We start from the raw sequence: 113,471 nt of genomic DNA on the forward strand, positions 1-113,471 counted from the left end.
ATTGCGGCTTCGCTGGCGGTAGCAAAGGCCGCCGCGGCGCGACAAGCTCAGTGACCGAAGTACACCGACGAACGATCGGCTGCGGCCGGCACGGTCACGCGCTGGCCCGACTGCGACGTCGCCGCCGGGTTCGCGCCGTAGCCCGTTGCATCAGCCTGCGCACCGGTGTTCTGGGCTGCCGCGATCTTCGCCTGTGCGGCCTGGATGTTTTCCGGATAGTTGATCCAGTCGTTCGGGTTGTAGCCGGCCTTTTCCAGCTGGGCCAGCTCGGCACGCACTTGCGCGCGCGTCAGCGGCTGCTGGTTCGATTGAGCGAACGAGACGACCGGTGCGGCCACCAGAGCGGCCAGTGCAACTGCCTTGATCAGCGATTTCATGATGCGTTACCTCCAGATTTGTCTTGTCAGGCGCTTCGGACTGGGTAGTCGTTGCGCATGAGTGAAAGTCTAGGCGGCACGGCTATCAGGGTAAATACTTAAATCGCAAATTCACTGTTGACCGAAACCGTACAATTGCCGCGCATTCGATCGAATCATCAGATGATTATGGCCGCATCCGCAGCCAATAGGCTCTGCGCGCTCTCGCCCGGCTCGCGCGGTGCGGATCGATTCATCGGGCCGTGGACGACCGCCCAGCGGTTGCCACGTTTGCCCCGCTTCTCCGTTCGACACATCAGCGGACCTGATCCGCCTCCACCGCCCCCGACGAGAGGTCGAACAGCAGCGCCTTGAGGCGCATCCGGTCGGCGGCAGCGACTTCGTCGAACGCCGCGTGGTGAAGCGTCCAGCCCGACCCGGCCGGATCGGCATGCACCGCACGCACCGTCCCGTCGAGCGTCAGCAGCGCGACACAGTCCTCGTCCGCATACGGCAACTGCACGCGCAACGGCTCGCCGGCCGCCGCGAGCGGCCGGTCGAGCGCGATCGACAGTCCGTTCAGGCTGAGATCGCGCACGATCCCGATGCCGTCGGCCTGCGCAGGGCCGCCGGTGCAGCGGGCCGCGATCCGTACCGGCACGCGCGGCTCCGCGCGCGTGCGCAACCGGTCGACGAAGCCCGGCGGCGACAGCACCATGAACGGCGCGGCGCCCGCTGCCTGCACCGCTTCGACCGTCGCACCGAAGCGCGACACGGCCGACCGGCCGATCGCGACCGCCTCGACGTCGTCGCCGCGGGCAAACTCGAGCACGACCGCCGGCTGCGGCTCGACGAACAGCGCGCCCGATGCGCCGACCCCGATCAACCGGCAGCGCTGCAGCACGCGGGTCGCGCCGACCCGCCGCCGGATGCCGATCGCGGCGCCGGCCGACAGCCCCATGCGCGTGGCCGCCGGCACGGTGTCGTGCGCCGGCGCGGCAGGCTCGGCGTCATCGCGCCGGCGCACGGGCCGGAAGTGATCGAACAGGAAGTCATGCTGCGCGGGATCGCGCAGCGTCGTGCCGGCGGGCAGCAGCGCGGCGCCGCCGGCATCGTAGAGATCGAAGCCGAGCGGGACGCCGGCGGAGATGTCATCGCGCGCGAGCGCGACGTGATCGGTGATGAGCCGCATCGGAAAGGCGCGGAGCGACCGCGCGAGCTGTCGTGACAACGTTATTACGGCAGCCTCGCGCGAAATCTGAACGGCTCGTTACTCCGAACCGCTGGTCGCGTCGGGTGAAGCCGGTGTCGGCGCCGGCGCCGGCGTAGCGGAGGGCGCGACGGCCGGGGCGGAGCCGAGGCCGCCCCCGGCGTTGCCCGGGCTCGTCGCATTGCCGCCCGTCGCCGGCGGCTGCGCGACCGGCGGTTGCGACGCCGACAACGCAGCGGCCGATGCCGCCACCTCGGACGCGGGCACCCATTCCTCGACGATGCCGCCGGATGCCGCCTCGGGCGCCGACGCGCCGGATGCGGCCGACGCCGCGGCTGCGTCCGCCTCCGGCTCGCGCTCGATACGCTGCGTCCTGACGGGCGCCGCCGCCTGCTTCGGCTCGGGCCCGAACCAACCGTCGACCAGGTCCGTCACCCGTTCACGCACCGACGCGAACCAGCCGGGCGACGGTTCGGTGTCGAATTTCAGCTTCGTGTCGACGATCCGGGCGCGTTGCGCGCGCTGGAAGAAGTCGCCGACGATCGGCAGCGCGCTGTGCGCGCCTTGCCCCCAGTAGTCGCTGCGCAGCGTCACGCGGCCGTCGTCGAAACCGACCCACGCGCCGGCCACCAGCCCGGGCTGCATCAGGATGAACCAGCCGTCCGCGTTGTCCTGCGTGGTTCCGGTCTTGCCGGCCACGTCGCCGCGAATGCCGAAGCGCGTACGGATGCTGCTGCCGGTGCCGCGCGTCACGACGCCGCGCATCACGTCGAGCAGCGTCTTGTCGGTTTCGGCGTCGAGCGCGCGCTCGGGCGGCGCCGGCGCGTATTCGGCGAGCACCTCGCCCCGGCGGTTCTCGATGCGCGTCACCATTTGCGGCTCGACGTACAGCCCGCCGTTCGCGATCGTCGCGTACGACGCGACCATCTCCTTCAGCGTCACGGGGCTCGTGCCGAGCGCAAGCGACGGCACGCGCTCGAGCGGGCTTTCGCGCACGCCCATGTCGCGCGCGAACCGCGCCACGGCCGCCGGACCGACCTTCTCCATCACCTGCGCGGTGATCCGGTTGCGCGACAGCGCGACCGCGTCGCGCAGCGTCATCGGCTTGCCCGTCGGCGGCGCGTCGTCGTTCGGCCGCCAGATCTCGCCGCCCTTCAGCGGAATCTCGACCGCCTGGTCGATGAAGGTGTCGTCCGGCTTCATCCCGTTCGCGAACGCGACGCCATAGACGAACGGCTTGAAGGTCGAGCCCGGCTGACGCCGCGCCTGCGCGACGTGATCGAACGGCTCGTTCGTGAAGTCGCGGCTGCCGACCCACGCGCGAATCTGCCCGTCGCGCGGATCGATCGCGACGAAGCCGGCCTGCACGTCGGTCTTCGCCTTGCACAGCGCGCGCATGAAGCCGCGGTCGGCGGCGAGCTGCTTCATCGCGGCCGCATCGTTCTTGCCGGCGTCCTGCGCGGCCTTGTATTCGGGCGACTCGCGCATGAAGGTGCGAAACACCTCGTTGTCGGTGCCGCAGCCGTCGCGGCCGCTCCACGCATTGTTCGCGATGCCCTGCAGCTGGTTCGCCTGCAGCGTCAGCGCCTGGGTCGCCATCTGCTGCAGACGCGAATCGATCGTGGTGCGCACGATCAGCCCGTCCGAATAGATGTTGTAGTCGTTGCGGTCGGCCCAGCCGATCAGCCATTTACGCAGTTGCTGCGCGAAGTGCGGCGCGGGCCCCGGCGGCTCCTTCTGGCGCTCGAAGTCGATGCGCAGCGGCCGACGCTGCAACTGCGCGAACTGCGCCGGCGACAGCTTGCCGTACTTCACCATCTGGCCGAGCACCGTGTTGCGCCGCTGCAGCGCGCGCTCGGGATTCAGCACCGGGTTGTAATAGCTGTTGCCCTTCAGCATCCCGACGAGCGTCGCGCTGTCGAGCACGTCGAGCTCGTCGGCCGACTTGTCGAAATAGGTGCGCGCGGCCATCTCGACGCCGTACGCGTTGTACAGGAACGGCACCGTGTTCAGGTAGGTCTCGAGGATCTGGTCCTTGCTGTAGACGGCCTCGATCTTCAGCGCGGTGATCGCCTCCTTCACCTTGCGCGTGAGCGTCGGCGCGCGGCCGATCTCGTCCGGATACAGATTGCGCGCGAGCTGTTGCGTGATCGTCGAGCCGCCCTGGCGGCTGCCCGAGAACGTATGGAGCGCGGCCGACGCCGTGCGCTTCCAGTCGAGACCGTGATGCTCGTAGAAACGATGGTCCTCGGTGGCGATCAGCGCGTCGACCATGTGCGGCGAGATCTGCTTGAGCGACACCCATTCGCGGTTCGACGGCTTGAATTCCGCCAGCACCTTGCCGTCGGCGGACAGCACCTGCGCCGGCTGGTCGACGCGCGCCTTGCGGATGTCGCCGATGCCTGGCGTGAACGGAATCAGCACCAGCACGTACAGCAGGAACAGCGCGGGCACGGCGGCAGCCGCGCGCAGCACGCCGCGGCGCGTCGGATGACGGAGATGGTGCCAGGCGCTGGCCAGGACACGCTTGACGAGCACGGCGGCAGCGGCCGCGACGGGTTGGGCGCGCGCGACCCATTTGGCACTGAGGTCACGCACTGACGACACGTTTCGGCGATTCACGCGGGTGGGGGATCTGCTGGAAAGGCTGCATCGTACCAAAACTCGCGCCGCCTACCGGCCAGCGGCCGTCCCGGGCCTGCGCGAACGGCGTCCGGGCGTGCATTTTTACAACAAAAAAAGCGCGCGCCCCGCAACGGGGGCCGCGCGCCAAGCCTGGTACAACGGTGCCGTGCGCCGCTGCTCAGCGCACGAGAAAACCGTAGGTCAGCGGATCGCGCTCGTCGACGATCCAGTTCGCGAATCCGCAGATGTGCGCGCTGCCCTCCACTTCCGGGATCACGGCCGGGATGTCGCCGACCGTCGTCTCGCGCAGCACGCGCCCCTTGAACACGGTGCCGACGATCGACTCGTTGACGAGCGTGTCGCCGGCCGCGAGCCGGCCGCGCAGGTACAACTGCGCGACGCGGCCGCCGGTGCCGGAGCCGGTCGGCGAGCGGTCGACCTCGCGATCCGCGAACACGCAGCAATTTGCCTGCGTCGAGCCCGGATGGCGCGGCGCGTTCGCGATGATCGTGCCGTAGATATGGTTGATCTCGGGAATCTCCGGATGCGCGACCGGATATTTCGCGTTCGCGGCGGCTTTCACTTCGGCGCCGAAGCGGATCAGCTTCTCCACGGCCGCCTCGCGCACCGGCAGGTCGAACGGCGCGCCGTCGACGTAGAAATAGAACGCGCCGCCATACGCGATGTCGCCGGTCACGGTGCCGAACGACGGCGTGTCGACCGACACGTCGCGCTGCCAGATGAACGACGGCACGTTGACGAAGCGCACCGGCCCCGCATGCTCGCCGTCCCATTTCACGAACGCCTCGATGAAGCCGCAGGGCGCGTCGATGCCGACGCGCGTCTCCGGCACCGTGCGCTGCACCCAGCCGAGCTCGACCGCGGCGGTCGACAGCGCGATCACGCCGTGCCCGCAATGGTCGCTGTAGCCTTCGTTGTGCACGAAGATCACGCCGAAATCCGCGTTCGGCGACACCGGCTCGGTCAGGTAGCCGCCGTACATGTCGGCGTGGCCGCGCGGCTCGAACATCAGCGCGCGGCGGATCTCGTCCGCGTTGTCCTTGAGCCATGCGCGGCGCTGGACGATCGTGTCGCCGGGCAGGCGCGGCAACCCGCTCGTGACGATGCGGAACGCTTCGCCGCCGGTATGGACTTCGACGGTGGAAAGGGATCGGGAAATTTTCATGAAGATCGAAAGCGTGAAGACGAACGACGGCGCACCGGCGCCGTCGTTCCGGTAACGGTTTTACTTCGCGTACGGTTCGGGCAGCCCGTTGCGGATCACGTAGACGCTGGTCGGCGCGCCCTTCAGGTCGCCGCGTTCGTCGAACGAATAGGTGCCCGCGACGCCCGCATAGTTCGACTTCGCCAGCTGCGCGATCAGCTTCGCCTTGTCGGTGGTCGTGCCGGCCTTGACCATCGCGTCGGCGAGCAGCTTCATGCCGTCGTAGTAGTTGACGCCGTAGACCTGCGTATCCGTGTGATAGGTGTCGTGGTACTTCTTCAGGAATTCGCGGCCGGCCGGCGTCTTCTCGAGCGCGACGCCGCCCTGCGCGCAATAGACGATCGACGCGGCCTCGCCCGCGACCTTGCCCATGTCGGCCGAGCAGATGCCGTCGCCGCCGAGCAGCTTCGCGCGCAAGCCGCGCTGCTTCATCTGCTTCGCCATCGGCGCGCCCTGCGCCGCATAGCCGCCGAGGAAGATCACGTCGGGATTGCTGGCCTTGATCTTGGTGAGAATGCCGAGGAAATCGGTGGCCGACGAGTTCGTGTACTCCTGGTCGACGATCTTGATCCCGTTCGCCTTCGCGACGTTCATGAACTGCTCGGCAACGCCCTGCCCGTACGCGGTGCGATCGTCGATGACCGCGGCGGTTTTCGCGTTCAGCGTCTTCGCGGCGAAGGTCGCCATCGTGCCGCCGAGCTGTTCGTCGCTCGCGCCGATCCGGAAGATGTTCTTGAAGCCCTGCCGCGTGAGTGCCGGATTCGATGCGACCGGCAACATCGGGACGCCTGCGTTGCTGTACACACGCGATGCCGGAATGGCGACGCCCGAGTTGTACGGCCCGAGCACCGCGACCACGCCCTTGTCGACCAGGTTCTGCGCGACCTGCACGCCCGCTTTCGGGTCGGCCTGGTCGTCGTCCGACACCAGCTTGAACGTGACCGTCTTGCCGGCCACCTTCACGCCCGCCTTGTTGAGCTCGTCGACGGCAAGGCGCGCGCCGTTTTCATTGTCCTTGCCGTTCGCGGCCTGCGGGCCGGTGAGCGGCGCCGAATGGCCGATCATCACGACTTCCTGCGCGTGCGCGGCGCTCAGCGCGCCGGCGGCAACGGCCACCGAGAGCGCGGTAACGAAGTGTCGCATGGTGTCTCCTGATTGGTTTTGTGTGAAACCAATGTAGGACACATGTGGTCACCATGCAAGCAATTTCAAAAAGTTTTTTGCGATTCTGGTCATTTTTTAGACCAGAGTGAGGCGGCGCGCATTACTTCGGCGTGATGTCGCGACGCACGCGAAGAATGTGCTGCTCGACATAGAACGCGGCCGCATCGGCGTCGCCGGACACGATCGCCTCGTAGATCAGCCGGTGCTCGGACACGTAGAGCCGGATGCGGCCCGCGTCGTAGATGCCGTCGTCCTTCAGCCGCTTCCACAGCGGCTGGTCCATCGTCTTCGCGACTTCGTCCGCGATCTTCACGATCAGCGCGTCGCCGGTCATCAGCGCGAGTTGCCGGTGGAACAGCCGGTCGCTCTCGTTCCACAGCGCGCGCTGCTGCGGATCGTCGATGTCGGAGACGGTTTCCATCTGTGCGAGATAGCCTTCGGCGACGGGATCGGCGCGACCGTGCGCGGCCGCGAGGCGCGCGATCGCGGGCTCGAGGATGAGCCGCACGTCGAGCGTCGACGTCGGGCTGAAGTCGGCATCGGGCGCGCCTTGCGGGTCGCCGCGCTGCGCGAGTACGTCGAGCGGCGCCGGCACGACGTAGGTGCCCGAATTGCGCTTCGTGAACACGAGCCCTTCGTTCTGCAACGCGCCCAGCGCCTCGCGCACGGCCGGCCGGCCAACCTGGAACAGCGCCGCGAGTTCGCGCTCCGACGGCAGCCTCGAATCGGCCGCGTAGCGCCCCGCGCGAATCTCGTCGCGAATCCTTTCGGCGACCTGTTCGTAGATCTGCAGCGGCCGGAAACCGGCTTCGAGCGATTCGGGACGTGCGGACATCATCTGGGGCTCCTGCCCGGTCGGGTGGGGGATCGGGAATGCGTCGCACTATACCGGAGCGGTACCGGCGCCGGTGCGCGCGACGCCCATCTGGACGGATATTAGAACCAAAATCGGCCGTCCGCTGGCTTTTCCGGCTTGCCGGGTGGCCGGAAACTGGTATAGATTTGATCCAGACCGCCTGCCATCGCGACAGCCGGCCGCCTCCGTGGCGAGCGCGCGATGCGCCCGTCACCCACGCCCACCGCCCCAACCGACCGACACGATGACCGCCCTTTCCCGGATTCCCTCTTTCGACGCCGCCGAAACGGCCGCGCTGCTCGACTACCCCGCGCTGCTCGCGACGCTCAGGCACACCGTCGCCGAATACGCGGCGGGCGAGATCGTCAGTCCCGAACGCCTGGTCGTGCCGCTGCAGGCCGGCGGCGTGATGCTGTCGATGCCGTCGAGCGCGCGCGACCTCGCGAGCCACAAGCTCGTGAACGTGTGCCCCGGCAACGGCGCGCGCGGGCTGCCGACGATCCTCGGGCAGGTGAGCGCATACGATGCGACGACCGGCGAGCTGCGCTTCGTGCTCGACGGCCCGACGGTCACCGGGCGCCGCACGGCGGCCGTTACCGCGCTGGGCATCCAGGCGCTGCACGGCGCCGCGCCGCGTGACATCCTGCTGATCGGCACCGGCAAGCAGGCGGCCAATCACGCGGAAGCGCTCGCGGCGATCTTTCCGGACGCGCGCCTGCGCGTGCGCGGCTCGCGCGCCGACAGCGCGGCCGCGTTCTGCGCCGCGCACCGCGCGCAGGCGCCGCAGCTCGCGCCGCTCGACGGCGATGCGATTCCCGATGCGATCGATGTCGTCGTCACGCTGACGACGAGCCGCACGCCCGTCTATCGCGAAGCGGCACGCGAAGGCCGCCTCGTGGTCGGGGTCGGCGCGTTCACCGCGGATGCCGCCGAAATCGACGCCGATACCGTGCGCCACAGCCGGCTGGTCGTCGACGATCCGGCCGGCGCGCGCCACGAGGCCGGCGACCTGATCGTCGCGCAGGTCGACTGGCAGCAGGTCGCGTCGCTCGCCGACGTGCTGCGCGGCGCCTTCGCGCGCAGCGGCCCGCTGCTGTTCAAGACCGTCGGCTGCGCCGCATGGGATCTGGCCGCGTGCCGCACGGCACGCGACGCGCTGGCCGCGCGCCGGCACGGCTGATTCGACGGCGGCGGCGACCGGCAACCTGCCGGTTGCACCACGCACGCCAGCCAGCGCGGCTCGGGCGTCGCCGCCGCCTTCCCGTACGCGTTGTAGGAATCGCCCTACAACACGTCGAAGCGGCCTACACAAACTTCCAGTTCGGCCGATTTCATTTTTGGCGGCGCAACACGATACTGCCGGCATGAATGCCAGCCTGTCACCCGCCGTCGCGCTCAGGGTGTTTCTCGTCGATCACGCCATCGCCGTCCGGCAACGGATCGCGCTGCTCGTCGGCGCGATCCGCGGCGTCGCGGTCGTCGGCGAAGCGGAAGACGGCCAGGACGCGTGGATGCACATCCGCAGCAGCCACGCGGACGTCGTGATCGTCGACCTGCGGCTCGCGGACGGCAGCGGTCTCGACCTGATCGGGATGCTGTCGAAGGCCACGCCGCGCGTCGTCACGATCGTGCTGACGAACCACTCGGCGGCGGCATTCAGAGAGGCATGCGCGGCGGCCGGCGCCGATTATTTCTTCGACAAGACCGCCGAATTCGACGCCGCATGCCGCGTCATCGAATCCCTGGTGCACGCTCGCGCGCACCACCCCTGATCGAGCCGGAGTGACTCATGTCTACCGCCACTGCCTGCGCCACCGCCCCGCCCGTCGCGCCTCGGCCAACGACTCCGCTTCGTGCGGTCGCGCGCACCGACGCCGTCAAAACCCCGGCCGCGCGCTGCTCGGGCTGCGCGATGCGCTCGATGTGCCTGCCGCCCGACCTGACTGCGGACGAGTACGGCCGCCTCGACGCGATCATCTGCTCGACCCGGCAGGTTCGCCAGGGCGACGCGCTGTTCCGCATCGACGACCCGTTCCACAGCATCTATGCAGTCCGTGCGGGCTCGTTCAAGACGGTGATGATGCATCGCGACGGCCGCGAGCACGTGACCGGCTTCCAGATCGCCGGTGAAACGCTCGGCATGGACGGCATCGGCAGCGGCCAGCACTGCTGCGACGCGATCGCGCTCGAGGACAGCGTCGTGTGCATCATCCCGTTCGGCGCGCTCGAGGCGGCGTGCCGCGAGATGAAGCCGATGCAGCATTTCCTCTACCAGATGCTGAGCAGCGAGATCGTCCGTGAATCGAGCCAGATGCTGCTGCTCGGCACGATGTCGGCCGAGCAGCGCGTCGCGCAGTTCCTACTGAACCTGTCGGCGCGCTTCGAGGCGCGCGGCTATTCGGCATCGGAATTCAACCTGCGGATGACGCGCGAGGAAATCGGCTGCTATCTCGGCATGAAGCTCGAGACCGTCAGCCGGATGTTCTCGCGGTTCCATCGGGATTCGCTCGTCGAAACGCGCGGCAAGCGCGTGCGGATCCTCGACGCGCAGGCGCTCGCGCAGGTCTGACGCCCGACGCGCGGCCGGCGTCATTGCGCGGCCGCGCCCGTCGTGGCCGCATGCCGCGCGACCGCTTCGGGTTCGCCGGCCTGCCAGGCGGACAGCGCCTGTTCGGCTTGCGCGAACACGCGCCGTATCGTTTCGTTCACGTCATCGCCGCTGCTGCCCGGCAGCACCGCCGGCGCGCGATCATGCATGAGCAGTTCGAGGCGCACGTCGTAGGTCCGGCCGCCGTCGCCGGTCGTGCGCGACTCGATCGCCAGCAGGCAATCGTCGAGCCGCGCGCGGAATCGTTCGAGCCGCACCAGCTGCGCCCCCGCCTCGCCTTCGAGCGCGGCGGAACCCGCGAATCCGACGCAGACGATCTGCATGCCCACGCCCATGTCGTTCCTCCTGACGCGGTCGCCGCTCGTCGACCGGATTGCCTGCCCCATGTTTCCCTGCCCTGCCCGCCGCGGAATCCGCCCGCACGCATGTCGCGCGGCGCGACGACGGATGCGGCGATCACTGCCGTGGCAGCATTGCCTCCGTGCGCCGTCGGCGCGAGGCGGTTCACATGCTGAACGTCTGCGACGCCTTCATTTCGATCCACGTCATCCCGGCCCGCAACCCTTCGATCGCGGCCTCGTGCTCCGTGGGATACGCATGACTGTGCTCGAACGTGTGGTGAAAGCGCGCCGGCCCGGTGCCGTGCTCGACCGACACACGGCAGCGGAACTCGCCGGATTCGCACTGTCGCGTCTCGATCTCGACCGACCAGTCGCGTTCATGAATCGTGCCTTGCAGTGTCATGCGTCCTCCTGCGGAATCAGCCGTCCATCCGGAAGTGACCACTGTGCAGCAACACCGGCCGGCCGCCGATTTCGTCGAGCATTTGTCGTGCCTTCGCCTCGATCGCCGACCGGTGCGCATCGAACGCATCCAGCAAATCCCGTTCCAGCAGCGACGGCGCACCGAAATGGTCTTCCAGTGCTTCGGCCGTGATCGCGCACTGCACGCAGCGGCCGTCGACCAGCGCCGAAAACGCGACGACCAGATCGCGCGCGCAATATTCGGGCGGTTCGGGTGGAAAGGCAATCTGCATCTGTCCGCCTGTCATCGTCGGGGCAATTCATGACATGAGCATAGCGGCCCGCGGCACCGCACGCTTGACCCACGTCAACCGGTTCGCTGCGCCGCACGAGGCGACGCCCGACGGGCGCTCAGCCCGCTTCCGCGTCGATCGCCGCGCCGCGTTCCGCCAGCAGTTCGCGCAGCACGCTGCGATGGCAGCGGCGCTCGTCCTCGCAGTAGCAGCCGATCGAGAACGCGCTCGTCGCCGACAGCGCGGCGAGCAGGTCCAGCACCTTCGGTGCGTCGCCGTGCGCCATTTCCGCGCGGAAGTGGCGCGTGAACGCACGCCATTCGGCGTCGGTTTCGGCAGCCTGCGCCTGCGCAACCAGCTCGGGGCTCGGCGACAGCGTCGGCAGCCACACATCATAGTAGTTGCGCGATGCGAATTCCGCCTTGGGTACCCCGCGCGGCGGCCGCCGCACCGTGCCGATCCTCAGGCCCTCGCCGGCCGCGCGCGGCGTGCCGAGCCGTACGATTCGAATTGCCATGCCGCTCCTTCGTCTTGCGTGCGATCCGCCATCGTACCGCCGCGCCGCCGCCGCGCAAGAAAAAACCGGCTGCCTCCGCAAGGGAGACAGCCGGTTCATGCGATGCGATCGGGCGCCCGGGGGCGCACCGGTCAGACGCCGCTCTTCAGCACCTTGCCGATCGCATCCGCGACGATGCCGACGTTCGAATCGTTCAGCCCCGCGACGCACATGCGGCCCGAACGCAGGATGTACACGCCGTGCACTTCGCGCAGCGCATCGACCTGCGATTCGGTCAGGCCCGTGTACGTGAACATCCCGCGCTGCTTCACGTAGCGCGTGAGGGCTTCGCCGCTGACGTAGTCGCGCAGGCCGTCGTGGATCGACTGGCGCATCCGCGCGATCCGGCGGCACATCGCGGCGAGTTCCTCTTCCCACTGCTTGCGCAGCGCGGGCGTGTTCAGCACGGTCGCGACGACCTTCGCGCCGTAGGTTTGCGGGTTGCTGTAGTTCGAGCGCACCGCGCCGGCCAGCTGGCCCAGCACGCGCTCGGCCGCGGACGCATCGTCGCAGACGACGCTCAGGCCGCCGACGCGCTCGCCATACAGCGAGAAGTTCTTCGAGAACGAGTTCGCGACGAGTGCCGGCACGCCGCGGCGGGCCAGTTCGCGCACGGCGAACGCGTCCGCGTCGAGGCCCGCGCCGAAGCCCTGGTACGCCATGTCGACGAACGGCAGCAGCCCGCGCGCCTCGATCACGTCGATCAGCTTCTCCCACTGGCCTTCGTCGAGATCGACGCCGGTCGGGTTATGGCAGCACGCGTGCAGCAATACGATGCTGCGCGCCGGCAGCGCGTCGATCGCCGCGAGCATCGCGTCGAACTTCAGGCCGCCCGTCGCTTCGTCGTAGTACGGGTACGTGTTCACCGTGAAGCCCGCGCGCTCGAAGATGAAGCGGTGGTTTTCCCAGCTCGGGTCGCTGAGCCACACCTGCGCGTCCGGGAAGTAGCGCTTCAGGAAATCGGCGCCCACTTTCAGCGCGCCCGAGCCGCCCAGCGTCTGCACGGTCGCGATGCGGCCGGCCGCACGCGCCGGATGATCGGCGCCGAACACCAGCGCCTGCACGGCGTCGCGATACGCGGCGAGGCCGACCATCGGCAGGTAAGGCTTCGGGCCGAGGTCGCGCTGCAGCGCCGTTTCGGCTTCGCGCACGGCCCCCATCACTGGAATCCGGCCTTCGGCATCGAAATAGATGCCGATGCTCAGGTTGACCTTCTGATCGCGCGGATCTTTCTGGAAGTTCTCGTTGAGCGTCAGGATCGGATCGCCCGGGTACGCGTCGATGTGTTCGAACATGGCTATGTCGGTCTCGTTTGGAAGAATGGTCGGGATGCCCGTGTCAGCGCGCGGACGCGCCGTCGCGCATCACATAGTCCGCATTCTTCTGACGGAAGCGATACCCGACCGCGAGCACCGCGAGCCATACGGGAATCAGGTACACCGACAGGCGGAGATCCGGCGTCAGGTACATCACGACGAGAATGCCGGCCATGAACGCCAGGCACAGGTAATTCGTGAAAGGATAGCCCAGACTGCGGAACGAAGTCTGCTCTCCGGCGATGCGCTTGGCCTGGCGGAACTTCAGGTGGATCAGCGTGATCATCGCCCAGTTGATGATCAGCGCCGACACGACGAGGCCCATCAGCACCTCGAACGCCTTGCCCGGCATGAAGTAGTTGACCAGCACGCACGCGCCGGTGGCGAGCGCCGACGCGCCGAGCGCGGCGAGCGGAATGCCGCGCTTGTTCACCGAGCACAGCACCTTCGGCGCGTTGCCCTGCTTCGCGAGGCCGAACAGCATCCGGCTGTTGCTGTACACGCCGCTGTTGTAGACCGACAGCGCGGCCGTCAGCACGACCACGTTCAGCACGTTCGCGACCAGGTTGCTGCTCAGCGCGTGGAAGATCAGCACGAACGGGCTGCCGCCGGTGACGACCTTCTCCCACGGATACAGCGACAGCAACACGGCGAGCGCGCCGATGTAGAAAATCAGGATCCGGTAGATCACCTGGTTGGTCGCGCGCGGAATGCTGTGCTTCGGATCGTCGGCCTCGGCCGCGGTGATGCCGATCAGCTCCAGCCCGCCGAACGAGAACATGATCGCCGCCATCGACATCACCAGCCCCGACACGCCGTTCGGGAAGAAGCCGCCGTGCTGCCACAGGTTCGCGACGCTCGCTTCCGGCCCCGCATGGCCGCTCGCGAGCAGCCAGCCGCCGAAGCCGATCATCCCGACGATCGCGGCGACCTTGATGATCGAGAACCAGAATTCCGTCTCGCCGTACGACTTCACGCTCGCCAGGTTCAGCAGGTTGATCGCGACGAAGAACACCAGCGCCGACACCCAGGTCGGCACGCCGGGCCACCAGTACTGCACGTAGATCCCGACGGCCGACAGCTCGGCCATGCTGACGAGGATGTACAGCACCCAGTAGTTCCAGCCGGACAGGAAGCCGGTGAAGTGGCCGACGTACTTGTCGGCGAAGTAGCTGAACGAGCCGGCGACCGGCTCGTCGACCACCATCTCGCCGAGCTGGCGCATGATGAAGAACGCGACGACGCCGGCCACCGCGTAGCCGAGCAGCACGGACGGGCCGGCCATCTTGATCGTCTGCGCGATGCCGAGGAACAACCCCGTGCCGAGCGCGCCGCCGAGCGCGATCAGCTGGATGTGCCGGTTCTTCAGCCCCCGCTTCAGGCCGTCCTTCTCGTTTCCAGAAACCATGTCTTCTCCATTTTGCCCGCCTCCGCCGGAAGCGGTGCGGCGCGCCTCGGTGTGCCGGGCGCTGTTTTGCTGTGCCGGCGGCCGTTCGTGGAGCCGCCGGGTTGGGGACTGCAATCTTCGCGTGGCGACCCCCGATTCCTGTCGGCAGGCCCACCAGACCGGCCGCCGACCGTCGCTCTTTCCGCCTTGCTGCAGGCGCACACGAAAATCCGGCGTCAGTTTAGCGTCGCGACAGCGAAATCGGGTTGCGTAACCGGCTCATGCAAACCCTACATTATGAGATAAGATTGCACGCGGGAGACAGATGAGGAAACAAAAATGCCTGAACCGGTTCTCGATCGCATCGATCGCCATTTGCTGTCGGTGCTGCAGGAGAACGGCCGTGCGTCGAACCTCGACCTGGCGAAGGCCGTCGGCCTGTCGCCCGCGCAGACGCTGCGACGCCACCGCCGGCTGGAGGAGATCGGCGCGATCCGCCGTTACGAAACCCGTCTGTGCCCCGACACGCTCGGGTTCGGCGTCACCGCGTTCGTCCACGTGACGATGGAGCGCGGGCATATCCGCGACCTGTCGAAGTTCCAGAAACTCGTGTCGGATCTCGCGCAGATCCAGGAGTGTTTCTCGGTGACGGGCGATATCGACTACGTGCTGAAGGTCGTCGCGCGCGACCTGAAGGGGCTGTCCACGTTCCTGCTCGAAACGCTGATGCGGATTCCCGGCGTGAGCGGCGTGCATTCGAGCGTGTGCCTCGACGAGATCAAGTGCACGAGTGCGATGCCGGTGGAAGGCTGATGCGGCGCCGCGCGACCGGCGGGGCGATGCCCGGTTCGGCAGCCGCGCTCAGCGCACCGCTTCGGACGCGCTGATCAGCAACGCCCCGCACGCAATCACCAGACACCCGCCGGCGCGACGCGGCGCCAGCCGCTCGCCGAGATAGACGCGCGCGATCAGCGCCGCGAACACCACGCTCGTTTCGCGCAGCGCCGACACCGGGCCCATCGGCGCACGCTCCATCGCCCAGATCACGATCCCGTATGCGAGCGCCGCGCACACGCCGCCGCATGCGGCCTTCGCCGTTTCACCGACATCCTGCGCGAGCCGCAGCGACCCCGCCCGCAGCCGGTAGTACGCGGCCATCAGCAAGCCGGTCAGCACGAACATCCACGCCGTGTAGCCGACCGTGCTGCCGCTTTCCCGCACGCCGATCCCGTCGACCACGCTGTACGCGGCAATCGATACGCCGGTGGCGAACGCAGTCGGCAGCACCTGCGTCATCCGGTGCCGCGCGCCGCGGCCGCGCTCCAGCCCGATCGCCATGATGCCGGCGCAGATCAGCACGAGCCCGCCTTGCGCACCCGCGTTCAGGCGCTCGCCCGCGAACGCCGCGGCGCCCAGCGTGACGAGCAGCGGCGCGGTGCCGCGTGCGACCGGATACGCGACGCTCAGGTCGCCGTGCTCGTAAGCGCGCACCAGCAGCAGCGTATAGACGACGTGGAGCACCGCCGACGCGACGACGCAGGCCCAGCTCGCCGGCGTGATCGGCGCGGCGGCCGGCAGGAACAGCAGCGCGAACAGCCCGATCGCGATCTGCAGCACCGTGGCCGAGCGCAACCGGTCGCCGCTGCTGCGCACGAGCGCATTCCACGACGCATGCAGGAAGGCCGCGCACAAGACCGCAAACAGAACGGGAATCGGCACGTTGAGTCCTCGCTGACGGCCGGCAACGCGAAATCGTCGCCGCGGGCCAACCATCGTATGAATGCGTCACACGATTGTCAAAAAAAGAACCCGGCCCGGCACCCTACGAACCGGCCCGCCGCGCGCTGCCGCCCGCCCCGCGCGGCATGCGCGGCCGTGACCGTGCCCACCGCCCAATGTGTCGCCCAGGTTGCATCCGCGTGGCCCCTTTCCGCTTTCTTTCGCGCCGCGTCGCGCCGTAATGGAATCGATACCGCGGCGCAACCGTCGCGAAACCGGTCCGCCCCCATATCTTCATGCCGAACTGCTTCAATGCCGGTGCTTTATCGCGTTCCGCGCCGGACCGACACGGCGACGGGGCCGATCTTCACCGTCGAAAGCCTACCTGGAGTTTCCCGATGTTCCGTCAAGCCTTGCTCGTCACCGCCTGCGCAGCCGCGGCGCTTGCGCTGTTCGCCTGCGGCGGCAGCGACGATCCCACGTCGACGCCCGCCGTGTCGTCGCAGGACGCGCTGCAGACCGCCACGCCGATCAAGCACGTCGTCGTGATCTACGGCGAAAACGTGTCGTTCGACCACTACTTCGGTACCTACCCGAACGCGTCGAACCCGTCCGGCGAACCGGCCTTCAACGCGAAGCCCGGCACGCCGGCGATCAACGGGCTGACGGGCACGCTGCTCACCGCGAACCCGAACTTCACGAACACGGCCAACGGCACCGACGCCGCGAACCCGTTCCGCCTCGACCGCACGCAGGCCGCGACCGCCGACCAGAACCACGCGTACACGGCCGAGCAGCAGGCCGAGGACAACGGCCTCGCCGACCTGTTCCCGAAGTACACCGGCAAGGGTTCGTCCGGCGGCGCCGGCGCGTTCGGCACGAAGGGCCAGGTGATGGGCTACTTCGACGGCAACACCGTGACTGCGCTGTGGAACTACGCGCAGCGCTTCGCGATGAGCGACAACGCGTACACGACGGTCTACGGCCCGTCGACACCCGGCGCGCTGAACGTCGTGTCGGGCCAGACCAACGGGATGCAGATCGTCAAGACGTCGAAGCAGCCGTCGACGCTCGCCGCCACCTCGTACTACATCAACGACGGCCAGGGCGGCTTCACGATGATCAACGACGTCGACCCGGGCTTCGACGTGTGCTCGAGCACGACCGACCAGGCGATGATGAGCGGCAAGAACATCGGCGACCTGCTGAACGGCGCGAAGATCACGTGGGGCGGCTTCATGGGCGGCTTCAACCTGTCGACGACCAACAGCAACGGCACGACCGGCTGCAGCCGCAGCACGGTCGCCGCCGCCGTGAACGCCGCGACGACCGACTACATCCCGCACCACAACTGGTTCCAGTACTACGCGTCGACCGCGAACCCGCAGCACACCCGCCCGAGCGCGGTCGCGGCGATCGGTTCGAGCCTCGAAGCAGACGGCAAGACGGCCGAACCGGCGAACCACCAGTACGACACCGACGACTTCTTCGCGGCCGTGAAGGCCGGCAACTTCCCGTCGGTCAGCTTCCTGAAGGCGCCGGCCGCGCAGGATGCGCACGCGGGCTACTCTGATCCGCTCGACGAGCAGGCGTTCGTGACGAAGGTCGTCAACTTCCTGCAGCAGCAGCCGGACTGGCAGAACACGGCCGTGATCGTCACCTATGACGACTCGGACGGCTGGTATGACCACGCGTACACGGCACCGACCCGTGCGTCGTCCGACGCGGTCGACCAGGTGAACGGCAACGGCAAGTGCGGCTCGGGCGGCACCACCGGCGTGAACGGCGGCACGGTGAACGGCCGCTGCGGCCCGGGTGTGCGCATCCCGCTGGTCGTGATCTCGCCGTACGCGAAGCAGAACTACGTCGACCACACGTTGATCGACCAGGCGTCCGTCGTGCGCTTCATCGAGGACAACTGGCTCGGCGGCCAGCGCATCGGCGGCGGTTCGTTCGATGCGACGTCCGGCGACCTGCGCGGGCTGTTCGACTTCTCGTCGAAGCCGAACACCGCGCCGCTGTATCTCGATCCGGCGCAAGGCACCGTGCTGAGCGCGGCGCCGTCGATCTGACCGGCATCGCGTAACCGGTCGCAGCAGGCAACAGCAGGCCGGCGCATCGTGCGCCGGCCGTTTCCGTTTAACGCGCCGCTTTCACACGGTGCCCGATTTTCGACCGACAGCATGACAGCTCGTCCCGCGTTTCCGTCTCCCGACGCATCCGGCGGCGCCGCGCCGCGTTCCCCTGCCCGCGTGCTGCGCCGCGCGGCGTTCGTGCTCGGCGCGGCCGTGCTCGGCTACGGCGCGTTCGCGATCGCGTTTCCGGCTCGTACGCCGGCGGCGATCGGCGACGTCGTCGCCGGCTGGACGGGTGCGAATCCGCATCCGGTCGTGCTGCAGCGCCCAGCCGCGCAGCCGTTGTCGGCGGTCGCACAGCTCGGGCGCGCGCTGTTTGCCGATCCGTCGCTGTCGGCATCCGGCAAGCAGTCGTGCGCGTCGTGCCACAGCCCCAATCATGCGTACGGGCCGCCGAACGGGCTCGACGTGCAGCCGGGCGGCCTCGCGATGACGCAGCAGGGCTACCGCCCGCCGCCGTCGCTGATGTACCTTTATCGCCAGCCGAACTTCAGCATCGGCCCCGATGCCGGCGAAAACGACGCCGCGCCGAGCGTCGCGCAGCAGGCGGCATCCGCGGCCGGCGTCGTCAAGGCGCAGAAGGTGGCCGGCACGTCGGCCGCACCGCAACTCGTGCCGCAAGGCGGGATGTTCTGGGACGGCCGCGCCGATACGTTGCAGCAGCAAGCGTTCGGGCCGCTGCTGAATCCGGTCGAGATGGCCAATGCGAGCGTCGACGATGTCGCACGCAAGCTCGCGCAGTCGCCGCATCGCGCGCAGTTCGAGCAGCTGTTCGGCGCGCGCGTGTTCTCCAGCCCGCAGCTTCTGGTGTCGGAGGCGATGTTCGCGATCGCGCGCTATCAGGTCGAGGATCCGTCGTTCCATCCGTACAACAGCAAGTACGATCGCTGGCTCGAAGGCCGCGCGCGCCTCACGCAGGCCGAGTTGCGCGGGCTGAAGCTCTTCAACGATCCGGACAAGGCGAATTGCGCGGGCTGCCACCTGTCGAAGCCCGGCAAGGACGGCTTGCCGCCGATGTTTACCGACGACCAGTACGAGGCGCTCGGCGCGCCGCGCAACAAGGCGCTCGCGCAGAACCGCAACCCGGCGTTCTACGATCTCGGCGTGTGCGGGCCGTTCCGCGAGGACCTGAAGGACCAGACGCAGTACTGCGCGATGTTCCTCACGCCGACGCTGCGCAACGCGGCGACGCGCCACGTGTTCTTCCACAACGGCGTGTTCCATACGCTCGACCAGGTGATGGCGTTCTACAACGAACGCAGCATCTCGCCGCAGAAGTTCTATCCGCGCGGCGCGGACGGCAAGGTCGACGTGTACGACGACATCCCGGCGAAGTATCGCGCGAACGTCGACGTGACGGACGCGCCGTTCGATCGCAAGCCCGGCGACAAGCCCGCGATGACCGAGCAGGACATCAAGGATGTCGAAGCGTTTCTCGGCACGCTGACCGACGAGCCGGCACGCTGACGGCTGGCCCGCCGCCGCTTTTGGTCAGCGCTGCGCGCGGATGCAGAGGAACGCCGGCGCCAGCGACAGCTCCGCATGGAGCCGCTCCGACACGGCCTTCATCTCGGGCAGCGGCGTCGGTTCGACGAACCGGTCGAGCCGCCAGCCGGCGTCGGCGAGCGCGTTCAGGATGTCGGCAAGCGGCCGGCGCCACGCTTCGACATAGGGCTTCGGTTCGCCGAAACCCGACCAGTGGAAGCCGAAACGGCTCGTATCGAAGTACGTGGCGTCCCCGCGTGTGCGCTCGTCCATCCAGTCGCGCATCGGGTGCGCCATCGAGAACACGAGCGTCCCGCCGGGCCGTGCGACGCGTCTGAATTCACGCAGCGTCGGGGCGAGGTCGCGCACGTAGTCGAGCGCGAGCGAGCACAGGATCTTGTCGAACGACGCGTCGGGCAGCCACGCGAGCGGCACCTCCAGGTCGCCCTCCACGACGTCGACCGTGAGACCTGCGCAGCGCGTTTGCGCGAGCGCGACCATCTCGGGCGTGATGTCGAATGCGTGGACGGTCGCGCCGTGGCGCGCGAGATGCGCGCTGCAGATGCCGGGCCCGCAGCCGGCGTCGAGCACCGTCAGGCCGTCGACGTCGCCGAGCAGCGCCATCGTTGCCGGACGCTCGTAGAGTGCGTTGTGCGCCTTGGTCGGCGCGATGTCCGCGTAGCGTTGCGCGAAGGTCGCATAGGCGCTGCGGGCGGACGGTTCGTTCGAATCGGGCATGCGGCATCCTTGGGCTAGGATTGGAAGATCGATTCTGCACGATCGGGGCGCACATGGCGATGGTCGGGGCGCCGCCGCTGCGGCGCTTCAGGACTATCGCGGGTTCTCGGCCCGGTATGTGCTGTTGGGCCGCAGGACGAGCCGCTTCGCCGCCGCGTCGAGCTCCTTGCCGTGATACAGGTCCATGCATTTCAGGAAGTCGAATTTGACGTCCTTGATTTCCGACTCAACGACCGGATTTCGGTAATCGCGCGCCAGATACTTCGCGACCAGCGCTCGAACGACGTCCGGCGCGCGCTCCAGGTCGTAGTAAGTCCAGTCGCGCAGCGCGTTCGTGCTGCTGCCGATGTCCTTGCTTACGGCGGACTCCTGCCGATACGCAGTGGCCAGACACTGTGCGAGCGCCATGTCCTTGAAGTTCTGGATGTACGTACGTGAACCGGCCTCCGGCGAGGTTTGCGCCGCTTCCTTCGCTGACACCGTTGCAGGATGAAGTGCCGCACACGTCAGCGCGATCGCGATCCAGGCTTCCCTCATGACAGGCTCCAGAAATTCGCACGATACCGTGCGATGCGGCAGGCGTGCCCTCCGCATCGCACCACATTCGCTCAGAACAGATACATCCCCGCGACGAACACCACGCCCGAGAACAGCAGCGTCGTCACGCAGTAGCCCATGATGTCGCGCACGCCGAGCCCCGCGATTGCGAGCGCGGGCAGCGCCCAGAACGGTTGCGCCATGTTGGTCCACGCCTCGCCGTACGCGATCGCCATCGCAGCCTTGCCGAGATCGGCGCCGAGCGCCTGCGCGGCCGGCATCACGAACGGACCTTGCACGACCCAGTGGCCGCCACCCGACGGCACCGCGAAATTGATCACGGCGGAACTGAGGAACGCGAGTAGCGGAAACGTGTGCACGTTCGCGATATCGACGAACCACTTCGTGATCACGCCCGCGAGCCCCGAGTGATCCATCAGCGCCTGGATCCCCGCATAGAACGGGAACTGGATCATGATTCCCGACGCACCGCGCGCCGCACCGGCCACCGCGCGCGCATACGCCATCGGCGTGCGGTGCAGCAGGATGCCGGCCGCGAGAAACGCGAGGTTCACGGTGTCGATGTCGAGCGCGAAGCCCTTCTGCATGAAACGCAGCACGAGGAACGCCGCGCACAGCGCCGCGACGGCGACCGACAGCGCGCGGCTCTCCTCGAGCCGCTCGGCGAACGTCGCATCGGGTCCGAGCTGGCGCTCGACGCTCGGTGGCTCCGCGAGCAGCGCCGGATCGACGCTCACGACGTCGCCGGGCTTCGGCATCATCATCCGCGCGAGAAACGGCAGCATCACGATCAGCCCGATCGTGATGAACGCGTTGTAGCCGGTGAAGATCGTGTCCGATACCGGAATCAGCCCGATGGTCTTTTCCATCGGATTGCCTTTCGTCGCGGCGACGAGCGGGACCGAACCCGACAGCCCGCCGTGCCAGCTCAGGAAGCCCATGTACGCGGACGCAACGAGCAGCCGGTAGTCGCTGCCGGCCACGCGCCGCGCGACCTCACGCGCGAGCATCGCGCCGAGCACGAGGCCGAAGCCCCAGTTGATCGCACAGGCGAGCGCGCCGACGAACGCGACGAGCATCACGCCCTGCCCCGGCGTGCGCGCGGTGCTTGCAAGCGCAACCAACAGCCGCCGCACCGGCGGCGAACTCGCCAGCGCATGGCCGGTCACGAGAATCATCACCATCTGCATCGAGAACGCGAGCAGGTTCCAGAAGCCGGCACCCCACATCGTCGTGAGCTGCACGGGGGTATTCGGCGTGAGGCCGAACGCGAGCGCGAACGTGGCGACGGTCAGCAGGATCGCGAAAATCAACGGGTCGGGCAATACGCGGTGGACGACCTGCGTGAAAAAGCGGGAAATGCGTTGAATCAAGTTGTGCTCCTCGTTTCCTGATAGGGACGTCCGCGCACATATGGTTCGTTGTTCGGTGGCGCGGAAACGCGCGGATTCTTGCACAGAACCGGCAGACGCGCTTCGGCGTGATCCGGTCGCGATACGGGCTGGAAACCGGCAAGGAAACGGGAAAAAGCGATGACAGGCAGCCCGGGCGCCGCAGCCTGTGCCGAGGAGGGCTACCGGGTCGCCGTCACCGGCGTGGCGACGGCCGCGACCGCCCCCATCCGCCCCTCCACCACCCACTGCGCGAACCGGTACGCAACCAGCGAGCCCGCCACGGCCAGCAGCATCGGCACCAGGCTGTCGTGATTCGCGCGCGTGAATTCGAGCAGCAGCACGACGGCCGTGATCGGCATCTGCATCGACGCGGCGAGGAACGCGGTCGCGCCGACCAGCGCGCATCCGCCGATCGACGCGCCCGGCCACACGAGGCTCCACAGCCCGCCGAGCACGACGCCGAGCAGCGCGCCGTTCGCGAGACCGGGCGTCAGCAGCCCGCCCTCCGCCCCCGCGCGCAGGCTGCCCGCCTCGATCGCCACCTTCAGCACGAGCAGCGTCGCCGCGAGCCCGATCGTCAGCGTGCCGTCGAAGCCCATCGAAGCCGGCCCCTTGCCGTTGCCGAGCAGTTGCGGAAAGCGCATCGCCAGCACACCGATCACCGCAAAATTGACCAGCGCGAGCACCGGCAGCAGCCGGCCCTTCGGCGCATCCGCCCGTGCGCGGCTCGTGAGCCGCACGAAGCCGTACGCGGCGAAACCGAACAGCGGCCCGCAGACGATCGACCACGCGACGAGCGGCGTGCTCAGCACGAACGCAGGCACCGTGTACTGATGTTCGTTGCCGAGGCCGATCCATGCGACGGCCGCCGCAATCGCCGACGTGACGACGGCGACCACCAGCGCGCGCAGTTCGAACGTGCCGAGCAGCACTTCGAGCACGAACACCGCACCGCCGAGCGGCACGTTGTAGACGGCCGCGAGCCCGGCACCCGCACCGCACGCGACCATCAGCCGGCAGTCGGCCGGCGTCAACCCCGCGCGGTGCGCGAGCTGCCCGGCCAGCAGCGAGCCGATCTCGCGCGGCGCGACTTCGCGGCCGAGCGGCGAACCAAGCGCGACGGTGACGATCTGCAGCAGCGCGTGCACCGTCGTGCTGACGAACGGCATCCGCGGATCGGCGGCACGCACCGCACGGCGGATGCTGACGAGCGGCCGGCCATAGCGGTACAGCGCCCACCAGCCGCCGCCCGCGACGAGCCCGCAGACGACGAGTACCGCGAGCCGGCGCTGCGGGTCGGCCTGGCTCACGCCGGTAAGGAAGCTCTCGGTGCCGACCACGTGCGCGAGGCTGTAGTCGTACGCGACGTGCTGGATCGCGTGCAGCAGCAGCGCGAGCAGCATCCCGCCGACGCCAGCGCCGATGCCGGTCAGGATCGTGACGGCAGCCATCCGCGCAAACGGGCTGGCGGACGGCGAGGAAGACACGGGAGCAGACGGGAGATCGAGGCGCATGAGGTCGGCGGACGATGATCGACAAGACGGCGCGCACCATGCACGCCGCCGTCAGGACCGCATCGTAGGCGTCGATCTCTCATGAGACAAACGTATTTTTCTGATCAACTCATGCATTCAACGCATACAAGAAAGACGGCAGTTCCCGACGGGGCGTGCCGCCGTCCGCCGCCGTCGCCGCATCCGCGTCACTCCGGATACGTGACGCGCTCCGGCTCGCGCCGCATGATCACCTTCCCGTGGCGCACCGACAGCGTGGCCTTCACCTGCCGGCGCACGGCTTCATAGTCGCTGTCGGCATCGAGCACGACCAGGTTCGCCGGCCGCCCGACCGCGATCCCGTAGCCGTCGCCGAGATGCATCGTCGTCGCGCTGTGATCGGTCACGAAGTCGAGGCAGCGCTGCAGGTCCTGGTAGCCCATCATGTGGCAGATGTGCAGGCCGGCGTCGAGCACGCGCAGGATGTTGCCGTTGCCGAGCGGATACCACGGATCCTTGATCGAATCCTGTCCGAAGCACACGTTCAGACCCGCGCGATCGAGTTCCGCTACGCGCGTGAGCCCGCGCCGCTTCGGAAACGTGTCGAAGCGCCCCTGCAGATGGATGCTCTCGGTCGGGCACGACACGAAGTTCAGGCCCGCACGCTTCAGCAGCCGGAACAGCTTCGAGCAATACGCGTTGTCGTACGAGCCCATCGCGGTCGTGTGGCTCGCGGTCACGCGCGCGCCCATGCCGCGCACGCGCGCCTCTTCCGCGAGGACTTCCAGAAAGCGCGAATGCGGATCGTCGGTCTCGTCGCAGTGCACGTCGACAAGGCAGCCGGTGCGCTCGGCCAGCTCCATCAGGAAGCGGATCGAGCTGACGCCCTGCTCGCGCGTGTTCTCGAAATGCGGGATCCCGCCGACGACGTCCGCGCCGAGTTCGATCGCCTGCGCCATCAGCGCGCGGCCGCCGTCGAACGACTCGATGCCTTCCTGCGGAAACGCGACGATCTGCAGGTCGATCAGCCCGCGCGCCTCGTCCTTCACTTCGAGCATCGCCTTCAGCGCGGCCAGCGTCGGATCGGTGACGTCGACGTGGGTGCGCACGTGCTGGATGCCGTGATCGCGCAGCATGCCGATCGCCGCATGCGCGCGCGCCTTCGTATCCTCGTGCGTGATCGTCGCCTTGCGCTCGGACCACCGCTCGATGCCCTCGAACAGCGTGCCGCTCATGTTCCAGGCCGGCTCGCCGGCCGTGAGCACGGCATCGAGATGGATATGCGGTTCGACGAGCGGCGGAATTGCGAGACGGCCGCCCGCATCGACATCGCCGGCGCCGACCGATGCGACCGGCGCGGCCTGCGCGTCGATCCGCGCGATCCGGTCGCCGTCGATGCCGATCGTGAACAGCCCGTCGCGGCCGCGCAGGCGTGCATTGAAGAGGTTCATGGTGGGTCCAGGCGTCATGCGGCGTCAGCGCGCCGCGTGGTGGGGAAAAACCGGCTCCTGCGATGCGTGCCGCGCTTATTTGAAATCCTCGATCGTCAGGCCGGTCGCCGCGCTCATCTCGTCGTTCGTCACGTCGCGCACGTGCTTGCCGAACGTCCACACATGCCGGCCGGGATCGCGCGCGCGATACATGCGATCGCCGTAGAACTGGTCGGCCGGCGCCTGCAGAATCTCCGCGCCGGCCGCACGTGCGCGTTCGCAGTGCGCGTCGATGTCGGCGTCGTCGGGAAGATGCACGTGGACGTGCTGCGTGTTCCGGTCGCCCGTGTCCTGCGGCGACGCGATGAAGTCGGCCCACGCGCCGCCGATCATGACGAGACCGTCGCCGAATCTCATTTCGGCATGCGCGATGTCGCCTTCCGGCGTGGTGACGACCAGCGCGCGCTCGAAGCCGAATGCGCGTTCGAGCCACGCGAGCGCGGCTTTCGGGTCGCGGTAGCACAGCGCGGCACTCAAGGAAGGACGGCGCGGCGTGGTCATCGGGGGCTCCGGATCTCGGCAATGGTCTGCCCATTCTCCACGCGCGCGGCGCGGCGATCAACTCCCGCGCCGGCGACGCGCGTGTTGTCAATGCGCGACACGGCATGCGCGGCCGCCCGACCGCTCGCGTCGCGCCGTCGGCGAAAACGCACGCCGTCCGGCACGCGGACCGATTTGTGAACGCTGTGTGACGCACTCTTGCGCAGCTCGCAACGGTGTACTCGCGCGCCTGCGGCCGGAATCGCGCGACCCCGCCCCTACACTTGCGCCGAACTTTGGTCACCCGTCCCACACGCAGGAGCTGTTACATGCACAAAACGAACAAAACCCTGATTGCCGCCGCATCCGCCGCCGCACTCTTCGCCCCGCTCGCGCACGCCCAGAGCTCGGTCACGCTGTACGGCCTGATCGACGCCGGCATCGCGTACACCAACAACGCCGGCGGCGCATCGCTGTGGCGCATGACCTCCGGCACGGTCAACGGCAGCCGCTTCGGCCTGCGCGGCACGGAAGATCTCGGCGGCGGCCTGAAGGCGCTGTTCGTCCTGGAGAACGGCTTCAACGTGAACAACGGCGCGCTCGGGCAGGACGGCAAGCTGTTCGGCCGCCACGCGTATGTCGGCCTGACCAGCAGCGGCTACGGCACGCTGACGCTCGGCCGCCAGTACGACACGATGGTCGACTTCGTCGCGCCGCTGTCCGCGACGGCCGGCGACTTCGGCGATACCGGCTTCGCGCATCCGTTCGACAACGACAACCTGAACCACTCGGTGCGCATCAACAACGCGGTGAAGTACACGAGCGACACGATCGCGGGCTTCAAGGTCGGCGCGCTGTACGGTTTCTCGAACTCCACGAACTTCGCCGGCAATCGCGCGTACAGCGTCGCGGCAAGCTACACGAACGGCCCGCTGAAGCTGGCCGGCGCGTACCTGCAGATGAACGGCACGAAGGGCTCGACGAGCGCGAGCCCGGGCGCGACCGACGTGGCCGAAGCGAAGAGCGTGAGCCAGGGCGGCTGGTCGGTGGGCGCGGACCGCATGCGCTCGTACGGCGGCGGTGTCAGCTACGTGTTCGGTCCGGCGACGGTCGGCTTCGTCTATACGCGCTCGCAGTACGACAACTCGGGCTCGTTCGGTTCCACCGGCCAGGTCGCGTTCAATAACTACGACGTGAACGTGCGCTATGCGGTGACGCCGGCCGTCAGCCTCGGCGCGGCCTACGTGTACACGGACGCCAGCGTGTCGAACCCGGACAGCAAGCACGGCACCGATCCGAAGTGGCACCAGGTCGACCTGCAGGCCGTGTACAAGCTGTCGCGCCGCACCGACCTGTACGCGGAAGCGATGTACCAGCACGCGTCGGGCCGCGGCTACCAGGCCTTCATCAACACGTCGGGCGGCGCCTCGAGCACCGCGAACCAGATCGTCGGCACGATCGGCATGCGCACGCGGTTCTGAGTTCCGCGCCGCGTGAGCGCCCGTCGCCCGTCCGCCAGGACCCCGTCCTGGCGGACGGGTTCGCGCGCTGTGGGCGACCTGCACCAATGTTGTTCCATCTGGAAAGCTGCCTGCCCGGAATCGGGGTTTTTGTGCGCGCGTGTGCTGCATAGACTGGCATCGACGGTTCGGATCGCGCGTCGATCACCGGACCGGCCTCACACCCCGTCTACTGGAGAACATCGTGAAATCGCTCGTCGTTACCGCCGCCGCTGCCGTCCTGCTTGCCGCACCGGCCCTGTCGTTCGCTCAGTCCGCCAAGGCGCCCGTCACGCGCGCCCAGGTGCTGCAGGAGCTCTACGACCTCGAATCGGTCGGCTACAACCCGTCGCTCGGCGACGCCGGCAACTATCCGGACGACATCATGGCCGCGCAGGAACGCCTGGCAGCAAAACGGCTCGCCGAGCACAAGGCCGCGCAACGCGCATATGGCCCGGCCGGTGCGGGCGCAACGGAATCGGGCGTGGCGGCAAAGCCCGCGCTGTGAAGACACGCAGCAACGCCGCACCCGCGTGACATGCGTCCCGCGGGCGCGGCGGAAATCGCGCGAACCGGTCCGGCACGATGGATGCGGCCGGACAGCGTGCCGTCCGGCACGCGGCCATCTCGTCTTGGATTCGCGCTCGGGCTGCCCGATCAGGCAGCCTGCGGCTCGCGGTCGATCGCGTTCAGCATCTCGACGTCGCGGGCAATCATCCCCGGCACCTGCGCACGCAGCATCTCGACCCAGGTGCGCACCTTCGCGTCGATGAAGCGGCGTGACGGATACAGCGCATACACGTTCATCTTCTGCAGGATATGACCGGGCAGCACGCGCACGAGCGTGCCGTCCTGCAGCGCGTCGATCGCCGCATACAGCGGCAGCATGCCGATCCCGATACCGTCGCGGATCGCGAGCGCGAGCGACTCGGCCGTATTGGTCTGCACCGGCCCGGTGACATGGATCTGCTCGATGCCGTCGGCGCCTTCGAGCACCCATTCGTGGGTCGGGAACGCCGGCGTGCAAAGTGTCAGGCACGCGTGCGCGCCGAGATCCTGCGGGCGGACCGGCGCGCCGTGGCGCTTCACGTACTCGGGCGACGCGCACAGGATGCTGAAGGTCGAGCCGAGCAGGTGCGACACGAGCTCCGAATCGGGCAGCGACGATGCGGTCACGACCGCCATGTCGCTCGTGCCGTCGAACAGGTCGGGCATGCGCTGCGACAGCGACAGCTCGATCGACACGTCCGGATATTGCGTGTGGTAGCGCGTGAGCGCGGGCATCACGTAGTGATGGCCGACGCTCGCGAAGCTGTGCATGCGCAGCACGCCGGCCGGCCGTTCGTGCGCGCAGCTCGCCTCCTCCTCGGCGCGATCGACGTCGGCAAGAATCTGGCGGCAGCGCCGCAGATAGCTTTCGCCGGCCGACGTCAGCGCGAGGCGGCGCGTCGAGCGATTCATCAGACGGGTGCGCAGGCGCGCCTCGAGTTCCGACACCGCGCGCGACATCGCGCCGGTCGTCGAATTCAGCGATTGCGCGGCCGCGGTGAAACTGCCCGTCTCGACGACGCGCGTAAACACCCGCATGTTTTGTAGGGTATCCATTCCTGTGAGCCACCTGTAGCGGAGCCGCTATTTTCCTCCAGCGGGTGCGACAGATTGTTACGCGGCCTGCAACTATCGTTTCCCCGTAGCTGCGTTAATGCCCGCGCGCCGCACTCCTACAATCGGCGCCTCACCAGTCGAACGGACCCGTCCGGACGCGCCGCGGCACCGCACGCGCCCCGCTTTTTTTCATGAAGCCACAACCTGCGATCGAGCGACCTGCCATCGAACCGGCCCGATGGAGAACCTGGCTCGATCCGCTCGGCGGCGCCGCGCGCGACTGGGCCGCGACCGACGGGCTGATCTGGCTGCACCTCGCCAAGACCGTGCTCGCCGCGCTGCTCGCGATGGGGATCGCGATGCGGCTCGAAATGTCGCAGCCGCGCACGGCGATGACGACCGTGTTCGTGCTGATGCAGCCGCTGTCGGGGATGGTGTTCGCGAAGAGCTTCTACCGCATGCTCGGCACGGCGGCCGGCCTCGTCGCCGCGCTCGCGCTCGGCGGGCTGTTCGCGCAGCAGCCCGAGCTGTACATGGCCGGCATCACGCTGTGGGTCGGCGGCTGCATCGCGCTCGCGGTGCGCAACCGCCATTTCCGCTGGTACGGGTTCGTGCTCGCCGGCTACACCGCCGCACTGATTGGCCTGCCCGCGGTGATGACGCCGCAGACGCTGTTCCAGTCCGCGCTCACGCGCGCCGCGGAAGTCGCGCTCGGCATCGCATGCTCCGGCGCGGTCAGTGCGCTGATCCTGCCGCTCAGTTCGGCGAAAGCGCTGATGCGCTCGCTGAGCGCGCGTCATGTGAAGTTCGCGGCGTTCGCGGCCGGCGCGCTGTCGGGCGACCTCGCGCGCGGCGACTTCGAGCGGCGCTTCGCCGATTTCGTCGACGAGATCGTCGGGTTCGAGGCCAACCGCGCGTTCGCGTCGTTCGAGGATCCGCACATTCGCGCGCGCAGCCGCCGGCTCGCGCGGCTCAACAGCGAGTTCATGAATGCGTGCACGCGCCTGCATGCGCTGCACCAGCTCGTCAAACGCCTGCGCGCGAACCGGTCGGACGCGGTGCTCGACGCACTCGCGCCGCACATCGATGCGCTCGCGCAGCGGATCACCGCATTGCGCGACGAGCGGCAGCGCGGCATCACGTCGACCACCGGCGCACTGCTCGAACTGCGCCGCTTTCACGCCGCGTTGCCGAAGGCCGCGCGCGCATCGCGCCGTGCGATCGAGGATCACGCGGCCGGCGGCCTGCTCGACTTCGATACCGCGATCGAGCTGATGTATCGCTTCATCGGCGAGTATCTCGGCTACGCCGACACCAACGCGTCGCTCGATCGCGACGATCACGCGTTCGAACGCTCGGTCACGCACTACGCGGTGAAGACCAATTCGTTCTTCGTCGGCTTCGCGTTCCTGCGCACGCTCGTCGCTGTCGGCGCGATGAGCGCGTTCTGGCTCGCGTCCGAATGGCCGAGCGGCTCACTCGCCGTGATCGCCACCGCGATCGCGTGCGCGCTGAGCTCGACGTCGCCGCGCGCACCGAAGTTCGTCGCGCAGATGGGCGTCGGCGCGGCGTTCGCGACGGCCGTCGGCTACGTGTTCCTCTGTTACGTCTATCCGAACATCGACGGTTTTCCGCTGCTGTGCGCGGCACTCGCGCCGGTGCTCGGCCTCGGTGCGTTTCTCGCGATGCGCCCGGGCCTGTCGGGCTACGGGATCGGCTTCGCGGTGTTCTTCTGCCTGCTCGCGGGCCCCGACAACGCGATCGCGTATACGCCCGAGGTGCTGATCAACAACGGCTTCGCCGTCGTCGTCGCGATGCTCGCGTGCTCGATCGTGTTCGCCGTGGTGTTTCCGACCCACATGCCGTGGCTCACGTCGCGGATCGCGCACGACCTGCGCCGCCAGGTCACGTTCGCGTGCGAAGGCGCGCGCGACGGGCTCGCCGCGCGCTTCCAGTCGAGCACGCACGACCTGATGGCGCAGCTGCGCACGCTGCTCGTCAAGCGCACGCGGCAGCATCGCGACGCACTGCGCTGGATGCTCTCGACGCTCGAAGTCGGCCATGCGGTGATCGACCTGCGCGACGAGCTGCACGGATTCAGCGAATCGAAACCGCCGCAGACGCTGCGCTGGACCGCCTCGGTCGACGCGGTGCTGCACGAGCTGCCGCGCTTCTTCGACGATCCGACGCCCGGCCATCATGCGCGCACGCTCAAGTCGGTGAACCTGGCGATTCGCGCCGCACAGCACACGCTGCACGCATGGTACGCGGTGCCCGATGAACGCCACCGCATGCAGCGCATCGTCGGCTGCCTGCACTTCATTCGCAGCGCGCTGCTGGACAAGGATGCGCCGTTCAACCGTCATCGTCATTGAGCGCCGACGAGGGTCGGCGGGAGATCGATGCATACGCAACGTCACCCTTGTTCCGATTGGAAATAAGCTCTGCACCCGCGGTGATTAATTTCCAGGCAGTGCGAGCCTATAGTTTCCTCACTGCCAGCGAGACTGGCACTGACCCAGGAGAAACCGAAATGAAGCCGCTGCACCTCGCCCTCGTTGCCCTGTCGCTCACCGCCGCCGTCGCGCACGCCCAGAGCGCGCCGGCCGACGTCGCGCAACAACCGGCGAACCGCGCCGAAGCCGTCCAGGCCTCGGGCCGCGTCGATCGTGCGCAATCGAAGCAGGAAGACCCGAACGCATGCGTGGGCCCCGTCAGCTTCTGCAACGTCTACTTCGGCAGCTGAGCATGACGCCGCGTCGTCACGGCCGGGCCCGCCGCGCGCACATCGCACGTATCGCACGTATCGCCTGCGCGCGTGCACGACGAGCCGGCCGATCGCCGCAACGACACTGCCCGCCACGCTGCTTCGATTGAAGCGGCGCATGCCGTTTCAGGCGCCGCGCCCCGGCCGCCACCCCACTTCGCGCAACGCATCCAGCAAGCGCGCCTGCCCCAGCCCTTCGACCCGCGCGCCGCGCGACTCGACGTCGCTCCCCGCGACCAGCGCATTCACGATCGCTTCCTCCACCGCTTCCGCCGCGGCGACGAACAGTGCGGAGATGTGGTCGTTGTTCACCATCTTCACGGCCGTCGTCGGCGCGCCCTTGCTGCCGTAGTTCGCGGCGGGCAAGCCGTCGTTCCCCGTTGCGAACGCAAGGAAGATGTCGCCGCTCGAATCCTCGGTGCCGCCGCCGACGCGTGCCAGCCCGACGCTCGCACGCTGCGCGAGGCGCGTGCATTGATGCGGCAGCAGCGGCGCGTCGGTCGCGATCGTGACGACGATCGAACCCATCCCGGCCTCGCCCTGCCCGTCGGGCGCGCGAAACGGCGAAGGCACGTGCCGCAGCACGTCGCCGACCGGATAACCGGCCACGCGCAGCATCTCGCGCACGCCGTAGTTCGCCTGCACGAGCGCGCCGACGGTCCAGCCGCCCGCGTCGGCCGCCACCACCCGCGACGCGGTGCCGATGCCGCCCTTGAACTCGTGGCAGATCATGCCGGTGCCGCCGCCCACGCCGCCTTCGGCGACCGGCCCCGACTGCGCGGCGGCCAGCGCGCGCAGCGCGTGCTCGGCACGCACGTGCTGCCCCCAGATGTCGTTGAGCAGGCCGTCGTAGGTTTCCATCACGACCGGCATGCACCAGTAGACGCGCCCGGCCGCCGCCTCGCGTTCGTTCGCGACCAGCGCATCGCGCACCGCGCCGACGCTGTGCGTGTTCGTATAAGCGATCGGCGTCGTCAGCAGGCCGGCTTCGCGGATCCATTCGAGCCCGGTCGCGTCGCCGTTGCCGTTCAGCACATGGACGCCCGCGAAGCACGGCGAATCGTGCGCGGCACCCGCGCGCGGCTCGATCACGGTCACGCCGGTGCGGATCGATGCATCGCCGTTCTCGACGTTCAGCGTGCAATGTCCGACCCGCACGCCCGGTACGTCCGTGATCGCGTTGAAGCGGCCCGGCGTGCCGAGTCCGATGCGGATGCCGAGATCCCTCGTGCGCATGATGTAATTCCTCCAGTCTTTCAATGGTTCGGTGTGCGAGTGGTTCAGAGCGAGCGGAACGCATCGCTGTGGCGCGCCCAGACCGCATACATCGCGAGTGCTGCCACCAGCAGCGCGCCGATGATGATCAGGTCGGTCGGCTTGGTCGCCGTCGCGAGCGTCGTGTAGAGCGTGTACGCGGCACCCGCGACCGCGACGAGCGGCGTCACGGGCCACAGCGGCATCCGGTAATGATGCTCGACGTCGCGGCGCACGAGCCGGCTCGCGAGCGCGGCCAGCCCGACGACCAGGTAGATCAGCAGCAGCAGGTCGACCGTGAACGCGGTCAGCTCGTCGAGGCTCGACACGAACACCAGCCCCGACGACGGCACGGCGAGCGCGAGCGTCGCGAGCCACGGCGATTCGAAGCGCGGATGGATCGTCGAGAACGCGCGGTTGCAGGTGCGCGACCAGAGCGCATGGCGGCCGCTGCTGTACAGCAGGCGCCCCATCGTGATCACGATCGCGATGATTGCGTTGAATACCGACAGGAAGATCCCGCCGCTGACCGCGCGCGACACCGCCGGGTTGCTCAGCGAGCGCACGACATAGCCGATCGGGTCGGCGCTCTTCGTCAGTTCCGTCAGCGACGGCGCGCCGAGCACGATCGCGGTGAGCGGAATCAGTTCGACGACGAGGATCACCAGCAGCGAGTAGATCACCGCCTTCGCGACGTTGCGGTTGCCGCCGCGCAGGTCTTCCGCGAGATAGGCGGCGGAGCCGAAGCCGTTGTAGCAGAAGATCGCCGTGCCGATCGCGGGCACGATCGCCGCGAGCGTGGCCGGCACCAGCGCATTGCCGCTCGCGACGACCGGCGCGACCAGTGCGTCCGCGCCGCGATGCGGCGAGCCGAAGCCGAGCCCCGCAATCAGCATCAGCACGCCGATCTCGACGACGAGAAACGCGCCGGTGATCCATGCGTTCGTCTTGATGTTCAGCATGCCGAGCACGTAGCTGAGCAACACGATCGTCAACGCGACCGACTGGTTGCTGAAGTGCGTGCCGAGCGCGTTGTTCAGGTAGGGCGCGGCGCCGCTCGCGAGCACCGCGGGAATGAACACGCTGACGGACAGCACCGTGATGAAGGTCAGATAGCCGGGCAGCGTGCCGAACACGCGTTTGGCCATCACGTATTCGCCGCCCGCGCTGCGGTGCGCGGCGCTGAGCTCCGCGTAGCAGAGCGCGAACGCGAGCGCGAGCACGCCGCCGAGCAGGAACGACAGCACCGCGCCGCTGCCGGCCTGCTGGATCGCGAACGGCGCGATCACGAAGATCGAGCTGGCGGGCGTCACGCCCGACACGGTGATCATCACCGCGTCGCGCACGCTGAGCGTCTGCGACAACGCGCGCGGCGCGCCTTCCGTGGCAGGCGTCGCTTGCAGCGTGCCCGTCGATTCCGACATCATCGCCATTTCGTTCTCCTGTTGCTTCTGTCCTGCGCTTTTTTGAACACCCATACTCGGGCCCGATTGATTGCGTGGCAGTCTAGGAAGCCAATTTCAGGACCGCTATTCCCCCTTCGTGTTACACCCTTCGGTGGTGATATGGATCGACTCTTCTCCGAAATCGCGATGCACCAGGCGCTCGGCCGCGCGATCGATCATCTCGGCCAGCCGCGCTTCTGGCGTTTCCTGGTGCTGCTGCTCAACGAAATGGTGCCGTTCGACAACGCGCTCGCGACCGCGATCGGCCGCGACGGCGTGCCGCTCGTGCTCGACGAATACGACACGGGCGGCACCGACAGTGCGTCGCCGGTGCCGCTTTACCTCAACGGGTTATATCTGCTCGATCCGTTCCTGCAGGCCGCGCACGACGGGCTCGCCGACGGCTGCTACCGGCTCGAGGAGGTCGCGCCCGACCTATTCCGGCAGAGCGAGTATTTCCTGAGCTATTTCCGCGATGCGGTCGGCGACGATGAAATCCAGATCCTGCTGCGGCCGAACCCCGACCTGCTGCTGTCGCTGTCGCTCGGCGCGGCCGCGCGCTTCGACGTCGAACCGCTCGGCAAGCTGACGGCCGCGATGCCGTGGGTGCTCGCGACGATCCGGCAGCACTGGCGGCTGGTGGGCGACGCCGCGCGCGCGACGCCCGACGACGATCTCGGCGCGCGCGTCGAGCAGGCGCTCGCGCGCTTCGGCGCGGGCGTGCTGACCGATCGCGAGATGTCGATCGCGCGAATGGTGCTGCGCGGCAATTCGTCGAAGGCGATCGCCGAGCGGCTGGCGATTTCACCGGAAACGGTGAAGGTGCATCGGCGGCATCTTTACGCGAAGCTCGGGATCTCGTCGCAGCCGGAGCTGTTTTCGCGGTTCATCCAGGCGCTTGGGGAGGATGCGGCGGGGTAAGCGCGACACGCCGCCGCGTTACGACAATGCGACGTCCGCCGCCAGCCCGGTCGGCGCGATCGCCACGTGCAGGGCGCGCTCGGGCCGCAACGTCACGTTCAGCGCCGCGCGCGGCGCCGCCATGCCGGGCGGCACGGACAATTCATGGCGCTGCAGGATCATCGCCGCCACCACCGTCATCTCCGTCATCGCCAGATGCTGCCCGAGGCACACGCGCGGCCCCGTGCCGAACGGCATGTAAGCGCCGCGCGGAATCGCCGGTGCGTCGTCGGCGAAGCGCTCGGGCCGGAAGGCCCGCGGTTCCGGAAACCATCGTGCATCGTGATGCATCAGCTGAATCGGCAGCATGAACAGCGTCCGCGCGGGAAACTGCCATGCGCCCAGCGCGACCGGCCGCAATGCGCGACGGCTGATCAGGATCGGTGCCGCCGGATACAGGCGCATCGTTTCCTCGAGCGTCTGCGTCAGGTAGCGCAACGCGGGGCGCGTGTCGGCGGTCGGCGCACGGCCGCCCAGCACGCGCACGACCTCGTCGCGCGCGGCGGCCTGTGCGGCCGGATTCGCGGCCATGTTCCACGCCCACCAGGTCAGCGTGGCCGCGGCCGTCTCGTGGCCGGCCAGGAATGCCGTCATGCACTCGTCGTGCACGGCCCGCAGCGGCCATGCGCGCCCGTCGGCACGGTGCAGCCGCAACAGGCGCGACAGCAGGTCGTCCGGCCAGCCGTGCTCCGGCATGTCGAGACGCGCACGCAGTTGCCGGTCGATCAGTCCGTTCAGCACCGCCAGCGCCCGCGCCTTGCCGCGCTTCCACGGCATCCAGTCCGGCGCGCTGGCCGGCTGGTAGAACTCCGCGTTCGCCGCCGCGCCGACCGTGCGCACGGCCTCTTCGGCAACGCGCGCGTGTGCGCCGATCGAATCCGAGAACATCGTGCGCATGATCACGTCCATCGCCAGCGACGTCAGCGCGCTCTCGACCGGCCAGTGTGCGTCGCACGCGGGCCACTGCGCGAGCGCACGACCGGCTGTCGCGGCGATCGACGGCACGAACGCCTGCACCGGCTTCGGCGCGAAGTTCGCCTGCAGCGCGTGCCGCTTGTCGCGCCATGCGTCGCCCTCGGCGACCAGCACGCTGTGCCCGTGAACCCGCGAGAACACGCGGATGCCGCGTTCCCAGCGCACGAACGCATCGTGATGCGTGACCAGCAGCTCGCGCACGAGCGCGGGATCGGTCACGACCACCGCATGTTCGGGCCACATGCGCAGGTGCACGACGTCGCCATGCGCACGCTGCCAGCCTGCGAGCGCGCCGGTCAGGTCGCGCGACATCGCGCGCAGCAGCGGCCACCCCGTCAGGCCGGCTCGCGGCCCCGGCGGCCATACGCCGGGCGGGTGAAGCATGGGCGACGCATCAGCGGCGTCCGCATGAAACGGGCATCGGGAAGAGGATCGTGGGTTCATGCTCCGGATTGTCCGGATCGACACGCCGCCGGTCTTGAACGCAAACGACATCGACACGTGCGGCGCCGGTCCCTATACTCCGGCGTCATGCCCTCCGGTCCGTCTCCGAATCCGACACCGTGTCCCGATCCGCACGCGCGTGCGCCGCGCGTGCGGTGCGACGGCCGGTCGCCGCCCACGCGGCTGTATCCGCCGCCGGCCGCGCTGCGAGGCGCGGTCGTCGCGATCGTCTGCCGCGACACGCGCGGCTTCACGTTGAGCGACGCGCAGCGGCTCACGCATTTCCCCGCGTCGCCGATCGTCTGCCTGTCGTGGTATCGCGGCTTCGACGTCGGGCTCGTCCGGCCCACGGGCGACGGCCCCGTATGGCGGCCGTTCGGCGCATCGGCGACGCTGTCGGGCAGCCAGTCGATGCCGGTCGCGAGCTGGGCGCCGACGGGCGGACAAGGCGGCATCGTCTGCCTGCATGCCGATGCTGCGCGCGCGCTGTTCGGCGTCGCGTTGCCGACGATCCACGACACCTTCGTCGATGCACATGCATGCCTCGACGACAGCTGGCGGCCGCTGCTCGATGCGCTCGCCGGTGCCGAGCACGACGACGACGCGCTGGCCGCGCTCGACCGACACCTCGCGCCGCGCTGGCATGCGCTGCGCGGCAGCGTGTCGCCGCTGTGGTCGCTGCGCGATGCCGGGCGCAGCTGGGTCGGGCGTCTCGCGTCGATCGCGCGCGAATGGCGGCACACCCACAGCCCGCGCCAGGTGGAACGGCGCATCAAGGCGTACAGCGGGCGCTCGTTGCGCGACTGGCAAATGCTGGTGCGCACCGAAGGCGTGTTCTTCGCCGCGCGCGACCGGCAGGACGCCGGACAACCGGTCGACTGGGCCGCGCTCGCGCTGGACGAAGGGTTCGCCGACCAGGCGCACCTGAGCCGCGCGACGCGGCGCATCACGGGCTTCTCGCCAACCGAGTTCGTGCGGCGCTTTGCCGAGGACGAATCGTTCTGGATGTACCGGCTCTGGGTGTGACCTGCCGCTGCACGTCGCGCGTCAACCGCCCGATTCGATGAACCCGCCATCGGGCGCCTGATGCGGCACGTACCAGCCGAAATACACCTCGGCCTCGACGATCCGGCCGTCGCGGACCCGCAACCGCTCCGCATTCCGGAACCGCCGGCCGGCGGTCGTCGCGGCTTCGTACACGACGAACACGTATTCGCCGTGCACGGCGACGTCGACGAACTCGAAACCGGCGAGCATCGCGCTGTTCGGCCAGCAGCGCGCGAGATACGCGTCGCGATCGAGCCGGTTGTCGAGCGGGCTCGTGAAATGGAAGTCCGGCGCGATCAGCGCTTCGATCGCATCGCGGTCCTTGTCGACATACGCGCGATAGCTGGCGCGCGCAACCTCACCGGGGTCCTCTGGCATCGTCGTTACCTCCGCAAAGAGTCGGGGCGACGCGACGGCACGCGTCGCCCCGAGGTATCGATGAAACGCGGGCGGGCGGCACGCGCGAGCGCGGCTCATCCTGCGTCCACAGATGGGCGCGCCCGCCCGGCTCGATGCCATTCACGAAAACCCGCACCGGCCGGTCCGCACGCGGCCCACCGTGCGTTCTGCCGCGTTCTGCCGCGTTCTGCCGCGTCCTGCCGCGTTGTGCCGCGCACAGCCGATGCCGCCGCTGCCGCGGTTGCCCGTTTCCGCACGCGCGGGCATGATGTCCGGCAGCGTGCCGGCCGCACCCGTCCGCTTCGGCGGCCGTCGGCGGCGTCGGCGGCGCAATCGGCACGTCGCCCCTGCACCGCCTCCGGCATCATCGAGCAATCCGCGTGCCGGTCCCGGCCGCCCCTCTCACCGAGCCCATGTCACTACGCGCATTCAGAACCCTGGTCGCGATCGCCCGATACCGCACCTTCGCGCGCGCCGGCGAAGCGATCGGGCTCACGCAGTCCGCCGTGAGCCTGCAGGTCAAGACGCTCGAAAGCGAATACGACGTCCGGCTGTTCGACCGCTCGCGCCGCCAGCCGGTACTCACCGAAGCCGGCAAGATCCTCGTCGCGCAGGCCGAGCAGGTGCTCGCGATGGTCGACCGGATTCCCGATGCGCTCAGCGACGAGAAGAAGCTCGTCGGCCGCCTGCGGATCGGCGCGATCCATACCGCGCTGTCCGGCCCGCTGCCCGATGCGCTGCTCGCGCTGCGCGATGCGCACCCGTCATTGCGCGTGCACGTATCGGCCGGCATGTCGGCCGAACTGGCGAACCGCGTCGCGGCCGGCGAACTCGACGCGGCGATCACGACGCGCCCGGTGCGCCCGCATCCGGCGGAACTGACGTGGACCACGCTGTACGAAGACCGCTTCTGGCTGCTCGCGCCGCCGCACTACGCGGAGCGCGACGCGGGCACGCTGCTCGAGGCGCTGCCGTTCATCCGCTTCGACGCGCAGGCGTGGGCCGGCCGGATGATCGCCGCCGAGCTGCGCCGCATCGGCGTGCGCGTGCGCGAGGAGATGGTGCTCGACAGCGCGGAGACGATCGCGCGGATGGTGGCGCGCGGGCTCGGCGCGGCGATCGTCGCGCTCCCCGACGCGACGCTCGCGCGGCTGCCGCCTGTCACGCGCTTGCCGTTCGGCCAGCCGCAGATGGGCCGCGCGGTCGTGCTGCTCGAACACCAGTCGCGTCCGGCCGAGCGTTTCGCACGTGCGCTGGCCGCCGAAGTCAGCGCATCATCGATGAGAATTTCTCATTGAACACCCGATAATTCACCATTATTCCTGCTGCTTGCGCGTGTTAACTTGGTGGCATCGTCACTCTTTCGCTTGCGTGCCGCCATGTTGCCCGCCGGATGGATTCCCGCTTCGTTCCGCCGCGCCGCCCGCCGGCCGTTCGGCCCGCGTCGCCTGAAGGCGCGTCGATGATCGGCCCGATCGTGCTCGCGCTCGCGCCGGTCGCGCTGCTGGTCGCGCTCGGCCACGGCCTGCGGCGCACGGGCTTCATCGCCGATGCGTTCTGGCCGCACGCCGAGCGGCTTTGCTATTACGTGCTGCTGCCCGCGCTGTTCGCGCACGGTCTCGCGACTGCGCGGCTGCAAGCGCTGCCCGTCTTGCCGCTCGCGGCGGCGCTGGTCGGCTCGACCGTGCTCGTCGCGGCGCTGCTTCTGCTGGTCCGCCGGTTCGTGCAGGTCGACGGCGCCGGGTTCACGTCGGTGTTCCAGGGCGCGGTGCGCTTCAACAACTATGTCGGCACCGCCCTCGCCGCCGGACTGTTCGGCGCGCACGGCATCGCGCTCGCGGCCGTGTGCGTCGCGGCGATCGTGCCGACCGTGAACCTGATGTGCGTGCTGGTGTTCGCGCGCTACGGCGACACGCGGCTCGGCGCGTGGGCGCTCGTGCGCCAGATCCTGTCGAATCCGCTCGTCGTCGGATGCGCGCTGGGGATCGCGATGCAGGCCGCCGGCCTCGCGTTTCCGGCCGCCGTCGAACCTGCCGTGCGCGCGCTCGGCGCCGCATCGATGCCGCTCGGCCTGCTGTGCGTGGGCGCGGCACTGAAGTTCGACGCGGCGCGCGGATGGATGCAGCCGATGTGCATCGCGTCGGCGTTCAAGTTCATGGCGATGCCGCTCGCCACGCTCGCGGCCGGCCGCCTGTTCGGGCTCGGCGATGCCGCGCTGACCATCGCGCTGCTGTTCCAGGCGCTGCCGACTTCGTCCTCGTCGTACATCATGGCGCGCCAGCTCGGCGGCGACGCGCCGCTGATGGCCGGCATCACCGCGTTCCAGACGATCGCCGCCGCGCTCGCGATGCCGGCCGTGCTGACGGCGCTCGCGTCGGCGCCGGTGTTTCGCTGACGGCGTGGCACCGTTGCCGAACGCAACGAGATCGGCAATCGCGATTCAACAGCCACCGGACCGACCTGAATCCGCCCGTCGCGGAGTCGATATCGTGCGCCGCGATCGCACAGGCATCGCCGTCGCGCTGCCCGGCGAGCCGTTGTCCGAGTCGATGCTCGCCGACGGCGCGCGTGATCGCGGGGCGTCGCACCGCCCCATCGCGCGCGGCGTTGATGCACGCAGCACACGCGGTGCCGCTTGGCGCTGCTGCGGGGACGGATGTCGAATCCCGCTGCGCGCGCACGACCGCCGCGACGTTGCGCGACGCCTACGCGCCGCCGATGCGCCCCCGGTTCTTCTCGCAGCCCCGCGAAAAACCGCCTATGGTGAATGAAGCGGGTCCGTTCCGCCGTCATTCGACTTCGCGTCGCTCGCACCGGCGGCCACGGCGCCGCGTTCCGGCACCATTCCCCGCGCTCGCGCGCACGCCCGGCCGTGCGCGCGAGCGCGCCGCCCACCGGACTACAAGGAGGTAATCATGAAAGCCGTGCTGCTCGTCAGCTCCGCCCTGCTCGCCATGGCGTCCGTTTCGGCCTCGGCGCAAGGCTCGATCACCAAGGTCGAAAACGGCGCGCTCGTCGCCGCGAACGGAATGACCGTCTACACCTTCGACCAGGACAAGCCCAACGCCGGCACCAGCGCATGCAAGGGCCAATGCGAGTCCTTCTGGCCGCCGTACAAGGCCAGCGCGACCGACGTCCCGGTCGGCCCCTACACGATCGTCAAGCGCGACGACGGCAGCCCGCAATGGGCCTACAAGGGCAAGCCGCTGTACTTCTTCGCGAAGGACATGAAACAGGGCGACCGCAACGGCGACAACTTCAAGAACATGTGGCACGTGGTCGCGCCGTAAGCGTTCTTTCCCCGTCTTCAGCGTCGGCACGACCGCCGCACATGTAAAAAGGCCCGCCCCGATCGTCGACCGGGGCGGGCTCGTGCGCTCTTGCGCGGGCCGCGTGGCGACACACGCCGAGCGGCGCGCGTCGCGTTGCGGCCCGATCGCGCGTCAGCGCGTCAGCGGTTCGACGGGAAGCTGAACACCGTCCCTTCGCGCACGCCGGCCGACGGCCAGCGCTGCGTGATCGTCTTGCGCTTCGTATAGAACCGCACCGCATCCGGGCCGTACGCGTGGAGATCACCGAACAGCGAGCGCTTCCAGCCGCCGAACGAGTGGTACGCGACCGGCACCGGCAGCGGCACGTTGATGCCCACCATGCCGATCTGGATGTTGTCGCTGAAGTAGCGCGCCGCTTCGCCGTCACGCGTGAACAGGCACGTGCCGTTGCCGTATTCGTGCGCGTCGATCAGCGCCATCGCCTCGTCGAGCGACTTCAGGCGGATCACGCCGAGCACCGGCCCGAAGATCTCGTGCTGATAGATCGGCATGCCGGGCTTCACGTTGTCGAACAGGCACGGGCCGAGGTAGTAGCCGCCGTCGTGGCCGTCGACCTTCACGCCGCGGCCGTCGACGACGAGCGTCGCGCCGGCCGCCACGCCCGCCTCGACGAAACCCGTCACCTTCTCGAAATGCTGCTGCGTGACGAGCGGCCCCATGTCGACGCCGGCCCCGTTGCCCGGGCCGACCTTCATCTTCGCGATCTCGGCCTGCAGGCCTTCGACCACCTTGTCGCCGGTTTCCTCGCCGATCGCGACGACCAGCGGAATCGCCATGCAGCGCTCGCCGCACGAGCCGTACGCGGCGCCCATCAGCGCGTTCACCGCGTTGCCGATGTCGGCGTCGGGCATCACGACCGCGAAGTTCTTCGCGCCGCCGAGCGCCTGCACGCGCTTGCCGTGCGCACAGCCGGTCGAGTAGATGTATTCGGCGATCGGCGTCGAGCCGACGAAGCTCACCGCCTTCACGCGCGGGTCGGTCAGGAGCGTGTCGACGGCTTCCTTGTCGCCGTTCACGACGTTCAGCACGCCCGGCGGCAGGCCGGCCTCGAGCGCGAGCTCGGCCATGCGCAGCGTCGACGACGGCGTGCGCTCGGACGGCTTCAGCACGAACGCGTTGCCGCACGCGACGGCCATCGGCCACATCCACAGCGGCACCATCACCGGGAAGTTGAACGGCGTGATGCCGGCGGCCACGCCGAGCGCCTGGAATTCGCTCCACGAATCGATCGCGGGGCCGACGTTCTTGCTGTGCTCGCCCTTCAGCAGCTCGGGCACGTAGGACGCGTATTCGACGTTCTCGATCCCGCGCTGCAGTTCGCCCATCGCGTCGGCGAGCACCTTGCCGTGCTCGGCGGTAATCAGCGCGCACAGTTCGTCCGCATGCTCCTCGAGCAGCGTCTTGAAGCGGCTCATCACGCGCGCGCGCTTCAGCGGCGGCGTATTGCGCCACGCCGGGAACGCGGCCTGCGCGGACGCGATCGCGGCTTCGACGGTCAGCTTGTCGGCGAGCGCGACGCTCTTGTGCGATTCGCCGGTGGCCGGGTCGAACACCGGCTGGACGCGGCTGCCGCCGTCGACGCGCTTGCCGTCGATCAGGTGGCCGAGGGTGGAGGTCACATTGCTGTCGTGTTTCATCGTTCAGGCTCTTTCGTGAATTCGGTTGTCGCGGGAAAAGGGCCGCGGCTCAGTCCACTTCGTTCAGCGCATCGGACAGCGCGTTCACGAGGTTGTCGATCTCGCGCTTCTCGGCGATGAACGGCGGCGCGAGCTGGATCGTGTCGCCGCCGTAGCGCACGTAGAAGCCCTTCGCCCAGCAGCGCATCGCGATCTCGTACGGGCGCCGTGCCGGCTCGCCCGGCAGCGCCGCGATCGTCAGGCCGGCCGCCAGCCCGTAGTTGCGGATGTCGGTGATATGGCGCTGGCCCTTCAGCCCGTGCACGGCCGCCTCGAAATGCGGCGCGAGATCGCGCACGCGGGCCACCGCGTCTTCCTTCACGAGCAGGTCGAGCGCCGCGACGCCGGCCGCGCACGCGACCGGGTGCGCCGAATACGTGTAGCCGTGCGGGAACTCGAGCATGTACTCGGGGCCGCCCGCGGCCATGAACGTGTCGTAGATTTCCTTCGTCGCGATCACGCCGCCGAGCGGCTGCACGCCGTTCGTCACCTGTTTCGCGAAGTTCATGATGTCCGGCACCACGCCGAACGCGTCGGCGCCCGTCATCGCGCCGGCACGGCCGAAACCCGTGATGACTTCGTCGAAGATCAGCAGGATGTCGTGCGCGGTACAGATGTCGCGCAGGCGCTTCAGATAGCCCTTCGGCGGGATCACCACGCCCGCCGAGCCGGAGAACGGCTCGACGATCACGGCCGCGATGTTCGACGCGTCGTGCAGCGTGATCAGGTCGAGCAGGCGGTCGGCCAGGTCGGCGCCGTTTTCCGGCATCCCGCGCGAGAACCGGTTTTCCGCGAGCTGCGTGTGCGGCAGGAAATCGGCGTCGATGCCCTGGCCGAACAGCTTGCGGTTCGCGCCGATCCCGCCGACCGAGATGCCGCCGAAGTTCACGCCGTGATAGCCCTTCTCGCGGCCGATCAGGCGCGTTTTCGTGCCCTTGCCCTTGGCGCGCCAGTACGCGCGGGCCATTTTCAGCGACGTGTCGGCCGCTTCCGAGCCCGAGCCGGTGAAGAACACGTAGTCGAGGCCGGCCGGCGTCAGGTCCTTGATCTTGTTCGCGAGCTCGAACGACTTCGGATGACCGAACTGGAACGCCGGCGCGTAGTCGAGCTGCGCGACCTGGCGGCTCACGGCTTCCGTGATTTCCGTGCGGCCGTGACCGAGGCCCGTGCACCACAGGCCCGACAGGCCGTCGAAGATCTTGCGGCCTTCGCCATCCGTGTAATACGCGCCCTTCGCCGACACGATCATGCGCGGATCGGACTTGAACTGGCGGTTCGCCGTGAACGGCATCCAGTGGGCGTCGAGCCATGCGGCGTCGGTGCGGAGGTTCGTCTCTTCCTGCTGCTTGGCGATGGTCGTATCGGTCATGTCGGTCGGCGCGGCGCGCCCCTCCTTCTTGTGTTGATGTTGCGCATTGTCGGGACGACAATTAGTCTCTTCAATATCGCAATATCAATGTTCACTTGCTCATCTATGCAAGCAAAGAAACCGAAGAGCCGCGCGCTGCTCGGGCAGCTCAGCGACATGGATCTGCGGCTGCTGCGGGTCTTCAAGGGCGTCGTGCAGTGCGGCGGGATGGCGGCGGCCGAACTCGAGCTGAATATCGGCATCTCGACGATCAGCCGGCACGTGAAGGATCTGGAAACGCGCCTCGGCCTCGTGCTGTGCCGACGCGGCCGCGCCGGCTTCACGCTGACCGCCGAGGGGCAGACCGTCTACGAGGAAACCCTGCGCCTACTCGCGTCGATGGAGGCATTTCGCAGCAGGATCGACGGCATTCACGACAAGATGGGCGGAGAACTGCACGTCGCCGTGTTCGACAAGACCGCCACCAACCCGCAGGCGCGGCTCCGCGACGCGATCCGCCAGTTCGCGGACGAGGCGCCCGACGTCGCGCTGAACCTGCATGTCGCGTCGATCAACGAGGTCGAGCGCGGGATCATCGACGGCAGCTATCAGGTCGGGATCATCCCCGCGCACCGCAGCTCGGGCAGCCTCGTGTATTCGGAACTGTTCGACGAGCGGATGCTGCTGTACTGCGGCCGCCAGCACCCGCTGTTCGACGCGCCGCACGGCAAGCTCACGTGGACGACGATCCGCAACCATGCGTTCGCCGGGCTCGGCTTCCATTCGCCGAACATGGAACTGAGCCATCGCGCGAAGCTCACGCGCAGCGCGACGGCGTCGGACCAGGAATCGATCGCGACGCTGATCCTGTCCGGCCGCTATCTCGGCTTCCTGCCCGACCATTACGCGGAGAGCTTCGAAAACAAGGGGCTGATGCAGCCGATCGCGCCGCACCGCTTCAACTACCGGTGCCGGTTCGTGAGCCTGCTGCGGCGCTCGCCGCGGCCGTCGCGGGCGGCGCTGCTGTTCCAGTCTTGCCTGGAAGCCGCGCATGCGGCGCCGCAGCCGGGCGACGACAGCGCCGCCGCATAGCCCGGTTCAGGCTTCGCCCGCGCTGGCGTCCGGCCGCGGCCGTGGCTCCCGCCCGCTCGCGCTCTGCGATAATGCGCACTTCCCCGTTTCCGCTCTCCCTCCGCCATGACGCAGCCGTCCGCCCCGCTCTCCACCGACCTGCCGCCGATTTCGTGCCTGCCCGGCGACGCGCTGCCGTGGCTGCCGATGAGCGCCGACCTGCCGGGGCTCGCGATCAAGTATCTGCATATCAATGCGGCGGAAGACACGCTGACCGCGCTGCTGAAGATGCCGGCCGGCGGCACGCTGCCGCGCCATCGCCACGACGGCGAGGTGTTCGTCCATACGCTGCAGGGTGCGTGGCGCTACCGCGAGTACGAATGGGTCGCGCAGGCCGGCTCGACGGTGCTCGAACCGGCGGGGTCGGTGCACACGCCGGAAACGCTCGGCGCGCCCGGCGACGACGTGATCACGCTCAACGTGATGCGCGGCGACCTGGTGCTGCTCGACGACGACGGCCGCGAGACCGCGCGCGAGAATTGCCGCGTCGCGCTGCTGCGCCAGCGCAAGCATGCGCGTACCGCGCCGCACGATGCGGCGCCGTTTGTTACGCGATAAGTCATGCGATAAACAGGCGAGAGCGTCGCGTCACGATCCGCACGGTGCCGGCACGCGCCTGCGCGCGGATGGCCGCCGGCGCACTTCGCCAGCGACGCCGCCTCCCGGTGCCTTACCGAAAACGCCGGAAAAATCGGCGAATATCGCCGGCCAGCAGGTCCGGTTCTTCCATCGCGGCAAAATGCCCGCCGCTCGGCATGTCGGCCCACTGCACGACGTCGAACACCCGTTCGAGCCAGCTGCGCGGCGGGCGGCTGATTTCCTTCGGAAAGCGCGCGAACGCGACGGGCACCGCTACGCGTTCCCCGGCCGCGAAGCGCATCGGCTGCAGCCGGTTTTCCCAATACATCTGCATTGCCGAGCCGATGCTGCCGGTAAACCAGTAGAGCGAGATGCCGGTCAGCAGCGTGTCGTGCGAAAACCGCCGCGCGACGTCGCCGTCGCAATCGCTCCACGCGCGGAATTTCTCGGCGATCCACGCGGCCAGCCCGGCCGGCGAGTCGTTGAGCGCGACGGCCAGCGTCTGCGGCTTCGTCATGTGCACATGCGCGTATCCGCCCTCCAGCGCGGCCCACTCTCCGCGCTGCGTCACGAAGGCCCGTTCGTCCTCGGTGAGCGGCGAAGCCGCGTCGGCCGGAGGCTCGTAGCTGCCGGGCAGGTAGTTCAGATGAATGCCGTCCACCACGTCGGGATGTCGCGCGCCGAGCGCAATCGACACGCCTGCGCCGAGATCGCCGCCTTGCGCGCCGAAGCGGCGATATCCGAGCCCGGACATCAACGCCGCCCAACTGTCGGCGACCTGAAATGCCGACATGCCGGGCGCCGCGGGCGCGGGCGAGAACGCGAAGCCCGGAAGCGACGGCGCGACGACGTCGAACGCGTCGTGCGGATCGCCGCCGAACGCGGCCGGATCGCACAGGCGATCGATCAGCGCGTCGAACTCGAATACGGAGCCCGGCCAGCCGTGCGTGATGACGAGCGGATACGGCTTCGGCCCCGCCCCGCGCCGATGGATGAAATGCACGCGTTGCCCGCCTGCGTCCGCGACGAACTGCGGCAGCCTGTTCAGCGCGCGCTCCGCCGCACGCCAGTCGAAGCGCTCGGCCCAGTACGCGACCAGTTCGCGCAGCCACGCGCCATCCACACCCTGCTGCCACGGGTCGGCGGGCGTCAGCAGCGGTGCGCGCATGTCGCGCAGGCGCCGACGCAGGTCGTCGAGCGCGCGATCGGGAATCGCAATGTTGAACGGGGCGGCGTGCATGGTGTCTCCTCGCGAGGAATGCGGGAGATTCTGCGCGATTTTCCCGACCCGCGCTGGCGGCTCGCGCGTCAGGCCGATTCGCGCTCGTCTACCCGCGCGTCGCGCCGCACCGCCTGCGGCGGCACGCCGAAACCGCGCACGAACGCGTCGCGCAGGTGGCGCCGGTCGCGAAAACCGTTCTCCTTCGCGATCACGTCGAGCGAGTGCCGGCTCTGCTCGATCATCAGCCGCGCGGCCTCGAGCCGCAGCCGCTCGATCGCCTTCGCCGGCGACTGCCCGGTTTCCAGCGTGAACACGCGGCTGAACTGGCGCGGACTCAGGTGGACGGCGTCGGCCAGTTCCTCGACGGTCAGCGCGCGGCCGAGGTTCTGCCGCGCATAGTTGAGCGCGTTCTGGATCCGGTCCGATTTCGGCGCGAGCTCCAGCATTTCCGAATGCTGCGACTGCCCGCCCGAGCGGCGCTGGTGCATCACGAGCTTGCGCGCGACCGAGCGCGCGGCGTCCGCGCCGAGATCCTTCTCCACCATCGCGAGCGTCAGGTCGAGGCCGGCCGTCATCCCGGCCGACGTCCAGATCGGGCCGTCGACGATGTAGATCCGGTCCTCCTCGACACGAATGTCCGGAAAGTGCTTCTGCATCTCGCGGCCGTACGCCCAGTGCGTCGTCGCGCGGCGCTGCGCGAGCAGCCCGGCCTCGGCGAGCACGAACGCGCCCGTGCAGATGCCGGCGACCCGCCGCGCGCGCGCGTTCGCGCGCCGCAGGAACGCGACGACGCCGGCCGGCGCCGGCGATGCGAGCGGATCGTTGACGCCCGCGACGATCCACGTATCGACGTCGACCCGGCCGCTGAGCGCGCGCGTCGCGACCGACAACCCGAGCGACGAGCGCACGTCGCCACCCTCGACGGAATAGTTGTCCATCACGTAGAACGGTTCGCCCGCGGCCAGGTTCGCGTACTCGAACACCGACTGTGTGGCGAGCGCCATGATCTGGAAGCCGTCGCTGATCAGAAAGCCGATGCGGTGCATGCGTGTCTCCGGTGGCGGGCGGCACGATCGGCACCCGATGTCCTGAATCATACCCATCTACGTCATTTGTGTCGCCGCGATTCGAGGCCAGAATGCCTTCACGCACTCACCCTTTCCTCGACACGGAGCGACATCATGACTGAAGCACATCGCGGTACCGCCGTCATCACCGGCGCATCGTCCGGCATCGGCGCGATCTATGCGGACCGCCTCGCGCGCCGCGGCTACGACCTGATCCTGGTCGCGCGCAACCGCGACCGGCTGGCCGCGCTCGCCGAGCGCATCACGAACGACACGCAGCGCAGCGTCGAGATCGTCGGCGCCGACCTCAACGACCGCGCGGCGCTCGCCGCCGTCGAAGCGAAGCTGAAGCAGGACGCGAGCATCACGCTGCTCGTCAACAACGCGGGCGTCGGCACGCACACGCCGCTGCTCGACAGCGACGTCGACGCGATGACGCGGCTGCTCGACCTGAACGTGACCGCGCTCACGCGCCTGACCTATGCAGCCGTGCCCGGCTTCGTCGCGCGCGGCCGCGGTGCCGTGATCAACATCTCGTCGATCGTCGCGCTGTCGCCGGAAACGCTCAATGGCGTCTATGGCGGCAGCAAGGCATTCGTGCTCGCGTTCAGCCAGTCGCTGCATCACGAACTCGCGGACCACGGCGTGCAGGTGCAGGCCGTGCTGCCCGGCGCGACGGCCACCGACTTCTGGCAGACCGGCGGCCTGCCGCTCGAACATCTGCCGAAGGAGATCGTGATGCCGGCGTCCGACCTGGTCGACGCGGCGCTGGTCGGCTTCGACCGCCGCGAACTCGTGACGATTCCGTCGCTGCACGCGGCCGACGAATGGGATGCGTTCGAGGCCGCGCGCCGCACGATGGCGCCGCATCTGTCGACCGATTCGCCGGCGCCGCGCTATGCGGCCGCCCGCTGAGGTGCATCGTCATGAAACTCGACGGCAATACCATCCTCATCACTGGCGGCACGTCCGGGATCGGCCGTGCGCTGGCGATTGCGCTCGACGACCTGGGCAACAAGGTCGTCGTCGCCGGCCGGCGCACGAAGCTGCTCGACGAGATCGCGCGGCAGTATCCGAACATCGACACGATCGAGCTCGACGTCGGCGATGCCGCGCAGATCCGAGCGGTCGCGGCGCGGTTGATCGACCGCTACCCGGCGCTGAACGTCGTGATCAACAACGCGGGCATCATGCCGTTCGACGATGCGTCCGGGCCGCTCGACGACGAACAGGCCGTGCGCCTCGTCGAGACGAACCTGCTCGGCCCGGTGCGCGTCAGCGCGGCGTTCGTCGAACACCTGAAGCGGCAGCCGGACGCGACGATCATCAACAACAGCTCGGTGCTCGCGTACGTGCCGCTCGCGTCGGCCGCGCTGTATTCGGCGACGAAGGCCGCGATCCATTCGTACACGCTGTCGCAGCGTTTCATGCTGCGCGACACGCGCGTGCGCGTGCTGGAAATCGCGCCGCCGTGGGTCGACACCGACCTCGTGCACAAGAGCGGCGATCCGCGCGCGATGCCGGTCGATGCGTTCGTCGCCGAGACGCTGGCGCTGCTCGAGACCGCCACCACCGAAGTCGTCGTCGAAGCGGCGAAGCCATTGCGCGACAACGCGGGGCCGAACGAGCACGCGTTCGTCGGCGAGTTCAACCGCTTCGTTGTCGACAACCCGATTCCCGTCGCGTGACGTCGCGCGGCGCAATCCTGCGTACGCATTGATCTGCCGAAAGGCGCCGGCTTCCGCACGATCGAACTGCGAAGCCGGCGCTTGCCGGTTTGCCCGCGCATTCATTCAGGATGCCTGAAGCGGCCCTTCTCTGCGCTGCTTCTCTGCGCTGCTTCTCTGCGCTGCTTCTCTGCGCTGCTTCTCTACGCGGCCTCTCTACGCTGCTTCTCCACGCCCCAAACTCGCCGCCCACCCACCCGGTTTCGCCCTTGCTTGCCACGCATTCCTCGCGACGATAAGCTCTACGATCTCAGCCTCCGAAGCAGCGCCCTCCGGCATTCGTCCGATCATCGGCGCAATCGACCGTCGCGGATTTCGACCATGCGGTTCCGTATGTTCACCACCGGGACCGGCGACACGCCCGGCTCCTGTCGCGCTCCCGCCGACGATCGACCGGCGCTTGCGCCGTTGCCCGAACTCGACACCGTGTGCCGTCTCGCCCGCGCGCATTTCGGCACGGCCGGTGCGTTCATCGCGTCCGCCGAAGCCGGCGCGCAGCGCGTGGCGGCGTCCGACGGAACGCTGCCCGCCACGCTTCCTGCCATGCGTTTCCCGTCGCGTGCCGCGCCCGCTGCGGCGGCCGGCCGACGCTTCATCATGCCCGCCGCGGGCGACCTCCCGAATGACGCGCCGCACGTCGTCGCGGCCTGCGAGCTGCTCGCGCCCGACGGCAGCGCGCTGGGCGCGCTATGCGTCGCCGGCAGCACCGGCCTGACGCTCGACGCCGCGCAGCGCGCTTTCCTGCACGACCTGGCGACACTGGCGGAACGCGCGATCGGCCGCGCGAACGCGCAAGCCGCGCTGCGCGAACGGCTCGGCGTCGTCGAGGAACACAGCGCGCTGACCACGCTGGCGCTGAACGAAAGCGGCACCGGCGTGTGGGATCGCAACGTCGAAACCGGCGAGATCCATTACTCGGCAGCCTGGAAGGCGCTGCTCGGATATGCGCCCGATGAACTGACGAGCCGGATCGAGGATGCATACGAACGGCTGCACCCGGACGACGTCGCCGGCGTGAAAGCCGCGATGCTCGCGCACTTCGAAAGCCGGACCGACAGCTATGCGGTCGAACACCGCATCCGCTGCAAGAACGGCACGTACAAATGGATCTGCAGCCGCGGCAAGGTCATCGCCCGCGACAGCCACGGGCGCGCGCTGCGCATGGTCGGCACGACCACGGACATCACCGCGCTGCGCGAACTCGCCGGCCGGTTGAGCGACTCCGTCACGCTCGTGACGAGCCTGACCGACCAGGTGCCGGGCCTCGTGTTCCAACTGCGGCAGACCGCCGACGGCCGCCGGTTCTTTTCGTACGCGAGCGCGGGCGCACGCGACATCTACGAACTGACGCCCGAGCAGATCGCCCGCGACGCGGATGCGGTCGAAACCCGGATTCATCCTGCCGACCTGGTTGCCTACCGTCAGTCGCTGCGGGTGTCGGCGGAGCGCCTGGCGCCGTGGCGGCTCGAATACCGCGTGCTGCTGCCGGACCAGGGAATGCGCTGGCGCGAAGGCGACGCGCGCCCGCAACGCACGCCGGACGGCGGCACGGTCTGGCATGGCTTCATCACGGATGCGACCGAGCGCAAGCACATCGAGACCGAACTGCACCGGATGGCGACGACCGATCACCTGACCCAGCTGTCCAACCGCCACGCGTTCATGCGGCATAGCGAAGCCGCGTTGCGCGGCGTGCGCGCGACCGGCCAGGACGCCGCGGTGCTGATGCTCGACCTCGATCACTTCAAGGCGCTGAACGACCGCTGGGGCCATCCGCTCGGCGATCGCGCGCTCCGGCATTTCGCGCGGCTGCTGCTCGCGGAGATCGGGACGGACGGCATCGTCGGGCGCATCGGCGGCGAGGAATTCGCGATCGTGCTGCCGCACACCGGGATCGACGCGGCGTGCGCGCTCGCGCTGCGCGTGCAGCAGCGCGTCGCCGATTCGCGGCTCGTGCACGAGGATCAGCCGCTCGTGCTGACCGTCAGCATCGGCATCGACGCGATGCGGACGTCCGACTTCGGCGCGTACCAGGCGCTGTCGCGGGCCGACAAGGCGCTGTATGTCGCGAAGGAGCGCGGCCGCAACCGGATCGAGGTGTATCGGGCCTAGTGCGCGTTCCCGCCGACAACGGGCTCGCGCCCGTCCTGGCCGCCCACCCCGTCGTACGCGCGCCGCGTCGACGCATCACGCGATCAACGCGCCACGGGCGCCGCGTCGCGCGCGGTCGCCCGCACGCCGAGCAGCATCGCGACCGCGCACGCGGCCAGCAATCCCGCGATCATCAGCATCGCCGCATCCATGCTGCCGGTACGGGTGCGGATCACCCCGACGATCCACGGCGTGATCATCCCGCTCGATACGCCGATGCTGCTGATCAGCGCGATCCCGCCCGCCGCGCCGGCGCCCGAGAAATACGCGGACGGCACGGCCCAGAACACCGGATGCGCGGCGAAGATCAGCATCGCCGCGATCGACAGCAGCGCCATCATCGCGACGATGCTCGGCAAGTGCAGCGTCAGCAACGCGAGCGCCACCGCGCCGCCGAATGCGCACGCGGCGAAGTGCCGGCGACGCTCGCGCTTGCGGTCGGAGCGCCGCGCGATCGCGATCAGGCCGGCCGCGCCGATCGCGTTCGGCACGATCGACAGCAGGCTGATGTGCACGACGTCGTGAATGCCGAATTCGCGAATCATCAGCGGCATCCAGAACAGCAGCATCAACAGCGCCGTCGTCAGCGAAAAATAGATGAATGCGAACAGCCAGGTGCGCGGCGCGGCGAGCACCTGCCGCAGCGACGACGCTGCATGCGCGGGCGCCTCCGCCCGGTCGGCGGCCAGGTCGGCCGCGAGCCGCTGGCGGTCGTCGTCGGACAGCCAGCGCGCCTGATCGGGGCGGTCGCACAGCCAGAACCACGCGATCACGCCGAGCAGGATCGCGGGCGCGCCCTCGATCGCGAACATCCACTGCCAGCCGTGCAGCCCGAGCACGCCCGACATCGCGCGCATCAGCCAGCCCGACAGCAGCCCGCCGACCATCCCGGCCACCGCGACGCCCGCATAGAAGATCGACAGCACCGACGCGCGCCGGCGCGCCGGATACCAGTAGGTCAGGTAGAACACGACGCCCGGGAAGAAGCCGGCCTCGAACAGCCCGAGCAGGAAGCGCAGTACGTAGAAGTGCTTCGCGCTGTCGACGGTGATCATCGCGACCGACACCGCGCCCCACAGGACCATGATCCGCGCGAACGTGCGGCGCGCGCCGAAGCGGCGCAGCAGCGCGTTGCTCGGCACCTCGAACAGCACGTAGCCGACGAAGAACAGCACCGCGCCGAGGCTGTACATCGCATCGGTCAGGCCGAGATCCTGCCGCATCTGCAACTGCGCGAAGCCGATGTTGCTGCGGTCGAGGATCGACACGATGTAGCAGATGAACAGGAACGGCACGATCCGCGCGCCGATACGACGGTACAGCGCGTCGTGGTCCGACGCCGGCGCACGGGAACCGGACGCAACCGCCTGCGCGGCGTCCGCTTGAAGGGGGGCTGACATCGATCGTCTCCTCGATGGATGCGGATACGGTGCTGACAGGAAATGCAGCGCCGGTCGCCGCCGCCCGCCGGCAGCGCCCGGCCGCGATTCAGGCGCGGCGTGCGGGTTCGCCCTTCACGCCGAGCATCAGCGCGGCGCCGCTCAGCGCGAGCAGCGCGGCCAGCAGGTACACGGCGAGATCCATGCTGCCGGTGCGCGTGCGGATCAGCCCGATCACCCACGGGCTGACGATGCCGCTCGTGATCCCGATGCTGCTGATCAGCGCGATCCCGGCCGCGGCCGCGTTGCCGGACAGGTAGCGGGTCGGCACGGCCCAGAAGATCGGCAACGCGGCGAAGATCAGCGTCGCCGCGATCGACAGGCACGCGAGCATCGCCGCGAAGCTGTGCAGGTGCAGCGTCAGCGCCGCGAGGGCCAGCCCGCCGCCGATCGTGCAGCACGCGAAGTGCTTGCGGCGCTCGCCGGTGCGGTCGGAATGGCGGGCGATCAGGATCAGCCCGACCGCGCCGACCGCGTTCGGCACGACCGTGTAGAGGCTCACCGACACGACGTCGGTCACGCCGAAATCGCGGATCATCAGCGGCATCCAGAAGTTGAGCGTCAGCGATGCGCAGGTCAGCGAGAAATAGATGAACGCGAACAGGTAGACGCGCGGGTTCGCGAGCGCGGCGACCAGGCTGCGCTTATCGTGTGCGCCATGCGCACGGCCATCGTTGCACAGCGCCGCGACGCGCGCCTTTTCGTCGGACGTGAGCCACGCTGCGTCCTGCGGCCGGTCGACCAGGTACGTGAACGCGAAGCATGCGAACACGATCGCCGGCGCGCCTTCGATCGCGAACATCCATTGCCAGCCGTGCAGCCCGAGCACGCCGCTCATGTCGCGCATGATCCAGCCCGACATCAGGCCGCCGAGCACGCCCGCCACCGCGACACCCGCGAAGAACACCGAGATCGCCGCCGCGCGGCGGTTCGCCGGGAACCAGTAGGTCAGGTACAGCACGATGCCCGGAAAGAAACCTGCCTCGAACACGCCGAGCAGGAAACGCAGCACGTAGAAATGCGACGGCTGCGACACGAACATCATCGCGGTCGACGCGATGCCCCACAGCAGCATGATCCGCGTGAACGTGCGGCGCGCGCCGAAGCGCGCGAGCAGCAGGTTGCTCGGCACCTCGCAGAACACGTAGCCGACGTAGAACACCGCGGCGCCGAGGCCGTACATCGCATCGCTGAAGCCGAGGTCGTGCTTCATCTGCAACTGCGCGAAGCCGATGTTGATGCGGTCGAGGAACGACACGACGTAGCAGAGGAACAGGAACGGCACGATCCGCCACGCGATCTTGCGGAACAGCAGCGCGTCGCCGGCAGCCGGTGCCGACGCGGATTCGTGGACGGAAGACGACGCGGCACTCGCGTGCGCGATCGTCGCTTCGGCGGGAAGCGATTGGGGCATGTCTCTCTCCAAACGGGCCGCGCGATTCGCGCGCGCAGCAGTCTCCGCGGGCGTGCATGCGCCCGGCTTTCTTGTGAGATCGGAAGTCGGCTCCCTGAACCGCCGCGCGATGCGGCCGCCGCTCAGGCGCCGTCAGGAAAACGGCGCGGCGCCCGCCCGGACGCCCCGCCGCCGTGACCCGCTCAGTCCTGCAGCGCGTCCCACATTTCCTTGTCGCGCTGCGCGGTCCAGATGCGCGGATGCGTGATGCCGCTCGCCTCGTCGTATGCGCGCGACACGTCGAACGGCAGACAGTGCTCGTAGATGAACACGTGGCCGAACTTCGGATCCATCGCTTCGCGCGTGAGCGCCATCGACGCCTTCAGGTCGAGCTTGCGCTCGACGGCCTTGCGGCCCTGCGCGAGCAGCGTCGTCACGAAGTCCTTCGTGTAGTCGAGGCCCTTGTTCACTTCGGCCGGATTCAGCAGCGCGGGGCCGCGGCCCGGCACGAGCTTTTCCGCGCCGAGCGCGCGCAGCGCCTCGAGCGTGGCCGGCCACTGTTCGAGCTGCGCGTCGCCGCAATAGCAGGCCGCGTCGTACTCGACCAGGTCGCCCGAGAACAGCACCTTCTGCGACGGCAGCCAGACGATCGTGTCGCCCTTCGTGTGGCCCGAGCCGACGTGCATGATCTTCACCTCGAGCTTGCCGAGGAACAGCGTGATCTCGCGCTCGAACACGAGCGTCGGCCAGGTCAGGCCCGGCACCGTCTCGACGCCCGCGAACAACCGCGGGAACCGCTCGATCTCCGACTTCATGTCGGCCTCGCCGCGCTCGACGATCATTTCGTAGGTGCCGCGGCTCGCGATCACGTGCTGCGCGCCTTCGTCGAAATACGCGGACGCGCCGAGCACGCGCACCGCGTGGTAATGCGACAGCACGACGTGCTTGATCGGCTTGTCGGTCACGCTGCGGATCTTCGCGATCAGGTCCTGCGCCATCGCGGGCGTCGCGGTCGTGTCGACGATCAGCACGCTGTCGTCGCCGATGATCACGCCCGAGTTCGGGTCGCCTTCGGCGGTGTATGCGTACGCGTTCTCGGACAGCTGCGTCCAGGTGACTTTCTTCTCTTCCAGATCGGCTTGGGAGGCGAATGCTTTGGCCATGTTGCGTTCCGTGGCTGCGAGCCATGTGTTGAGGGGAATGAGCGGATCATCTTCCCGTGCCGATTATTTGTCAATGACAAAGTCGCTTGCTATTGTCTAATACGGGTAAACCTGCGGGCTGGCGCGTCAAATGGCGTCGGATACCATGCGGGGTTTCGTCAACGGAAGAATCATCGCGTGCAGAACCACGAAGTCAGCGCAGACGACGCGCCGCCCAAGGCGCAGCGCGGGATCCAGAGCGTCGAGGTCGGCGGCCGGCTGCTCGACGCGCTCGCGCGCCGGCGCAAGCCGCTCGGGCTGTCGGAGCTGGCGGCCGCGGCCGACCTGTCGACCGCGCAGGCGCACACCTATCTCGTCAGCCTGACGCGGCTCGCGCTCGTGAAGCGCGACGCGCTCACCGGCAACTACGAGCCGGGGCCGCTGTCGCTGCGGCTCGGGCTGATGTCGATCGAGCGCCAGCCGGCCTATCGCGCGGCGCTGCCGCACGCGGCGCGACTCGCGGAAGCGGTCGGCCTGAGCGTCGCGCTGTCGGTGCCGGGCGCGCTCGGGCCCACGATCGTGCGCATCGAGCACGGCGGCTATCCGCTGCACGTGAACCTGCACGTCGGGTCCGTCATGTCGCTCGACACGACGGCGACCGGCCGGGTGTTCCGCGCGTTCGGCGACCCCGCCCAGCTCGACGCGATGGCGGCCAGCCAGGCCGGCGCCGGCGCCACGCTCGCCGGCGCGGAAGGCGACCAGCCCCCGTCCGACGCCCGCGCGTGGCAGGCCGAACTCGACGCGATCCGCGCGCGCGGGATCGAGCGCGGCGTGGATCGCCCGAGCCCCGGCGTCAGCGCGATGTGCGTGCCGGTGCTGGACGCGGACGGCCGCCTGCAACTCGCGTTGACGGTGATCGGTTCGAGCGGCTCGATCGACGTCGGCTGGGACGGCCCGATCGCGACGGCGCTGCGCGATGCGGCACGGCAAGCCACCGCGGCGCTCGACGCGGGACGCGACGCACCGCCGGTCGCGCCGGGCATGCCGCCGGCCACGCAGCGCATGCCGCCCGCGCTCGCCGACGACACGAAGGCGCAGCGCGGCATCAACGCGCTCGACAGCACGGGCGAACTGCTGCTCGCGCTCGTCTCGGCGGGCCGTGCGCTGCCATTGCGCGATCTCGCGGCAGCCGCCGGCATGCCGGCCGCGAAGGCGTTTCCGCACCTCGTGAGCCTGCAGAAGATCGGCCTGCTGAGCCGCGACGACGCGGGCTGCTTCGGCGGCGGGCCGCTCGCCCAGGCGCTCGGACTGATCGCGATGCAGCGCGTGTCGCCGACGCGCGATGCGGAAGCCGAAATCGTCGCGCTGGCGGCCGCGACCGACCTGAGCGTGGCCGCGGCGACGCTCGGGCCGCTCGGGCCGACCGTGATCCGTCTCGAGGAATCGGCGCGGCCGCAGCACGTGAGCCTTCAGGTCGGCACGGTGATGTCGCTCGTGAATACGGCGATCGGGCGGATGTTCGCGGCCGGCATGTCCGACGACGTGCTGGCCGGCCTGCTGGCCGACGAGCCGGTGCGCCTCGCAGGCCGCGCGACGCAGGTCGACGACGCGTTTCGCGCGCGGCTCGCGACGATCCGCGCGGACGAACTCGATTTCGCATTCGATGCGCCGGTGCCGGGCATCGGGACGATCGCCGCGCCCGTGTTCGATCACACTGGCAGCATCCGGCTCGTGATTGCGATCATCGGCTCGTCGCGCGGCTTCCCGCGCGGGCCGCACAGCGAACTCGCGCATACGCTGCTCGCCGCGGCGCGCCGCCTGTCGTGGCGCTTCGGGTGGATCGGCGGGTAAACGCCGCCGCGCTGCCGCGCCCGTTCTCGTCGCCCCGCTTTCCGTTTTCGCCCGTCAATGCGAGGCCGCGCTCGCCGCGGTCTCGTCACGCCTGCCCGCCGCGCAGAAGGTGGTGTAGCTCATGTTGCGCGGCAGCAACATAAATTGTCAGTAATTCTCATATAACGAAATCGCATTTCACAAGACGGTGACGTTTCTTTATGATTAGGGTTATCCCTAACTCGCCACCTACATGGGGCTTCGTCATGCAAACGTCTAATGTCTCCGATCGTTCCACCCAATCCGCTGGCTGGCTCGCACGTGTCGGCGAGCTGCTTGCAGAAGCATGGGCACTGCACCTCGAGAACTGCGCAGTCATCGCTGAAGCGCACGCACGCCTGCCGCGCTAAGCGCGGCGACCGGCCGCCAGCCGGCCGCACGCCATCTCCATCCGTCTGATGCGCGTTGCGGGGACGCGCGCCAAACGGCCGCCGCGTCCGGCACGGGGCGCCGGACGGAAGGCGCAAAAAGGGCGAATGCCGTCGATGGCATGGTGCTCACGCGCTGTGAGCACGGTCGTAGCGATGTCGATACGCGGATCCCGGTGCCGACGAACTTGTCGACACGGTGTCGATCGCAGCTTCCCGGAATGTCCGGCCGCTGCGTAGCCGATGCATCCCCGCTGCGCACCATGCGCCGGGCCCGGCCGTCACGGAAGATTCATCCGTTTTCCCGCCGCGCGGGCACGGCCTGCCGGTATCCGGCTCCGGGCCACGCGCAACGGGCGCGACAGTCCGATTCCCGCCCTTCTCCAGCACCGCCGCGAACCGCGTCGTCACGACGCCGCGCGACGCGTCGCCCCCGTCTTCACACCTGAATCGACGGCACATCTTTCATGCACCGCAGCGCGAACATCGAGCGGCTGTGGCGAATGCTCGAAATCCTGTACAGCTTCTCGCGCAGGAAGCGTTCGTAGCCGGCCGTGCCGTCCACCGCGACCTTGATCCAGTAGTCGTATTCGCCCGATACGAGGTAGGCCTCGAGCACTTCGGGCAGTGCCGCGAGTTCGGCGCCGAAACGCGCGAGCGCATCGTCCTCGTGGCGATCGAGCGTGACTTCGAGGATCACGATGTCCGCGTAGCCGAGCATGCGCTGGTTGACCAGCGCGACGTAGCCGTCGATGTAACCGTCGAGTTCGAGCTGGCGCGTGCGGTTCCAGCAGGCGGTGGTCGACATGCCGATCTGTTCGGCCAGTTCGGCGTTCGACAGGCGCGCATTTTTTTGCAGTGCACCGAGGATCTTGCGGTCCTGGTTGTCGAGGGTTTTCGGCGTGCGTTCGCGGGTAGCCATGACAGGAAGAATCTTCTACTGAAAATCCGCATTCTATCTGAACAGGCTTCCGGTTTTGGGTGCGTTTTGCTGGAAAACAGGAAGCCTTTTAACCGGCCCGCTTGATACATTTTCTCCATGCCTGGTGTCCGGCACGCTCCCCGCGACAACCCCTTCGCACCGGGACGCCTGGCCGCAATCACGAGTTGCGGCGCAGGACACGCAGGCATGCAACGTCCCGCCCCCCGCGCGCCTACCCGGTCGCACGGGCCGGCGCCTGATCCTCCGTTTCCGCACTCCCGTCATGTCGTTCAGGCTTTATCTGTCGTTCCTCGCTGCGTCCGCCGTCCTCATCTACGCCCCCGGCCCCGTCAACCTCCTCACGATGAACCAGGCATTGCGCGCCGGCTGGCGCCGCGCGCTGCCGTGCGTCTGGGGCGGCACGCTCGCCGTGCTGCTGCAGCTCACGCTGACCGCGCTGTGCCTGAATTCGCTGGTTCACCTCGACGAGCACGCGCTGACCGTGCTGCGCTGGGCCGGCGCCGCCTACCTCGTATGGCTCGGCTGCAAGCAATGGCTCAGCCGCGCACCGGCCAACCCGCCCGCCGCGTCGACGGACGCCGGCAACACGGCACCCGACGACACCGACGCCGGACGCGCGCTGTTCTGGCGCGGCGTCGCCACCTCCGGCCTGAACCCGAAGACGCTGCTGTTCTTTCCGTCGTTCTTTCCGCAGTTCATCGTCCCGAATCCCGACTGGAGCCTGAACGCGCAATTCCTGCTGCTCGCGGCGAGCTTCGCGCTGCTGTTCGCCGGCGGCGTCGCGTCGATGGCGCTGTTCTCGCACCGGCTGAGCCGCGCGCTGCAGCGGCCGGCGCGGATGCGCGCGATGAATCGCGTGACGGGCGGGCTGCTGGTCGGGATGGGCGCGATCATGGTCGGATGGAATTGAGCGGCCGCCTGCGCGCGTGACGTGGCGCGCTGCGGCGCGCGCCACCCCACGCCGGCCGACGCGCGGCCGGTACGACCAGTACAATCGCGCGATGTCCGAACTGCTCACTTACGGCGGCCTGTTCGCCGTGTCGATGGTCGCCGCGACCCTGTTGCCGCTCCAGTCCGAAGCCGTGCTTGCCGGCCTGCTGCTTGCCGGGCGCGAACCCGTGTGGGCGCTGGTGCTGGTGGCGAGCGTCGGCAACGTCGCGGGCGCGGCGATCAACTGGGCGCTCGGCCGCGGCATCGAGCACTTCCGCGACCGCCGCTGGTTTCCGGTGAAGCCGGCCGCGCTCGCGCGCGCCGAGGGCTGGTATCGGCGCTATGGCCGCTGGTCGCTGCTGCTGAGCTGGGCGCCGGTGATCGGCGACCCGCTGACGATGATCGCCGGCGTGCTGCGCGAGCCGCTGCCGACCTTCGTCGCGATCGTGACGATCGCGAAGGTCGGGCGGTATCTGGCGATCGCGTGGCTCGTCGTGCCTTGACGCCTTGGCGCCTTGGCGCCTTGACGCCTTGACGCCTTGACGCATTGGCGCCTTGACGCATCAAGGCGTCCGCCCGCACGACGCCCCGTCGCCGTTACTTCTTGTCTCCCGCCAGATCGATCGCCTTGTCCGATCCGACCGCGTTGCGCAGCTGGAATTTCTGGATCTTGCCGGTCGACGTCTTCGGCAGCTCGCCGAAGCGCACGACCTTCGGCACCTTGAAACCCGCGAGCAACTGCCGGCAGTGGGCGACGATCTCCGCCTCGGTCGCGCTCGCGCCTTCGCGCAGCTCGACGAACGCGCACGGCACCTCGCCCCACTTCGGGTCGGGCATCGCGACCACCGCCGCGACCGCGACGGCCGGATGCCGGTACAGCGCATCCTCGACCTCGATGCTCGAGATGTTCTCGCCGCCCGAAATGATGATGTCCTTGCGGCGATCCTTGATGCGGATGTAGCCGTCCGGCGTCAGCACGCCGAGATCGCCCGTATGGAACCAGCCGCCGTGGAACGCTTCCTCCGTCGCCTTCGGGTTCTTCAGGTAGCCCTTCATGCAGATGTTGCCGCGGAACATGATCTCGCCGAGCGTCTCGCCGTCGGCCGGCACCGGCGTCATCGTGTCCGGATCGAGCACCGTCGCGCCCGCTTCCAGGTGATAGCGCACGCCCTGCCGTGCATTGAGCCGCGCGCGCTCGTCGTCGGGCAGCTCGTCCCAGTGCGCCTGCTTCGCGCAGACGGTCGCCGGGCCATAGACCTCGGTCAATCCGTACACGTGCAGCAGGTCGAAGCCGATCTCCTTCATCTTCGCGATCACGGCCGGCGCGGGCGCGGCACCGGCGACCATCGCATGCACCGTGTGATCGATGCCGGCGCGCAACTCGGCCGGCGCATTCGCGATCGCGCTCTGTACGATCGGCGCGCCGCAGTAATGCGTGATGCGTTCGCTGCGGATCAGGTCGAACACCGTCTTCGCGTCGAATTTGCGCAGGCACACATTCACGCCCGCGCGCGCCGCGACGGCCCACGGGAAACACCAGCCGTTGCAGTGGAACATCGGCAGCGTCCACAGATACACCGCGTGCTTCGGCATGTCCCATTCGAGGATGTTGCTGATCGCCGCGAGATACGCGCCGCGATGGTGATACACGACGCCCTTCGGGTCGCCCGTCGTGCCGGACGTGTAGTTCAGCGCGATCGCCTCCCACTCGTCGGCGGGCGGCGTCCATGCGTAGTCGGGGTCGCCGCCCGCGACGAACGCCTCGTAGTCGGTCGCGCCCGCGAAGCGCGCGGGGTCGGCCGGCATCGCATCGGCGACGCTGACGATCTTCAGGCCCGGCACTTCGAGCGCCGCGCGATGCGCGAGCTCCGCGTATTCGGTGTCGACGATCAGCACCTTCGCCTCGCCGTGACGCAGCATGAACAGCACCGATGAAATGTCGAGCCGCGTGTTGATCGTGTTGAGCACGGCGCCGGCCATCGGCACGCCGAAGTGCGCCTCGACCATCGCCGGGATGTTCGGCAGCAGCGCGGCCACCGTCTCGCCGCGCGCGACGCCGGCCCGCGCGAGCGCGCTCGCGAGCTGCTTCGCCCGCGTGTAGGTCTCGCCCCACGTGCGCCGCACGTCGCCGTGCACGATCGCGAGGCGCGCGCCGTAGACTTCGGCCGCACGGACCAGAAAGTCGATCGGCGTGAGCGGCACGTAGTTGGCATCGCGGCGGCCGAGTCCGGCCTCGAACATCTGCGTCATGATCCTGTCTCCCGTTTTCTGTCGACCGGCGCGTGCGTCGGCCTCGTATCCGGCAAGTGTGCATGCACCCCGACCGGTCTTGATGTGGTTCAATTGCCGCTAGCCTAACGGGCGCTATTGTGAGCCGTCTGTCATCGAAACGACAGAGTGCCGCACGAGCGCTGCGCGTTATCCCTATCCTCGCAAACCCGCAACCATGCACGACCACCTCGTTGCGCCGCCCGACGCGGCCGCCGCCGCTGTTAGCCCGCCGGCCGACACGCCGCTCGAACCGGGCCCGTTGCCCGCCCTGTCCGTGCTGTTCGGCCAGTGCGCGTGGTTCCGCGCGCTGGCGCCGGAACACCAGGCGCTCGTGCTCGCGCAGTCGCGCGCCGAGCAGCACGAGGCCGGCGACGTGATCGCGCAGCGGCTCGCGCCGTCCGAATACTGGATCGGCGTGCATCGCGGGTTGCTGAAGCTCGCGATCTTCAACGCGTCGGGGCGCGGCTGCACGTTTTCCGGCGTGCCGTCGGGCGGCTGGTTCGGCGAAGGCAGCGTGATCAAGCGCGAGCTGCGCAAGTACGAAGTCGTCGCCGTCCAGCGCTCGATCGTGCTGTTCGTCCCGGTCGACACGTTCCATGCGCTGCTCGACACGAGCCTGCCGTTCACGCGCTTCGTGATCCACCAGTTGAACAACCGGATGGGCGAGTTCATCGCGTCGATCCAGAACAGCCGGCTGCTCGATGTCGACGCGCGCGTCGCACAGGCGCTCGCGCAGCTGTTCAACCCCGCGCTGTATCCGGACACCGGCCCGTCGCTCGCGATCTCGCAGGAGGAACTGGGAATGCTCGTCGGCGTGTCGCGGCAGCGGATCAACCAGGCGTTGCAGCAACTCGAGAAACTCGGCGTGCTGCGGCTCGCGTACAACCAGATCGAAGTCGTCGACCTGGCCGCGCTCGCGCGGGTCGGGATGGAACAGATCTGAGCGACGCCCGATGAACGGAAGCGTCGCTGCTGCGGCATGCGCGTGCGGTGCGGCGGCCTTTTTCGGGCATCGGCGTCCGTGCGCGTTTCATCCGATCAATCGACCTGAAGTCGCCTCGGTCGCCGCGCGCCGAACCTGACAAATCCGCCAGTTTCGTGTCAGTGACTCGTTCAGCCCCGACGCCTATCATTCGGGTTCCCCTCACCGCCGCCTGATCACCGCCTGTCCCGCCGCCTCCATGTGGATCGTCAATCTCGCGCTCAGGCGCCCCTACACGTTCATCGTGATGGCCATCATGATCGTGCTGGCCACCCCGCTTGCGCTGATGCGCACGCCTGTCGACGTCCTGCCGGCGGTCAACATTCCCGTCATCAGCGTGATCTGGAATTACACCGGCTTCTCCGCGAAGGAGATGACCAACCGCATCACGGCCGTCCATGAACGGATCCTGACGACGACCGTCAACAACATCCAGCACATCGAGTCGACGTCGCTGCCGGGCATCGCGGTCGTGAAGGTGTTCCTGCAGCCCGGCGCGAACGTGCAGACCGCGATCGCGCAGACGGTCTCGTCCGCGCAGGCGATCGTGCGGCAGATGCCGCAGGGCGCGACGCCGCCGCTCGTGATCACCTATTCGGCGTCGAGCATCCCGGTGATCCAGCTCGGGCTGTCGAGCAAGACGCTCAGCGAACAGTCGCTCGCCGACATCGCGCTCAACTTCCTGCGGCCGCAACTGATCACGATCCCGGGCGCGCAGATCCCGTTTCCGTACGGCGGCCGCACGCGCGTGGTCGCGATCGACCTCGATCCGCAGGCGCTGCTCGCGAAGGGCCTCACGCCCGCCGACATCGTCAACGCGGTCAACACGCAGAACCTCGTGCTGCCGACCGGCACCGCGAAGATGGGTCAGACCGAATACCGGATCGACACGAACGCATCGGCCGACACGGTCGCGGACATCAACGGCCTGCCGGTCCAGACCGTCAACGGCGCGACGACTTACCTGCGCGAGGTCGCGTCGGTGCGCGACGGCTTCGCGCCGCAAACCAACGTCGTGCGGCAGAACAGCCAGCGCGGCGTGCTGATGTCGATCCTGAAGACCGGCGACGCGTCGACGCTGAAGGTCGTGTCGGACCTGAAGGCACTGCTGCCGAAGGTGATCCCGACGCTGCCCGAAGGACTCACGATCACGCCGCTGTTCGACCAGTCGGTGTTCGTCAACGCCGCCGTGCAGGGCGTGATCCACGAGGCGCTGATCGCCGCCGTGCTGACCGCGATGATGATCCTGCTGTTCCTCGGCAACTGGCGCAGCACGCTGATCATCGCGATCTCGATTCCGCTGTCGATCTTCACGTCGCTGATCGCACTCTCCGCGCTCGGCGAGACGATCAACATCATGACGCTCGGCGGGCTCGCGCTCGCGGTCGGGATCCTGGTCGACGACGCGACCGTCACGATCGAGAACATCGAGCGGCACCTGCATCTCGGTACGAATCTGCACGACGCGATCCTCGAAGGCGCGGGCGAGATCGCGGTGCCCGCGTTCGTGTCGACGCTGTGCATCTGCATCGTGTTCGTGCCGATGTTCTTCCTGACGGGCGTCGCGCGCTTCCTGTTCGTGCCGCTCGCCGAAGCCGTGGTGTTCGCGATGCTCGCGTCGTACGTGCTGTCGCGCACGCTCGTGCCGACGCTGGCGATGCTGCTGTTCCGCCCGCAGCAGGCCACGAGCGGCCCCGATCATGCGACGTCGCGGTTCGCGCGCCTCCATCACGCGTTCAACGCCGCGTTCGAGCGGCTGCGCGCGTGGTACATCGTGCTGCTCAGCATGCTGCTGGTGCGCCGCCGCTTCTACGCGACGTGCTTCCTCGGCTTCTGCGTGCTGTCGACCGGCCTCGTGTTCGTGCTCGGCCGCGACTTCTTCCCGAACGCCGATTCCGGCAACCTGCGGCTGCACATGCGCGCGCCGACCGGCTACCGGATCGAGGAGACCGCGCGCCTTGCCGACCAGGTCGAGCGCGTGATCCGCGAAACCGTGCCGGCGGACGAGCTCGGCGCGATCGTCGACAACCTCGGGCTGCCGGTGAGCGGCATCAACCTGTCGTACAGCAATGCAGGCACGATCGGCACGCTCGACGGCGAACTGATGATCGCGCTGAAGCCGGGCCACCGCGCGACCGCGCACTACGTGCAGACGCTGCGCACGCTGCTGCCGCAGCGCTTCCCGGGCGTCGAGTTCTTCTTCCAGCCGTCGGACATCATCACGCAGATCCTCAACTTCGGTCAGCCGGCCGCGATCGACGTGCAGGTGCTCGGCAACGATCTCGCGAGTAACATGGCTATCGCGAGCAGCCTGATGAAGAAGATCAGGCAAATCCCCGGCACCGTCGACGTGCACGTACTGCAGCGCAACGACGAACCGACCCTGGTGGCCGACATGGACCGTACGCGCATGCAGCAGCTCAGCCTCTCCGCGCAGAACGTCGCGCAGAACATGCTGATCTCGCTGTCCGGCAGTTCCCAGACGACCCCGTCGTTCTGGATCAATCCGCGCTCGGGCGTCCAGTACCCGCTGCAGATCCAGACCCCGCAATACAACATCGCGTCGATCGACGACCTGCTCGGCACGCCGATTTCCGCGAGCGGGCGCACCGGCATGCCGCTGCAATTGCTCGGCAACCTCGTGCAGATCCATCCCGTCGCGAACCCGGCGGTGATCACGCACTACAACATCCGCCCGGCGATCGACCTGTACGTGAGCGTCGAGGGCCGCGACCTCGGCTCGGTCGCGGGCGCGATCGACCGCATCGTGTCCGACGCGCGCGCGACGCTGCCGCGCGGCACCGACCTGTCGGTGCGCGGCCAGGTCGAGACGATGCGCACGTCGTACCTCGGCCTCGGCGCGGGCGTCGCGATGGCGATCGTGCTCGTCTACCTGCTGATCGTCGTGAATTTCCAGTCGTGGCTCGATCCGCTGATCATCATCAGCGCGATGCCGGCCGCGCTCGCCGGCATCGCGTGGATGCTGTTCATCACCGGCACGCACCTGAGCGTGCCCGCGCTGACGGGCGCGATCATGACGGTGGGCGTCGCGACCGCCAACAGCATCCTGGTCGTGTCGTTCGCGCGCCAGCGCCTCGCGGCCGGCGCGCCGCCGCTCACGGCCGCGCTGGAGGCCGGCGCGACGCGGATCCGCCCGGTGCTGATGACGGCGCTCGCGATGATCATCGGGATGGTGCCGATGGCGCTCGGTCTCGGCGAAGGCGCCGAGCAGAACGCGCCGCTCGGCCGCGCGGTGATCGGCGGCCTGCTGTTCGCCACCGTTTCGACGCTGCTGTTCGTGCCGCTCGTGTTCGGCGGCGTGCATGCGCGGCTGGCCCGCCGGCGCGCGCGCCACGCCGGACACTGACTTTCGCCTTTAGCCTCCAGACCCGGTCAATTCATGGAAGAGAAACATCACAGCTCCGTCGGCATCCAGGTGGACGAACACGGCATGCACCTGCCGACGCGCACGTCGGTGTCGCGGCGCGGGCGGGTCGTCCTGATCGTGATCGGCGTGCTGCTCGCCGCGGGCGCCGCGCGCACGATCGTCGTCAACGTGCTGAACCGGAATCACCTCGACGCGGTGGCCGAGCAGAACACGCGCCAGTACGTGAACGTCGTGCATCCGGTCGATGCGGCCACCGGCGGCAAGCTGGCGCTGCCCGGCACGCTGCGCGGCTTCGTCGAAGCGCCGATCTACGCGCGTGCGAGCGGCTACGTGCTGCGCTGGCAGGCCGATATCGGCGCGCACGTGAAGCAGGGGCAGCTGCTCGCCGAACTCGACACGCCCGAGCTGAACCAGGAACTCGCGCAGGCCACCGCGCAGCGCCAGCAGGCGCAGGCCGCGCTCGCGCTCGCGAAGACGTCGTTCGACCGCGCGCAGCAGCTGCGCCAGCGCGATGCGGTGTCGCAACAGGAACTCGACGACCGGCAAGGCGCGTTCAACCAGGGCACCGCGAACCTCGCGGCGGCCGATGCGAACATGCGCCGGCTCACCGAGCTGAAAGGCTTCCAGCGCATCGTCGCGCCGATCGATGGGATCGTCACGCAGCGCAACGTCGACGTCGGCGACCTCGTCAATTCCGGCAACGCGGGCCGCGCGCTGTTCACGGTCGTGCAGGCCGACCGGCTGCGCCTGTACGTGCAGGTTCCGCAGGCTTATGCGCAGCAGGTGAAAGTCGGCCAGCGCGTGAGCGTCGCGCAGGCGGAACTGCCCGGCCAGACCTTCGACGGCACCATCACGCGCACGTCCCAGGCGATCGACGTCGCGACGCGCTCGCTGCAGATCGAAATCACGCTGCCGAATCCGGACGGACGGCTGCTGCCCGGCGCGTACGTGCAAGCGACCCTGCCGATGACGCCGGTCGGCCGCCTGCAGATTCCGGCCAACACGCTGCTGTTCCGCGCCGAAGGGCCGACGGTGGCGACCGTCGACGCGAACGGCCAGGTGCGCCTGAAGGCGGTGACGGTCGCGCGCACGATCGGGCAGACGCTCGAAGTCGACGGCCCGCTCACGCCGAACGATCGCCTCGTCGCGAACCCGAGCGATGCGCTCGCGAACGGCGACACCGTGATCGTGCAGGCGCCGCCGGTCGTGAAGCCGGCCTCCGCGGCCGCGGGAGCGCAGTCGTGAGCGCGCTGCGCGCCTGCCTGCGCCCCACCGCAGTCGTGGCCGTCGTCGCGGTCGCGACGCTCGCCGGCTGTACGGTCGGCCCCGACTACCGGCGCCCCGCCGTCGAGACACCCGCCGCGTGGCGGCTCGACCCGGCCGACGCTTACTGGCACCCGGCCGCGCCGGCCCGTGCGCCGCTCGACCCGGCGTGGTGGAGCGCGTTCGGCGACGCGCAGCTCGACGCGCTCGAAACCGACGCGCTGCGCAACAACCAGAACCTGAAGGCCGTCGCCGCGCGCTACGACCAGGCGAAGGCGACGCTCGCGTCGGTCGCGTCCGCGCAGTATCCGGCCGTCGGCCTGAACGCGAGCGGCCAGCGCTTCAAGATCTCCGCCGACCGGCCGCAGAGCAACTACGCGACGAAGAGCATGTCGACCGTGCAGAACGACATCCAGGTCGCCGCGAGCGTCAGCTACGAACTCGACCTGTTCGGCCGCGTGCGGCGCAGCGTCGAATCCGCGCAGGCCAGCTCCGAGCAGGCGCGCGACGATTTCGCGAACGCGCGCCTGGTGCTGAGCGCCGATCTCGCATCGAGCTACTTCGCACTGCGCGAGCTCGACACCGAGATCGACGTCGTCAGGCGTTCGATCGACCTGCAGCAAAAGGCGCTCGACTACGTGAGCGCGCGCCACGACCTCGGCGCGGTGTCCGGCCTCGACCTGCTGCAGCAGCGCGCGCAGCTCGACGCGACGCGCACGCAGGCGCAGTTGCTGATCCAGCAGCGCGCTCAGGTCGAGACGGCGATCGCGACGCTGGTCGGCACGCCGGCCCCCGCGTTCTCGCTGCCGCCGCGCGTGGCGCCGATCAACGCGCCCGCGCTGCCGACCGGGATGCCGAGCGACCTGCTGCAGCGCCGGCCCGACGTCGCATCGGCCGAGCGCGCGATGGCCGCGGCGAACGCGCAGATCGGCGTCGCGCGCGCCGCGTATTTCCCGCGCATCGCGCTGTCGCCGGACCTCGGCTGGGACGCGACGCGCTTCTCCGGCCTGTTCACCGTGCCGGCGCTGCTGTGGTCGATCGGCGCGTCGGTCAGCCAGCCGCTGTTCGAAGGCGGCAAGCTGAAGGCCGGCGTCGATTTCGCGCAGGCCGGCTACGTCGCCGCGCAGGCCAATTACCGGCAGACCGTGCTCACCGCGTTCCAGGAGGTTCAGAATGCGGTGACGGGCCTGTCGGTGCTGGCCGAAGCCGCGCAGCAGGCGTCGGCGGCCGTCGACGACGCGCGCAAGCTCGTGTCGCTCGCGCAGGACCGCTATGCGGGCGGCCTGACGCCGTTCATCGACGTGCTGACGGCCCAGCAGCAGTTGCTGACGAGCGAGCGCCAGGCCGTGCAGATCCAGGGCCAGCGCGCGGCGCTCGTCGTGTTTCTTGCGAAGGCGCTCGGCGGCGGCTGGGACGGCGCCGCGACGGGCGGCGCCGCGCCGACCGACGTCGCGGCGGCCGGCCCGCAACCCGCCACGAGCATCACCCCCTAACCCGGTTACGCGGACCCGCCCATGAAAGTCCTGATCGTCGAAGATGAACCGAAAGTCGTCGAATATCTGAAGAGCGGCCTGAGCGAGGAAGGCTGGGTCGTCGACACCGCGCTGGACGGCGAGGACGGCGCGTGGAAGGCCGTCGAATTCGACTACGACGTGGTCGTGCTCGACGTGATGCTGCCGAAGCTCGACGGCTTCGGCGTGCTGCGCGCGTTGCGCGCGCAGAAGCAGACGCCCGTGATCATGCTGACCGCGCGAGACCGCGTCGACGATCGCGTGCGGGGCTTGCGCGGCGGCGCCGACGACTACCTGACCAAGCCCTTCTCGTTCCTCGAGCTGATCGAGCGGCTGCGCGCGCTGACGCGCCGCGCGCGCGTGCAGGAATCGACGCTGATCTCGATCGGCGACCTGCGCGTCGACCTGATCGGCCGGCGCGCGACCCGCGACGGCACGCGCCTCGACCTGACCGCGCAGGAATTCCAGCTGCTCGGCGTGCTCGCGCGGCGCAGCGGCGAGGTGCTGTCGAAAACGACGATCGCCGAACTCGTGTGGGACGTGAACTTCGACAGCAACGCGAACGTCGTCGAGACGGCGATCAAGCGCCTGCGCGCGAAGCTCGACGGCCCGTTCGCGGAGAAACTGCTGCATACGATCCGCGGCATGGGCTACGTGCTCGAGGCGCGCGAGGACGGCGATGCGGAGCGGCACGCATGAAACGCTCGATCACCCTGCGTCTGTCGGCGATGTTCGGCATCGTGTCGCTGCTCGTGTTCACGCTGGTCGGCTGCGGGCTGTTCGTGATGATGGAGCGCCAGTTGTTCGCCGAACTGCGTGCGACGATCGACACGCGCGCGAAGGTTGCGCAGATGATCGTGTCGCACGCAACCACGGCCGCGCGCGGCCGCCTGATGCAGGAAAAACTCGCCGACCTCGAACCGCCCGACGGGTCGACGCGCTACCAGGTCGACAGCCCCGACGCCGACTTCCGCTTCGGCCGTCCGGTCGACGGCGTGCCCGTCGGCGAACCGTTCGGCGCGTTCCAGCAGTACGCGCTCAACCACAGCAGCTACGAGGTGATGACGAAGACCGTCCCGATCGCAGGCAGCGGTGAGCGCCCCGACCTGAAGCTGATCGTCGCGTCGTCGTGCGAGCGCACGCAGCGCATGCTGCGCCATTTCGTGTGGACGCTCGCCGCGCTGATCGCGATCGCCACCGTCATCACGCTGCTGCTGAGCCGCGCGGTCGCGCGCTTCGGGCTCGCGCCGCTCGAACGGATGTCGCAGGACGCCGCGGCCATCAGCGCCACCGACCGCCGCCAGCGGCTGCACACCGACGCGCTGCCGACCGAGCTGCGCGATCTCGCCGCGTCGTTCAACGGCGCGCTCGAACGCATCCAGCAGACCTACGCGCGGCTCGAGGCGTTCAATGCGGACGTCGCGCACGAGCTGCGCACGCCGATCAGCATCCTGATCGGGCAGACCCAGGTCGCGCTGACGAGCCGCGACCGCTCGGTCGACCGGATGCGCCAGACGCTGCAGTCGAACCTCGAGGAATTCGAACGGTTGCGCGTGATCATCAACGACATGCTGTTCCTGTCGCGCAGCGATCGCGGCGAACGCGCGACCGACCTGAAGCACGTGTCGCTCGCCGACGAAGTGCGCCGCATGCTCGACTTCCTCGAGATTCCGCTCGACGAAGCGCAGTTGCGCGCCGAACTGCACGGCGATGCGCGCGCGGCCGTCGACCCGTCGCTGTTCCGCCGCGCGATGACCAACCTGCTGATCAACGCGATCCAGCATTCGGCGCCCGGCGCGACGCTGAACGTGACGATCACGCCGCGCGATACGCTCGTCGACGTGTCGGTCGCCAACCCCGGCGAGCCGATCGACCCGGCGCAGTGCGCGCACGTGTTCGAGCGCTTCTACCGGCTCGAGGAAGCGCGCGCGAACAGCAAGGAGAATCACGGGCTCGGGCTGTCGATCGTCAAGGCCGTCGCGGAGATGCACGGCGGCAGCGTGTTCGTCGCGTGCGCGGGCGGCGTCAACACGTTCGGCTTCTCGGTGTCGACGCAACCGGGAAGCAGCGGCCCGCTGCGCGCGGCCGACGCAGGCGACCCGCACGCGCTGCGGCCGGCGCACGCGCCGCGCGCGCTGCATTGACGGCGGCCGCGCCTGTCGATGTCGAGCCGCTTCCGATCGGCGCGTGCCCGCCACGGACGCGGCCCGGGACGCGTCACGCGCGTGGCTTGCTACCCTGCTCGCGCCACGCCCGCGGCGACATCGCGAACCGCTCGCGAAACACGCGACTGAAATGCGACATGTCGTTGAATCCCCAGCGCAACGCGATGTCGGACACGCGCAGCACCGCGCATTGCGGATTCACGAGATCCTGCGCGCACCGTTCGAGCCGCAGGTTCCATACGTAACGCATCAGCGACGTGTTCTCGGCCTCGAACAGCTTGTTGATGTACCGCGACGAAATCCCGATCGACCGCTCGATCATCAGCGGGTTCAGCTCCGGGTCGTGCAGGTGCTCGAGCAGATGCCGCTTCACACGCGTCAGCGTCAACGCCTTCATCCTTGACTGCGCGAGGTCGTTGCGCTGCATGCCCCCGAGCGTCATCGCGATCAGCGAGATCGCGGTATCCGACAACTGCCGCATCTCGTCCTCGGTCACGCGACCGATCTGCGACGACATCTGCTCGAGAAACGCGCGCATGACGCTGCCGACGCCCTCGCCGGTTTGCGTCGGGCTGGCCGTGCGGTGTTCCATCCCGATGACGAGCTGGTTCAGGGTCGTGCGGGGAATGCTGACGACGATCTCGCGCCACGACTGGCCGAACTGCAGGTGGTGAGGCCGTGTCGCGTCGTAGATCGCGAAATCCCCGGGGTGCAGCGTGACGATCTTGCCGTCCTGCTCGACCGATTGGCTGCCCTCGAGCATCAATACGCCGAAATACTTGTCCTCATACTCGCTGCGCGCCTGCCGATAACGCCGGATCACGGCCTGCTCGCTCGCGTGGATTTCGGAGATTCGCATCTTTTCGCATTTGCGCTGCCGCACCTGGCCGAAGAAATCGGCTTTCTGCACGGCCGCGATCTGCACGTCCGCGAACAGGCGCAGAATCGTCTCGCGCCAGAATTCGATACGCTGGCTGAGCGAGCCTTCGGTCGCCACCTCGATGGCCGAATTCGTCCGTTCATCCGGCGAGTTGCCGGACGCCAGGCCGGGCGCGTCGCCGCTTGCGGCGCGCGCGATAGGACGCATCGTCATGGTCGTGCCCCACATGGGTTAGCAAACACGCAGCCGGTAGCGTGCCCGTTCAAAAGCGCATTGTCCAATCGATCACCGTGTACGCCGCGTTGCCGGTCGGACCGGCACGCGGCGCGGCGGCGACGCGCTACCGCTCCGGGCATGTCATGCGAAGGTCGTCTGACGCCAGTCGGAAGATTGTTCATACGCATAGGCGCAGCGGTAGAGCGTCGCCTCGTCGAAGCGGCGCCCGACCAGTTGCAGCCCGATCGGCAGATCGTCGGCTACCCCGCACGGCAGCGACATGGCCGGATGCCCGGACACGTCGAACGGCGCGGTATTCGCGAGCATCTCGAACGCCCGCGTCAGCGACTCGGACATCGCGCAACCGGGCTCCGGCAGTTTCGACGCACGCATCGGTACGGTCGGCATCACCAATACGTCGTACGACTGCAGCGCCGCGTCGTAAGCCGATCGCAAGCGCCGTGCGAGGTTCTGGCACTTCGCGTAGTAGCGCCCGCGATACCGGCTCGTGAAATATTCGCCGAGCAGCATCGTCACCTTCACGGTATCCGGCAACTCATCGGCGCGCTCGCGCCAGCCCGCGTGATGATCGATCATGCCGGTCACGTACAGGCCGCCCCAGTTGAAACCGTGGCTGTTGCCCTTCATCATCTGCTGCGTCGCCCCCTCGGCCGCAATCGGCAACCAGATCGCGGTGCCGGCCGCATGGAGCGGCACCGACACTTCTTCGACGCTCGCGCCCAGCTTGCGCAACCGGTGCGCGGCGACCAGCACGGCCTCGTCGACCACTTTCTCCGCATTCGCGAGCCCGAACGCCTCGCGCAGAATGCCGATCCGCAGGCCTGCGATGCCGTCGCGGATCGCACCGAGATAGTCGGTGCGCGGCGACAACGCCCGCTGGCGCGGATCGAGCCCGTCGTCGCCCGCGATGACATCGAGCAGCAGCGCGTTGTCGAGCACGGTGCTCGTCATCGGCCCGAGATGATCGACGGTCGCCTCGATCGGCATCGCGCCGGTGTAGGGCACGAGCCCGTGCGTCGGCTTCATCCCGTAGACGCCGCAATAGGCGGACGGGATCCTGACCGAGCCGCCCTGGTCGCCGCCGAGCGCCATGTCGACCTCGCCGCTCGCGACCAGCGCGCCGCTGCCGGACGACGAGCCGCCGGACGAGTGCCCGGCCTTGCGCGGATTGTGCACCGGCCCCGACGCGCTCGTGTGCGAGCCGCCGGAAAAGCAGTAGTACTCGCAGGTCGCCTTGCCGGCGATCGTGCCGCCAGCGTCGAGCACCCGCGTGACGACGGTCGCATCGATATCGGGCACGTAGCCCTCGAACGTGCTCGCGCCGTTGCGCATCGGCACGCCGGCGACGCAGATGTTGTCTTTCACGGCCACCGTCTTGCCGCGCAGCTTGCCGTCGGCGGCGCCGTGGATCGTGCTCTTGCGCGCCCACGCGCCGTAACGGTTCTCGTCGCCTTCCGGGCGGTAGCCGGGCGTGCGCGGATACGCGACGACGGGCAGATAGTCGGGCAGCGCGTCGATCGCGTCGTACGCGTCGAAGTTCGCCTGCAGGGCATCGTCATATTCGGCGAGTTGGCGGGAATCGACATGAAAGCCGAAACCGGCTGCAATGTCGGACAGTTGTTCGCGGGTCGGGCGTTTGATGGCCATCGACGTTCTCCAGTTCGGTAAGCGGCACCGCCGGCCCCGGCGGGGCCGGCGGGATTCAGCGGGCGATGGCGACGGCGTCGCGCATCAGCCCGGTGCGCGGATGGCAGTTCACGTATTCGTAGACCTGATGCCTGGCGTCGAAGACGGAAACCTCGTGATACAGCCGCAGTTTCGACAGCCCGGTGACGACGCGGAAGAACGTGACGAAGATCCGCAGGTGCGTCGGATGGGATTCGGCCCAGCGCTCGAGGCGGTCGAGCGAGCGCCAGTGGCCGATGTTGTAACTCTCGTCGAGCACGTTGCCGTCGAGATCGATCGAGCGCACGTAGCGATTGCTGTAGCAGCCGACGTCCGTGCCGTTGTCGCGCAGGAATTCCATTCCGCTGCGCAGCGTCGGCTCGATCTCCTCGAGATACAGTCGGCGCTCGTCGCTCTCGGCCGCACGCCAGTCCTGACCGGAGCGAATCAGCGCGATGTTGTCGTGGGCCAGTACGACCACGCGGCCGCCGCGGGCCGGATCGCCCTCGACGATGCGCAACTCGCCGTCCGCGCGCATCCAGTCCGTCTGCGAGATCGGGAACCGGTCGCGCATCGATCCCCAGTAGCCGTGCTCCTCGATCTCGCCGCTGACGCCGTCCATGATCGCGCCGACGCCCGGGAAATCGCTCGTGAATGCGTAAAGCGTCTCGAACTGCTCGGCGCGCGGCGCGACGATTTCCCGGAAGTAGCCGATCCCGTCCGCGAGGCGCGCGTCGGAGGCCCACCATTCGACGAGTGCCGGCGACGCGATCCAGCGCGCATACGCGGCCGGATCGCGCCAGTAGCCGACGGCGATCAGGTTCTCGTAGCCCTGGTCGTCGGTGTGTTGCGTCAGATCGAAGTTGTTCGGGCCGTCCTGCGCCCCGAAATCGGCGGCGATCCGGCGCAACGCGGCCAGTGCCGTGGCGCGCTTGTCGGCGCCGCGATACTGCACGCCGAAATAGCCCATCACGACCTGGCTCAGGTCTTCGGCGGCCCGGGCGACGTACATCGGGAACGGCGGCTGGTAATCGTCGGCGACGCGGCGCGACAGCGTCCGCGGGCAGATCAGGTGTTTGTCGATGGCGGATTCCATGCGTGACCTCTCTGTAAAGGGAATCGGATGTCGAGGTATCGACGTTGGGGACACGGTGCGGCCTGCACCGGGCGGATCCCGGCGCATTCAGGCTGTCAGAAGATGTGCGCGTAACGCAGGCCGGCGAGCAGGCTGTTCTTCGGGCCGTTGCGCACGCTCAGGTCGGTGCCGAGCTGGATTTGCACCTGGTCGGCCTTCGTCACGAATTTCGCCGCGGTGATCCGCATGCGCGTCGTGCGAAGCGCGTCGTTGTTGTCCGCGCCGCCGACGCTCGTTTCACCGCCCCAGAGCTGCGTGATGCCGATCCCGAGCGACGTGCCCGGATCGGGCATGTAACGCACCATTGCCTGTGCGCTGTAGCTCATCCGCTGATGCAGCGTCGTGCCGCTCGCGCCGTACGACGTGTTGTTGCCGTACCAGATCGCGTCGCCGACGAGATCGAGCGCCCACTGCGGCGAAAAGTGCTTGATGTAGGCCGCCTGGAAATCGAGCGACCAGCGGTTGGCGCCGAGATTGAGACCGCGGTTCTGGTCGTAACTCCCGGTCGGCGCGTAAACGTAGATCGTCGCGGCGACGACGTCCTTCGCGTCGTTCAGGCGGAATTTCAACGGTGCGGTCAGGATCACGTCGCCGACACCGTTCGTACTGCCAAGCGTGCCGGCGTTGCCGAAGCTGCTGACGTGACCGAACGGCAGCAACACCTGCGGATCGATCGTGAGCCTGTCGGTGAGCTGGAACACATGCAGCAGACGGGCGATGCCGACATTGGACTGCAGGTCGAAATCCGACGTCCGGTGGCCGTTCGCATAGTACGCGTTCGTCGCCGAATAGTTGTAGTACAGCACGCCGATCGTCGCGCCTACCGGATACTGCTCGTAGTCGCCGGGATCGACCTCGACCGCGCCCGCGTAATGCGACGCGACGACCATCAGCGACAAGCCGATCCAGCGCGCGATTCGCTTCAGTTTCATTCTGTTGACGTTGTCCATCATGCTCCTCACCTGGATGCACAGACACCGTCACGCTCGACGTACGACGAACGGGAACCGTTGCCGGACGATCAAATCGCGGGGTGCTGGCTGACTGTTGTTCCGCCGGTACTCGGGTGAGTGCCGGCGATTCGCGACATCGAACGGCCGTCGCTTGAGGGTGAGAATAGAAAGGCAAAATCCGCATTTCTGTTTTCCGGCGGAACAAGAAATTGGCTGTGGCGGACCTGTGCTGCCAGTGCCATACGACGGTCGCAAAACGTGCGCAGGCGGCCGGTATCGCGTGCCGGGCGCCCCGTCGATGCCGCGAATCGCCGTGCATCCGGTGCGCGCCGGCCCCTGCCGCGCGGCGGGGCCGTCTCAGCATAGTTTCCGATCCGTGCCGGCAAAGAACCGCGCTTTTTCTCTTCTTACCCTGCTCGTCGAGCGTGGCCGACGCCACGCCTTTGCACCCCGCCACGGCAGCCGCAACGCCACGGCGGCGGTCAACCCGAACCACCATAAGGAGCCCCACGATGAGCGCGACCCCTTCCGCGGAAACAGCCTCGACGCCCGGCGAACGTGCCTGGGCGCTGTTTCGCGTGATGAAAGAAAAGAACCTGATCCCCGACGGCTATATCGAAGGCCTGACCGAGCTGATGTCCACGACGTGGGATCCGGCCAACGGCGCGCGCATCGTCGCGCGTGCGTGGGTCGACCCGGCATTTCGCGAACTGCTGCTGAAGGACGGCACGGCCGCGTGTGCGCAGTTCGGCTACACCGGCCCGCAGGGCGAATACATCGTCGCGCTCGAGGACACGCCGACGCTGAAGAACGTGATCGTCTGCAGCCTGTGCTCATGCACGAACTGGCCGGTGCTCGGGCTCCCGCCCGAGTGGTACAAGGGCTTCGAATATCGTGCGCGGCTCGTCCGCGAAGGGCGCACGGTGCTGCGGGAGCTCGGCACCGACCTGCCCGACGACGTCGTCGTGAAGGTCTGGGATACGACCGCCGAAAGCCGCTATCTCGTGCTGCCCGTGCGGCCGGCAGGCAGCGAGCACATGACCGAGGAACAACTGCGCACGCTCGTCACGAAGGACGTGCTGATCGGCGTTGCGCTGCCGCGCGCGCACTGACGCCCCCCCCGTTTCGCTCTCGACCTTCATCTCGGAGATCACCTCATATGGACGGCTTTCACGACCTCGGCGGATTCCAGGGTTTCGGCCCGGTGCCGCACACGATCAACAGTCTCGGCTACAAGCCGGTCTTCAAGGAAGACTGGGAGCATCTCGCGTACAGCCTGATGTTCGTCGGCGTGGACCCACTGAAAAAATTCAGCGTCGACGAGGTACGTCACGCAGTCGAACGCATCGACGTGCGCCAGCACGTCGGCACGCGCTACTACGAGCGCTACGTGATCGCGACCGCAACCTTGCTCGTCGAAACCGGCGTGCTCACGCAGGACGAACTCGACCGCGCGCTCGGTTCGCATTTCCGGCTCGCGAACCCGCCGCGATCCGGCGGCCGGGCGGCGCCACCCGACTCGACGCGGTTCGAGGTCGGCGATCGCGTCGTCGTGCGCGACGAATACGTCAGCGGACACATCCGCGCGCCGGGCTACGTGCGCGGCAAGGAAGGCATCGTGCTGCACCGGACGACCGAATCGTGGCCATTCCCGGACGCGATCGGCCACGGCGACACCGGCGCCGCGCATCAGCCGACCTATCATGTCGAGTTCCGCGTGAAGGATCTGTGGGGCGACGCCGCCGACGACGGCTACGTCGTGGTCGACCTGTTCGAAGGCTACCTGGATCGCGCGTCCGGGCAGAACGCATGACGACGCCGGGAAACCGGCGAGCGCCGGCCGCCGCGCCGCCGAGGATTCCGGTCACCGTGCTGTCCGGCTTCCTCGGCGCCGGGAAAACGACGTTGCTGAACCACATCCTGCGCAACCGCGCCGGCCTGAAGGTAGCCGTGATCGTCAACGACATGAGCGAAGTAAACGTCGACGCCGACGATGTGCGGCGCAACGTCGAGCTGCATCGCGGCGAGGACGAACTGGTCGAAATGAGCAACGGCTGCATCTGCTGCACGCTGCGCGCCGATCTGCTCGAGCAGATCAGCACGCTGGCGCGGCAGCATCGCTTCGACTATCTGCTGATCGAGTCGACCGGCATCTCGGAGCCGATGCCGGTCGCCGAGACGTTCGCATTTCTCGACCGCGACGGTTTCAGCCTCAGCGAGCTCGCCCGGCTGGACACGCTCGTCACGGTGGTCGACGGCGAGACGTTCGAGGACATGATCGCGTCGGCCGAACCGGTCACGCGCGACGCCACGCTCGCGAACGGCAGCGATTCCGGTCCGCCGCGCAAGCTGTCGGACCTGCTGATCGAACAAGTCGAATACGCGAACGTGATTCTCGTGAGCCGACTCGACCGGATCGGCCATGCGGGTTTCGACCGGCTGCGCGCCATTCTGGCGTCGCTGAATCCCTCTGCGCGAATCCTGCCGATGCAGCACGGCAAGGTCGATCCGTCAGACGTCCTGGATACGCGGCGCTTCGATCTCCCGGCGCTCGTCGAATCGCCGGGATGGATGCAACGCATGCAGGTCGACGAGCGCCCCTCGGAATCGGATGCGTACGGGATCGCGTCGTGGACCTATCGCGAACGTGCGCCGTTTCATCCGGCGCGCCTGCTCGCGTGGCTGCGTCGCCCCTGGACCAACGGCCGACTGCTTCGCTGCAAGGGATATGTTTGGGCTGCGCACCGATATGCGGACATCGCCATGCTCGTGCAGACGGGCGGAGCGTTCCAGTGGGGTTACGTCGGGCGATGGTGGCGATTCGTTTCTCGGTCGGACTGGCCGCACGACGACTATCGGCGCGATGGCGTGCTGCAAAAATGGCAAGAGCCGACCGGTGATTGCCGGCAGGAAATCGTGTTCATCGGGCAGTCGATCGATCACGTCCGGTTGCGTCGCGAACTCGATGCCTGTCTGCTGACGGTCGAAGAAATCGACGCAGGCCCCGAGTCGTGGCTCCAGCTTCCGGAAGCCGACGCGTTCGACGCGCTCGCGACCGCCGCCCGTCCGTGACGCGAGACTCGATGACTTTGGCTGCGCCGCCTGCGTCCAGTGGCTTTCGGTCGCCGGTGAGCGCTGCGCCCGGTTCAGCGTGACGTGAATCCCGACAGCGCCGCCGAGGGCAGTTTTCTTCAATACGGACCCGCACGGCTTCTTTAGTCTCGATGCGACTTTGACATTCGCATGGAGGCAATCAATGAGCATGCTGGTTTCGATGGCCGCGTTCGCGCTGGCGTCGTCGATCACGCCCGGTCCCGTCAACATCGTCGCGCTCAGCGCGGGCGCACGCCACGGCCTTGGCGCAAGCCTGCGCTACGCGGCCGGCGCGACGCTCGGCTTCGTCGCGCTGTTCCTGCTGATCGGCCTCGGGCTGCACGCGGCGCTCGCGCGCTGGCCGATGCTGACCACCGTCACCCAATGGTCGGGAATCGCGTTCCTGCTTTACCTCGCGCTACGGCTCGCGCTCGACGACGGCCGGCTGTCGACCGATCCGGACGATCCGGCTGCGCCGAACGTCGCCGGCCCGTCGGCGGCGGCCGGCGCGGCGATGCAATGGCTGAATCCGAAGGCGTGGCTCGCGTGCGTGGCTGCGATGGGCGCGTATGCGGCCGACGGCGAGCCCGCGCAGGTGTGGCAATTCGCGGCGTTGTATCTGGTGATCTGCTTTGCATCGATCGCGTGCTGGGCGTATGCGGGTGCGTCGCTGCGGCACCGGCTCGCGAATGCGCGGCGGATGCGGCTGTTCAACCGCGCGATGGCGCTGCTGCTCGCGGGCAGCGCGCTTTATCTGCTCGACGTTTAGCGCCATTGTTTCGGTGTGTGGTCGCGGCGCCGGCACCGCCCCACGGTTCGCCGGTCAGCTCGCGGCGCTTCGATACTGCCCCGGCGTGGCGGCCGCGATGCGCCGGAATGCGCGCTGGAAATGCGCCTGGTCCGCGAAGCCCGCATCGAGCGCGACGTCGGCGATCGGCCGGCCGCGGCGCAACTCAGCCCGCCCGTACTGCACGCGGCGGTCGATCAGGAACGCATGCGGCGTCATCCCGTAGCGGGCGTTGAACGCGCGGATCAGGTAGGACGGCGACAAGTCGGCGGCCGCGCAGATCGCATCGAGCGAGACGGCCTGACGGCAATGCGCGGCGATGTAGTCGGCCGCGCGCGCGAGCTTCGCGTTGTCGGCCCCGCGCCGGGCGGCGTCGGGCAGCTCGCGATCGAGTGCGCCGTGCAGCCGTGTGAAGAACTCGACCGCCGCGCTCTCCTTGCCGAGCGGATCGACGCCGGGCGCCACGAGCGTGCGGTAAAAGCCGCCGAATTGTGCGAACAGGTCGCGCCGTTGCGTCAACTTCGGCGAAAAGCCGTGAAAATCGCGATTCGGGTCGCGCCCGAGCGAATGCTGCAGGCGGGTGAGCCACGGCACGTCGACGTAGACCATCCGGTACGCCCATGCGTCGGGGCCGTACGGATTGCACGCATGCACCTGCTCCGGATCGATGATCACGAGCACGCCGCGCCCGACGTGCTCCTTCGTCGCGCCGTTCAGGTAGGTGCTCGTGCCGCCGACGATCGCGCCGAGCGAAAACGTGTCGTGCGTGTGCTTCGCGTAGCAGATCGTCCGCCCGTCGTCGACGGTGCGCGCCTCGATGAACGGCAGCGCGGCGTCGCGCCAGAACGGCGACGGCATGGCGCAGGGGTTGGCGGAACGGCTCACGCGACGGGCTCCCGGATCGGACGGCGAACGCACACCGTACAAGACTGCGCGGCGCGATGCAACCGCGACCCGACGCTTGGTCACCGGATCGCCTAAGCTTTGAATTCCGGCCGCCGCGGCACGCCCGGCGGGTTCCGTTCCCTCTTCCAACCGGTACGCTCATGCACATCGATCTGACAGGCAAGACCGCGGTCGTCACCGCTTCCACCGCCGGCATCGGGCTGGCGATCGCCGAAGGGCTCGCGCAGGCGGGCGCGCGCGTCGTCGTCAACGGACGCAGCGACAAGTCGGTCGACGCCGCGCTCGCGCAGCTGCGCAGCGCCGTACCCGGCGCGGACCTCGACGGCGTCGCGGCCGACCTGTCCGACGCCGCCGGCGTCGCGCGCATCACGCAGCACACGCCGGAGGCCGACATCCTCGTCAACAACGCGGGCATCTACGGGCTGAAGGCGTTCTTCGACATCGACGACGACGAATGGGCCCACTACTTCCAGATGAACGTGATGTCGGGCGTGCGTCTCGCGCGGCACTACCTGAAAGGGATGCTCGCGCGCAACACGGGCCGCATCGTGTTCATTTCGTCGGAGTCCGGGCTGAACATCCCAGTCGACATGATTCACTACGGGTTCACGAAAACCGCACAGCTGGCGATCGCGCGCGGCCTCGCGAAACTCGCGGCCGGGACGCGCGTGACGGTCAATTCGGTGCTGCCGGGGCCGACGATGTCGGAAGGCGTGCGCGCGCTGCTGAAGGAAACGGCCGACGCCACGGGCCGCAGCATCGACGACGTCGCGGTCGATTTCGTGCGCAGCGAGCGCGCGAGCTCGATCATCCAGCGGCCGGCGACGACGGAGGAAGTCGCGAACCTGGTCGTGTACGTGTGTTCGCCGCAGGCCTCGGCGACGACGGGCGCGGCGTTGCGCGTCGATGGCGGCGTGGTCGACACGATAGCGTGACGACGGCGTGACACGCTCGCGCGGCGCATGGCGGCCGCGCTAGCGCGAGGCGGCCTTGTCCGACTGAAGCGTGCCCTTGCGATCGGCGTCCATGCAGGTATCGAAGCCGTGTTGCGTGACGGCACCGGCCTTGTCGAACACGACGAAGAAAGCCCGGTGATCGTTGTCGTGCTCGATGAAGTAGTTGTAGCAGACGCCGCTGCCGTTGCGGACCATCCACACGCTGCGCGGGTTGCCGCCGGCGCGAACGACGTCGGCGCGCGTCGCGCCGTGCCGCGACGCGGCCCTCGCCAGCGGCGTGCGCGAATACGAGAACGGCAGCCACGAGTCGAACCACGCGCAACCGTGCAGCATCAGGCAGCTGGCGGCCAGGGACAGCGTCGCTGCGGGGCGGGACATCGGAATCAATCGCATGCTTGGTGAAATCTGCTGCGCCATGCCGGCGTGATCGAAAGCCCCATGCTACTCGACCTTTGGGTCCGGATCGAAAAGAAATGTAGAGACTTGTGTCCGATGCGCTGCCCGACGCAGTCCGGCGCATGCCCGATCGTCACGAATCGTGGCCGTGCCGGGCGCGTTCGCGCGCCCGCCTTCTGACGTCGATGCGTCGAAGCGGCGCGACGGGCGCCATCGTCAAGCAACCCATTCCGCCCACAGCATCGTCAGCACCGTCATCAGCGCGGGGCCGACGAACAGCCCGATCAGCCCGAACGTCTCGGCCCCGCCGAGGATGCCGAACAGCACGAGCAGGAACGGCAGGCGGGTCGAGCTGCCGATCAGCACCGGCCGCACGAAATGCTCGGCGACGAACACGACCACGAAGCCGAGCACCAGCACCACGACGGCCCACGCGGTCGCGCCCTGCACGAACAGCCAGAGCGCCGCGCCGCAGAACACGATCGGCGCGCAGAACGGCAGCATCGCGGCGACGGCCGTGACGAGGCCGAGCAGCGCGGCGTGCGGAACCCCGGCGAGCGCATACGCGACGCCGAGAATGGCGCCCTCGCCCAGCCCGACGACGACCAGCCCGGTCACCGTGCCGTACACGGCCGAGACCATCCGTTCGATCAGGTCCGCGCCGCCGCGGCCGAACGCGCGCCGCGCGCCCTGCAGCAACGCGCCCGACAGCTTGTGGCCGGCCCGCATGATCACGAACAGCGTGACCAGCATGAAGCCGAACTCGAACAGCGCATGCGCGAGCTTCGTGCCGAACTGCCGGCCGAACGCGATGACCTTCTCGCCGCTCGCGCCATGCATTGCGCTCCCCGCGTGCAGCGGATGACCGAGATTGGCCTGCCACCACTCGGTGACCTGCGCGGCACCGTACGGCAACCGGCCGACGACGTCCGGCAGCGGAATGCCGTTGTCCTGGATCGAATGCAGCCAGAGGCGCAGGTCGTGCGCCTGCGAGATCGCCTGCGCGAGCGCGATCGCGACCGGCAGCACGACCAGCAGCGACACGCCCGCGGTCATCACGGTCGCGATCAGGGTCGACCGGTCGCGAAACCAGCGGTCGGATTCGAAGCGTTTCAGCAGCGGCCACAACGCGATCGCGATCACGCAGGCCCACGCGATGGCGGGCAGGAAATCGCGGATCACCCACAGCGCGAGCACCAGCAGCACCGCATACAGCACGGCGCGGGCGATCTGCTGGGCACGCGGCCGCGTGGCGGAATCCTGGGAAGGCGAGACATGTGTGCGCATGGCACCTCGGTCGAAATGAAAAAATGGCGGTCGTGCAGGCCGCGAGCCTGTACGAACCGCCATTCTATCCATCGACGCCGCAACGGCATGCGCACGCACTGCCAAGCATCGTCAAATGCGTGCCGCGAACGCCGCGCCGCCGCGCGGCGCAACGCGTGCTCAGGCCGCCTTGTCGGCGACGCGGTAGCGTTCGAGCCAGTGCGCGTACGGCGCGGGCAGCGTCCACGACGGCCGCTCGACCCCGAGCTGCCTGGCCGCGTAGTACGGCCAGTGCGGATCGGCAAGATGCGCGCGGCCGACCATCACGAGATCGAGCTGCCGCTCGGCGACGACGCGCTCGGCCAGTTGCGGCGTGTCGATCCCCCAGGCGGACGACACCGGCAAGCCGGCCTCGCGGCGCACGCGTTCCGCGATCGGCGCGAGGAACGCCGGGCCCCACGGAATGCGCGCGGCGGGCGTCGAGAAGCCGACCGACACGCTCAGCATGTCGAGGCCCTCCTGCTTCATCCGCTGCGTGAGCGCGATCGATTCGGCGAGCGTTGCTTCATCGCGCCCGTCGTATTCGATCACGCCGAGACGCGCGGTCAGCGGCAGGTGCTCCGGCCAGACCTGGCGGACGGCCTTCAGCGTGTCGACGAGGAAACGGCCGCGGTTTTCCGCCGAACCGCCGTACTCGTCGTCGCGCTGGTTCGAATGCACGGAGAAGAAGCTCTGGCCGAGGTAGCCGTGCGCGAAGTGCAGTTCGAGCCATTCGAAGCCGAGGTCGCGGGCGCGCTTCGCCGACGCGACGAAGTCGGCCTGCACGCGCGCGATGTCGTCGTGCGTCATCGCGCGCGGCGTCTTCGGCAGGTGCGCGCCGAACGGCACGGCCGACGGTGCGATGGTCTGCCAGCCGCGCGGATCGCCGTCGGCGATGTGGTCGTCGCCTTCCCACGGACGGTTCGCGCTCGCCTTGCGGCCCGCATGCGCGATCTGGATGCCGGGCACCGCGCCGGCCGCCTTGATCGCCGCAACCGACGGCGCGAACGCCGCGGCCTGCGCATCGGTCCACAGCCCGGCACAGCCCGGCGTGATGCGGCCTTCCGGCGACACGGCCGTCGCCTCGGCGATCACGAGGCCCGCGCCGCCGCGCGCGATGCCGGCCAGATGCACGTGATGCCAGTCGTTGACGACGCCGTCTTCGGCGACGTACTGGCACATCGGCGGCACCGCGATGCGGTTGCGCAGCGTGACATCCTTGAGTTTGAACGGTTCGAACAGGGCAGACATCCACCACTCCTTTGCTTGGTTCTGCGAAATGACAGGATGAGCCGCCGCGCGGTGCGCACGGCGGAACGATGCGAGCCGTCGCCGGGACGGTCACGCCCGACGACGGAAACCATCCGGCGCCGGTCATGCCGGCGCCAGGCTCGGCTTACTGACGGCCGAGCTTCGCGAGCAGCGCCTCGGCTGCGGGCTCCGACGACGCGGGGTTCTGCCCCGTGATCAGCAGCCCGTCGGTGACGACATGCGGCGCCCAGTCGGCGCTGCGCTCGAACTGCGCACCGTTGGTCTTCAGCATGTCCTCGACGAGGAACGGCACCACTTCCGTCAGCTCGACGGCCGCTTCCTCGCTGTTGGTGAAGCCCGTCACACGCTTGCCGCGCACGACCGACTCGCCGGTCTTCGGGTCCTTCACGTGGCGCAGCACGCCCGGCGCGTGGCACACCGCCGCGACCGGCTTGCCGGCCGCCAGCGCGCGCTCGATCAGGCCGATCGAATGCAGGTCCTCGGCGAGATCCCACAGCGGGCCATGCCCGCCCGGATAGAACACCGCGTCGTAATCGTCGACCGACACCTCGGCCAGCTTGCGCGTGGCAGCGAGTTCGGCCTTGGCCGCCGGATCCGCGTCGAAGCGGCGCGTCGCGTCGGTCTGCGCGGCCGGATCGCTGCTTTTCGGATCGAGCGGCGGCTGGCCGCCCTGCGGCGACGCGAGCGTCAACTCGACGCCCGCATCCTTGAACGTGTAATACGGCGCGGCCAGTTCCTCGAGCCAGAAGCCGGTTTTCTTGCCGGTGTCGCCGAGCGTGTCGTGCGAGGTCAGGACAACCAGAATCTTCATGATCGGACACTCCTTAGAAATGGGGGAACGGGGCCGCGTCGCGGTGGCGGCGGCGCGCCTGCGGGTTAGGCCGCTGGCGCGCGTCAACGTGCCGGCTCCATACCAAAAATATTGCCAGGCCTAATAGACCAGTCGTCTAGAAATGGCTCGAAAAAAAGTGACGGCATCACCTGCGCGCCCAGCATCGCAGCGCGATATGGCATTTTCGCGACGTCGCATTCATGAGGCTGGATGATAGCGTCGAATTAGACCGGTCGTCTAGAAACCCGGCATTCGGCCCTGTCGCCGTCATGGCTTTTGCGACGGAGCGCGTGCCGCAACGTCCGTTGCGGAGCGCGCCCCGCTCCCCGGTTCGCGCCGCGTCGGCTACCCGTGCAGCGGCCCGTCCGTATCGCCGGCGTCGATCACCGGCATCTCGAGCCGATGGCCGCGAACGCCGTCCGTGAGCAACGCCAGCATCAGGTCCGCGAGCGCACGCCCGGTCGCATGTCCGGTCGGCTGCACCACCGCCGTCACGCGATGCGGATGCGCGACGTCCGGCGGCACGCCGTCGTAGACGATCAGCGACATGTCCCGCCCAAGCTGCAAGCCGCCGTCGATCAGCGCCCGGAACGCGCCGCCGCCCACGATGTTGTTGTCGACCAGCAGCGCGGTCGGCCGTTCGGCCCGGGCGAGCAGCGCCTGCACGCCCTGCTGCCCGCCGTCGCGCGTAAACGGACACTCGACGAGCAGTGCCGGATCGGGCGCGATACCGGCCTCGCGCAGCGCCGCAAGATACCCGGCGCGACGCTGCATCGCGAAATTGAGCGACAGCGGCGCACTGATCATCGCGATACGGCGATGACCGAAGCCGATCAGGCGCCGCACCGCATCGCGCGCGCCCGCCTCGTTGTCGAAATCGAACCACGCGTAAGGCTCGGCGGCTTGCGTGCGACCGTACGCGACGTACGGAAACGCATGCGAACGCAGGTACGCGAGGCGCGGATCGTCGACCAGCGTGCGCGCGACGATCAGCCCGTCGACGAGCTTGCCGTCGACGAGCCGGCGATACGTGTCCAGTTCGGCGTTCGGCCGCGCGGCCGCGATGATGAAGTCGAGATTGCGCTCGGCGAGCCGTTCGGTGATGCCCGCGACGACCTCGCCGAAGCGCGGGTCGCCGAGATCTCCCGCGCCGAACGGGTACACGATGCCGATCGCATCCGAGCGCCCCGTCGCCAGCCGGCGCGCGGTCGGATCCGCGACATAGCCAAGGTCGCGCGCGGCCTTCATCACGCGCTCGCGGGTCGCCTCGCTCACGTCGTCATAGCCGTTCAGCGCCCGACTGACCGTCGTGCGCGACAGCCCGAGCGCATCCGACAGTGCCTTCAGATTCACCTTCACGTCGCTCCTCGCGTTGTGCATGCCATTCGGCCGCGCCGCTCGCGCAGCAATTATTGCCGAATGGTAGTTATTACCGTCAAAAATTAATCTTTTGACGTCCAAACCGGTTTGAATTAGCATCCAAACCGGTTTGGATATCGATATCCCGTCAGCAGTTCCTTCTCACCGTCAACGGAAACTACGCCTACATGACTTACTTTCCTTTTTGCCGCGCGACCGCGGCCAAACGTTTGCTGTTCGCTGGCGCGGCACTGGCCGCCTTCGCGTCCGCGTCGAGCGTCGCGCATGCACAGAGCACCGGCGCCCCCGCGCCCACGCCGCATACGCAGCAGGCCTATGACCCCGAAGGCAACTTCACGATGCGCTGGACCCGCGCGGACATCCGCCAGATCGTCGCGCAGTCGCACACGGCCAGCGCCGACAGGAACTCGCTGCCGCAGGCGCTGACGATGCCGGACATCCCGCAGGATTTCCCGCTGATCAACTCGAACGTGTGGGTCTGGGATACCTGGCCGCTCGCCGACCTGCGCGCGAACCAGCTCAGCTACAAGGGCTGGGAGGTGATCTTCTCGCTCACGGCCGACCCGCATGCCGGCTACACGTTCGACGATCGTCACGTCCACGCGCGCATCGGCTTCTTCTACCGCCGCGCCGGCATTCCCGCGTCGCAGCGGCCCGCGAACGGCGGCTGGACCTGGGGCGGCCACCTGTTCCCGGACGGTGCGAGCGTCAAGGTGTTCGGCACGTCGCCGATGACCAACAACGCCGAATGGTCGGGCTCCGCGCGCCTCACGCAGGGCGACAACGTCAGCCTGTACTACACCGCGACGTCGTTCAACCGCTCGGCGCCCGGCGGCGCCGACATCACGCCGCCGCAGGCGATCATCACGCGCGCCGACGGTCATATCCATGCCGACGACAAGCACGTGTGGTTCAGCGGCTTCGACGATCACAAGGCGCTGCTGCAACCGGACGGCAACTACTACCAGACCGGCCAGCAGAACACCTACTTCTCGTTCCGCGATCCGTTCGTGTTCACCGACCCCGCGCATCCGGGCAAGACCTACATGGTGTTCGAAGGCAACACGGGCGGCCAGCGCGGCGCCCGGACCTGCACCGAGGCCGACCTCGGCTACGCGCCGAACGATCCGTACCGCGAAGACCTCAACGCCGTGATGAACTCGGGCGCAGTGTATCAAAAGGCCAACGTCGGCCTGGCGGTCGCGACGAACCCGCAACTGACCGAATGGAAGTTCCTGCCGCCGATCCTGTCGGCGAACTGCGTCGACGACCAGACCGAGCGCCCGCAGATCTATCTGAAGGACGGCAAGTACTACCTGTTCACGATCAGCCACCGCACGACGATGGCCGCGGGCGTCGACGGGCCGGACGGCGTCTACGGCTTCGTCGGCAACGGCATCCGCAGCGACTTCCTGCCGCTCAACGGCGGCAGCGGCCTCGTGCTCGGCAACCCGACCGACTTCTCCGCTCCGGCCGGCGCGCCGTATTCGCAGGACCCGAACCAGAACCCGCGCGAATTCCAGTCGTATTCGCACTTCGTGATGCCGGGCGGGCTCGTCGAGTCGTTCATCGATGCGATCGGCCCGCGTCGCGGCGGCACGCTCGCGCCGACGGTGAAGGTCAACATCAACGGCACGTCGACGGCGGTCGACCGCACGTACGGACGCGGCGGCCTCGGCGGTTACGGCGACATCCCGGCGAACCTGCCGGCGACGGGCGCCGGTCACTGACGGCGACGCGGGCACCCGCCCGTGACGAGTCCGTAAAGGGCTCGCGACGAACGCGGCGGGCACCGCCCGCGTCGAGGCGGCGCACGTCATGCGTGTCGCGTGCGCGCCGCCTCCCTCCTTCGCAGAAATCGCGCATGCCTCCGTCGCAAGCGGCATGCGCGTTCCTTTCCCGCTTCGCGCGCCGAAGCACGGAACCCCGCATGAAATCGACGTTTTTTCGCTTTTCCCTCCGGATCGCCCGGCTGCTGTTCGCGTGTGCGGCAAGCGCGGCCTGCACGCACGCCATCGCCGCGCCCTGCGGCACGCCACCCGAAAACGGCACGCCACAATGGCGACCGGCCGTGCATTACACGCCGCAACGCAACTGGATGAACGATCCGAACGGCCTCGTGTACGAGAACGGCCGCTATCACCTGTTCTACCAATACAACCCGCTCGGCCACGACTGGGGCAACATGTCGTGGGGCCATGCGACCAGCACCGACCTCGTCCACTGGCGCGAGCAGCCGGTCGCGATGCGCGCGAACGCGACGGAGGAAATCTTCTCCGGCTCGATCGTCGCCGACACGCACAATACGTCCGGCCTCGGCGCGGCGGGCGAGACGCCGCTGGTTGCGCTTTACACGAGCGTCTACAAGGACGGCTCGGGTCACGCAGCCGGCACGCAGGCGCAGTCGCTCGCGTACAGCCTCGACCACGGCGCGACCTGGCGGCCCTACGCGCGCAATCCGGTGCTCACGCTCGATCCGGAATCGAAGCAGTTCCGCGACCCGAAGGTGTCGTGGTACGCGCCGGGACGCTACTGGCTGATGACGACCGTCGTCGCCGATGCGCAGGTCGTGAAGCTCTATCGTTCCGACGACCTGATTCACTGGTCGTTCCTGAGCGATTTCACGCTGCCGGACGTGCCGCATGCGGGTGCGTTGTGGGAAATGCCCGACCTCGTGCCGCTGCCCGTCGACGACGATCCGCGGCACATCAAGTGGGTCATGATCGTCAACGTCAACCCGTGGTCGATCGCCGGCGGTTCCGGCGCGATGTATTTCGTCGGCGACTTCGACGGCCGCACGTTCGTCCCCGACCGCGTCGCACCGGCCGGCTCCGATCCCGCGCGATTCCGCTGGGTCGATCACGGCGCCGACTTCTATGCGGCCGGCACGTTCTCCGGCGCGCCGGGCGCGCGCCCTGTCGCGATTGCATGGATGAGCAACTGGGACTACGCGGCGAAAGCGCCGACGGCGCCCTGGCGCGGCGCGACGACGGTGCCGCGCGAACTCGCGCTGAAGACGATCGGCGGTGAACCGACGCTCATCGTGACGCCGGCAGCCGCGTTCGATGCGTGGGCCGACGGGCGGCCCGCCGTGCATGAAGGCAACCTGAACGTCGAGTCCGCCACGCGCACGCTGTCGGACGCCACGCGCGGCACCGTCCAGCGCATCACGGTGACGATCGCGCCGCGGCGCGCGGCCCGCGCGGGTTTGATCGTGCGGGGCTCCGCGGATGGCTCGATCGGCACCCGGATCGTGTACGACACGGCGAAGCGCACGCTGACGCTCGACCGCTCGCGCTCCGGCGCCACGGATTTCGCGGGCACGTTCAGCCGCGAGCACATCGTCGATCTGCCGCTCGAGCACGGGCAACTGCGGCTCGAAATCGTCGTCGATCGCGGTTCGGTCGAGGTGTTCGCGAACGGCGGCCGCGTCGCGCTGACGGACCTGATCTTCCCGCCGCCCGATGCGGACCGCGTCGCCGTGTTCGCCGAGCACGGCAGCGCGACGTTCTCGGGGTTGACGGTCACGCAGCTCCACGGACGCGATCAGGCCGGCGACGTCCGTGACGCCTGTGCATCGCGCTAGCGATGCGATTGCACGGCGGGCTGCGGCGCCTGACCTCGCGTCAGGCCGTGCAGCCGCGCCGGTTCCATGCTCAAAGCAAGCCCATCCCGCCCGACGCGATGATTTCCGCGCCGACGATGAACGCCGACTCGGGCGCGCTCAGGTGCAGCACCGTCGACGCGATTTCGTCCGGCGTGCCGAACCGGCCGATCGGGACCAGCCCCCTGATCTTGTCGGCCGTCTCGTCGAGCGTCGCCGCATCGAGGCCGAGCTTGCCGTACAGCGGCGTCTGGACCGGCCCCGGGCTCACCACGTTCACCCGCACGCCGTGCGGCAGCAGTTCCGTCGACAGCGTCTTCGCGAACGAATTGACGGCCGCCTTGCTCGCCGCATACACGGACGAACCCGGCATCCCGATGTGCGCGTTGATCGAGCCGTTGATCACGATCGACGCGCCGCGGTTCAGCAGCGGGACGAGCGCCTGGATCTGGAAATACGCGCCCTTCACGTTCGTGTCGAACACGAGATCCCACAACGCCTCGTCGATATCCGCGAACGGCGCGAGTTTGGCGACGCCCGCGTTGATGAACACGGCGTCGAGGCGCGCACCGGCGGCCGCGATCGCGTCTGCCAGCGCCCGCGCCGACGCGACGCTGCCGGCCTCGTTGCGGATCGCGAGCGCGCCGTCGCCGAGCGACTCGCGCGCGGCGGCAAGCGTCTGCTCGTCGCGGCCGGTGATGACGACCCGCGCGCCTTCGGCCGCGAATGCCCGTGCGGCCGCCAGGCCGATGCCGCTGTTGCCGCCCGTGACGAGGACCGTTTTTCCTTCGAAGCGTTGCATGATGTTCTCCTTGAACCGGTGAGTTGACCGTGAACACAGGATGCGCGCGGTGCCCGGCCTTGCCGTACGGCCGGCGCGGCAGACATGTGCGAAATCTTCGAACGTGTTTGCCCCGGCCGCCGGGCGCGTGCCGGCCCGGCGCGCTCAGCCCGACACGTCGATCCCGTCGAGCAGGCGCTGCGCGAGCCGCGGTTCGCGCAGTTGCTCCAGCCACCATTGCAGCGCGCGGCCGTCGCGGTCGCCGCGCCACGCGACGTACAGCACGTTCGGCTCGCGCGGATCGGCCGTTTCCTTTTCGACCAGCTCGCCGCGCGCCAGCAGCGACGCGACCCGCCGGCGCGGCACCCAGCCGACGCCGAGCCCGTCGCGCTGCGCGAGGATCTTCGCGCGCATCGACGGCACCGCGAGCACCGCCTGCCCGCCGAGCAGCCCGTACACGCGGCCGACGGCCTGCCGCGACGAGTCGGCGACGACGACCGCGCGATGCGCGCCGATCGCGTCCCGGGTCAGCCGCGCGCCCGCCGACGCCAGCGGATGGCGCGGCGCGACGGCGAACACCCACTCCATCGCGCCGAGTTCGAACCATTTGAAGCCCGGAATCGCCGACGGCTCGTTGGTCGCGCCGACGACCAGATCCGCGCGACCGTCGCGCAGCGCTTCCCAGGTGCCGCCGAGCACTTCGTGCGTGAAACGCAGCGACACGCCCGAATCGAGCGCATCGAATGCGCGGACGACGGGCAGCAGCGTATCGAATTCCAGCACCTCGTCGCTGACGATCCATAGCCGGTCCTCCCAGCCGCTCGCGACCTGCCGCACGCGCTGCGTGAGCCGCGCGACGTCCAGCGCGAGGCGCGATGCCTCGTCGGTCAGCAGCTGGCCGGCCGGCGTGAGCTGCAGCCGGTAGCCGCGGCGGTCGAACAGCAGCGCGTCGAAGCGGGTTTCGAGCTGCCGCGCGGCGTGCGAGACGGTCGACGGCGCCTTGCCGAGCCGCGCGGCCGCCCGCGACAGGCTGCCGGTGGCGCGGATCGCATCGAGCAGCGCGAGTTCGTCTTCGGACAGCATGAGCGCACTCCGGTCGGGGGTCTGGTGGATCGTAAGGCAGCGGCGGGCGCCGGCGCAATCGAATGGCGCTGGCGGCAGCGGGCGGATGCCGTGTCGGCCGGGGCGCCGCAGCGCGCCGTGCTATTTGCCTCATCCGGCGGGCGTTGCGTGCCACGTGCCGCCGTTCCGTGCTCCCTCGACGCGACGCGCGTGCCCCGGACGAACGATGGATGCCGCCCGCGCACGCGCGAACGCCGATCCGGCCATGAACTTCCGGTATGCTGATCGACGTCATATCTCCGCATTCGAGGTAACCACTGCGATGGACATCGCGATCCGCATCGAAGGCCGTCACGACCTGACCGGGCAAATCTTCCGGCAGTTGCGCACCGCGATCGTCGACGGACGGCTCGAAGGCGGCGCCCGGCTGCCGTCGACGCGCGATCTCGCGAAGCAGCTCGGCGTGTCGCGCAAGACGACGCTCGACGCGTTCGAACGTCTCGTCGCCGAGGGTTACCTGAACACGCGCGCGGGCGACGGCACGTTCGTCGCCGGCGGCCTCGCGCGGGTGCCGCACGCGGCGGCGGCCGCGACGCCGTCGCTCGTCGAGGACGCGCCGCCCGTCCATGCCGTCGACGCACGCGCGCTGTGGGACGAGTTGCCCGACGCGCTCGCGATGCCCACCCCGCAGGACACGCCCGCGTTCGACTTCCGCGGCGGCGTGACCGACAAGGCACTGTTTCCGTTCGACGCATGGCGCCGCTGCCTGCATCACGCGTTGCGCCAGCAGGCGCGCGGCCCCGGCCAGTACCACGCGCCGGCCGGCGATCCGCAGCTGCGCGGCGCGATCGCGCGCTACGTCGCGTTCAGCCGCGCGGTCGCGTGCGGCTGGGACGACGTGCTCGTCACGCAAGGCGCGCAACAGGCGCTCGACCTGATCGCACGCGTGGTCGTGCGGCCCGGCGACGTCGTGGCGGTCGAGAATCCCGGTTATCCGCCGGCGCGCGCGGCGTTCGCGTCGCTCGGCGCGACGGTGATCGGCGTGCCGGTCGATGCGCACGGCCTCGTCACCGGGCGGCTGCCCGACGACGCGCGCCTCGTCTACGTGACACCGTCGCACCAGTTCCCGCTCGGGATGCCGATGACGCTGGAGCGGCGCGTCGCGCTGCTCGAATGGGCGCAGCGCCGCCGCGCGGTGATCATCGAGGACGACTACGACGGCGAGTTCCGCTTCGAAGGCCGGCCGGTGGAATCGCTGAAGAGCCTCGACCGCACGGGTCTGGTCGCGTACGTCGGCACCTTCTCGAAGACGATCTTTCCCGAACTGCGGATCGGCTACGCGATTCCGCCGCGCGCGCTGCGCGACGCGCTCGCCAAGGCGAAGCAGATCGTCGACTGGCACACCTGCACGCTGACGCAGGCGGCGCTCGCGCGCTTCATGCTCGAAGGCGATTTCGCGCGGCACCTGCGGCGCGTGCAGAAACACTACGACGCGCGCCGCAAGATGCTGCTCGCGCATCTGCGCGGCGGCCTCGCGCCGTGGTTCGACACGATCGTGCCGACCGCCGGCATCCACCTCGCCGCGCACCTGAAACCGGGGCTCGACGAAGCCGCGCTGGTCCGCGCGGCGCGTGAGCACGACATCGGCCTGTACGGGATCACCGCGTTCCACGTCGGCTCGGCGGCCCGCGCGGGGCTGCTGTTCGGCTATGGCGGGATCGACGCGCTGCGCATCGACACCGCGCTCGCGAAGCTGGCCGCGCTGCTGGATTCAGGCCGTGTCGGCGGCCCGCCACTGGTTACCTGAATTTTCCCAGAATTGGCCATTCAAGCAGGCCAGTGGCACGCTTAAAGTGGGTCCTGTCGCGCCACCGGGCGCATCCAACCGAACAGGACCTGCCATGCAACCGCGTCTGAACTTCTATACCGCCAGCCCGAACGCCATCAAGGTGATGCGCAACGCCGAGGAATTCCTCGCGAAAAGCTCGATCGAGAAGCCGCTCGCCGAACTCGTCCGGCTGCGCGCGTCGCAGATCAACGGCTGTGCGTTCTGCGTCGACATGCACACCACCGACGCACGCAACGGCGGCGAAACCGATCGCCGCCTGGCGACGGTCGTCGTCTGGCGCGAAACGCCGTTCTTCACCGAGCGCGAACGTGCGGCGCTCGAATGGACCGAGGCGCTGACGCTCGTCGCCGACAACCACGTGCCCGATGCCGTGTGGGAAGCCGTGAAGCCCCATTTCAGCGACACGGAGTTGTTCGAGCTGTCGATGCTGATCGCGACGATCAACACGTGGAACCGCTTCGCGATCGCGTTCCGCAAGATGCCCGAGTAAGGGGAGACGACGATGATGCGCTCCAGCTCCACGCTCCGCCGCGCGATGCTGTGCGCGTCGCTCGCGCTCGGCACCGCGCTGCCGGCCGCCGCCCACGCGCACGATACCGGCGACAGCGTGCACGCGATCATGCAACAGGCCGTGCCCGAAGCGCCCGGCAAGCTCGCCGTCGTCGCGACCGTCGACTATGCGGCCGGTCAGGCATCCGAAGCGCACAAGCACCTCGGCTCGGTGTTCGCGGTCGTGTCGAAAGGTGAAGTGCTGTCGCAGGTGAACGACGGCCCGGTGCGCCGCTATCGCGCCGGCGAAGGTTGGTACGAGCCGCCCGGTTCGCGCCACCGGGTGTCGCGCAATGCGAGCGCGACCGAACCCGCGCAACTCGTCGTGTTCGGGCTGACGGGCGAGCATGTGCCGCTGAAGTCGCCGATCGATCAGTGATTTAGGAGGCCGTGCCGCGTCGGGCGCGCCGCCGTGCTGCACGGCCGGCGTCCCGCCCCGTGCCGCGCGACTTCCTCGCCGGCGTCGGGCGCGGCCGTTTCGCCCGCTGTTTCGCCGCCGTTTCGCCGGCCGTTTCACCCACGTTTCGATCAACGTTTCACCCGCCATTTCCCCCGTCGATCACCCGCCAGTTCCCCGCGAGGTCCCGCGGCTTCCGCATTAGCCGCTCCCTACACTCCACCGCCGGCGCACGCCCCTTCGCCACGCCACCGCCCCGCCCGTCCGCCCCGCCATTCGCCACTCGCCTGATCGCGATCAACGCGGGCGAAAACCCTTGCTTGAAATTAACTAACTCATCAATTAGCGTCGATTTCATGAACGCGAAATCCACCGTCGCCAGGCCGCGCGGGCGCCGCCCGTCGGTGGACGACTTCGACCTGCGCGACCACATGCTCGACGTCGCGATGCAGTTGTTCGCCGAACGCGGCATCGCCGCGACGACGGTCGCGCAGATCGCCGCGGCCGCCGGCGTCACGTCGGCGATGGTCCACTACTACTTCACGAATCGCGAGCAGCTGCTCGACGCGATCGTCGAGGAGCGGCTCGCGCAGGTCATCGCGTTCGTGTGGCGGCCGACCGCGCCGCACATCGAAAACGATCCGTTCGCGCTCGTCGCCGAGCTCGTCGACCGCTTCTTCGACGTCACGCATCGCATGCCCTGGCTGCCGTCGATCTGGCTGCGCGAGATCGTCCACGAGGGCGGGCTGCTGCGCGAGCGGATGATCCGGCGCATTCCGCTCGAGCATGTCGGGCGGTTTGCCGATCGTATCCGCGCCGCGCAGCAGGCCGGCACGCTGAACCCCGCGCTCGAACCCGCGTTCCTGTTCCATTCGATCATCGCGCTGGTGATGCTGCCGCTCGCCACCGCGAAGCTGTGGCAGAGCGCGCGCGGCCTGCCGCCGATCGATCGCGACGTGCTGCAGCGCCACGTCCGCGCGCTGCTCGGGTCCGGCATGCAGCCGCCCGCCGCCGCGCCGGATCCCGACGCGCATTCGCGACGGAGGCCGTCGTGAACGCGCCCCGCCCGCTGCCGCTCGCGCTGGCCGCCGCCGTCGCGCTGCTCACCGGTTGCGGACGGCCGGCGAACGACGTCACGACCTTCCAGGGCTATGTCGAAGGCGAATTCGTGTACCTGTCGTCGTCGCAGGCGGGCACGTTGACGCAACTGTCGGTCGAACGCGGCCAGGCCGTCGCGGCCGGCGCGCCGGTGTTCTCGCTCGAAGCCGTCAACGAAACGGCCGCGCTGCGGCAGGCGCAACACCAGCTCGAGGCCGCGCGCGCGCAGCTTGCCGACCTGCAGACCGGCAAGCGCCCGCCGGAAGTCGCGGTCACGCGGGCCCAGCTCGCGCAGGCCACGGCACAGGCCGCGCGGGCCGCCGCGCAATTCGCGCGCGACGAACGCCAGTACGCGGCCGGCGGCCTGTCGAGGCAGCAGCTCGACGATTCGCGCACGTCCGCACAGACGACCGCCGCGCAGGTGCGCGAGTTGCAGAACCAGGTCGACGTTGCGCGCCTGCCGGGCCGCGCGCAGCAGGTGGCGGCCCAGGCCGCGCAGGTCGATGCCGCGCAGGCGGCCGTCACCGAAGCGCAATGGAAACTCGACCAGAAGCGCGTCGCCGCGCCCGCCGCCGGGCGCGTGTACGACACGCTGTACCGCGTCGGCGAATGGGTGCAGGCCGGCAATCCGGTCGTGCAGATGCTGCCGCCGCAGAACCTGAAAGTGCGGTTCTTCGTGCCGGAGGCCGCCGTCGCATCGATCGTGCCGGGACGCACGGTCGCGATCCACTGCGACGGCTGCCCGTCCGACGTCCCCGCGCGCGTCACCTACGTGTCGCGCGCGGCCGAGTACACGCCGCCCGTGATCTACAGCAACGAGAGCCGGACCAAACTCGTGTTCATGGTCGAGGCGCGCCCCGCCGTCGCCGACGCGCCGAAGCTACACCCCGGCCAGCCCGTCGCCGTGAGGATGCGATGAACGCGCCGCCCGCCCCGTATGCGATCGACGTCGACCGCCTGAACAAGCGCTTCGGCGACAAGCACGTCGTGAAGGACGTCTCGCTGCGCGTCGCGCGCGGGGAGATCTTCGGCTTTCTCGGGCCGAACGGCAGCGGCAAGACGACGTCGATCCGCATGATGTGCGGCCTGCTCACGCCCGACTCGGGCAGCGGCACCTGCCTCGGCTACGACATCGTGCGCGACAGCGCGCAGATCAAGCGCCGCGTCGGCTACATGACGCAGCGCTTCTCGTACTGGGAAGACCTGTCGATCCGCGAGAACCTCGATTTCGTCGCACGCGTGTACGGGATGCCCGATCGCCAGGCGGCTGTCGCGCGCGCGCTCGACGGGCTCGGTCTCGCGAGCCGCGCGGACCAGCTCACGGGCGCGTTGTCGGGCGGCTGGAAGCAGCGTCTCGCGCTCGCCGCGTGCATGCTGCACGAACCGGAGTTGCTGCTGCTCGACGAACCGACCGCCGGCGTCGATCCGGCCGCGCGCCGCGACTTCTGGGAAGAGCTACACCGGCTGGCCGCGCAAGGCATCTCGGTACTCGTCAGCACGCACTACATGGACGAGGCCGAGCGCTGTCACAAGCTCGCGTACATCGCGTCCGGCGAACTGCTCGCGCAGGGCACGGCCGCGGAAATCGTCGCGTCGCAGCACCTGTCGACGCGCACGGTCACCGGCGGGCACCTGGCGGAACTGTCCGCGCGCCTGCGCACGATGCCGGGCGTAGACCAGACGGTCGTGTTCGGCTCGACGCTGCACGTGAGCGGCCGCGATCGTGCGCTGCTCGACGCGACGCTCGCGCAGGTCGCGGCGCAGGCCGGCACGCAGGAGAACGGTCACGCGCCGCTGCAGGTCGCGCCGATCGACACCGGGCTCGAAGACGTCTTCATCTACATGATGGGCCGCGCATCCGGGCCGCCCGGCGGAGCGGCGACATGAGCACGTGGACGGGCCTGCGCGACGCGTTCTCGGTCGCGCGCTGGTGGAGCATCGTGCTGAAGGAATTCCTGCAGCTGCGCCGCGACCGCGTGACGTTCGCAATGATCGTCGGCGTGCCGATCATCCAGCTCGCGCTGTTCGGCTTCGCGATCAACACCGATCCGAAGCACCTGCCGACCGCGGTGATCGTCGCCGACTCGAGCCCGTTCGCGCGCAGCTTCATCGCCGCGATGCGCAATTCCGCGTACTTCGACATCGTCGCGACGCTGCCCGACGAAGCGGCCGGCCGGCATGCGCTCGCACGCGGCGACGTGCAGTTCGTGCTGAGCGTGCCGGCCGACTTCTCGAAGCGGCTGCTGCGCGGCGAGCGCCCGTCGCTGCTCGTCGAGGCGGACGCGACCGACCCCGTCGCGACCGCGTCGGCGCTCGGCGCGCTGCCGGGCCTCGTGCAACCCGTCGCCGACAAGGACCTGACGGGCCCGCTCGCGCACCTGAACGGCCGCCCGGCCGCGTTCGACATCGTGCTGCACCGCCTGTACAACCCGGAAGGCATCACGCAGTACAACGTCGTGCCGGGCCTGATGGGCGTGATCCTGACGATGACGATGGTGATGATGACGGGCCTCGCGATCACGCGCGAACGCGAGCGCGGCACGATGGAGAACCTGCTGGCGACGCCCGTGCGGCCGCTGGAGGTGATGACGGGCAAGATCGTCCCGTACGTGTTCATCGGGCTGATCCAGGTGTCGATCATCCTCGTGGCCGCGCGCTACGTGTTCCACGTGCCGTTCGTCGGCGGCATGGTCGCGATCTACCTGTCCGCGCTGCTGTTCATCGCCGCGAACCTGACGGTCGGCATCACGCTGTCGTCGCTCGCGCAGAACCAGTTGCAGGCGATGCAGCTTGCGGTGTTCTACTTCCTGCCGAACATCCTGCTGTCGGGCTTCATGTTTCCGTTCGCCGGGATGCCGAAGTGGGCGCAGTTCATCGGCAACCTGCTGCCGCTCACCTATTTCAACCGCCTGGTGCGCGGCATCCTGCTGAAAGGCAACGGCTGGGCCGACCTGTGGCCGTCCGTGTGGCCCGTCGCGCTGTTCACGCTCGTCGTGATGGGCGTCGCGCTGCGCTTCTACCGGCGCACGCTCGACTAGGAGCCGCACGATGAAACCGGCTTCGCGTCGCGCCCGCCCCGCCGCCCGCCGCAGCGCATGGGCAGCCGTTGCGCTGCTCGTCGCCGGTTGCACGGTCGGGCCGGATTTCCGCACGCCCGACGCGCCGGCCACACGGCAATACACGCGCGATGCCCCGCCGGTCACGACGGCCGCCACCGGCGGCCCGGGTGGCGACGCGCAGACGTTCGCATCGGCCGCGCACATGCCGCAACAGTGGTGGACCGCGTTCGGCTCGGCACCGCTGAACCGGCTCGTCGATACCGCGTGGCACAACAGCCCGACGCTCGCCGAGGCCCGCGCGCGGCTCGACGAAGCGCGACAGAACCACGCGGCCGAAGCCGGCGCGACGATGCTGCCGCGCGTCGATGCGAACCTGTCCGCCACCCGCGAGAAGGTCGACATCGCTGCCTTCGGGCTGCCCGCCAACGTGCCGAATCCCGGACCTTTCACGCTGTACGACGCGTCGGTGAGCGTGTCGTACGCGCTCGACGTGTTCGGCGGCAATCGGCGCGCGCTCGAGGCGCTGCGCGCCCAGGTCGACTATCAGGCGTACCTGCTCGACGCCGCACGCCTGACACTCGCGGGCAACGTCGTCGCGACTGCAATCCTGCGCGCGTCGCTCGCGCAGCAGATCGCGCTAACGCGGCAGCTCGTCGACGCGCAAGCCCGGCAGTTGCGGATCGTCGACGCACGCTTCGCGGCGGGCGGCGTATCGCAGGCCGACGTGCATGCGCAGCGCACGCTGCTCGCGCAGACGCAGGCCTCGCTGCCGCCGCTCGCGGCCCGCTACGCGCAGGCCGGCCACCGGCTCGCGATCCTGCTGGGCGCGCCGCCGTCCGGTGCCGAGCTGCCCGACCTCGCGCTCGACGCGCTCACGCTGCCGCGCACGCTGCCGGTCGCGCTGCCTTCGACGCTCGCGCGCGAACGGCCCGATATCCGCGCGGCGGAGGCCGTGTTGCATCAGGCGAGCGCGAACGTCGGCGTGGCGACCGCGAACCTGTATCCGCGTTTTTCGATTTCGGCAGGGATCGGTTCGGAACGCACGCGCATCGCGGATATCGTGAGCGGGCTGAATGTGTGGAATGTCGGCCTCGGCCTGACGCAGCCGCTCTTTCATGGCGGCGAGCTGCGCGCGAGGAAGCGCGCGGCCGAAGCCGCGTACGACGCCGCGTTCGCGAGCTATCGGGAAACCGTGCTGCTGGCGCTCCAGCAGGTCGCCGACGCGATGCGCGCGGTCGAACACGATGCGACGGCGCTGCAAGCGCGGGACACGGCCGCACGGGAAGCGGCGGCAGGCAACGCGATCGCCGGCGACCGTTACGCGGCGGGCGGGATCAGCGCGTTCGCGCTGCTCGATGCGCAGCGGCAGGCATTGCAGACCGCGCTCGACCGCACGCGCGCGCAGGCCGACCGGCTGGCCGACACGGCGGCGCTGTTCCAGGCGCTGGCGGGGAACTGGATGGATGATGCGGCGCGGTGACCGACACGACGGCGTCGGCGCCGACCGGGCATTGCCGGCCTGCACGTCATGCACCGCATGAGCGGCACACTTGTCAGGCTCGACAGCCGTCGCCGCGCGCTTCCATTCGACGACCATCCATGACCGAACCCGCAATACGCACAACGCGTGCCGCAAATGGAAAAACCGGCCCGAAGGCCGGTTTTCGTACCGCAAGCCGTGAGCGGCGCTCGCGCGCCGCGCGGCATCAGAAGCGGTGGATCAGGCCGACGCCGGCCGCGATCTGGTTCTGCTTCGAACCTGCGCCCACGCCGTCGCCGATCGACGTCGTTGCATTGACGATGCCGCCGGTCAGGCCGCTGATCGTGTTGCCGCTAGCGTGCTGGTACGCTTCAACCGCGTACAGGCCCGTGCGCTTCGACAGGCTGTAGTACTGCGACAGCGTGACCTGATGGTACTTGGCCGAGCTCGAGACGCCGTTCGACTGGGTCGCACGCGTGTACGAGTAGCCTGCCGCGAAGTCCCACTGCGGCGCTGCCTTCCAGTGCAGCACTGCGCCCGCCGTGTTGAAGATCGCCGTATTGTGGAATGCCGACAGGTTGCCCGGGATGTACTGGACGTTCGAGTACGACACCGAGATGTCCCACGCCGGCGTGAACTGGTAACCGGCCGTCACGGCGACACGTTGCTGCGACTGTGCCGTCTTGTAGCCGCCGTTGATCGACGACACGGCCTGCTCCGCACCGTTGCCGCTCGAATCCAGACCGTTTTGCGCGGTCGAGTTCGCGCCCCACACGCCGCCGCCGAGCGTCGCGTTGTTGATGCGCTGATAGCCAACCGCGATGCCTGCCGGGCCGTTCAGGTACTGGACCGCCGCGCTCCAGGTCGAGCCGCGGTTGAAGCTGCCTGCCACGCCGCCGAGCGAGTACGAACCGCCGACCGTGAAGCCGTAGAACTTCGGCGACATGTAGACGAGCGAGTTGTTCGCGCGGTAGCTGGTGTCGAGCGAGTCGATATCGCCCGGGTGCGCGCCGTAGTAACCGGTCAGCCAGGTCGTCGGGCTATACGGCGACAGCAGCGTGTAGTACGCGGTGTACTGGCGGCCGGCCGTCAGCGTACCGTACGTCGCGTTGGTCAGACCAACCCACGCCTGACGCGTGAAGATGCCGTTCGTCCATTGCGACGAGCCGTTGTTCGCGTTGAAGCCGGCTTCCAACTGGAAAATCGCCTTCGTGCCGCCGCCGAGGTCTTCGCTACCCTTCAGGCCGAAGCGGCTGCCTGCCCAAATACCGGTGGCCATCTGCACCTTCGAGTGACCGCCCGAAACCGCGCTGGTGGCCGACGAGTTGTTCTGCCAGGCGATAGCGTTATCGACGATACCGTACAGGGTCACGCTGCTCTGGGCGTGGGCTGCGGTAGCGGCTGCGAGACCCGCTGCCGTCATGGCGAAAGCGACGCGCTTTTTCATTGATTCTCCGTCCTCAAAGAATGATTTCTTTTCTGGTGTGGTTTTATGACTGACACATGTGCGAGTACATGCCGGTGCGATTCTGACGGATTACCAATCGTTTCCCAACATGTGCGGTCGGTCATCGTATGATCGACGCAACGCGGGGGTTCACCAAACGGTTACATAACACCTGAAAACGCTTACGCGGCGGGCCTTGCCGGCATTTCCCGGTGAAAACCCTAGCTTTACATTTTTACTGGTGCATCGCGACCGCCGGATGTCGTCAGACGCCCTCGGCAACAACCTTCCTACGAATGCGTGAGCGCGGCTGACGCCGCGATTCACGCCGCCGCGCAGGATCGCTGACATTCATGACACCCACGTTTCGGGAAGCGAAATCGTGGAAACGTTTCAGTCCGCGTGCGGACAATCGGACGGGAGACCGGGAGCGGCCCGGCGAATGCGGGCCGAGGGGCGATGCCGACGCTGGTCGCGTCACGCGCCGGCATCGTTCAGCGCGAGTCGGCGATTCAGCGCGCGGACGGCTGCGCGATCCGCGCGTTCACCGCGTCGACGAGCGCGGTGATCCGCGCACGGATCGCGGCGTTCGAACCGACGAGCGCGAGCGACGACGCCATGATCCGGTAGATCCGCTTGCGCGGCACCTTCGCCGGCGTCGCCGGATCGAGCCACGCATCGTGGCCGGCCAGCAGTTCGAGCGTTTCGAGGCCGATCATGATCGGCCACAGGCACGCGAGCCGCAGCCGCACGAAGCGGCGCGGAATCGCGAGCGTGTAGCGGCACGCGTCGCGATACTGGTCGAGCGTCACGCGCAGCAGGTCGACCAGCACGCCGCGCGCGCGCGCCGACGCATCGGGCGTCATCAGGTCGGCGACGCCGACGCCGTATGCGGCCAGCACGTCCTCCGGCAGATAGCAGCGGCCGATCCGCAGATCCTTCGCGCAGTCGCGCAGGATGTTGGTCATCTGCAGCGCCTTGCCGAAACGGATGCCCTTCTCGCGCATGTCCGGCACGTCCCAGCCGCGCGCGGCGCGCGTGTGCGCGCCGGTCATGTCGGTCCAGAATTCGCCGACGCAGCCGGCGACCAGGTACGTGTAGCGATCGAGCTCGGCACGGTTCGGCAGCGACGCGACGCGGCCCGACTGTTCGTCGGGGAACGTGCGCAGGTCGAATTCCATCCCCGACGTCAGCGTCGCGACGACCTTGCGGATCGACGCGCGGTCCGCATCCGGCTGCGCGCGCAGCAGCGCGAGCATCGGCTGCATCGAGCCGAGCAGCACGTGTTCGTGCGAATCCGTCTGCATCCGCGTCACGTCCTCGAGCGAGCGCGACAGCGCCGCGCCGTCGCCGAGCCGCTCGACTTCGTTCCGCAGGTCGGTCAGCAGCGCCGCGCGGCGATCGGGCGCGACCAGCGCCGTGTCGGCGATCGTGTCGGCCGCGCGCGCGAGCAGGTAGGCCAGGCCGACCGGGTCGCGCATGCCGTCGGGCAGCACGCGCAGCGTCAGGTAGAAGGAGCGGGAAACGTTCTTCAGCAGGTCGCCGAGCAGGTAGGCGGGATCGGTATGCGTCGTCATGGGTCGGTAAAAATCGGCCGGCGCGGGCCCCGGACGCACGCGGGCGCCGGGCGCCCGCGCCGGCCCGCGAGTCGCCGCATCGCCGTGCGCGGGCGGGTGTCGGCCGGGCGCGGCGATGCAAAAGTCCCGCAAGTTTAGTGCATCCGGCGACCACGCTCGCGATCCGTCCGACGAAGTGGGCGCGCAACCGCCGAACCGCGTCGGCGCGACGATCGCGGCGCCGGCTGGCGGCGACGGGCGGATCGCACCGTCTCGACCGCGACGTGTTCCCGCAATTCTCGCGCCTGACGCGACAACAAAACAGAAAGGCACGAGTAATACATATGTAATGATCCGGTGCGACGATCGCGTCCCGTTCGCTCACGCGGCCCCGCATCGCCGGACCGCTTGCCCTTTCACCGACTTCCGTTCCGAAGGTTCATCGACATGCTCTTCCCGCGCCCGACCGCCCTGCGCTGTATCCCGTTCGCCTGTGCCGCCGCCGTCCTGCTTGCCGCCTGCGGCGGCGACGACGTCTCGGCGTCCGATTCCACTCGGCCGATCTCCGCGAAGGTCCAGGTGGTCGGCCATCGCGGCGCGAGCGCGCTGCGCCCCGAGCATACGCTCGCGTCGTACCGCAAGGCGATCGAGGACGGCGCGGACGTGATCGAGCCCGACCTCGTCGCGACGCGCGACGGCGTGCTCGTCGCGCGCCACGAGAACGAGATCTCCGGCACGACGAACGTGTCGACGCTGCCGCAGTTCGCGAGCCGCAAGGCGACCAGGACGATCGACGGCACGCAGCTGACCGGCTGGTTCACCGAGGACTTCACGCTCGCCGAGCTCAAGACGCTGCGTGCCCGCGAGCGCATTCCGAAGGTGCGCCCGGCGAACACCGCGTACAACGACCAGTTCGAGATTCCGACCTTCGACGAGATCGTCGCGCTCGCGAAACAGATGTCCGCGCAGACCGGCCGCACGATCCACCTGTATCCGGAAACCAAGCACCCGACCTACTTCCAGTCGATCGGCCTGCCGCTCGAGGATCGTCTCGTCGACGCGCTGCTGAAGGATCCGTACACGGCGCGCACGGCGACCGTCTACATCCAGTCGTTCGAGGTCGCGAACCTGAAGGCGATCCGCAACCGGATCAAGTCGAGCCAGCCGAACTGGAAGCTCGTGCAGTTGATGGACGAAGCCGGCCAGCGTCCGTACGACTTCGTGAAGGCGAACGACAAGCGCACCTACGGCGACCTGTCGACGCGCGACGGGATGCGCGAGATCGCGTCCTATGCGAACGGCGTCGGACCGTACAAGACGTCGATCATCGCGGTGGCCGCGGACGGCACGCTGCAGCAGCCGACGTCGTACGTGCGTGACGCGCACGCAGCCGGCCTCGTCGTGCATCCGTATACGTTCCGTCCGGAGAACAACTTCCTGCCCGCGTCGCTGAAGGACGGCGGTACACCGGCCACGCGCAACACCGCGGGCTCGGTGCGCGAGATCCAGGCCTACCTGCGCGCGGGCATCGACGGCTTCTTCACCGACGATCCGGCCGTCGGCCGCACGGCCGTCGACACGTTCAAGCGTTGAGCGCGCTGAACGTGCCGCATGCGCCGAGCCGCTGAACATGCGGCAACCGGGCGCGGCGCATCGCGTGCCGCACGCCGGTTGCCGCGCGGTGGTCAGATCACGCGGAAGTGATGCGTGCCGTCCCGCTTCAGCTGGTCGACCAGCCCGTATTCCCAGTCGAGATACGCCTGCATCGCGGCGGCCGCGTTGTCCGTGCCTTCGTACGGGCGCCGGTAGCGATCGGCGCGCGGCGACGCGAGGCGTGTCTCGCCGTGCTCGAGCGGCAACCCCGCGTCGATCCATGCGGCCGTGCCGCCGGTCAGCACCGAGATCGCCGCGGAAGCCGGCAGCAAGGCGCGCGCGTCGTCCGCCGCGAACCGCGCGAGCAGGCTCGATCCGCACGTGAACACATAGCGCCGCGCCGGCGGAATCGCGGCGAGCGCGTCGCGCAACTGCGCGCGCACGACGAACCACGCGCCGGGGATATGGCGCTTCACGTAGTTCGCGCTGGCCGTCACGTCGACGATCGCGAGCTCGCCCGCGGCCGCCTCCTTCAGCCAGCCCGCGAGCGTCGCGGGCGACACCTCGCTCACCTGCGGCGTCGCGGGCACGTCGCGCGGCGACTGGCCGCGCTCGGTGAACGCCGCCGTGCCGGCCGGCTCGAGCACCCGCACGTCCCAGCCCATCTGCGCGAGCCACGACGCGGTCATGTCCGCGCGCACGCCGTCGTCGTCGGCGAGCACGATCCGCGCGCCGCGCACGGCCGCGTGATGGTCGGTCTCCTGCACGAGCTGGCCGCCCGGCGTGCCCAGGAAGCCCGGCAGATGGCCGGCCTCGTATTCCTCCGGCGTTCGCACGTCGAAGCGGTACAGCGTGCGGCCCGGTTCGTCGAGCGCGGCGAGCTCCGCGAGCGCGACGCGCGGCACGCCCGCGCGCTCGGCCACCGCGCGCGCGGCGCGGCGTGCTTCCTCACGCTGCGCGGGTGCGATCTCGTCCGGAAAGCGTCGCGCGGCGCCGTGCTCGAGCGTCTGGCCGGCGAGCGTCCAGCCGATCGTGCCGTTGCGCAGTGCTGCGACCGGGTTCGGCAACCCCGCGTTGACGAGCGACTGCGTGCCGATGATGCTGCGCGTGCGGCCCGCGCAGTTCACCACCACCTGCGTTGCCGGATTCGGCGCGAGCGCGCGCACGCGCAGCACGAGTTCCGCGCCCGGCACGCTCGTCGACGTCGGGATGTTCATCGTCTGGTATTCGTCGAAGCGGCGCGCGTCGACGATCACGACGTCGGCCTTTTCATCGATCAGCGCCTGCACCTCCTGCGCGGACAGCGACGGCGTATGGCGCTCGGCCTCGACCCATTCGCCGAACGACTTGCTCGGCACGTTCACGTCGATGAACAGTTCGCCGCCCGCGGCGAGCCAGCCCGCGAGGCCGCCGTCGAGCAGCCGCACGTCGGTATAGCCGAGCTGCGCGAGTTTCTCGGCCGCGCGCGGCGCGAGATCCTCACCGCCGGCTTCGCCGAATACGACGATCGGCGTGTCGCGGCGCGGAATGCGCGTCCATGCGTCGAGTTCGAGCTTCGACAGCGGAAAATTGGCGGCCCACAGCGGGTGGCCCTGCGCGTAGGGATCTTCCTCGCGCACGTCGATCAGCGCGATTTCGTCGCGGGCCAGCAGGCGCGCGCGTACGTCCTGGTACGACGCGACGGGGAAACGGGAAGTGGAATCAACGGATTGCGTCACGATGTCTCTGTCGGATTCTGTTGGAGTCGGTGAAGAAAGCACACGGAAAACGGCTGCAGCTCGATGCCCGCGGGCACGCCGTCGCAACGGGGCGCCCGCGACTTGCGGCGTCATGCGTCCGGTCACGCGTTCGAATAGCCGGACACGAACGGCTTCACGGTGCCGTCGTCGAGGAACACCGCACGTTCGACCTGGCCGATGTTCGCGCCGTACACGTGGATGCTGATCGACACCTGGTCGTCGAACGCGTTGGTCACGCGATGGACGTCGCCGATGCGCGGCGACACGGCCTCGACGTCGCCCGGCTGCAGCCGTACCGCGTCGCCCGCCGGCACCGGCCTGCCGGCCGCGTCGAACCGGTACGGTTGCGAAAACTCGCCGCCGCGCAGCATCCCGATCAGCCCCCACACCGTGTGGTTGTGGATCGGCGTCGTCTGGCCGGGCCCCCACACGAAGCTGACGACGGAAAACCGCGCGTCGGGATCGAGATGCAGCAGGTACTGGCGGTAACGCTCGGGATCGGGCTGCGCGAACGCGTCGGGCAGCCAGTCGTCGTGCGCGACGAGCGCGGCCAGCAGCGCGCCGCCCTCGTCGAGGATGCGCGCCTCGTTCGCGCCGGACGCGAGCAGCGCGCCCAGCCCGTCGACGAACGGACGCAGCGGCGTCTGCTGCAACGAAAGCGTACTCATCGGCTGCCTCCTCGAATATGATGCCGAATATGATGGATCGTCATGATGCACCTGAAATACCATGCAGAACAAACATGAAAATTAGCGATATCGACGCTTTTGCAGCGGTCGTTCGCGGCCAGACGCTGAGCCAGGCCGCGGCCGAGCTCGGCATGACGCAGCCCGCGATCACGCGGCGCGTGCAGAACCTCGAGGAGGCGCTCGGCGTCACGCTGCTCGACCGCAACACGAAGCCGCCGCGCCCGACCGACATCGGCCTGCAGGTGTTCGAGCAGTGCCGCGCGATCCTGCGCGAAGTCGACGCGCTGCGCGAACTGACGGCCGGCCAGCGGCCGCCCGCCGGCGAATTCCGCGTGGGCCTCACGCAAGGGCTCGGCGAGCTGATGCTGCCCGGCCTGATCGCGCAGCTCGCCGCGCAATGGCCGGCGCTCGCCACGCAGGTCACGACCGCGTGGGGCGGCATGCTCGTCGAACGCGTCGCGCACCGCGAACTCGACGCCGCGCTGGTGTTTCTGGCCCGCGAGATGGTGCTGCCGCCGCAGGTCGAAGGCGAGCGGCTGCTGGCCACGCGGCTCGTCGCGGTCGGCCGCAAGGGCGACTGGCCGCGCCGCAGCTACCGGCTCGCCGACTGCCAGGCGCGCGGCTGGGTGCTCAATCCCGACGGCTGCGGCTTTCGTGCGGGGCTGCGCCGCGCGCTCGACGCGCAGGGGCTGCCGATGCCGGTCACGCTCGACGCCTACGGCCGCGACCTGCAATTGCAGAGCGTCGCGAACGGCTTCGGGATCGGGCTGATGCCGCTGCCGCTCGTCGAAGGCAGCCCGCTGCGCGACGCGGTCGACATCGTCCCGCTCGCCGATTTCAAGCCGCAGATCGATCTGTGGCTGCTGCACCGGCAGGACGCCGCGCGCTTCAAGGCGCCGCTCACGGCCGTGGCCGCGCATGCGCGCACCGCGTTCGCGCTGCCGGCGGATGCGGCCGGGCACGACGAAGCCGCTTGACCACGCGCGACGGCGCCGGCGCGGCGGCGTCGCGTTTGCGTTTGCGTTTGCGTTTGCGTTTGCGTTTGCGTTTGCGTTTGCGTTTGCGTTGGCCTTTGCGCCCACCATCCCGCCGCCCCGCTCACGCATCGCTGTCGCGACCGGATACCGGCACGTCGCGTGACGTTCCGCCCGCTTCCGCGTTCGCGGCAGCGCGTCGCGCCGCCGCGTCGAGCACGGCCCGTCCGGCGGCCACCGCGATCGCATCGTCCTGCGGCGTATGCACGCGGCTGCACAGCACGTCGCGATAGTGGCGTTCGAGCGGATTGTGGCGGCTCAGCCCGTGATTGCCCGACAGCTTCAACGCGTGCTCGACCGTGCGGATCGCCTGTTCCGTCACGGTCCGCTTGACGAGGCCGCTCGTCGTCACCGTCGGCGGGTCGCCCGCATCGGTGCGCGCGATGTGCTCGTCGAGCAGCACGCGGTTCGCGTGCAGCCACCCTTCGATCTCGCCGACAGCCTCCTGCACGCGCGGCAGCGTCGCGAGCGGCGCACCGAGCCCGCTCGGCGCGCGCGTCGTCGCGAAATCCAGCAGCCAGTCGCGCGACGCGCGGGCGACCGCGTCGTAGAGGCTGCCGAGCAGCGCGACCATCCAGGCCTGCTGGTCGGCCTGCGCATCGACATCCGCATGACTCGCGGCCGACACGGCCCACGCATCGGGCGCGCGCACGTCCACCGCATGATCGGCGGGCAGCCGCACGTCGTCGAACACCACCTCGTGACTGCCCGATGCGCGCAGGCCCAGGTGATTCCAGCTTTCGATCACGCGGATGCGCGCATCGACTTCCGTGTCGCGCTCGCGCCGCACGAGGAACACGCCGACGCGCGGCTCGGGTTCGTCCGTGCGGGCCCACACGGCCAGCCAGCGCAGCGCCGGAATGCCGGTGCTGTACAGCTTGTGGCCGGACAGCCGCCAGCCGTCGCCGTCGCGACGCGCGATCGTTTCGGGCAGGCCGCCGCGCGACGGCGAACCGAGCGCCGGCTCGACGCGCAGCGCGTTGATCAGCGCGCCGTCGGCAACCGCGCTGTCGAACACCGCACGCCGCAGGCGCGCGGGCCAGCGGTTGTCCGCGCGGCCGAGCGCGCGATGCTGCAGGTAGGTCATCGTCAGCACCAGCGCGGTCGCCGGATCGGCGCGCGCGACCGCGGCCACGATCCGGCTCGCCTGCGCGAGCGTCGCGCCCGCGCCGCCGTGCTCGCGCGGCACGACCTGCGCGATCAGCCCGGCGCGATGCAGCCGCGCGAAGTTCTCGTGCGGGAAACGGCCGTCGACGTCGTTGCGGGCGGCGTCGGCCGCGAGTTCGGGCGCGAGACGCGCGAGCAGCGCGGTAACGCGCGCATCGTCGGCAGGCAGGTGGCGCAGCGACGACTGGGACGACTGCGGCGATAGCGGCGAGGAAGCGGCAAGGCTGGCGGACATCGGTACGGATTCCCTCGGTGACTGGGTAGCGGGATAAAACGTCGTGGCGAAGATCGCTCGGCGAATGGCGGCGGTGGCTCGTGGAGCCGGCGGCGATCGGCGCTGGATTCGCCGGGGGCGCGTGGCGTGGATCCGGGGCGCTCGCGCACGCATCCGCCGCACACCTCTGCCTTCGACCCGAGCCGCTGCTTCCGAACCCGATGCCGATCCGGCTCCCGTCGTGTTGATCCGGCGCGCAAGCCCCGCTCGACACGCAGCCGGCGCCCCGTTCGGCCCGATCGTGAGCCCATAGCGTATGCGCAACGCACACGCGCCCAAACCATGCAAATCTGATATTCAATTCGGGATTGATTATTTCCGTTCCGCATGATCCCGGCGGTAATCTGCGCTCCATTCCCGCCCCGCCGGCCATCGCTGGCCGCGCCGGGCCGTCCTTGCATCGGAGACCCAGATGAGCGTCGAATTCATCGGCATGATCCAGAGCCAGAAGCAGTCGGAAATCCATCCGCCTGCCGGCCCCGTCGTCGACCCCGACTACGTGCGCGACTTCGCCCGCGCCCACGAAACGGCCGGCTTCGACCGGATCCTCGTCCCGCACCACTCGACCGGCCCGTCGGCGACGCTGACGATCGCGTTCGCCGCCGCGGCGACCGAGCGCATCCACTTCATGCTCGCGCATCGCCCCGGCTTCACCGCGCCGACGCTCGCCGCGCGGCAGATCGCGACGCTCGACCAGTTCAGCCGCGGCCGGCTCGCCGTGCACTTCATCTCCGGCGGCTCGGACAGCGAGCAGCAGCGCGACGGCGATTTCCTCGACCACGACGCACGCTACGCGCGCACCGACGAATACCTCGGCATCCTGCGCCGCATCTGGACCGACACGCAGCCGTTCGATCACGACGGCGCGCACTACCGCTTCACGCAGGGTTTTTCGGAAGTGAAGCCGTTCCAGAAGCCGCACGTGCCGATCTACTTCGGCGGTGCCTCGGAAGCGGCGCTGGAAGTCGCCGGCAAGCACGCGGACGTCTATGCGCTGTGGGGCGAATCGCTCGACCAGGTGCGCGACCTGACGACGCGCGTGCGCGCCGAAGCCGCGAAGCACGGTCGGCAGGTGCGCTTCTCCGTGTCGTTCCGGCCGATCCTCGCGGCAACCGAAGACGAAGCGTGGGCGCGCGCGCACCGGATCCTCGACGAAACCCGCCGGCTGCGCGAAGCGGCCGGCCTCGCCACCGGCGGCCCGCAGCAGAGCGAAGGCGCGCGGCGCCTGCTCGCCGCGGCCGAACGCGGCTCGCGCGTCGACAAGCGGCTGTGGACCGAGATCGCAAAGCTCACCGGCGCGCGCTCGAATTCGACCGCGCTGGTCGGCACGCCCGAACAGGTCGCCGACGCGCTGCTCGACTACTACGACCTCGGCGTGACGACGTTCCTGATTCGCGGCTTCGATCCGCTCGAAGACGCGATCGACTACGGCCGCGAACTGATTCCGCGCGTGCGCAGCGCCGTCGCGGCACGCGACGCGGCGCGCCGCGCGGCCTGACGCACGGGGAGATGCCGACCATGTCCGCCGTCCTGTCTTCGTCCTCGCCCGTGCGCACCGCGTCGGGCCTCGTCCTCGCCGACACGCCGCGCCAGCATTTCTGGTTCGATCCGCCCGCGCCGCGCTTCGACGTCGCCGCCGAGCGCCGCCACCGGCAGGAGCGGCTCGCAGCCGCGTTCCGCCTGTTCGCGCGCTTCGGCTTCGCGTCGGGCCTCGCCGGCCACATCACCGCGCGCGACCCGGAACTGCCCGACCACTTCTGGGTGAATCCGCTCGGCGTGCATTTCTCGCAGATCAAGGTGTCGGACCTGCTGCTCGTCAATTCGCGCGGCGAAACCGCGATCGGCAACCGGCCGCTGAACAAGGCCGCGTTCGCGATCCACGCGGCGATTCACGACGCGCATCCGCACCTCGTCGCGGCCGCGCACACGCATTCGACCTACGGCAAGGCGTGGTCGACGCTCGGCCGCCCGCTCGACCCGCTGACGCAGGACGCGTGCGTGTTCTACGAGGACCACGCGCTGTTCGACGACTTCACCGGGATGGTCGTCGATACGAGCGAAGGCGCGCGGATCGCGGATGCGCTCGCGAAGCCCGACGGCACCACGCACAAGGGCGTGATCCTGAAGAACCACGGCATCCTGACGGCCGGCC

Annotated in this window: 98 protein-coding genes (1 of these 98 running past the window's edge); 48 read left to right on the forward strand and 50 right to left on the reverse strand. The window is 68.8% G+C overall.

The window, feature by feature from the left end; translation table 11 throughout:
* Window positions 1-47: 47 nt before the first annotated feature.
* The 6 genes from U4Z64_RS14935 to U4Z64_RS14960 form a co-directional block, all read right to left on the reverse strand.
* Window positions 48-377: a DUF4148 domain-containing protein gene (locus U4Z64_RS14935; RefSeq protein ID WP_124484862.1), complete on the reverse strand. Its 330-nt coding sequence runs from the start codon at window positions 375-377 to the stop codon at window positions 48-50.
* A gap of 295 nt (window positions 378-672) precedes the next feature.
* Window positions 673-1,548: a PilZ domain-containing protein gene (locus U4Z64_RS14940; protein WP_321820345.1), complete on the reverse strand. Its 876-nt coding sequence runs from the start codon at window positions 1,546-1,548 to the stop codon at window positions 673-675.
* Between the two features lie 78 nt (window positions 1,549-1,626).
* Window positions 1,627-4,173: a penicillin-binding protein 1A gene (locus U4Z64_RS14945; protein WP_321820346.1), complete on the reverse strand. Its 2,547-nt coding sequence runs from the start codon at window positions 4,171-4,173 to the stop codon at window positions 1,627-1,629.
* A 196-nt stretch (window positions 4,174-4,369) separates the two neighbouring features.
* Complete coding sequence (gene lhpH, locus U4Z64_RS14950) at window positions 4,370-5,377, reverse strand: trans-3-hydroxy-L-proline dehydratase (RefSeq protein ID WP_321820347.1); 1,008 nt, start codon at window positions 5,375-5,377, stop codon at window positions 4,370-4,372.
* A 60-nt stretch (window positions 5,378-5,437) separates the two neighbouring features.
* Complete coding sequence (locus U4Z64_RS14955) at window positions 5,438-6,559, reverse strand: branched-chain amino acid ABC transporter substrate-binding protein (protein ID WP_257772573.1); 1,122 nt, start codon at window positions 6,557-6,559, stop codon at window positions 5,438-5,440.
* 121 nt (window positions 6,560-6,680) lie between these two features.
* Entirely contained in the window at window positions 6,681-7,418 is a 738-nt protein-coding gene (locus U4Z64_RS14960) for a FadR/GntR family transcriptional regulator (protein WP_044843075.1), read from the reverse strand.
* 262 nt (window positions 7,419-7,680) lie between these two features.
* Here U4Z64_RS14960 and lhpI point away from each other — a divergent pair, with 262 nt between their 5' ends.
* The 3 genes from lhpI (at window position 7,681) to U4Z64_RS14975 (ending at window position 10,005) form a co-directional block, all read left to right on the forward strand.
* Window positions 7,681-8,616 carry a bifunctional Delta(1)-pyrroline-2-carboxylate/Delta(1)-piperideine-2-carboxylate reductase gene (gene lhpI, locus U4Z64_RS14965; protein WP_321810859.1) on the forward strand — a complete coding sequence of 312 codons (936 nt, stop codon included), beginning with the start codon at window positions 7,681-7,683 and terminating at the stop codon, window positions 8,614-8,616.
* A gap of 184 nt (window positions 8,617-8,800) precedes the next feature.
* On the forward strand, window positions 8,801-9,208 hold the full coding sequence (locus U4Z64_RS14970; RefSeq protein ID WP_124484869.1) for a response regulator transcription factor: 408 nt from the start codon (window positions 8,801-8,803) through the stop codon (window positions 9,206-9,208).
* Window positions 9,209-9,225: 17 nt separating this feature from the next.
* Window positions 9,226-10,005, forward strand: a complete 780-nt coding sequence (locus tag U4Z64_RS14975) for a helix-turn-helix domain-containing protein (protein ID WP_044843072.1) — start codon at window positions 9,226-9,228, stop codon at window positions 10,003-10,005.
* Window positions 10,006-10,025: 20 nt separating this feature from the next.
* On the opposite strand, the gene U4Z64_RS14980 is transcribed toward U4Z64_RS14975, so the two are convergent.
* The 6 genes from U4Z64_RS14980 to U4Z64_RS15005 all read right to left on the reverse strand — a co-directional run bounded on the left by U4Z64_RS14980 (window position 10,026) and on the right by U4Z64_RS15005 (window position 14,360).
* Entirely contained in the window at window positions 10,026-10,379 is a 354-nt protein-coding gene (locus U4Z64_RS14980) for a metal ABC transporter ATPase (protein WP_124665889.1), read from the reverse strand.
* 169 nt (window positions 10,380-10,548) lie between these two features.
* Window positions 10,549-10,788 carry a UDP-glucose 4-epimerase gene (locus U4Z64_RS14985; RefSeq protein ID WP_124519488.1) on the reverse strand — a complete coding sequence of 80 codons (240 nt, stop codon included), beginning with the start codon at window positions 10,786-10,788 and terminating at the stop codon, window positions 10,549-10,551.
* Window positions 10,789-10,804: 16 nt separating this feature from the next.
* Window positions 10,805-11,095 (reverse strand): DUF1488 domain-containing protein, encoded by a 291-nt coding sequence (locus tag U4Z64_RS14990; protein WP_044843069.1) that lies wholly within the window; start codon window positions 11,093-11,095, stop codon window positions 10,805-10,807.
* A gap of 103 nt (window positions 11,096-11,198) precedes the next feature.
* Window positions 11,199-11,597 carry a DUF488 domain-containing protein gene (locus U4Z64_RS14995; RefSeq protein ID WP_124484871.1) on the reverse strand — a complete coding sequence of 133 codons (399 nt, stop codon included), beginning with the start codon at window positions 11,595-11,597 and terminating at the stop codon, window positions 11,199-11,201.
* 131 nt (window positions 11,598-11,728) lie between these two features.
* Entirely contained in the window at window positions 11,729-12,931 is a 1,203-nt protein-coding gene (locus tag U4Z64_RS15000) for an amino acid aminotransferase (RefSeq protein ID WP_321820348.1), read from the reverse strand.
* 43 nt (window positions 12,932-12,974) lie between these two features.
* The gene (locus U4Z64_RS15005; RefSeq protein WP_124484873.1) at window positions 12,975-14,360 is read right to left on the reverse strand and encodes an amino acid permease; all 1,386 of its coding nucleotides are present in this window, start codon (window positions 14,358-14,360) and stop codon (window positions 12,975-12,977) included.
* Window positions 14,361-14,678: 318 nt separating this feature from the next.
* Here U4Z64_RS15005 and U4Z64_RS15010 point away from each other — a divergent pair, with 318 nt between their 5' ends.
* Window positions 14,679-15,152, forward strand: a complete 474-nt coding sequence (locus tag U4Z64_RS15010) for an Lrp/AsnC family transcriptional regulator (RefSeq protein ID WP_044843065.1) — start codon at window positions 14,679-14,681, stop codon at window positions 15,150-15,152.
* 48 nt (window positions 15,153-15,200) lie between these two features.
* Here the strand turns inward: U4Z64_RS15010 and U4Z64_RS15015 are convergent, their stop codons facing one another.
* Window positions 15,201-16,112, reverse strand: a complete 912-nt coding sequence (locus U4Z64_RS15015; RefSeq protein WP_321820349.1) for an EamA family transporter — start codon at window positions 16,110-16,112, stop codon at window positions 15,201-15,203.
* A gap of 344 nt (window positions 16,113-16,456) precedes the next feature.
* Between U4Z64_RS15015 and U4Z64_RS15020 the strand changes: the two genes are divergently transcribed.
* Both U4Z64_RS15020 and U4Z64_RS15025 read left to right on the forward strand, forming a co-directional pair.
* Window positions 16,457-18,130: an alkaline phosphatase family protein gene (locus U4Z64_RS15020; RefSeq protein WP_321820350.1), complete on the forward strand. Its 1,674-nt coding sequence runs from the start codon at window positions 16,457-16,459 to the stop codon at window positions 18,128-18,130.
* A gap of 111 nt (window positions 18,131-18,241) precedes the next feature.
* Window positions 18,242-19,660 (forward strand): cytochrome-c peroxidase, encoded by a 1,419-nt coding sequence (locus U4Z64_RS15025; RefSeq protein WP_321820351.1) that lies wholly within the window; start codon window positions 18,242-18,244, stop codon window positions 19,658-19,660.
* Between the two features lie 24 nt (window positions 19,661-19,684).
* On the opposite strand, the gene U4Z64_RS15030 is transcribed toward U4Z64_RS15025, so the two are convergent.
* From U4Z64_RS15030 to U4Z64_RS15055, 6 genes are all read right to left on the reverse strand, one after another.
* On the reverse strand, window positions 19,685-20,416 hold the full coding sequence (locus U4Z64_RS15030) for a class I SAM-dependent methyltransferase (RefSeq protein ID WP_321820352.1): 732 nt from the start codon (window positions 20,414-20,416) through the stop codon (window positions 19,685-19,687).
* Window positions 20,417-20,509: 93 nt separating this feature from the next.
* Window positions 20,510-20,953, reverse strand: a complete 444-nt coding sequence (locus U4Z64_RS15035) for a type VI secretion system amidase immunity protein Tai4 (protein WP_321820476.1) — start codon at window positions 20,951-20,953, stop codon at window positions 20,510-20,512.
* A gap of 71 nt (window positions 20,954-21,024) precedes the next feature.
* Window positions 21,025-22,347 (reverse strand): TIGR00366 family protein, encoded by a 1,323-nt coding sequence (locus U4Z64_RS15040; RefSeq protein ID WP_321820353.1) that lies wholly within the window; start codon window positions 22,345-22,347, stop codon window positions 21,025-21,027.
* 200 nt (window positions 22,348-22,547) lie between these two features.
* Window positions 22,548-23,882, reverse strand: coding sequence for a chloride channel protein (locus tag U4Z64_RS15045; protein ID WP_321820354.1), 1,335 nt, complete (start codon window positions 23,880-23,882; stop codon window positions 22,548-22,550).
* Between the two features lie 188 nt (window positions 23,883-24,070).
* On the reverse strand, window positions 24,071-25,312 hold the full coding sequence (gene codA, locus U4Z64_RS15050; protein ID WP_321820355.1) for a cytosine deaminase: 1,242 nt from the start codon (window positions 25,310-25,312) through the stop codon (window positions 24,071-24,073).
* 75 nt (window positions 25,313-25,387) lie between these two features.
* The gene (locus U4Z64_RS15055; RefSeq protein ID WP_321820356.1) at window positions 25,388-25,852 is read right to left on the reverse strand and encodes a VOC family protein; all 465 of its coding nucleotides are present in this window, start codon (window positions 25,850-25,852) and stop codon (window positions 25,388-25,390) included.
* Window positions 25,853-26,160: 308 nt separating this feature from the next.
* Between U4Z64_RS15055 and U4Z64_RS15060 the strand changes: the two genes are divergently transcribed.
* Both U4Z64_RS15060 and U4Z64_RS15065 read left to right on the forward strand, forming a co-directional pair.
* Window positions 26,161-27,312 carry a porin gene (locus U4Z64_RS15060; protein WP_044843051.1) on the forward strand — a complete coding sequence of 384 codons (1,152 nt, stop codon included), beginning with the start codon at window positions 26,161-26,163 and terminating at the stop codon, window positions 27,310-27,312.
* A gap of 223 nt (window positions 27,313-27,535) precedes the next feature.
* Window positions 27,536-27,838, forward strand: a complete 303-nt coding sequence (locus U4Z64_RS15065) for a DUF4148 domain-containing protein (protein WP_124484885.1) — start codon at window positions 27,536-27,538, stop codon at window positions 27,836-27,838.
* A 149-nt stretch (window positions 27,839-27,987) separates the two neighbouring features.
* Here U4Z64_RS15065 and U4Z64_RS15070 read toward each other — a convergent pair whose 3' ends face one another.
* Window positions 27,988-28,935 (reverse strand): LysR family transcriptional regulator, encoded by a 948-nt coding sequence (locus tag U4Z64_RS15070; protein ID WP_044843049.1) that lies wholly within the window; start codon window positions 28,933-28,935, stop codon window positions 27,988-27,990.
* A 191-nt stretch (window positions 28,936-29,126) separates the two neighbouring features.
* Here U4Z64_RS15070 and U4Z64_RS15075 point away from each other — a divergent pair, with 191 nt between their 5' ends.
* Entirely contained in the window at window positions 29,127-31,310 is a 2,184-nt protein-coding gene (locus tag U4Z64_RS15075; protein ID WP_321820357.1) for an FUSC family protein, read from the forward strand.
* Between the two features lie 158 nt (window positions 31,311-31,468).
* Window positions 31,469-31,681 carry a hypothetical protein gene (locus tag U4Z64_RS15080; RefSeq protein WP_044843047.1) on the forward strand — a complete coding sequence of 71 codons (213 nt, stop codon included), beginning with the start codon at window positions 31,469-31,471 and terminating at the stop codon, window positions 31,679-31,681.
* Between the two features lie 147 nt (window positions 31,682-31,828).
* Here U4Z64_RS15080 and U4Z64_RS15085 read toward each other — a convergent pair whose 3' ends face one another.
* Both U4Z64_RS15085 and U4Z64_RS15090 read right to left on the reverse strand, forming a co-directional pair.
* Window positions 31,829-32,938, reverse strand: a complete 1,110-nt coding sequence (locus tag U4Z64_RS15085) for a P1 family peptidase (protein WP_321820358.1) — start codon at window positions 32,936-32,938, stop codon at window positions 31,829-31,831.
* Between the two features lie 44 nt (window positions 32,939-32,982).
* The gene (locus U4Z64_RS15090; RefSeq protein ID WP_044843045.1) at window positions 32,983-34,389 is read right to left on the reverse strand and encodes an APC family permease; all 1,407 of its coding nucleotides are present in this window, start codon (window positions 34,387-34,389) and stop codon (window positions 32,983-32,985) included.
* Window positions 34,390-34,521: 132 nt separating this feature from the next.
* On the opposite strand from U4Z64_RS15090, the gene U4Z64_RS15095 reads away from it, so the two are divergent.
* Window positions 34,522-35,322, forward strand: coding sequence for a helix-turn-helix transcriptional regulator (locus U4Z64_RS15095; protein ID WP_124613562.1), 801 nt, complete (start codon window positions 34,522-34,524; stop codon window positions 35,320-35,322).
* Between the two features lie 18 nt (window positions 35,323-35,340).
* On the opposite strand, the gene U4Z64_RS15100 is transcribed toward U4Z64_RS15095, so the two are convergent.
* Window positions 35,341-36,648 (reverse strand): cytochrome P450, encoded by a 1,308-nt coding sequence (locus U4Z64_RS15100; RefSeq protein WP_415750578.1) that lies wholly within the window; start codon window positions 36,646-36,648, stop codon window positions 35,341-35,343.
* 219 nt (window positions 36,649-36,867) lie between these two features.
* Between U4Z64_RS15100 and U4Z64_RS15105 the strand changes: the two genes are divergently transcribed.
* A complete protein-coding gene (locus U4Z64_RS15105; protein ID WP_321820360.1) occupies window positions 36,868-37,806 on the forward strand; it encodes a helix-turn-helix domain-containing protein in 939 nt (312 codons plus the stop codon).
* A gap of 21 nt (window positions 37,807-37,827) precedes the next feature.
* Here U4Z64_RS15105 and U4Z64_RS15110 read toward each other — a convergent pair whose 3' ends face one another.
* Window positions 37,828-38,205, reverse strand: a complete 378-nt coding sequence (locus U4Z64_RS15110) for a nuclear transport factor 2 family protein (protein ID WP_044843042.1) — start codon at window positions 38,203-38,205, stop codon at window positions 37,828-37,830.
* 434 nt (window positions 38,206-38,639) lie between these two features.
* Here U4Z64_RS15110 and U4Z64_RS15115 point away from each other — a divergent pair, with 434 nt between their 5' ends.
* The 3 genes from U4Z64_RS15115 (at window position 38,640) to U4Z64_RS15125 (ending at window position 41,516) form a co-directional block, all read left to right on the forward strand.
* On the forward strand, window positions 38,640-39,524 hold the full coding sequence (locus U4Z64_RS15115) for a LysR substrate-binding domain-containing protein (protein ID WP_124484892.1): 885 nt from the start codon (window positions 38,640-38,642) through the stop codon (window positions 39,522-39,524).
* A 164-nt stretch (window positions 39,525-39,688) separates the two neighbouring features.
* The gene (locus U4Z64_RS15120) at window positions 39,689-40,621 is read left to right on the forward strand and encodes an AEC family transporter (protein ID WP_044843150.1); all 933 of its coding nucleotides are present in this window, start codon (window positions 39,689-39,691) and stop codon (window positions 40,619-40,621) included.
* Window positions 40,622-41,141: 520 nt separating this feature from the next.
* Complete coding sequence (locus tag U4Z64_RS15125; protein ID WP_044843040.1) at window positions 41,142-41,516, forward strand: hypothetical protein; 375 nt, start codon at window positions 41,142-41,144, stop codon at window positions 41,514-41,516.
* Window positions 41,517-41,677: 161 nt separating this feature from the next.
* Here the strand turns inward: U4Z64_RS15125 and U4Z64_RS15130 are convergent, their stop codons facing one another.
* Both U4Z64_RS15130 and U4Z64_RS15135 read right to left on the reverse strand, forming a co-directional pair.
* Window positions 41,678-43,195 (reverse strand): CoA-acylating methylmalonate-semialdehyde dehydrogenase, encoded by a 1,518-nt coding sequence (locus U4Z64_RS15130; protein ID WP_321810878.1) that lies wholly within the window; start codon window positions 43,193-43,195, stop codon window positions 41,678-41,680.
* Between the two features lie 49 nt (window positions 43,196-43,244).
* Window positions 43,245-44,603: an aspartate aminotransferase family protein gene (locus tag U4Z64_RS15135; RefSeq protein WP_321820361.1), complete on the reverse strand. Its 1,359-nt coding sequence runs from the start codon at window positions 44,601-44,603 to the stop codon at window positions 43,245-43,247.
* Between the two features lie 105 nt (window positions 44,604-44,708).
* Here U4Z64_RS15135 and U4Z64_RS15140 point away from each other — a divergent pair, with 105 nt between their 5' ends.
* Together U4Z64_RS15140 and U4Z64_RS15145 are read left to right on the forward strand one after the other, a co-directional pair.
* Window positions 44,709-45,674, forward strand: a complete 966-nt coding sequence (locus tag U4Z64_RS15140; protein ID WP_321820362.1) for a LysR family transcriptional regulator — start codon at window positions 44,709-44,711, stop codon at window positions 45,672-45,674.
* 105 nt (window positions 45,675-45,779) lie between these two features.
* The gene (locus U4Z64_RS15145; protein WP_044843036.1) at window positions 45,780-46,271 is read left to right on the forward strand and encodes a 2,4'-dihydroxyacetophenone dioxygenase family protein; all 492 of its coding nucleotides are present in this window, start codon (window positions 45,780-45,782) and stop codon (window positions 46,269-46,271) included.
* Window positions 46,272-46,383: 112 nt separating this feature from the next.
* On the opposite strand, the gene U4Z64_RS15150 is transcribed toward U4Z64_RS15145, so the two are convergent.
* Both U4Z64_RS15150 and U4Z64_RS15155 read right to left on the reverse strand, forming a co-directional pair.
* Window positions 46,384-47,532, reverse strand: coding sequence for an epoxide hydrolase (locus U4Z64_RS15150; protein ID WP_321820363.1), 1,149 nt, complete (start codon window positions 47,530-47,532; stop codon window positions 46,384-46,386).
* 68 nt (window positions 47,533-47,600) lie between these two features.
* Window positions 47,601-48,560: a GlxA family transcriptional regulator gene (locus U4Z64_RS15155; protein WP_124920554.1), complete on the reverse strand. Its 960-nt coding sequence runs from the start codon at window positions 48,558-48,560 to the stop codon at window positions 47,601-47,603.
* A 135-nt stretch (window positions 48,561-48,695) separates the two neighbouring features.
* Between U4Z64_RS15155 and U4Z64_RS15160 the strand changes: the two genes are divergently transcribed.
* The 3 genes from U4Z64_RS15160 (at window position 48,696) to U4Z64_RS15170 (ending at window position 52,420) form a co-directional block, all read left to right on the forward strand.
* Window positions 48,696-49,496: an SDR family NAD(P)-dependent oxidoreductase gene (locus U4Z64_RS15160; RefSeq protein WP_044843034.1), complete on the forward strand. Its 801-nt coding sequence runs from the start codon at window positions 48,696-48,698 to the stop codon at window positions 49,494-49,496.
* Window positions 49,497-49,507: 11 nt separating this feature from the next.
* Window positions 49,508-50,269: an SDR family oxidoreductase gene (locus U4Z64_RS15165; protein ID WP_321820364.1), complete on the forward strand. Its 762-nt coding sequence runs from the start codon at window positions 49,508-49,510 to the stop codon at window positions 50,267-50,269.
* A 360-nt stretch (window positions 50,270-50,629) separates the two neighbouring features.
* Window positions 50,630-52,420 carry a diguanylate cyclase gene (locus U4Z64_RS15170; protein ID WP_321820365.1) on the forward strand — a complete coding sequence of 597 codons (1,791 nt, stop codon included), beginning with the start codon at window positions 50,630-50,632 and terminating at the stop codon, window positions 52,418-52,420.
* An 83-nt stretch (window positions 52,421-52,503) separates the two neighbouring features.
* Here the strand turns inward: U4Z64_RS15170 and U4Z64_RS15175 are convergent, their stop codons facing one another.
* The 3 genes from U4Z64_RS15175 to U4Z64_RS15185 form a co-directional block, all read right to left on the reverse strand.
* Window positions 52,504-53,859: an MFS transporter gene (locus U4Z64_RS15175; RefSeq protein ID WP_321820366.1), complete on the reverse strand. Its 1,356-nt coding sequence runs from the start codon at window positions 53,857-53,859 to the stop codon at window positions 52,504-52,506.
* An 88-nt stretch (window positions 53,860-53,947) separates the two neighbouring features.
* Window positions 53,948-55,312 carry an MFS transporter gene (locus U4Z64_RS15180; RefSeq protein WP_321820367.1) on the reverse strand — a complete coding sequence of 455 codons (1,365 nt, stop codon included), beginning with the start codon at window positions 55,310-55,312 and terminating at the stop codon, window positions 53,948-53,950.
* Window positions 55,313-55,494: 182 nt separating this feature from the next.
* Entirely contained in the window at window positions 55,495-56,454 is a 960-nt protein-coding gene (locus U4Z64_RS15185) for an MBL fold metallo-hydrolase (RefSeq protein WP_044843030.1), read from the reverse strand.
* A 177-nt stretch (window positions 56,455-56,631) separates the two neighbouring features.
* On the opposite strand from U4Z64_RS15185, the gene U4Z64_RS15190 reads away from it, so the two are divergent.
* Window positions 56,632-58,284 (forward strand): IclR family transcriptional regulator, encoded by a 1,653-nt coding sequence (locus U4Z64_RS15190; RefSeq protein ID WP_321795397.1) that lies wholly within the window; start codon window positions 56,632-56,634, stop codon window positions 58,282-58,284.
* A gap of 846 nt (window positions 58,285-59,130) precedes the next feature.
* On the opposite strand, the gene U4Z64_RS15195 is transcribed toward U4Z64_RS15190, so the two are convergent.
* On the reverse strand, window positions 59,131-59,613 hold the full coding sequence (locus U4Z64_RS15195; protein ID WP_006755380.1) for an Lrp/AsnC family transcriptional regulator: 483 nt from the start codon (window positions 59,611-59,613) through the stop codon (window positions 59,131-59,133).
* A gap of 283 nt (window positions 59,614-59,896) precedes the next feature.
* Here U4Z64_RS15195 and U4Z64_RS15200 point away from each other — a divergent pair, with 283 nt between their 5' ends.
* Both U4Z64_RS15200 and U4Z64_RS15205 read left to right on the forward strand, forming a co-directional pair.
* On the forward strand, window positions 59,897-60,544 hold the full coding sequence (locus U4Z64_RS15200) for a LysE family translocator (RefSeq protein WP_321820368.1): 648 nt from the start codon (window positions 59,897-59,899) through the stop codon (window positions 60,542-60,544).
* 91 nt (window positions 60,545-60,635) lie between these two features.
* Window positions 60,636-61,067, forward strand: a complete 432-nt coding sequence (locus U4Z64_RS15205; protein WP_124665862.1) for a YqaA family protein — start codon at window positions 60,636-60,638, stop codon at window positions 61,065-61,067.
* A gap of 94 nt (window positions 61,068-61,161) precedes the next feature.
* Here the strand turns inward: U4Z64_RS15205 and U4Z64_RS15210 are convergent, their stop codons facing one another.
* Entirely contained in the window at window positions 61,162-62,814 is a 1,653-nt protein-coding gene (locus U4Z64_RS15210) for an acyl-CoA synthetase (protein WP_321820369.1), read from the reverse strand.
* 196 nt (window positions 62,815-63,010) lie between these two features.
* Between U4Z64_RS15210 and U4Z64_RS15215 the strand changes: the two genes are divergently transcribed.
* The 6 genes from U4Z64_RS15215 (at window position 63,011) to U4Z64_RS15240 (ending at window position 72,123) form a co-directional block, all read left to right on the forward strand.
* Window positions 63,011-63,778, forward strand: coding sequence for a Crp/Fnr family transcriptional regulator (locus tag U4Z64_RS15215; RefSeq protein ID WP_321805692.1), 768 nt, complete (start codon window positions 63,011-63,013; stop codon window positions 63,776-63,778).
* A 238-nt stretch (window positions 63,779-64,016) separates the two neighbouring features.
* A complete protein-coding gene (locus U4Z64_RS15220) occupies window positions 64,017-67,184 on the forward strand; it encodes an efflux RND transporter permease subunit (protein WP_321820370.1) in 3,168 nt (1,055 codons plus the stop codon).
* A 33-nt stretch (window positions 67,185-67,217) separates the two neighbouring features.
* The gene (locus U4Z64_RS15225; protein WP_321820371.1) at window positions 67,218-68,450 is read left to right on the forward strand and encodes an efflux RND transporter periplasmic adaptor subunit; all 1,233 of its coding nucleotides are present in this window, start codon (window positions 67,218-67,220) and stop codon (window positions 68,448-68,450) included.
* Between the two features lie 5 nt (window positions 68,451-68,455).
* Window positions 68,456-69,961: an efflux transporter outer membrane subunit gene (locus U4Z64_RS15230; RefSeq protein WP_321820477.1), complete on the forward strand. Its 1,506-nt coding sequence runs from the start codon at window positions 68,456-68,458 to the stop codon at window positions 69,959-69,961.
* A gap of 21 nt (window positions 69,962-69,982) precedes the next feature.
* Complete coding sequence (locus U4Z64_RS15235; RefSeq protein WP_044843022.1) at window positions 69,983-70,678, forward strand: heavy metal response regulator transcription factor; 696 nt, start codon at window positions 69,983-69,985, stop codon at window positions 70,676-70,678.
* Window positions 70,675-72,123, forward strand: coding sequence for a heavy metal sensor histidine kinase (locus U4Z64_RS15240; protein WP_321820372.1), 1,449 nt, complete (start codon window positions 70,675-70,677; stop codon window positions 72,121-72,123). Before U4Z64_RS15235 ends, U4Z64_RS15240 begins: the two co-directional genes overlap by 4 nt.
* Window positions 72,124-72,196: 73 nt before the next feature.
* Here the strand turns inward: U4Z64_RS15240 and U4Z64_RS15245 are convergent, their stop codons facing one another.
* The 4 genes from U4Z64_RS15245 to U4Z64_RS15260 all read right to left on the reverse strand — a co-directional run bounded on the left by U4Z64_RS15245 (window position 72,197) and on the right by U4Z64_RS15260 (window position 77,014).
* Window positions 72,197-73,237: a helix-turn-helix domain-containing protein gene (locus tag U4Z64_RS15245; RefSeq protein WP_321820373.1), complete on the reverse strand. Its 1,041-nt coding sequence runs from the start codon at window positions 73,235-73,237 to the stop codon at window positions 72,197-72,199.
* Window positions 73,238-73,381: 144 nt separating this feature from the next.
* Entirely contained in the window at window positions 73,382-74,908 is a 1,527-nt protein-coding gene (locus tag U4Z64_RS15250) for an amidase (protein WP_321820374.1), read from the reverse strand.
* 55 nt (window positions 74,909-74,963) lie between these two features.
* On the reverse strand, window positions 74,964-76,022 hold the full coding sequence (locus U4Z64_RS15255; protein ID WP_321820375.1) for a phenylacetaldoxime dehydratase family protein: 1,059 nt from the start codon (window positions 76,020-76,022) through the stop codon (window positions 74,964-74,966).
* 95 nt (window positions 76,023-76,117) lie between these two features.
* Window positions 76,118-77,014 (reverse strand): transporter, encoded by an 897-nt coding sequence (locus tag U4Z64_RS15260; protein ID WP_321820376.1) that lies wholly within the window; start codon window positions 77,012-77,014, stop codon window positions 76,118-76,120.
* Between the two features lie 512 nt (window positions 77,015-77,526).
* Here U4Z64_RS15260 and nthA point away from each other — a divergent pair.
* From nthA to U4Z64_RS15280, 4 genes are all read left to right on the forward strand, one after another.
* On the forward strand, window positions 77,527-78,126 hold the full coding sequence (gene nthA, locus U4Z64_RS15265) for a nitrile hydratase subunit alpha (protein WP_124891633.1): 600 nt from the start codon (window positions 77,527-77,529) through the stop codon (window positions 78,124-78,126).
* Between the two features lie 47 nt (window positions 78,127-78,173).
* The gene (nthB, locus tag U4Z64_RS15270; protein ID WP_321795371.1) at window positions 78,174-78,827 is read left to right on the forward strand and encodes a nitrile hydratase subunit beta; all 654 of its coding nucleotides are present in this window, start codon (window positions 78,174-78,176) and stop codon (window positions 78,825-78,827) included.
* A complete protein-coding gene (locus U4Z64_RS15275; RefSeq protein WP_321820377.1) occupies window positions 78,824-80,086 on the forward strand; it encodes a GTP-binding protein in 1,263 nt (420 codons plus the stop codon). Before nthB ends, U4Z64_RS15275 begins: the two co-directional genes overlap by 4 nt.
* Before the next feature lie 184 nt (window positions 80,087-80,270).
* Window positions 80,271-80,876, forward strand: a complete 606-nt coding sequence (locus U4Z64_RS15280) for a LysE family translocator (RefSeq protein WP_044843014.1) — start codon at window positions 80,271-80,273, stop codon at window positions 80,874-80,876.
* A 54-nt stretch (window positions 80,877-80,930) separates the two neighbouring features.
* Here U4Z64_RS15280 and U4Z64_RS15285 read toward each other — a convergent pair whose 3' ends face one another.
* On the reverse strand, window positions 80,931-81,779 hold the full coding sequence (locus tag U4Z64_RS15285; RefSeq protein WP_321820378.1) for an AraC family transcriptional regulator: 849 nt from the start codon (window positions 81,777-81,779) through the stop codon (window positions 80,931-80,933).
* Between the two features lie 161 nt (window positions 81,780-81,940).
* On the opposite strand from U4Z64_RS15285, the gene U4Z64_RS15290 reads away from it, so the two are divergent.
* The gene (locus U4Z64_RS15290) at window positions 81,941-82,735 is read left to right on the forward strand and encodes an SDR family NAD(P)-dependent oxidoreductase (protein WP_124484914.1); all 795 of its coding nucleotides are present in this window, start codon (window positions 81,941-81,943) and stop codon (window positions 82,733-82,735) included.
* Between the two features lie 39 nt (window positions 82,736-82,774).
* Here the strand turns inward: U4Z64_RS15290 and U4Z64_RS15295 are convergent, their stop codons facing one another.
* The 5 genes from U4Z64_RS15295 to U4Z64_RS15315 form a co-directional block, all read right to left on the reverse strand.
* Window positions 82,775-83,149, reverse strand: coding sequence for a hypothetical protein (locus U4Z64_RS15295; RefSeq protein ID WP_044843011.1), 375 nt, complete (start codon window positions 83,147-83,149; stop codon window positions 82,775-82,777).
* 219 nt (window positions 83,150-83,368) lie between these two features.
* Entirely contained in the window at window positions 83,369-84,439 is a 1,071-nt protein-coding gene (locus U4Z64_RS15300; protein ID WP_321820379.1) for an AI-2E family transporter, read from the reverse strand.
* Window positions 84,440-84,598: 159 nt separating this feature from the next.
* Window positions 84,599-85,708 carry an NADH:flavin oxidoreductase/NADH oxidase gene (locus U4Z64_RS15305; RefSeq protein WP_321820380.1) on the reverse strand — a complete coding sequence of 370 codons (1,110 nt, stop codon included), beginning with the start codon at window positions 85,706-85,708 and terminating at the stop codon, window positions 84,599-84,601.
* A 145-nt stretch (window positions 85,709-85,853) separates the two neighbouring features.
* Window positions 85,854-86,540 (reverse strand): type 1 glutamine amidotransferase domain-containing protein, encoded by a 687-nt coding sequence (locus U4Z64_RS15310; RefSeq protein ID WP_321795356.1) that lies wholly within the window; start codon window positions 86,538-86,540, stop codon window positions 85,854-85,856.
* Between the two features lie 366 nt (window positions 86,541-86,906).
* Window positions 86,907-87,941 (reverse strand): substrate-binding domain-containing protein, encoded by a 1,035-nt coding sequence (locus U4Z64_RS15315; protein WP_321820478.1) that lies wholly within the window; start codon window positions 87,939-87,941, stop codon window positions 86,907-86,909.
* A gap of 167 nt (window positions 87,942-88,108) precedes the next feature.
* Here U4Z64_RS15315 and U4Z64_RS15320 point away from each other — a divergent pair, with 167 nt between their 5' ends.
* Both U4Z64_RS15320 and U4Z64_RS15325 read left to right on the forward strand, forming a co-directional pair.
* Window positions 88,109-89,671 carry a glycoside hydrolase family 68 protein gene (locus U4Z64_RS15320; RefSeq protein WP_321820381.1) on the forward strand — a complete coding sequence of 521 codons (1,563 nt, stop codon included), beginning with the start codon at window positions 88,109-88,111 and terminating at the stop codon, window positions 89,669-89,671.
* Window positions 89,672-89,871: 200 nt separating this feature from the next.
* Window positions 89,872-91,527, forward strand: coding sequence for a glycoside hydrolase family 32 protein (locus tag U4Z64_RS15325; protein ID WP_321820382.1), 1,656 nt, complete (start codon window positions 89,872-89,874; stop codon window positions 91,525-91,527).
* A gap of 70 nt (window positions 91,528-91,597) precedes the next feature.
* On the opposite strand, the gene U4Z64_RS15330 is transcribed toward U4Z64_RS15325, so the two are convergent.
* Together U4Z64_RS15330 and U4Z64_RS15335 are read right to left on the reverse strand one after the other, a co-directional pair.
* Complete coding sequence (locus U4Z64_RS15330; protein ID WP_124665847.1) at window positions 91,598-92,347, reverse strand: SDR family oxidoreductase; 750 nt, start codon at window positions 92,345-92,347, stop codon at window positions 91,598-91,600.
* A 144-nt stretch (window positions 92,348-92,491) separates the two neighbouring features.
* Window positions 92,492-93,409, reverse strand: a complete 918-nt coding sequence (locus U4Z64_RS15335) for a LysR family transcriptional regulator (RefSeq protein WP_321820383.1) — start codon at window positions 93,407-93,409, stop codon at window positions 92,492-92,494.
* Between the two features lie 301 nt (window positions 93,410-93,710).
* On the opposite strand from U4Z64_RS15335, the gene U4Z64_RS15340 reads away from it, so the two are divergent.
* The 8 genes from U4Z64_RS15340 to U4Z64_RS15375 all read left to right on the forward strand — a co-directional run bounded on the left by U4Z64_RS15340 (window position 93,711) and on the right by U4Z64_RS15375 (window position 101,820).
* Window positions 93,711-95,195, forward strand: a complete 1,485-nt coding sequence (locus U4Z64_RS15340; protein ID WP_321820384.1) for a PLP-dependent aminotransferase family protein — start codon at window positions 93,711-93,713, stop codon at window positions 95,193-95,195.
* A 94-nt stretch (window positions 95,196-95,289) separates the two neighbouring features.
* Complete coding sequence (locus U4Z64_RS15345; protein ID WP_044843002.1) at window positions 95,290-95,727, forward strand: carboxymuconolactone decarboxylase family protein; 438 nt, start codon at window positions 95,290-95,292, stop codon at window positions 95,725-95,727.
* A 12-nt stretch (window positions 95,728-95,739) separates the two neighbouring features.
* The gene (locus U4Z64_RS15350) at window positions 95,740-96,165 is read left to right on the forward strand and encodes a cupin domain-containing protein (RefSeq protein WP_321820385.1); all 426 of its coding nucleotides are present in this window, start codon (window positions 95,740-95,742) and stop codon (window positions 96,163-96,165) included.
* Between the two features lie 374 nt (window positions 96,166-96,539).
* Window positions 96,540-97,238 carry a TetR/AcrR family transcriptional regulator gene (locus tag U4Z64_RS15355; protein WP_321820479.1) on the forward strand — a complete coding sequence of 233 codons (699 nt, stop codon included), beginning with the start codon at window positions 96,540-96,542 and terminating at the stop codon, window positions 97,236-97,238.
* Entirely contained in the window at window positions 97,235-98,200 is a 966-nt protein-coding gene (locus tag U4Z64_RS15360) for an HlyD family secretion protein (protein WP_321820386.1), read from the forward strand. The genes U4Z64_RS15355 and U4Z64_RS15360 overlap by 4 nt, the downstream gene beginning before the upstream one ends.
* Window positions 98,197-99,168, forward strand: coding sequence for an ABC transporter ATP-binding protein (locus tag U4Z64_RS15365; RefSeq protein WP_321820387.1), 972 nt, complete (start codon window positions 98,197-98,199; stop codon window positions 99,166-99,168). The genes U4Z64_RS15360 and U4Z64_RS15365 overlap by 4 nt, the downstream gene beginning before the upstream one ends.
* Complete coding sequence (locus U4Z64_RS15370; protein ID WP_321820388.1) at window positions 99,165-100,319, forward strand: ABC transporter permease; 1,155 nt, start codon at window positions 99,165-99,167, stop codon at window positions 100,317-100,319. Before U4Z64_RS15365 ends, U4Z64_RS15370 begins: the two co-directional genes overlap by 4 nt.
* A 10-nt stretch (window positions 100,320-100,329) precedes the next feature.
* Window positions 100,330-101,820: an efflux transporter outer membrane subunit gene (locus tag U4Z64_RS15375; RefSeq protein ID WP_321820389.1), complete on the forward strand. Its 1,491-nt coding sequence runs from the start codon at window positions 100,330-100,332 to the stop codon at window positions 101,818-101,820.
* A 226-nt stretch (window positions 101,821-102,046) separates the two neighbouring features.
* On the opposite strand, the gene U4Z64_RS15380 is transcribed toward U4Z64_RS15375, so the two are convergent.
* Together U4Z64_RS15380 and U4Z64_RS15385 are read right to left on the reverse strand one after the other, a co-directional pair.
* Entirely contained in the window at window positions 102,047-103,267 is a 1,221-nt protein-coding gene (locus tag U4Z64_RS15380) for a porin (RefSeq protein ID WP_321805722.1), read from the reverse strand.
* 512 nt (window positions 103,268-103,779) lie between these two features.
* Window positions 103,780-104,844, reverse strand: coding sequence for a phytoene/squalene synthase family protein (locus tag U4Z64_RS15385; protein ID WP_321795331.1), 1,065 nt, complete (start codon window positions 104,842-104,844; stop codon window positions 103,780-103,782).
* Window positions 104,845-105,270: 426 nt separating this feature from the next.
* Here U4Z64_RS15385 and U4Z64_RS15390 point away from each other — a divergent pair, with 426 nt between their 5' ends.
* Window positions 105,271-106,416, forward strand: a complete 1,146-nt coding sequence (locus U4Z64_RS15390; protein WP_321820390.1) for a glycerophosphodiester phosphodiesterase — start codon at window positions 105,271-105,273, stop codon at window positions 106,414-106,416.
* Between the two features lie 92 nt (window positions 106,417-106,508).
* Here the strand turns inward: U4Z64_RS15390 and U4Z64_RS15395 are convergent, their stop codons facing one another.
* Window positions 106,509-108,134: a rhodanese-related sulfurtransferase gene (locus U4Z64_RS15395; protein WP_321820391.1), complete on the reverse strand. Its 1,626-nt coding sequence runs from the start codon at window positions 108,132-108,134 to the stop codon at window positions 106,509-106,511.
* Between the two features lie 122 nt (window positions 108,135-108,256).
* Complete coding sequence (locus U4Z64_RS15400; RefSeq protein WP_044842991.1) at window positions 108,257-108,823, reverse strand: cysteine dioxygenase; 567 nt, start codon at window positions 108,821-108,823, stop codon at window positions 108,257-108,259.
* 74 nt (window positions 108,824-108,897) lie between these two features.
* Between U4Z64_RS15400 and U4Z64_RS15405 the strand changes: the two genes are divergently transcribed.
* A complete protein-coding gene (locus tag U4Z64_RS15405) occupies window positions 108,898-109,821 on the forward strand; it encodes a LysR family transcriptional regulator (RefSeq protein ID WP_044842990.1) in 924 nt (307 codons plus the stop codon).
* A 121-nt stretch (window positions 109,822-109,942) separates the two neighbouring features.
* Here the strand turns inward: U4Z64_RS15405 and U4Z64_RS15410 are convergent, their stop codons facing one another.
* Window positions 109,943-111,280, reverse strand: coding sequence for an acyl-CoA dehydrogenase family protein (locus tag U4Z64_RS15410; RefSeq protein WP_321820392.1), 1,338 nt, complete (start codon window positions 111,278-111,280; stop codon window positions 109,943-109,945).
* A gap of 451 nt (window positions 111,281-111,731) precedes the next feature.
* Between U4Z64_RS15410 and U4Z64_RS15415 the strand changes: the two genes are divergently transcribed.
* Both U4Z64_RS15415 and U4Z64_RS15420 read left to right on the forward strand, forming a co-directional pair.
* On the forward strand, window positions 111,732-112,817 hold the full coding sequence (locus tag U4Z64_RS15415; protein ID WP_321820393.1) for an LLM class flavin-dependent oxidoreductase: 1,086 nt from the start codon (window positions 111,732-111,734) through the stop codon (window positions 112,815-112,817).
* A 20-nt stretch (window positions 112,818-112,837) separates the two neighbouring features.
* Window positions 112,838-113,471 carry the 5' portion of a class II aldolase/adducin family protein gene (locus tag U4Z64_RS15420; RefSeq protein WP_124484933.1) on the forward strand. It continues 212 nt past the right edge of the window, so the window shows 634 of its 846 coding nt (coding positions 1-634); its start codon is at window positions 112,838-112,840; its stop codon lies beyond the right edge, outside the window.

Origin of the sequence: Burkholderia sp. BCC1996 (assembly GCF_905339955.1) — a bacterium.
Classification (GTDB): domain Bacteria; phylum Pseudomonadota; class Gammaproteobacteria; order Burkholderiales; family Burkholderiaceae; genus Burkholderia.

Bases quoted from the DNA above. Each gene is read 5' to 3' on its own strand.
- U4Z64_RS14935 (WP_124484862.1), bottom strand. From the start codon at position 377: ATGAAATCGCTGATCAAGGCAGTTGCACTGGCCGCTCTGGTGGCCGCA.
- U4Z64_RS14940 (WP_321820345.1), bottom strand. From the start codon at position 1,548: ATGCGGCTCATCACCGATCACGTCGCGCTCGCGCGCGATGACATCTCC.
- lhpH (WP_321820347.1), bottom strand. From the start codon at position 5,377: ATGAAAATTTCCCGATCCCTTTCCACCGTCGAAGTCCATACCGGCGGC.
- U4Z64_RS14955 (WP_257772573.1), bottom strand. From the start codon at position 6,559: ATGCGACACTTCGTTACCGCGCTCTCGGTGGCCGTTGCCGCCGGCGCG.
- U4Z64_RS14960 (WP_044843075.1), bottom strand. From the start codon at position 7,418: ATGATGTCCGCACGTCCCGAATCGCTCGAAGCCGGTTTCCGGCCGCTG.
- lhpI (WP_321810859.1), top strand. From the start codon at position 7,681: ATGACCGCCCTTTCCCGGATTCCCTCTTTCGACGCCGCCGAAACGGCC.
- U4Z64_RS14970 (WP_124484869.1), top strand. From the start codon at position 8,801: ATGAATGCCAGCCTGTCACCCGCCGTCGCGCTCAGGGTGTTTCTCGTC.
- U4Z64_RS14975 (WP_044843072.1), top strand. From the start codon at position 9,226: ATGTCTACCGCCACTGCCTGCGCCACCGCCCCGCCCGTCGCGCCTCGG.
- U4Z64_RS14980 (WP_124665889.1), bottom strand. From the start codon at position 10,379: ATGGGCGTGGGCATGCAGATCGTCTGCGTCGGATTCGCGGGTTCCGCC.
- U4Z64_RS14985 (WP_124519488.1), bottom strand. From the start codon at position 10,788: ATGACACTGCAAGGCACGATTCATGAACGCGACTGGTCGGTCGAGATC.
- U4Z64_RS14990 (WP_044843069.1), bottom strand. From the start codon at position 11,095: ATGACAGGCGGACAGATGCAGATTGCCTTTCCACCCGAACCGCCCGAA.
- U4Z64_RS14995 (WP_124484871.1), bottom strand. From the start codon at position 11,597: ATGGCAATTCGAATCGTACGGCTCGGCACGCCGCGCGCGGCCGGCGAG.
- U4Z64_RS15000 (WP_321820348.1), bottom strand. From the start codon at position 12,931: ATGTTCGAACACATCGACGCGTACCCGGGCGATCCGATCCTGACGCTC.
- U4Z64_RS15005 (WP_124484873.1), bottom strand. From the start codon at position 14,360: ATGGTTTCTGGAAACGAGAAGGACGGCCTGAAGCGGGGGCTGAAGAAC.
- U4Z64_RS15010 (WP_044843065.1), top strand. From the start codon at position 14,679: ATGCCTGAACCGGTTCTCGATCGCATCGATCGCCATTTGCTGTCGGTG.
- U4Z64_RS15015 (WP_321820349.1), bottom strand. From the start codon at position 16,112: ATGGTTGGCCCGCGGCGACGATTTCGCGTTGCCGGCCGTCAGCGAGGA.
- U4Z64_RS15020 (WP_321820350.1), top strand. From the start codon at position 16,457: ATGTTCCGTCAAGCCTTGCTCGTCACCGCCTGCGCAGCCGCGGCGCTT.
- U4Z64_RS15025 (WP_321820351.1), top strand. From the start codon at position 18,242: ATGACAGCTCGTCCCGCGTTTCCGTCTCCCGACGCATCCGGCGGCGCC.
- U4Z64_RS15030 (WP_321820352.1), bottom strand. From the start codon at position 20,416: ATGCCCGATTCGAACGAACCGTCCGCCCGCAGCGCCTATGCGACCTTC.
- U4Z64_RS15035 (WP_321820476.1), bottom strand. From the start codon at position 20,953: ATGAGGGAAGCCTGGATCGCGATCGCGCTGACGTGTGCGGCACTTCAT.
- U4Z64_RS15045 (WP_321820354.1), bottom strand. From the start codon at position 23,882: ATGCGCCTCGATCTCCCGTCTGCTCCCGTGTCTTCCTCGCCGTCCGCC.
- codA (WP_321820355.1), bottom strand. From the start codon at position 25,312: ATGAACCTCTTCAATGCACGCCTGCGCGGCCGCGACGGGCTGTTCACG.
- U4Z64_RS15055 (WP_321820356.1), bottom strand. From the start codon at position 25,852: ATGACCACGCCGCGCCGTCCTTCCTTGAGTGCCGCGCTGTGCTACCGC.
- U4Z64_RS15060 (WP_044843051.1), top strand. From the start codon at position 26,161: ATGCACAAAACGAACAAAACCCTGATTGCCGCCGCATCCGCCGCCGCA.
- U4Z64_RS15070 (WP_044843049.1), bottom strand. From the start codon at position 28,935: ATGGATACCCTACAAAACATGCGGGTGTTTACGCGCGTCGTCGAGACG.
- U4Z64_RS15075 (WP_321820357.1), top strand. From the start codon at position 29,127: ATGAAGCCACAACCTGCGATCGAGCGACCTGCCATCGAACCGGCCCGA.
- U4Z64_RS15080 (WP_044843047.1), top strand. From the start codon at position 31,469: ATGAAGCCGCTGCACCTCGCCCTCGTTGCCCTGTCGCTCACCGCCGCC.
- U4Z64_RS15085 (WP_321820358.1), bottom strand. From the start codon at position 32,938: ATGCGCACGAGGGATCTCGGCATCCGCATCGGACTCGGCACGCCGGGC.
- U4Z64_RS15090 (WP_044843045.1), bottom strand. From the start codon at position 34,389: ATGGCGATGATGTCGGAATCGACGGGCACGCTGCAAGCGACGCCTGCC.
- U4Z64_RS15095 (WP_124613562.1), top strand. From the start codon at position 34,522: ATGGATCGACTCTTCTCCGAAATCGCGATGCACCAGGCGCTCGGCCGC.
- U4Z64_RS15100 (WP_415750578.1), bottom strand. From the start codon at position 36,648: ATGTCGCGCGACCTGACCGGCGCGCTCGCAGGCTGGCAGCGTGCGCAT.
- U4Z64_RS15105 (WP_321820360.1), top strand. From the start codon at position 36,868: ATGCCCTCCGGTCCGTCTCCGAATCCGACACCGTGTCCCGATCCGCAC.
- U4Z64_RS15110 (WP_044843042.1), bottom strand. From the start codon at position 38,205: ATGCCAGAGGACCCCGGTGAGGTTGCGCGCGCCAGCTATCGCGCGTAT.
- U4Z64_RS15115 (WP_124484892.1), top strand. From the start codon at position 38,640: ATGTCACTACGCGCATTCAGAACCCTGGTCGCGATCGCCCGATACCGC.
- U4Z64_RS15120 (WP_044843150.1), top strand. From the start codon at position 39,689: ATGATCGGCCCGATCGTGCTCGCGCTCGCGCCGGTCGCGCTGCTGGTC.
- U4Z64_RS15125 (WP_044843040.1), top strand. From the start codon at position 41,142: ATGAAAGCCGTGCTGCTCGTCAGCTCCGCCCTGCTCGCCATGGCGTCC.
- U4Z64_RS15130 (WP_321810878.1), bottom strand. From the start codon at position 43,195: ATGAAACACGACAGCAATGTGACCTCCACCCTCGGCCACCTGATCGAC.
- U4Z64_RS15135 (WP_321820361.1), bottom strand. From the start codon at position 44,603: ATGACCGATACGACCATCGCCAAGCAGCAGGAAGAGACGAACCTCCGC.
- U4Z64_RS15140 (WP_321820362.1), top strand. From the start codon at position 44,709: ATGCAAGCAAAGAAACCGAAGAGCCGCGCGCTGCTCGGGCAGCTCAGC.
- U4Z64_RS15145 (WP_044843036.1), top strand. From the start codon at position 45,780: ATGACGCAGCCGTCCGCCCCGCTCTCCACCGACCTGCCGCCGATTTCG.
- U4Z64_RS15150 (WP_321820363.1), bottom strand. From the start codon at position 47,532: ATGCACGCCGCCCCGTTCAACATTGCGATTCCCGATCGCGCGCTCGAC.
- U4Z64_RS15155 (WP_124920554.1), bottom strand. From the start codon at position 48,560: ATGCACCGCATCGGCTTTCTGATCAGCGACGGCTTCCAGATCATGGCG.
- U4Z64_RS15160 (WP_044843034.1), top strand. From the start codon at position 48,696: ATGACTGAAGCACATCGCGGTACCGCCGTCATCACCGGCGCATCGTCC.
- U4Z64_RS15165 (WP_321820364.1), top strand. From the start codon at position 49,508: ATGAAACTCGACGGCAATACCATCCTCATCACTGGCGGCACGTCCGGG.
- U4Z64_RS15170 (WP_321820365.1), top strand. From the start codon at position 50,630: ATGCGGTTCCGTATGTTCACCACCGGGACCGGCGACACGCCCGGCTCC.
- U4Z64_RS15175 (WP_321820366.1), bottom strand. From the start codon at position 53,859: ATGTCAGCCCCCCTTCAAGCGGACGCCGCGCAGGCGGTTGCGTCCGGT.
- U4Z64_RS15180 (WP_321820367.1), bottom strand. From the start codon at position 55,312: ATGCCCCAATCGCTTCCCGCCGAAGCGACGATCGCGCACGCGAGTGCC.
- U4Z64_RS15185 (WP_044843030.1), bottom strand. From the start codon at position 56,454: ATGGCCAAAGCATTCGCCTCCCAAGCCGATCTGGAAGAGAAGAAAGTC.
- U4Z64_RS15195 (WP_006755380.1), bottom strand. From the start codon at position 59,613: ATGGCTACCCGCGAACGCACGCCGAAAACCCTCGACAACCAGGACCGC.
- U4Z64_RS15200 (WP_321820368.1), top strand. From the start codon at position 59,897: ATGTCGTTCAGGCTTTATCTGTCGTTCCTCGCTGCGTCCGCCGTCCTC.
- U4Z64_RS15205 (WP_124665862.1), top strand. From the start codon at position 60,636: ATGTCCGAACTGCTCACTTACGGCGGCCTGTTCGCCGTGTCGATGGTC.
- U4Z64_RS15210 (WP_321820369.1), bottom strand. From the start codon at position 62,814: ATGACGCAGATGTTCGAGGCCGGACTCGGCCGCCGCGATGCCAACTAC.
- U4Z64_RS15215 (WP_321805692.1), top strand. From the start codon at position 63,011: ATGCACGACCACCTCGTTGCGCCGCCCGACGCGGCCGCCGCCGCTGTT.
- U4Z64_RS15220 (WP_321820370.1), top strand. From the start codon at position 64,017: ATGTGGATCGTCAATCTCGCGCTCAGGCGCCCCTACACGTTCATCGTG.
- U4Z64_RS15225 (WP_321820371.1), top strand. From the start codon at position 67,218: ATGGAAGAGAAACATCACAGCTCCGTCGGCATCCAGGTGGACGAACAC.
- U4Z64_RS15235 (WP_044843022.1), top strand. From the start codon at position 69,983: ATGAAAGTCCTGATCGTCGAAGATGAACCGAAAGTCGTCGAATATCTG.
- U4Z64_RS15240 (WP_321820372.1), top strand. From the start codon at position 70,675: ATGAAACGCTCGATCACCCTGCGTCTGTCGGCGATGTTCGGCATCGTG.
- U4Z64_RS15245 (WP_321820373.1), bottom strand. From the start codon at position 73,237: ATGACGATGCGTCCTATCGCGCGCGCCGCAAGCGGCGACGCGCCCGGC.
- U4Z64_RS15250 (WP_321820374.1), bottom strand. From the start codon at position 74,908: ATGGCCATCAAACGCCCGACCCGCGAACAACTGTCCGACATTGCAGCC.
- U4Z64_RS15255 (WP_321820375.1), bottom strand. From the start codon at position 76,022: ATGGAATCCGCCATCGACAAACACCTGATCTGCCCGCGGACGCTGTCG.
- U4Z64_RS15260 (WP_321820376.1), bottom strand. From the start codon at position 77,014: ATGATGGACAACGTCAACAGAATGAAACTGAAGCGAATCGCGCGCTGG.
- nthA (WP_124891633.1), top strand. From the start codon at position 77,527: ATGAGCGCGACCCCTTCCGCGGAAACAGCCTCGACGCCCGGCGAACGT.
- nthB (WP_321795371.1), top strand. From the start codon at position 78,174: ATGGACGGCTTTCACGACCTCGGCGGATTCCAGGGTTTCGGCCCGGTG.
- U4Z64_RS15275 (WP_321820377.1), top strand. From the start codon at position 78,824: ATGACGACGCCGGGAAACCGGCGAGCGCCGGCCGCCGCGCCGCCGAGG.
- U4Z64_RS15280 (WP_044843014.1), top strand. From the start codon at position 80,271: ATGAGCATGCTGGTTTCGATGGCCGCGTTCGCGCTGGCGTCGTCGATC.
- U4Z64_RS15290 (WP_124484914.1), top strand. From the start codon at position 81,941: ATGCACATCGATCTGACAGGCAAGACCGCGGTCGTCACCGCTTCCACC.
- U4Z64_RS15295 (WP_044843011.1), bottom strand. From the start codon at position 83,149: ATGCGATTGATTCCGATGTCCCGCCCCGCAGCGACGCTGTCCCTGGCC.
- U4Z64_RS15300 (WP_321820379.1), bottom strand. From the start codon at position 84,439: ATGCGCACACATGTCTCGCCTTCCCAGGATTCCGCCACGCGGCCGCGT.
- U4Z64_RS15305 (WP_321820380.1), bottom strand. From the start codon at position 85,708: ATGTCTGCCCTGTTCGAACCGTTCAAACTCAAGGATGTCACGCTGCGC.
- U4Z64_RS15310 (WP_321795356.1), bottom strand. From the start codon at position 86,540: ATGAAGATTCTGGTTGTCCTGACCTCGCACGACACGCTCGGCGACACC.
- U4Z64_RS15315 (WP_321820478.1), bottom strand. From the start codon at position 87,941: ATGCACAACGCGAGGAGCGACGTGAAGGTGAATCTGAAGGCACTGTCG.
- U4Z64_RS15320 (WP_321820381.1), top strand. From the start codon at position 88,109: ATGACTTACTTTCCTTTTTGCCGCGCGACCGCGGCCAAACGTTTGCTG.
- U4Z64_RS15325 (WP_321820382.1), top strand. From the start codon at position 89,872: ATGAAATCGACGTTTTTTCGCTTTTCCCTCCGGATCGCCCGGCTGCTG.
- U4Z64_RS15330 (WP_124665847.1), bottom strand. From the start codon at position 92,347: ATGCAACGCTTCGAAGGAAAAACGGTCCTCGTCACGGGCGGCAACAGC.
- U4Z64_RS15335 (WP_321820383.1), bottom strand. From the start codon at position 93,409: ATGCTGTCCGAAGACGAACTCGCGCTGCTCGATGCGATCCGCGCCACC.
- U4Z64_RS15340 (WP_321820384.1), top strand. From the start codon at position 93,711: ATGGACATCGCGATCCGCATCGAAGGCCGTCACGACCTGACCGGGCAA.
- U4Z64_RS15345 (WP_044843002.1), top strand. From the start codon at position 95,290: ATGCAACCGCGTCTGAACTTCTATACCGCCAGCCCGAACGCCATCAAG.
- U4Z64_RS15350 (WP_321820385.1), top strand. From the start codon at position 95,740: ATGATGCGCTCCAGCTCCACGCTCCGCCGCGCGATGCTGTGCGCGTCG.
- U4Z64_RS15355 (WP_321820479.1), top strand. From the start codon at position 96,540: ATGAACGCGAAATCCACCGTCGCCAGGCCGCGCGGGCGCCGCCCGTCG.
- U4Z64_RS15365 (WP_321820387.1), top strand. From the start codon at position 98,197: ATGAACGCGCCGCCCGCCCCGTATGCGATCGACGTCGACCGCCTGAAC.
- U4Z64_RS15370 (WP_321820388.1), top strand. From the start codon at position 99,165: ATGAGCACGTGGACGGGCCTGCGCGACGCGTTCTCGGTCGCGCGCTGG.
- U4Z64_RS15375 (WP_321820389.1), top strand. From the start codon at position 100,330: ATGAAACCGGCTTCGCGTCGCGCCCGCCCCGCCGCCCGCCGCAGCGCA.
- U4Z64_RS15380 (WP_321805722.1), bottom strand. From the start codon at position 103,267: ATGAAAAAGCGCGTCGCTTTCGCCATGACGGCAGCGGGTCTCGCAGCC.
- U4Z64_RS15385 (WP_321795331.1), bottom strand. From the start codon at position 104,844: ATGACGACGCATACCGATCCCGCCTACCTGCTCGGCGACCTGCTGAAG.
- U4Z64_RS15390 (WP_321820390.1), top strand. From the start codon at position 105,271: ATGCTCTTCCCGCGCCCGACCGCCCTGCGCTGTATCCCGTTCGCCTGT.
- U4Z64_RS15400 (WP_044842991.1), bottom strand. From the start codon at position 108,823: ATGAGTACGCTTTCGTTGCAGCAGACGCCGCTGCGTCCGTTCGTCGAC.
- U4Z64_RS15405 (WP_044842990.1), top strand. From the start codon at position 108,898: ATGAAAATTAGCGATATCGACGCTTTTGCAGCGGTCGTTCGCGGCCAG.
- U4Z64_RS15410 (WP_321820392.1), bottom strand. From the start codon at position 111,280: ATGTCCGCCAGCCTTGCCGCTTCCTCGCCGCTATCGCCGCAGTCGTCC.
- U4Z64_RS15415 (WP_321820393.1), top strand. From the start codon at position 111,732: ATGAGCGTCGAATTCATCGGCATGATCCAGAGCCAGAAGCAGTCGGAA.